Source organism: Galbibacter kalidii (genome assembly GCF_026241135.1).
Lineage (GTDB): Bacteria > Bacteroidota > Bacteroidia > Flavobacteriales > Flavobacteriaceae > Galbibacter.
Window position 1 is genome coordinate 16,149 of sequence record NZ_JAPFGA010000011.1, and the last position, 84,351, is coordinate 100,499.

An 84,351-nucleotide genomic window follows, 5' to 3' on the forward strand; every position below is an offset into this window, starting at 1 on the left:
CAAGGTTCAAGGTTCAAGGTTCAAGGTTCAAGGTTCAAGGTTCAAGGTTCAAGGTTCAAGGTTCAAGGTTCAAGGTTCAAGGTTCAAGGTTCAAGGTTTAAGGTTTAAGGTTTAAAATTCAAGGTTTAAGGTTTAAAATGGAGAACAATGGAGCTAAGCAATGCCACCCTGAGCTAAGCCTGTACTGAGCTCGACGAAGTATCGAAGCATTGTCGAGTCACGAAGTTTTGTTTGACATAGGACTTCAGGACTTAGGACGTAAGAATAAGATTGCTGCATTTTCAGTTTGCAGTAAGCAGCTGAAAGGAATTCATAAAAGAACTAGCTTTTCCAAAGTTTAAAAGAACTTTGGACATTTTTAAAATTGAACTTTAAATTTGTCGGTTGGATATCCTCACCCCTGCCTACCGGCAGGCAGATCCTCTCCTACCGCGTGCCGCCATAGCTTCAGTGCCGGAGCACGATGGCGCAAGGAAAGGGGGTTATTTCTGCTTCTTTTTTGGCTTTTTTAATGATTCAACCAGCTTACACATAATCCACACCCCGCCCGCCGGCTGGCTCATTCGCTAAAACAATCCGCAGGATTGTTTCTTAACGCTCTGTCCTACCGGACTAATTTTTTACGTTCGGTCCTTATCAAATTCAAAATAAGACGTATGTAAATTCAAAACAAAGTTTATGTAATTTCAAAATAAACGGGATGTCATGCTGAGCAATGTCACCCTGAGCTTAGCCTGTACTGAGCTCGACGAAGTATCGAAGGGCTGTCGAAGCATCATTCACTAAAAACCTGCAAGTCTTCGACATAGCCTGACTGACGGCAGTCAGGTTAAAACCATTAATGGGATTAAAGGTAGATTACTCCGTAAGTAATTTTCTTTATAGCCTACTGCTTAAATCTTCAAAAAAAACAGCCATAAACACCCCCCGTATACGTCGAAGGGAGCCTGGTATGCAGCTCACCTGCTCTCTTGAACCGCTAACCGGGTTGCTTATGGTTTTATACGTAAATGCCTTTGCGGTTAACCGGGTTGTATTTATGGCTCATGGTGATGGGTATGGCGTGTAAGGGATCCTGTGTGCCGTATACGGCGTTGTGTGAACCACTTACCGGGTTGCTGTTTATTTCATACCCGTATGGGTATACCGCATACCAGAATAGGTTAAACCCATCCCGGATTATGTTTACGGCATACCGCGTTGGGCTAACTGCTTACCGGATTACTGTGGATGCCATACCGGATTACGTTTACGGCTCAGGGGGTTGGGTATATGGCGTAATGACCCCTGTTTGCTGCATATGCAGTTCTGTTTACCACTTACCGGGGTGCCTGTGAATGTATACGTAAATACAAAAGCGGCGAACTGGTTTCAGTCCGCCGCTTACCGGGTTGCCTTTGCGGCCAACCCGTCCCGGTTCAGTGAATATGCATTCCCTTAAATGGGGTTATTTGGGCTTGCCCGGGAATAACATCCCCAGCAGTTTCCATAACCGGGAGCGTTTCCGGATTACCCGGACAAGGATCATCAGGACTATAACCGCTATGACGATCAGCCACCACCCCCGGCCGGGGGTGCCGGTACGTTCTACGGCCTTTGCCTCGTACCGCTGTGCTTCCGCGGTATGGCTGCTGTCGCGCAGTCTGCGTTTTTCCTGTAGTATATGGTTATGATGTTCCTTTTGCAACGCATGGTAAACCGTGTTACGCCTGCCGTAAACCACCACTTTTTCGGCCTCCCCGCTAAAGCCCGAACCGGGGTGATAGCTAAAGCGGCCCACGGGGGTGATAGCCACCACCTCCAGTTGTTGGCCGGCCCTGTGTACCCGGACCACCGACAAGCTGTCGAGCTGTTCGACGGACATGGCGCGGAAGTCGAGTATACGTACTTCCCGGCGCTGTTTAACCTGGCTTTGCCGGTGGCGTTGGGTATTGCAGCAGCTTAAAAGGCAACAGCCGGCCCACAGGATCAGTAGTTTTAGTGGTGTGCCCATGATCATTCCTGTACTACAGCCCGCATGGATGATACGGGGCTCCACGGGCTTACGCCGTTTTTATTGCGCGCCCGTACCCGGAAATAATAGGTAACACCGTCCTCTACGGGCGCATGGAAATTGCCGCGCGAGTTGGAGCTGGTCCCGGCAGGCTGCCATAGGGGCAGCCCGGTCTCATCTACTTCATCGGCTACCTGCATCTCGTAGTCGTAGGCCTCCCGTATGGCCGGGAAATCGAGCAATATCTCGCCCGGTCTCCGCGAAGCACGGATACGCGTCCACTCACAGGGAGAAGGAACACTGGTGCTGCCGGGAGTAGCTACGGGAAAGAAGCCTGAACTGAGCTGCATGGAAGCCAGGTCAGTAAAATTGTTGATATAGGTACTTACCCGGCGCATCATGGTGATCAGGGCGGTGCGGGCTTCGTTTTTTTGTTTTGTTTCCCAGAGATTGCCGCCTGCGGCGGTAATGGCCTGTTTGCTCAGGTAATCCTGCGCCACGGGCTCGTATTCCGCAAAGGGCGGGTCCAGGTCCGGAAAATTAGTGTTTTCCCCCAGTGCATCCAGGGTACGTGTGGCCAGTACGGCCAGTTCGCCATCCGTCAGATAGCTGTAGTTTGTGATTAATTTTGGTCGTCTCATTTCTTTAGTTTTTAATATTAAACATTTGATTTATCAATCCGTCCACCGGGCAATAACGGCAAGGGTGCTTACAGGCCGCCGTTTACGTACTACGGCATTATCTACGTTGCCTTCTACGGTACAGGCCCAGTTGCCTGTCCACCGGTCTATAAAGCCGGCGTGGGCTATGCGGCCCGGGCGGGCATAGTAAAGGCCAAAGACATCGCCTGCCCGGGGGGTTTTCTGTTCCTTTAATCCTGTTTTGTTGGTGTAGATCACCCTACGGGAGGGGAAGAGGGAAGGGCTCCATGGAGTCCGGGGCTGTGTGTAGCCTGCCCTGTTAAAACAGAAGCTTACAAATGCAGCGCACCAATCGTAGCCCTCGCCCAGGCCGGTATAGCGGAGGTATTCGGCTACCCGCTTGCCATCGTTGTTCCCGGTGGCTTCCTTAACACCCACTTCGGCCGTGTATATCCGGCGCAGGGTGCTTACATCATTTGCGAAAGCCAGGTGGCCATACCCCAAAACAAGGATATATAACCCCCTAAGTAGATACATAGGTGTTGCCATGAGCTTAGTTTTATGGAATGTGTGGTGAAATTGCTGTCCAGCAGCCGTTTGAAGCTGTGGTACAGTTGCGTGGTCAATATGCAGGCCAGCAGGTGGCAGGCGGTTACGCCCAGCAATACCAGGAGCAACAGGCTCAGGGTACCGGCATCTACCGTGGCGGCGGTGCTGTCTACCAGCCGCAGCAGCGGGCCGGCATACAGGAAGGCCAATAACAGGGTAAGGATCAGGGCGGCCTGTTTTGCCCATCTTCGCAGGTGCCGGCGCCGTGGCCCCTGGGCCTGGTCGTGCAGGAAATCGACATAGTCGTCTTCCGGTCTTACTTTCCGCAGCGGGAACCGTTCCGGCTGCGGGAGTCTTCGGGTTTTGTGTTCTGTGTTCATCATTTTTTATGTTTTTTAAAAACAAAGCCACCAGATACGGTTACGCTTTTTTTATGAAATGGCGGCTTTGCACTGATTTGACTTTCGTTTGACAAATTTGAAGGGTTTTACCGGGAATCATTCGTAAGGCGTTCGTAGTTACGTATCAATTTTAACATTTTATTTTTGGGGCTGTTTGATACGATTTGAAAGGTTGAACCTGACTGTAAAAGCGCAAATAGGAATAAAATTAATGTACAGGGAAAGAAAAAGGGAAACACGTAACCCGTTCGTAATAACGAATACTTTTCTTACAAACCGGCATTTCCTTCATTTGGAAATTCATCATCCCTATCCATCTTTTCGTTGAACCGCTCAATCAATTCTTCAAGAAAGCGTGCCCTGCTCCCCTTCCTGGCCTTGATCTCCGAATAGGTTTTATATACATTGTCAAGTTTAGTGTCAAACAGCATCTCAAAAGTGGTGGCAATAGTCTTAATGCCCTCTTTGCCGTTATTGATCACCCGGGTAGTATAAAGGGCATAGATGAGTTCGGTAAGCGCAGCTTTGGAGGAGGTCCATTTAAGGGATTTTGTGTTCCTGCCCTGTGGGAAGTTGCTTTTGTCCATCAGTTCAAAAACCTTGATCAGGTTTTTTACATAGGTGATAAAATGGTTCATTCCTTTGACCCGTGCCCATAGCATATCGTGTGATGTAAAGAATTTAGGATCGAGGTAGCAGGCCTCGGGGAGCGCATACAGGGGAAAGACCTGGTTTTCTCTTGTGAAGTACTGTTTGTCGAGGTAGGTAAGTTCCTGTTCCATATAATGGACAAAATCCCAGTTCCGGTTAAAGAACTTGTTGATCCGCCGTATTTTCTTTTTCAAAAAGGACAGTTGGTTGTTAATGCCAATTTTGGGCATCAACAATTCACAGGAACGGACCTCACTAAAATATACCAGGAAACTTAAGGGTTCCGCTTTGACTTTTTTAAAGAAGTAAACCTCTTCTTCACTGTCTTTAAACCCTTTTTCTTCTACAATCCCTTTAAGTACATACAGCGCATTATTGCATAAATGGATCCCTTTATTGGCCTTTTTAAGGCTGAGCCTTTCACCGAACCCAATCCCATCCAGTTTTTTATGGAAACCTGCTATCACATGTTTATATTTTCCCTTCATCCGGCTAATTTTTAAAATACCTTGGGAGAACAGCAATACAGGCAGTTCAGTTCAAGGCATAGGTTCTAAGGGGTGTTCATTCAGGTTTGGTTATTTTTGGTTTTCCATCATTCCCATGAGTTCCATGGAATAATTGTCCTTGGCCTGTATGTAGGCCACCTTAGGTATAACTATTGCCCCGATCTTTTTCTTTTCAAAAACCGCTGTCATCCCAAAGTCGATATTTTCAAGCCCGGTCTCACCGGCCCTTTTTACTGTTTGGTAGAGCAATTGCCTGTACACCTGGTGCTCATGGGCATAGTCATAGTCCATTCCTACAAATGCGGGAACATAGGTTTGCCCACTGTTCTTATAACAGAACATGACTCCCACGGGGATTGTTTTTTTATCCTTGGTATGGTCTTTCTTCAAGCTCAGGACCAAAAATTCCCATCCCGGGCTGTCGGACATATTGCCCAATAATTTTTTGGGGAAGCCGAAGATATTGAGCCCCAGGTTGTTGTTCCTTACATTCTCAAAAAGGGCATGGAATATTTCTCCCTGTTCCAGGCTTATCTTATCCAATACCTCTATGGTGAAATGTGCTTCGAACGGGGCAATATCCTTCCTGAAATGCCTTCTCGACCTTGAAGAAAGTGAACCCAAATAGCTGTCCGGTCCTTTCCAGTCCAGGTTGTTTATTTTACAGGATTCCGGCATGGACACCTTGAAAAAACCGTGGTTGTGGAAAAACTCATTGAGCGTTTCGTCCTTTTCAAAATCCCTAAGGACGATCATGGAAGGGGCCAACTTGCGGTCCAGTTTATCCAATACATCAAAGAGCTGGTGCAGGGCGGTATGCCACAAAGGGTGTTCCTTGTCAAGGTAAAGGTGGTCACCTTCCGTAAACAGGCACCCCATGCCAAGCACATAAGAGGTCATATGGCAGGGGTCTTTTTTCCGCAAGGCCTCTATCTTTTTTGAAACGGGTTCCGGGGCAAGCATATCCTCCTTCCACAGGGCGTGGGTAAAAAAAGTGGCCAGCACGGGCCTGTCCAACTGGTCCCGGACGATATAATAATAAAAAACCCAGTTCGCTTCATCTTTTTCATTTCCGGAAAAAACGGTCTCAAGGAAGCGGAGGCCGTCCCAATCAAAAACCCCGCGGTCCCCAAAAAGGGCGTTCCATTCTTTTTTGTCGATCTTTAAAATGCTTTCTTCAAATTGGGCATTTAAACCTTGGGGTTGCTCCTTTACTGAGGTATCCCCGTACTTTACGGGCAGGTTAAAAGCCCTGCATACTTTATTGTGGGAGGTATGGGTGGCTTCCAAAGCCTTGGGGTAATGGTATTCCATGGCATCTACCAATGCCTTGATCTCTTCCGGTCGGTTGTGCCTTGAAATGGTGATCCGAACCCCGGTGTTCTTTACCGGAACTGCCGGGAAAATGCCCAGGTTCACGAAAAACCCTTCCTTCATCAGGCGGTTGACAAAATTATATCCGGTAATGGGCATCCCCGTCCCTATATAAAAAACCGGGGAATTGTTTTTGTCTATGAGCGGGAGCTCTGTTTTTCCCAACAGTGAATTAAAAAGCCCGACCCGTTCCAACAGCTCATCCTGAAGGGTGTAGATTTCCTCGGAAAGGTGGATATCGGCCGAGGCTATGGCCGCAGCTACAGAAGCCGGTTCCAGTTGGGCCGAAAAGGTAAGCGGGCCGCCAAAGGTTTTTATCTTGCTGTACATTTTTTTGTCGGAACACACCAAAACCGAGCCACTGGCTCCAAAGGTCTTGCTGAGCGTGCCAAAGAGCAGTACGTGCTCCGGCAGTTCCCTGAGCTTGCCCATCACGAACCCAGTACCGTTTTTGCCCGTCCAGCTCATCCCGTGCACATCGTCAAAATAAAGATGGAGCTGGGGGTATTTATTGCTGAGCTCCATAAGTTCGAGAACAGGAGCTTCGTCCCCGTACATGGAATACAGCCCGTCTGCCATATACCATATCCTTTTATGTTTGGAAGACAGTTTTTTGATCTTGTCCTCCAACATGTCCAGGTTGTTGTGACGGATCATTTCAATAGGGACACTACGGGTTTTTAAGGTTTTGGCGGCACTCTGTACGCTCCAGTGCACCTGGTGGTCCAGTACAATGGCATCCCGGTCGGCCACCGCGCTGGGGATGACCCCGATATGCCCCAGGGTGCTGTTTTTGGTAATGATGACCGGGCTGTTGTACATCTGCGTTACCTTTTCTTCCAGTGCCCGGTACAAAGGATGGGAGATATAGGTCTTTGACAGGGGGAATTGTGTGCCGTAACTGAAAATGGCCTCTGAAGCCGCTTTTTTCAGCCGTATATCCTGTTCCAGCCCCAGGTAGCCCGTAGTCCCGAAATGGAACAGGTTTTTCCCCTGTATGCTTATTTTCCTTCCGGTAAATGCATCCCCGTCCGCATACAGGTGCAATACCCCCTGCCGGGTAGCATCGGTAAATACTTCATCAACCGTATCCAGAAAATTGTTGTGTTTGATTTTTGCCATTTGAATATAATTTAAATGAAATTCCTATATCACCTGTAAAAACAGATGCCAATTCCCTAGAAATCAAGCTAACTAAAATCAATCACTTGAGCCTACCCCAACCCCTAAATCGGTACAAATAATCCGTTTTAGACAAAAAATAATCCGTTTTAGACAAGTTTTTCAAAAAATAAGGGGATTTTTCCCCTGTATATCGGTTTTAAAAAATCAGTAACTTGAACCCCCTTTTTTAAAAAGTGCCATGAAAAAATGTATAGAAAACAGCTATGCGTATATATCCATCCAAGGAGGTATACTATTCTTCGAATACAAAGATCAGGTAACAATCGGCCTTCAACAAGCCATTGAAGTGGTTGCTACCCGGATAAAATTACAAAACGGAATCCCCTATCCGATCCTATGTGATATCAGGGGCATCAAGAACATTGACAAAGATGCACGCAGATACCTGTCAACAGAAGGTTCGCTCCTGAGCAAGGCTGTGGCCCTTATCTCGGACACTCCATTATCCCATATTGTTTCTGAACTATATGTAAAGAACAATAATCCCCCGGTACCCACCAAGGTGTTTAATGAAATGGAAGAAGGGTTGGCCTATTTAAAATCATTTCTATAGCCTTGACATCAACGAAGTGCAACCCTCTTTTACCTTTTCAATATTAAAACTTATCATTACATGGATGCAGAAACAAAAGAGCGCCTTAACAAAGTATATCAATTATTAGTGGAAATGTCTAAAGGGAATTTCTCCTACCGCATAGCACGCAGTGACCAGAGGGATGAACTGGAGGCTTTAATAGCCCTAACGAACATGACAGCAGAGGAAATCGAGGATTCATTCCTCCACCAAGGTTATGTATCAATGCACGATTCTTATATAACCGTAACACAAACCCTCTTATTGCTCAATGATAAAGGGGTTATTTCCAAAGCTACCCCTAATAGCCATCAAAACTTACACTATCAAAAAAATGAACTGCCTGGTTTATCACTTAAATATCTACTCACCAAAAGCTCATATAATACATGGACTACTGCATTTAAAAAAGCATTAAAGGAAACCTCTCCTGAAAAGAACATAAAGCTGACTTTCAAAACAAAAAAAGGATTGTTGTTACCTGTTTGTTGTACAGTTGCAAGCTTTCAGCAAGCTATCAACCCTGACCGCACTTTTTTGGTGACCTTCCCTACTATAATGAGAAACAATGCGATCATGGAACATCGTTTAAGGAAAAAAGTTGACAAACACTTAAGCCGGATATCGAAAACCCTGGATAACACTGATTACAAACCCATTTTAAGCTATGAAGACATCCAAAAAATAAGATCGATTGGAGAGCACATTCAAAATAACCCTGAAGACCAGATTTCTTCACTGAACGGTCTCGCCCTGGAATTTGGCACCAACGAGTTCAAGCTAAAGAAGGGGTTCAGGGATCTATATGGCATGACCGTTTTTCAATTCCAGAAAAACGAACGGCTCCGTAAAGCACATATATTGGTACAGTCGACAGACAAGCCTTTTAAAGAGATCACAAAACTTACCGGGTTTGTAAGCCCCGCCCATTTTTCTACTGTATTCAAAAAAAGGTATGGTTACTCCCCCAGGAGCCTTAGGAAACTTCCATAACTCATACTGGCACTATCCTAAATAATCCGTTTCAGACAAGTAATAATCCCAGAGGGAAAAATCAACCTCTTTAACTTTACACCACTGAATATCAAATCAATGCAATTGATATGAAATGGCGACAAAAACATAAAAATATTATTGTTGAAATCATCAGTTTTTTATTTATACTGTTGTTTGTCTATGCAGCAATAAGTAAATTATTGGATTTTGAAAACTTTCAGATTCAACTGGGGCAATCCCCTATGCTGAGTGCCTATGCCGGAATGCTAGCTTGGATGGTTCCAGTACTGGAATTACTAATTGCCCTTCTTTTAGCTTTTTCAAAATCCAGAACAGTGGGATTGTTAGGCAGCCTCACCCTGATGGTGATGTTCAGTGCCTATATCTACATCATACTTGGGTTTGGGGCTTTTGTTCCCTGCTCTTGCGGTGGGGTCCTGGAAAAAATGGGATGGAAAGAGCACCTTGTCTTTAATCTGGTCTTTGTGTTACTGGCTGTTATAGCATTACAGCTTTCTATAAAACCAAGCCAAACTCTGGGACAGAAACATAAAAAGCTGTTAGTACCACTATCACTGTGCTTGTTTGGGATCTTAACAGTAAGTGGAATGTTCTTAAGCTCAGAGCGTATGATCTACCATGAGAATCCTTTTATCAGGAGGTATTCCCATGGGATTCCAAAAACAGCTGATATAGAACTTAAGGGAAACGCCTATTATTTTGCTGGAACCAATGCCGGAACCATATACTTAGGTAACTATAGCAGTCCTTTATGGGTTACTCTTATTGACACGGCACTTCAAACCAAAGAGGTAAAAATAATCAAAGCCCCGGAAAGGGATCTTCCCTCTATTGCCGCTCAGGTACGGATTAAGGAGCCTTATTTCTATCTGATAGACGGACAAATATCAAGAATTCTTAAAGGAAATACTTCGGATTGGAATACTATAAAACGAATGGATGGCAGTGTACAGTTCTCTGATTACCAAATAATCGGAAACGACAGTTTGGCCATTAAAGCTTATAACTCCAATGAGGACGCCTACAGTCTAGGAGCAATGCAAATTAAAGATTCCTTGCCCTATACATTAAGTCCGGGTATATTGGAAAAACAAGTGGACGGGATCTTTGATGTAGACGGTACCCTGAGTTATGATACTGACACCAAAGAACTGGTGTATGTCTATTATTACCGTAATGGTTTTACGGTAACGGACAAACGTTTAAACCTTAAACGAAGGGGACATACCATAGATACCATTGGGCAGGCCCAGCTTAAAATAGATACGGTTCAAACCAATAGTCGAAACCAACGAAAGCTCATTTCATCCCTGATGGTCAATCCTTCATCTTTTGCTAATAATGGACTGCTGTATGTACGGTCCAAGATCAAAGGACGGTATGAACCTCCTAAAACCTGGGAGCAAACAGAGACCATCGATGTCTATGAACTAAGTACCGGAAATTACAGAACCAGTTTTTATATCTATAAAGAGTCCGGAGCACTTGTAAGACGCTTCTTTGTCATAGGAGATCATTTCTATGGCTTTGCAGGGAATAAACTGGTGCGGTATGACCTAAAAAGAATGCTGTAAGGATAAAAAGATACAAAAATAAATCGTACGATTGAATTATAGGCGACTGATCATAAGCCTATAGAGTATTAACCTTTAAAACTGTAAAACAATGAGAACAGATTTAAAAAAATGGTTGCCCGTCATGATAATGGCGGTGGCCGTAGCAGGAGCTTTTACCACCCACGCAATGAGTGTGAAGGCTGAAGCAGATGATTTAGTTGATGGACGCATTCATTCTAGTGATCCTCAAGAACCCTGTGCTGTTAAAGAAGAATGTACAACCACGGTTACGGGTAATGTCTGTACGGTAGATTACATTGATAATGGAACACCTTTATTTCTGAAAGTAGGAAGTCAATGTACTCAAGAATTGTATCGTCCAATTCAACAATAATTAATATTGTTGATTAAATGAGAGATCGCCTGAATATGGCGATCTCTCTATATATCTACACTATACATTAAACTATTTTGACATCCAATCTATTTTAGAAGAATCCATAAGATAATAAGCCAACCATTGTTGTATCCGAAGACTTAAGTCCTTTTGATTTTTTGGATTGCTCAAAGCATGTGTCTCATTGGGGTATAAAAGAAGGGTATTTTTTTTGTTCATCCTTTTCAAGGCCAAGTGAAATGAAATACTCTGATAATAATTTACATGAAAATCCTCTTTCCCTGACCATATCAACAAAGGTGTACTAACATTTTTAGCATGATATACTGGTGAATTATCCAGATATCCTTGATAGTCTTCAAAGAGCGGTTTCCCCATCCTCAATTGATAATCTTCAAACATTGCAAAATTAAGCCTAGACTTATCTGCTATATAAAGATATTCACTTGGGTAATTACCTATTCCTGCTCCGGCGACAGCAGTTGTAAATAAATCGGTTTGGGTAATGGTAAAAAGTGTTTCATATCCACCAAAGGAATGTCCGACCAGTGCGACCTTATTTGGATTGATAGCAGCGGAGTTAATTGCTGCTTTGGTTCCAGACACAATACAATCTGCTGCTGAAAAACCGGGCTCTCCTATTTTATATTCAATGTCCGGTAAGAAAACAAAATACCCCTTATTGACAAGGTTCGCAGCATTAAACCCAACCCCATTATACATTCCTGGGTTCTTATATTGATGGAAATACTGTCTTTGTGTTTCATATACATATACTACCATTGGGTGAAGAGAGTCTTTATTATAATCAACTGGATAGCGTAAAATCCCAGAGAGTTTTTTACCATATCTATTGGTGTAATACACTTTTTTTGAGGTTCCATGCTTATACTGATTATAATGCGGGTTCCCCTGAAATACGGTGTCAAGACTCTCTGTTTTAGCGCTATACAACATAACCCTAGGAGGAACATTGTTATTTTCCTCTAAATAAGCGAATACAGAACCATCTTTCGAGCTATTTTGCCAAAACCTAAACATATAACTTTCTTTAAAAGTGATCTCTTTAGGTACTTCATTTGGTTTTTTAATAGCATATCCATAATTCATCTTATCCTCAGTATCTAGATAGAATAATAAGTGTTGATTATTTTTATAGATACCCAAACTTCCTTTGCTTTCGGGTTCTATTTCAGGCTTGGTAATGAGTTTATAGCGGATACCTTTATTCCTGCCATTAGTAATACGAATAGGTTTTCCCCTTCCCAGAGGAACCTTCCACAGATCAAACTCATCATACATATATATCGTTTTCTCACCTTCCCCCCAACCCGGGGGAAGGGATTTATTAGCCGAATTATAAGAAAGTGGTTCCTTCCTTATAATCTTAAATTTTTGATTTAAATTGATATGCCGATCTTTCTTAAGGTTATAATACCACCACTGATTTTCCTTAAAATAAACCAGATAATTTCCGGAAGGGCTTAAAAAAATACTTTTTGAACTATTTGGATGCCCCTTTAAAAGAAGCCTCATTTGTCCAGTCTTAAGGTTCTTTAGATAAAAATCAATTGGTGGGTTGGCCCGTGGATATGGTTCATAAGTGGCTGGATTATATACCAGTGCAAAATTGTGAGCTGCATTAATTACTGCCTTAGGAAATTTAGTATCTGTAACCTTAATAAACCTGTTGGATTCAATATCCCACATCCCAATCATATTGGTATTCTCCCAGTTCATCTGATAATCCATTTTCTTGTATATATACGGGTCATCTGCCTTCCACACCTCAGGAATGTCATTGGACATGAGCGGAGTTTTTCGTTTATAAACAAAGAAAACCCTTTTTCCATTCTTTGAAATCCGGAAAGGCAACTGACTATCCATAGCTAGAACATATTCTTTTGGAAAACCTTCGGCTGTTTTTAAATCAAGAAAACGAGGCTTTTCCTCTTTTACATTATAATAACCCAAAATTCCTGAATCTAAGGAATCCTTTGTTCCTTTTTTAGCCTCAAGCATATAAACTAGTTGGCTGCCATCTTCATTCCAATCAATTTTTTCAATCCTCCTAGGGTGGTTGGTAAAGATGTGTTCTATATGATCCAAATTATTGAGATGGAGTAGGTTTAATTCATTTCCTTTTGATCTATTTATAGCTATTGATACCATTTCCGATGCTTTGCTGTACTTAAAATCATAAACCTTATCATAAGTATTTGATCGGCCCGTTATAAGGTTTCTTATAATCAATTCTCTTTCTTGCTTTTTATAAAGTATCAAATAACGCTTATTCTCACTCTGTGTAATTTGAGTAAACCCCGGGAGTTTTTCGGATTTCCCAGTATCCAAATCCACCAATTGCAAGGTATTTTGAGTGTCTTTATAACTCAACCTATCTTTTCCAATAAATGAACACCTTGTTCCTCCCGGGAAAACATATCTTTTTTGACCTTGGGTTTGTCTTATAATTAAGGTGTCCTGAGCTTTTTTATAATCTAGTTTGTATCCTATCCACGAACCATTATCTGACACCTTAGGAATCCCTAGGCGATACCATTTATCGTAATCCTTGGGAGTAATGTTTTTTAACATATTTTGTTGACTAAAAGCCACTTGAGCATATAAACAAAATAGAATCATCCATAGTTTTCCCATAAAACATACCATTCTTTTAGTGGATATATTTATATGTTGATCTTTTTGACACATTAGTAACCCGGATTTTGTGGTTCAAGATTTGGATTTACTAAAAGCTCATCCTCTGGTAACGGCAATAGCTTATCTGTACTATCCCATCCTGGTTTTCCGTTTAATATTGCATCTAACTGACCGTTACGTTTTAAATCAAAAAAACGATGCCCAAATTCAGTAAATAGCTCATGCCGACGTTCTTGCAAAATCAGAGCTAATAAAGCTTCCTTATTTGAAGATTCAATTAGTGGAAGTCCTGCCCGCTGTCGTACCATATTTAAATCAGAGTCAGCACCTCCTAAATTTCCGAGCTGGGCTCTAGCTTCACTACGAATCAAATATTGCTCAGCTATTCTAAAAACAACAGTGAGTTCCTTTGTGGTTTCAGTAGTAACGTTTTGTTTATACTTATATGCATGATACCACATCTTTTCACCATCTGACAAACCTCTTATCCAAGAGGCTAACCTTAGGTCATCAGCATCAAAACTCTCCACTAGTTTTAATGTCAAAGCCACATGTCCCGGCGGTGGGCTGTTAAAAAAATATTCAGTGGCATCAATCGTATTACTACCATCTAATTCTTGTGACCACTGCCATATGGTAGTTTTACTTTCTTTTAAAAAAACAGATTCCAAATCATCACTCCAAGGGTACAAGTCCTGTTTGTTTATGACGTAGGTAGATGCTTCCTCTGCTTGTTGCCACTTACTATTATAAAGATAAACCCTGGCCAATAATGCCATCACTGTAGACTTATTGGGGTGTGTTCTATTATTGGTGGTGTATGAATCCTTAAGTAAATCAGAAGCCTTTCTTAGATCATCTATTATCTTATTGAATATCTCCGACTGTGAAGTTTTGGATATTACGGTGTTAACTTCATAATCTGTTGTTGTTACATATGGAATATCTCCATAAAGCTGAGATAAATAAAAATGTATTAATCCTCTGACAAACAGCGCTTCCCCTTTAATTTGATTTATATTTTCCCCTGAAAGATGAACTGACTTATCTACCCTTTCTATGATATCATTAGCGCAATAAATCTGATAATAAGCATCATTCCACCATCTATTGACAGCTAGATTTGAAGACGTAAGTGAGTTCTTATGAAAAAACTCAGGTTCAGAACTTGCGGTTCCGTAATGATCCAATTCATCACTGTAGTTCCCCATACGGGATCCTAAATACCCTAGTATTCCACTATCCCTCATTTCTGCATAAATGGCATTAAGGGCAGCTTTTGCAGATTCTGAATTATCGAATACATCATCTGCATTCAATTGTGAGGTCGGCAGTTCCACTTCAACAAAATCTTCACAAGAGTTTAAAAATAGCCCCCAAACCATAATTAGGCTCAGGAGAAAGGATCTTAAGAATAGGTGTAAATAAGAAAGTATATTTCTTTCAGTAAAAAATATATGAATATACCGTTTCATGATTTTGTGTTTTTTATGTTAAAAATTTAATTGCACTCCGGTAGTTAATACCTGAAGGGGTGGTAAACTATTAGTGTAGATAGATTCTGGATCATAACCATCGTATCCCGTTATGGTCAGTAGGTTTTGCCCCTTTAATAAAAAACTGCACTTTATTGATCTGAGTACTTCTTTAGGAAGGGTATATGACAAGGCAATATTTTTAAGCCTTATATAAGAGGCATCCCCAATCATGGCATTACTCTGATAGTAGTTTACAAACCTCTGATAAACTTCTGTATTTAACCCAGTTGTATAGGGTTGGTATGTAGCATTGCCGCCAGGTTGTTGCCACCGATCCTGAACACTCCTTAATTGGTTTGACATTCCACCAGGTAATCCTGTACTATAAACCCCCTTGTAATTGTCCTGCTTTACGAATTGAAATAAGAAATCCAATGTGAATCCTTTGTATCTAATATTATTTTGAAACCCTCCAAAATACCTGGGTGTAAAGTCATGAATGGCCTCTCTATCATCTTGACGAGAAAGGATTCCATCCTCATTATAATCGGTAAATTGATATAATCCACTTTCAGGATCTAATCCCAAATAATTATATTTTTTAAATATATTGAGGGGTTCCCCGATAACATAGCTATTGGCATACGTCGATTCTTCTAATCCAGGAAAAGCGACAAGCTTATTTCGGTTTAAACTAATATTAAAAGAAGTAGACCAGAAAAAATCATTCCCTCTAAGATTTTCAGAGTGTAGTGAGAACTCCCAGCCTTTATTTTCAACCGTAGCATTGAGGTTGGCTTGAATAGATGAGAACCCGGTAGTTCCCGGTAATGGGATTCCCACCAGTTGGTTAGAAGACCGGTTTTTATAATAGGCAGCTGTAAAGAATAGACGATCCTTAAAAAATCCTGCTTCTAATGCGAACTCCAGTTTTTTGTTTTCTTCCCAGCTAAAATTAGGGTTAAAAAGCCTTGAAGGCGCCATTACAGGTATGCCGTCGTATCTGTTTCCATTGACGACATAAGTATCCAAGTATTGGTAATCACCTATTTGGTCATTACCGGTCACCCCATAACTTCCACGAAATTTCCCAAAACTTAAGATCCCCAGATATTCTTTAATCCAAGGTTCTTCAGAAAACACCCAAGCACCTCCTATAGCACCGAAATTAGCAAACTGTTTTCCTGGGCCAAATCGACTGGAGCCATCCCTTCTGCCAGTTATATTTATAATATATCTATTCTTATAAGATAGGTTCAACCTTCCAAATACCGCATTGTATTTATAAACGGTTTTGTCATCTGTAATGACTTCCTGGTAGGAGGCTGCCGCTATATTTTCCATTAAGCTATTACTTGAAAAACCACTACCAATCATTACAAGTCTGGATGAGGCTTGTTTTTGGAATGTACCTCCAACCAAAAGAGAGGTTTTAAACTTACCGAATTCTTTTGCGTAAGAAAGCTGAGGCTCAATAATCCATGAATTCAAAACCGTCCGATTCTTTCGTATTAAAGTAAATTCACTGGTAAACCCCCAAGCTGGGTTATATCGGGTAGACGGACTAATAGAATGCTCCAAAAAGCGAGTATCAGTATACCCCATACTCGTCTTTAATTCCATACCTGGCAAAATCTTATATGAAATTAAAAGATTGCTAATTAGATTTTTACTATCTGAACTATAGATATCTTCCAAAGTGCTTAGTGGGTTTGTCCAGGTACTGTTCTCCCAATTTAGGCTTCCATCATCATTGTATAGGGCCGGGGCATTGGGAGCCAATTGATCAATTAGTGGCATAAAAGAACCTCCAAACAAATCATTATCTTGAATCGTAAATCCAGTTGACAAATTATATCTAAACCTTTCGTCCTTTGATTTGTGACTAATACTAGAGTGAACTCCAAGTTTATTATAGCTGTTATCACCGGGGAAAACGGTAGTTTCCCTATGATAATTACCACTTAACCTGAATTGGGTTTGTTCACCTCCTCCTGATATTGATCCGTTGATATCCATAAATTCAGAGGTGCCTCCTGTAAATACCTCCTGCCAATCTGTATAGCGGTTTTGATCCCAGATTCCGTTGATATCATATGCATTTGCAGGATATTCGGTAACGCCGTCATTCGCATAAGCTTCTCTCCTCATTTGTAAATATTCCTCCGTATTCATCAAATCAAAATAACTGTTAACCCTACCGGTTCCATATGAGTAATTTAAATTAAACTGTGGTTTTCCTTTTTTAGTTGTTATTAAAATAACCCCATTGGCACCTCTGGAACCATAAATAGCCGTAGCATCTGCATCCTTTAGGACTTCGATACTCGCAATAGAATTTGGATCAATATTGTTCAAAGGCGTCCTTAACCCCGGAATAGCACTATTATTTGTATAGGCAGACCCGATACTTTCCGATGAATAAGGAACTCCATCAATAATATAGAGGGGATCATTTCCTTCAGAGCGAAGGCTATTTTGTCCTCGTATATGAATTTGAAAACTACCCCCGGGAACTCCAGAGTTTTGGGTAATTAATACCCCAGGAATACGCCCCTGCATAGTTGCCAATACTTCAGTTACAGGCTGGGTTTCTATATCCTTAGAAGAAATCTTGGCAATACTCCCCGTCCGTTCCTTTTCGGAAACCGTATAATACCCGGCATTAACAGTTACAGCTCCCAAATCTGTAACTGCTTCTTTTAGTTGGACATCAATAATTGACTTCTCTCCTACCCTTCTTTCCTCAACCTGAAAGCCTATATAGGAGAAAGTTAAAACATCGGAAGGGTGTGCGCTGATTATGTAGGCTCCATCTCGGTTTGTGAATGTACCCGATCGGGAATTTTTAATGAGAACATGTACGCCCTCAATGGGAACGCCTTGACTGTCAGTGACCACACCCTCTATCCGATGCTGGTCTTCATCATTGGGTATTGTTGTATTTGCTTTAGTTTGTGCTATAACTGTAAAGCCATAGAGCAACAGGAGCAAAAATATCAGGCTCCTATACCTTATTGTTTGTGTGTTTTTCATATTTTTGAATTAGTTTTAAATGAAACGTTAGTTTTGTTTGAACCATGGCCTCCTGCGATACCTTCCACAATATTCAGGAGGCCTTTTTTATAGTACATAGTATTAACATTGTTAATTTACACCCCTAAGGTCCCCTCAAGGGGACAATCCCACCATTTAAGCGGAGTTGGTAGACCATACAGGAAAAAACCTTTTTCCCTTTTGTGTTAATTGATTTGTGACAATCTATCATCCTTGAGTTTTGATTAGTGTTAATTTTCAAGGTATATCCTTATTTTCGCACACCGTACATCATGTACGGGTATCACCATATCCCGGCTAGGCCGGGAAGTTCCCTGTCAGCAGTTTATAGGGTGTAAAACCGTTAAGAATGGTCGAAACCTTGGAGACCATTTAGGTTTTACACCCTGGTTTGGTTGCCTAAGCAACCAAAAAACCTCGCGACAGGGCGTCTTTTTCTTTGGTTCGTTTCTTTTGGACGAGCAAAAGAAATGAACAATAATGTCTATGTTTGTTTTCGTCACATGGCCGGTTGCCATGATTATGTGCAGTTCGTCAGTTACAGGAGATATACCATTTCTATTCCAGAATTGGTATATAATGTCTAAATACCGGGGCTGTATCTATACAGCCTAAAAGTCTATCGTCACTCCTTAACATAAAAAGGGCCTTACAGCCTGTATTGCAAGCTGCTTGCATAATTTGCCCGCACATCGGCTGGCCCCTCACTAAAAATGTCCACCGGACATTTTCTTAACGTTCGGTCCTATACAGGACACTTTGGTTTTTTAGGAAAAAGGATATAGTATACCGTAAACACAATACCATATTGCGCTTTGGTAATCTTTAAACCCTTATACCTTATGCTGTTTAATAGGTTTTCCATTTTTAAACCTTACGTTATTGCAAAACCCCAGTTAAAATGAAGAAACCAATGCTAAGAAATGTTGAGAAATCCTAATGTATATAAACAAATGGGCGTGGAAACTCAACTTATTGCATCAAAGGTACTGGTATACCCGCAAACAAATAAGAGAGAAACCCACGCCCGGGTCGTGAGCAAATCTGCTTATTATCTCGTTTGCTAAAAAATTACCAGTTTTTTGATGCGAGATTCAAAGCAATTGCTTCTAATATTTTTCTAAAAGAAGAATCACAAATATATGTTATTGAAACAAATATATGAAAATTATTCAATATTCGGATTTGAATCCGAGATATTTTTGTTGAGTCTGCTTTTCTTTGTTATAATGGTAGATAGGAATCGCAAAATAGTAGAGTATATTGCTGCGAAATGGATCAGTAAAGTAACAAATAATAGTGAATTCGCTGATAAAAACAATATTGGCGAAAAAACTGTTAGGAGTATTAGGGATGATAAATCGTATAGAACTAGTTTTGAAACTATTGAAAACATTTGTGTCGCTCAAAATATGAATTTATCTGATTTTTTTAAAGAAGCAGAAGAAATGTTTCCCGAAATAAAAATAAAAAAGTAAACAAAATATAAACTTTATGATTAGCCAATCCGATGGGATTGGTTTTTATTTTTGCAACAATTACTGTCATATAAGCGAATCTAAATTACTATATCTATCCAGTTTATCACCCGTTTTAAAACTTACCTTGTTTACAATTTTGTTGGTTATGGTATTGTATTCAACCTCGACAAAAAACTTATTGACCGCATATAATGCATATCTAGTTGTTCCTTCTAGATGGTGGCATATATTAGGTTTTTTGGTATTTATTGGGTTTATAGGGTTTATAGGGTATGTGATTTCCGTTTCTACATAATTTAACACCTTAGGTTGCGGAATCCCGTAATGTGCTTCAAAAACCATTTGTTTTCTTCGAAGGAATAACAAATAAATCTAATCATTATGTCAGTAAAACATATACCAACAGGAGAAGCCCATAAAGGACAAAAAGGAGGACAAACAGGTTGTGGATTTGACACTCGAGAAAATCCAAGTCATTGGGTAAACACAGATGAAAGAATTACATGCGATAAAAATGGGTGCAAGTAGAACAGGAGTAAGTGCCAATCTGCTGTGATTGGCTTTTTTGTTCTTATGGCTTGAATGAGTGAAGCTTACATGTGGTAATGATTCATAAACTATTAGGTTGTATAAAAATGAAAAAAAATAGTATGTTTACAAGAGCTAAGCATACTTTTTAAAATTATTGGCTGGGATATAAAGAATAAAAACCTGTGCATAGCCCCCAAATTTTCGGGATAAACAGGGAAATGTTGGGGGTATAAACAAGTTAGCGGCCATTTGTATGACAAGATCATTCAAGGTTTGCAACACTATGTATTACATATTAAGTGTTGTTTTAAACATATTAAAATTTAAGATTTAATTACAACCTTCGAGTTAACTTTGGTTATTGGCAACTTAAAAATAAATTTATCAAGCAGGATAATGATATTGAAATAAAATGAAACTTCTTCTCACTTCTGCCGGCATAAGCAATACGAGCATACGCAATGCACTTGTTGACCTCTTAAATAAACCGATTACTGAGGCAAGTGCTCTTTTTATACCCACCGCAATATATGCAATAGCCGAAGGTACTGACATAGCAAGAAAGGTGATTTGCGGAACATTAGGTGACCCTTTCTGCGAATTGGGTTGGAAGTCATTGGGAGTGCTGGAACTGACTACGCTGCCCAGCATTAAAAAAGAACTCTGGATCCCGACACTCCAGAAAACTGATGCTTTACTGGTTGGAGGCGGTGACTGCCAATATCTGTGTTACTGGATGCAGCAGTCCGGATTGGCAGAACTCTTACCATCGCTGCTACTCAAGACGGTCTACGTGGGTCTGAGTGCTGGGAGTATGATTATGACCCGCTTTGGAACGACCTATGATAACCATACTCTGCTAGGAAAAAGTGATAAATCTCTGGGAATTGTTGATTTTGCCCTACATCCTCATCTGGATCACGAATCGTTTCCAGAAAATTCTTTGGCAAATTTAGAAAAGTTAGCTACTACGATACCTGTACCATCTTATGCGATTGACGACAATACAGCCATTAAAGTGACTGATGGAAACATCGAAGTTATCTCCGAGGGACAGTGGAAGCTATTTGCTCCAGACAAAGCAACGAACCGCTAGTCGAGTAGGTAAAGGGGAGTCTCACCCCTAAACTTCTCTCAGAACCGTTGGGCAACATACAAAGAAAGCCCACGCACAAACAGGTACATTTGGTTTTGCCGACATACAAAGCCAACGCTGAAAACCAAATGTGCCTGCTCATCCGACCTCATAGCCTCGGTATATGGTTCGTGTTCCTCAGTACCGAAATTTGCTTAATATTGCTCATTATTCAATCGCAATAACCTTCACTGCATACCTCACGATATACCAGCTTGCGACTTGCTAATGGTTCAAAGAGCCTGTCCTGAGCGTAGACGAAGGGTTATCCCTGCCCATAAGGGACTTGCACCCTCTAGATTAATATCATATCTTCGATATAATAAAGATGCCCATGCTGGGCACACACAATAGTACAAACACTTAGGATATCATTCATGAGGCAATATTTTAATCCCAAGAAGTTTGAGTTTTACAAGAGCAAAAGCATTTATGAATTTTTGGGTATTAAATGGTTCAAAAAATACTTGATTACGGATGGGGATTTAGTAAGGCGTTGGAAAAACGTGAAACAAATAAGCGCCAGAAATAAAGACAGGTTTAATGAACTTTATAAAGCTGAGCGAAACACAAAAAAGTATGAGATAATCCACTTGATATTTTTACTCATCTTTATTTTGATTGTTGGTATGGAATACGAGAATATATCAACCTTTAACTGGGTTATTATTTTATTAATCAACTTATACGCTAATATCTATCCAATTTTCTTGCAACGCTATAACCGAATCAGAATAATTAGGGTACTTACAAAAAATGGATATAAAAGCCCATATGAATAAAACATTAGAAATATTAGACACTTTGGAACAGCTTTGAACTAACAATTAAATTTGACTGATTTTGAAGAAGTGAAGTATGGGTTACAGAGGCGCATATGAAACTCGGTAGATGAAAACTACGACACGCCAACATTATGTAAGAATCATAGCTGCACAAAGCCAGCTCGCGAACCCAAGCTACGATTCTTACATTTATTGTTGCCATTCATTGCGAAACGCACTCGGAAATGGAAAAATTGGATTCTATAAGAACTGATTTTTAACAAAGAAAATGCTTAGTAAATTAAGCTGAATTCTCGCTCAAATGCGGAATGAAAATCACAATGGAATTTAGCAAGTTCCGAAATCGCTCTCTCAAACAGAATTGAAAACAACTAATAATTGAAAAACAAAACGCTGAATTTAAAACGAAAATGAAAAAAACTTACTTTATATATTTAATAATTATCGGAAATATTGTGCTTATGATTTACAATATTTCGAAAGTTGACTTTGACAATCTTCAGGAAATACCTTTTAGTATTATTTCGAATGTCATTTTAATTATTGCAATGATAATTACAATGCTAGTTATAATGAGAGATGCAAAGAAAAATAATAATCAAAATTAAAAAGTTAATAAAACGAAATGCTAACCGAATTAATTCAAACGGTAAAAAACAGAAAACAAAATATAGTTGAATAGTTTAAAGCTTGAAAAACAACGAAATGGCAACAACGTGTATAAAACATAGCTATTATAGGATTTCCAAGAGGTTTTTGCTAATTTAGTAAGACCGCCAAATTTTTAAATTTGGCTTTTTGAGAAGTTTAAAATAAGAAGAAAAATTTAAAACTTCGACTCTGTGTTTAATCGAAAAGTTAGCGTCTTTTTACACGCTATTTGCACCCTCTAGATTAAAGTTACTTTTAGCGTAATTAAAAAGATGCCCATACTGGGCACACACAATTTGTATAATTCATAAGGGTTTCAGAGGTTTTCGAGCGGTATCACCTGCATCAATTTTAGTGATAATTGACAGATTTTAAACCCTCAATCCCTTACGAAATCATACACTAAACGTTATGTGCAAGCTGAAAAATGAACAGTAACAAAATTAATATATTAGAATTCCCTTCAAATTTAGGTCTAAAAAAGACTGAATCTGAAATTGAACCAGGCGTCAAAAAACTACCGGAGTGGTTAAAAAGACACGGTTTTCATAAAAAAATTAATCCGTATAATATTTTAAGAATAGAACCGCCTGAATATGCAATGGATTTCGACGTTGAATCAAGCGTCAGAAATGCAGACAACATAATTGAATACGCAATTAATCAAAGTAAAATGCTGTCCGACAAATTGGACGAAAATACTTTTCAACTAATCATTGGCGGAGACTGTAGCATTCTCATTGGCAACTCAATCGCCCTAAAACAAAAAGGCAACTACGGACTTTTTTTCCTTGACGGACATACCGACTTTATTTGGCCCGAACTTTCTGGAACTGGTGGTGCAGCAGGAATGGATTTGGCAATCGTTACTGGCTACGGGCACGATAAACTGTCCAATATTTTTAATCAAAAACCTTACTTCAAAGAAAAGAACGTCTTTTGTGTTGGCAATAGAGAATACGACCAAGAATATGTACGTCCGATTTTGGAATCGGAAATAAAATATTTCGATTTAAAAACATTAAGAAACAATGGACTTGCAAAAACTGCAAATCGATTTTTGGAATTAGTACGGAAAAATAATTTAGATGGATTTTTTATTCATCTTGACGTGGATGTTTTGAACGATAAAATTATGCCTGCCGTTGACAGCAGAGGAATTGACGGACTTACATATAAAGAGTTTAGGGAATTGCTAATCCCGTTGCTATCAAGCAAAAAAGCTGTTGGAATTGAAATTACGATTCTCGACCCTAATTTAGACCCAAAAGGGAAATATACAAATGAGTTTATAAAGAACTTCATTGAAATAATAGAATGCGGAAAAGCCTGCACATAACAATGGCAATCGTTGCACAAGCATTAATTTTATAAAAACAAGATACAAATCAGCCCTTTTAAGGGCTTTCATTTTACCGTGTAATTTAGTTGCATGCTAAAATCACGAGGATTAAAATGTGCCGTATGAGTGCTTTTAATACAAAACATACATCTTGCATACTTGCTGCGCCACTGAACGAAGTATCGCATGCTCTTCAAATGTTGAATAAAAATGAAAAAAAATAGTATGTTTACAAGACCCTAGCATGCTTTTTAAAATTATTGGCAGGGATATAAAGAATAAAAACCTGTGCATCGCCCCCCGAGTTTTCGGAATAAACAGGGAAATGTTGGGGATATAAACAAGTTGTGTAGCATAAAACAATAAATAAAATCAATGAAATTACGAGAAAAGAAACCTGCATTAATCCTAATAGATGTTCAAAAGGCTTTTTTAGATGAAGACTATTGGGGAGGGAACAGAAATAACAAAGATGCTGAAATTATTTGTGGTGAAATTTTGAATAAATGGAGAGAATTAAACTTGCCAATTTTTCATATCAGACACAGCTCCAAAAACTTGAAGTCAAAATTACATATCTCTAACGGAGGATTTCAATTTAATGAAAATGTAACGCCAACCGAAAACGAACCAATAATTACCAAAGACGTAAATAGTGCTTTTATCGGAACGGATTTAAAAGAGCAGTTAGAAAATTTGAATATCGATACGTTAGTGATAGTTGGAATAACTACAAATCACTGTGTATCTACTACAACTCGAATGGCAGGAAACTTCGGTTATGAAACATATCTAATTTCAGATGCGACTGCAACGTTTGACCGAATTGGAATTAACGGAGAAAAATATGACTCTGAAATTATACATTTAACAACACTTGCTAATTTAAATGAGGAATTTGCTACCGTGTGGAGCATTAAAAAATTAATGAAAGAATTATAAGACGCTGCACAACAAAAAATAAACGCCATTAACAACGGGTGTTTATTTAGAATGTTAGCGGCAAGCTAAAGCGAATACTGTAACAATAAATAAATAATCGAATCTTTAAAAGTGAACACTAACTGATTTCATTATGAGATTGACTATTCTAAAAATTTTGATCCTTTTCCAAGCTAATCTTATCGCTGCACAGACCTCACTCGAGGAAATTGACCTTGAAAACGGAAAATACAATGTAGGATTTCAACATTATACAACTTCTGACAGTACAAGAACTTATAGTAGAATCTATGACTACACCAACAAAAAGATAACAAGACCAATTCCAGTAAGTATATGGTATCCTTCTGAAGAAAATGTAGTTAACGGAGAGCCGTTGGTGGTTCTAGATTACCTTGAAATCCTAAAAAAAGAAGAAGAATGGGAACATTTGCCCAATGAACAAATATTAAACTGGTTTGATTATCCCAACACACCTGCAAATCAAAAACACCTTGTCGAACAAACAACAGCATATGCTAAAGCAGAATTCGAAAAAGGAAAATTTCCGGTGATTGTCTACGCACCAGGCCTCCACAGATCATCAATCGAAAACTTTGCCCTTTGCGAATATCTGGCAAGTCACGGTTTTGTTGTGATATCAAGTCCAAGTCGAGGAACCGAAACCCGTTGGTTCAGCAATAACAACGCAAAGGAAATGGAAACCCAGGCCAGGGATGTAGAGTTTTTGATGAAAGAAGCAGGCAAATTTCCAATTGCGAATTATGACAAAATTGCACTAATGGGTTTTAGCGCTGGCGGTTTATCAAATATCATCGTACAAAATCGCAATGACAATGTAAAGGCTATTGTTAGTCTTGACGGCAAAGAAAGATATGCATATGAGCTACTGAACCAATCACCGTTTTTTGATGCTCAAAATATAGATGTCCCGTACATTCATATGGCACAGAAAGACATTCCTGAACTCGTCTTGAAAGAAGATCATATTAATGCTGAACTTAACACAAAATTTCAGTTATTCGACAGTTTATCGAAGAGTAGGGCATATCGATTAAAGTTTCACAACCTTACACATGGCTATTTCAGTACTTTGGACGTTCTCTTTGCCAATAGGGATAAAAGACAAGACAAAAGCGATGCTGAAATCATGGAATCCTACAAATGGGTTGCGACGTACACATTGAATTTTTTGGAAGCCACTTTAAATAAGGATAAAAACGCATCAAAGTTCATCGAAAACAATCCGCGTAATCATGGAGCTACAAATAGCCTAGTCACTCTAAAAATTAAACAACCGGAAAAAGATGAGTTCACGTTTCGGGATTTTAACGACCTGGCATCAAACCGAAACTATGAAAACTTATTACAACTTTATGACTCCATAGCGAAAATGCATCCTTCGTTAGAAATTCCGGAAGGCCATTTAAATTACCTTGGACTACAACTTGTTTTCAATCCAAATACATCTTTGCAAGGAATACATGTATTTTTATTGGCAACCAAACTTTATCCGAATTCTGCGAATCTTTACGATAGCTTAGCAGAGGGATATTTGTTCATGGACAACAAAGAAAAGGCTATTGAAAGTTTTGAAAAGGTTTTGGAGTTAAATTCCCAAAATCAAAACGCCATAAGCCGATTGGAACAACTAAGGGAGTAAAGTCCGTCGCTAACATTGGCGGTAATCTTGAACATATTAATCCTAATGAAAAAATATTGCTTTCTACTTCTTTTTATTTCAACATCCTGTTTTGGACAAAAAGAACAAATTGATAGTATTCTAGATAAAGAATATAAACTAGGTCATTTCAATGGCTCTATATTGGTAATGAAAAACAACAAAATAATAACCGATTTAAACAAGGGTTTTGCAAATTTCCAATTTAAAGTTCCTATTGACGAAAAGACTAAATTCCCCATCGCATCAACAACAAAATTATTTACGGTAATTGCAATTCTACAACTTCAGGAAAAAGGAAAACTTAAGTTTAATGACAAAATATCAAAGTATATTGATAGCTTGCCAAAAAAATGTACGAATATTACAGTTTCAGACCTTTTACTCCATAAATCAGGATTGGCTAATGAACCCATAAAAGCTTATCTCTCTAAATACAAACTAGATAATTTTATCAAAAATTTTGTAAAGAGAAAACAACCACTTCACTCTATCAATTTTAATTATAATAACGTAGATTACATTCTATTGTCATTAATCATAGAAAAAGCCACAAACCTAACTTTTTCAAAAGCAATAGAAAATCAAATTTTAGAACCTTTAAATTTACCCAATACTGGATTTGTGAGTGAAAGTGAGGTAATTCCAAATCTTGCCTATGGATATCATAATTACACATTTGGGAGTGGGAAACCAAGCGACAAACTTTACAATGACAGGAGATTTATATCAAATTATTATGGCGCAGGTCAAATGTATTCTACCACTTGGGACTTATATCATTTAATAAAAGCACTAAGAAATGACAAATTTATTTCTGAACAAAGCAAAATTAAATATCTGACTAAAAAACAAGATAATAATTACATAGATTGGTTACAAGGTTACCCAACATTTGGGTTTTTCTTAGATGATAAAACATACAGTTTTCCTATTTTAAGAAGAGGCGGAAATATTGATGGTTTTAATTCAGAAATTATAACGGATAAAAAATTCAATAGAATAGTAATTATTCTTTGCAATACAGACACGGCAGACTTAAAAGAAATTAGCAATAAAATATTTAGCTTGATAGAATAAAAACTACCTCCAGCACCGGTAACCGATTTGCACAAGCCACTAGTTTTATAAAAACAAGGGATATATTTAAATTAAAACATTGTTAAAATAAAAAAGAATGCAATTACTGTAACAATCCAATAAAAAATGGCTCTTTATAATACGGAGAAGCTTAGCTTATTAATGACCAAAAACATATGAAATATTTTTTATCATCATTTAAACCCTTGTTTTTTGCAGTCATCCTATGTATCTCCTTTTCTGTTATTGCACAGGAAGAGGAATTATGGTTTGGGACCTACACCGATGAAAACGGAAAAATCCTTCAAGGGCGTTACCTGGTGGTTCAACAAGGAAGTGCCATTAAGAGCCTTAGACTTACACCTTACGGGAGAACTCCGGTCGATTTTAATATTATCGAAAATGATACAGGAAAACCTTAGGGAATATTCATCAATCAAAAATCATCCAAAATGAAACGGTATATATGTCTTTTACTTCTTTATACGTTTTCGCTATTTCCCTTACTTGCCCAGAAGATGAACGACCAATTGGGTTCGATCGTCGAAAACAAATTTTCGGCACAGTCCCCGGGAGCGGTCATTGCTATAGTTAAAAACGGGCAAACCCTTTATCAAAGGGCTATCGGTAAAGCCAATATGGAACTGGATGTACCTCTTGTCCCCGAACATGTTTTTCGTATCGGCTCCCTTACCAAACAATTTACAGCTGTGGGGATCTTACAACTCATGGAAAAAGGAAAACTTTCCCTTGATGACCCTATCACCAAATATATCCAGGACTACCCTGGGTACGGAGATTCCATTACTATTGCCCAGTTGCTGTCCCATACCTCCGGAATTGTCAACTATACCAGTATGGAAGGGTTTGCCTCCCCGGATATCCGTAGACAAGATATGACTCCCCAGGAGCTCATCAATTACTTTAAAAACGAACCTGTACGCTTTAAACCAGGGGAACGTTTTGAATACTCCAATTCCGGTTATGTGGTCTTGGGATATATCATCGAACAGGTGTCCGGAATGTCCTATGAAGATTTTATGAAGACCTCTATTTTTGAACCGTTAAAGATGTTAGATACACATTATGACCATACTTCCAAAGTCATTCCGGGAAGGGTTTCCGGATATTCAAGACACGGGAAAGAATATAAAAACGCTGATTACCTGAGCATGTCGCTCCCCTATGCCGCTGGTTCCCTGATCTCCAGTTCCCGGGACCTACAGCGGTGGAACCAAGCTGTTCTTAATAATACGTTGTTGGACACCTCTAGCTGGCATATGGCACTTCAGCCATATCATATTAATAACGGAACCCTTATTTCTTATGGTTTAGGATGGCGTATGGGAAACATCCAGAGTATCCCAACAGTAAAGCATGGAGGCCTGGTCAACGGGTTTGCCAGTTATTCACTGATCGTTCCGGAAGAAAAACTTTCAACGGTTATTTTAACTAATTGCAATTGTTATCAAAACCTAGATAAGCTCGCCACTGAACTGACAGCTATTATGATGGAAAAACCTTTTGATTTTCCCATAGTTAACGTTCCCGTCAAAGAACTGGGGGCTTACCAGGGACTTTATGAAAATGACCAGGGAGAAAGGCGGATGATACGCCTGGAAGACGGAAAACTGCTCTTGTTTTCCATTGGGGGGACCAAATCGGAACTCCTGCCTTTCCCGGAAAACAAATTGCATATCGCTAACACCCTGGATTACCTTATTTTTGAAAAAGAAGACAATAAAGCCAGTCGGACCTTCAAGTTTATGAATACCAATATCCCTACTAACTGGCAGCGTATTAATAACAAAGTTACTGCCAGAAAACCATACTCACTTTCCATCCGGCAACTGGATCGTTATGTGGGAAAATATAAGTTTTCATCCAAATTTATCCTGACCATTGAAAGACACCAGAAAAAACTATATGGTGTGGTAGGGAATGACAAAAAGGAACTGGTTCCTTTTAAAAAACATTCTTTCTTTGTCAGGGTTTTTGATGCTACCCTGGTGTTTCATCCGGGTAACAGGGGAGAAATAGTGCGTATGACTAAAATTCAGGGAGATGAGCAAATAGCTCAAAAATTGTAATGCAAAAAAGAAACTCATCAGGCTATTTCTTGTTTAAAAATCTTTTCTATTTTGGGAATACCCCTTGTAGCCTAAACCATTGGACGTAATTTTAAACAAACCCTCTTTAATGAAACTAAAAATCCTGATTTTAACAATATTTAGTCTTTGTTCCATTTTCTCTAATGCACAAAGCAATTGGCTGACAAAAAAGCAGATAACTGAAGACATTGAATTTCTAACAAAAACTCTAAATGAAAAATCGTCCTATGTTTACCTAAACGGATATGACTTCAATAACGATTTTGAAAATTATCTAAAAACCATAGGGGACTCCACCCGACTTGAAGATTTTGGTCTGTTTATTACCAAAACTTTGGCGAAAATCGGAGACAGGCATTCCTCCTTGTCAACAATAAGAGGTTATGATTTAAACGAATCTCTCTTTTTACCATTCATTTACGCACCTGTAAACGATAAGGTTGTTGTTTTGAATTTTGACCAGAACAAAAATTTAAAAATCTTCAACCCTAAATTTCCTTATCTCAAAAAGATTGAGGGAACGGATATTAATAATTTCCTGCAAAAAACACGTCCCGAAGATATAAAAGCCCCTAAAGAAACCTATTTTACATTGGCCGTCAGGGATATTCGGGACATCCAAAAAAATTATACACTTCTCGACAAACCATTACCAAAAGAAATCGAATTGACACTTTCAGATTCTGCTTTCCAAAATGACACTACTTTGACTGTTTCGGTAGTTAACAAATCAGAAAGATTACGCCCTTGGGACGAAAAATTTGAAAGAGATTATCTTTTCATAGAAGATGAAGACTTTAATAAACCTGAAATCTTTGAAAAACTATTTAGCATAAAAGACAACATTGCTTATATCAAGCTTCCTGAAATGGTCAACAAAGATGAAGCCCCTCTTCTTTTTGACAAAGTCAACTCATTTATGAAATCTATCCAAAATGACAGCAGAGCTTTGATTATTGATGTAAGAGCCAACAGTGGCGGAACCCGTGATTTGTTATATGAATTTGCAAAATATTTCATTCATCCCGATTCCGTGTATGTTGTAAACGCCACAAGACAAAAAGGTCCAATTCCATTACCTAAAGAATGTATAGAACGATTACACAGCAGGTTTTTGTTTTCCTTTTCTGAATTGGATAATAAAGAGCAAAAAAAGGCTACTGAATTTTTGGAAACCTTTAAACCAATCTATGAATTGGATGAAAAAAAATACAGCGAATATTATTTTGGATTGTTAAATGGAAGAAAATTAGCTAAACAGTCTTTTTACTACAATAAACCTGTTTACATTATGGCCAATGAAAAGACTTTTAGTGCAGCATCCGTTTTTGTTGCTGCTTTTAAGGGATTACCGAATATCAAAATTGTCGGTGTAAGAACAGACGGCTCAAGTGGTAACAGCGATTGGGTTGACTTGCCTAACTCAAAATTATTTGGAAAAATCAGCACAATGGTTTCTTTTCAAAAGGATGGAAAAATCCTTGATGGTTACGGAACAGCCCCCGACATAAGAATTGAAAGAGACCTTGATCAAGTTCTTTGGAAATCGGACACACAACTTGAAAACTTACAAAATTCAATACTGACCGAAAATTAAAAAACTAGGTACAATAGCTAAGCGTTCGTGTGGTCGGAACGGCCAAACATGAACGCCGTGTTGACTATGCTGGGTTTGCTTTTCTCATATAGGAAACCGAGAGATACTTATATTTAAAATAATACTTTTTATTTCCGTAAACATCAAAAAACCGGATCGTTCCTGAAAAGCTGTGGCTTGAAAAAATAAAAGCTGCCGGATTCTCTCTCGGCAGCTCTAACTAACACAAATAATTTAATCAAATTATATTAAAAAGGTTTTTCCTTTTCTGGTAATAAAATAAATTGCGAATACGTTTTACCCGTAAGATATTTTATTGCGGCCTCCTGCAATTCTTTAGCCGTTAATGAATCAGCAAAAGAATTATAATCCAAAATATCTTTAGCTTACATGGTAATGATTCATAAACTATTTAGGTTGAATAAAAATGAAAAAAAATAGTATGTTTACAAGAGCCTAGCATACTTTTTAAAATTATTGGCAGGGATATAAAGAATAAAAACCTGTGCATAGCCCCCCGAATTTTCGGAATAAACAGGGAAATGTTGGGGATATAAACAAGTTGTGTACAATTTGAAAATATTACCAATATTTGGTATATTTGAATAAAAATTTCCAAAATGGGGAAAAACACATCAATATCACTCGGAAATCATTTTGAGGATTTCATTAGAGAAGAAGTAAAATCTGGAAGATATGGTTCTGTCAGCGAAGTTATTCGTTCAGCATTGCGATTGTTAGAACGTGAAGAAAAAAAGGAAAGAGAACTGATTAAAGCTCTTGAAGTCGGCGAACAAAGCGGATTTGTTGAAAATTTTGACCCTAAACAAAATCTGACCAAATTACATCGCCAACACTTATGAGTAAAAACAAATATCGAATAAGTAAACAAGCGATTGATGATTTAAATGATATTTGGGCTTATACTTTTCACAAATGGTCGAAAGAACAAGCCGATAGATATTATGATTTGATAATTGCGGAAATTGAGTTTATAGCTGACAATTTTATGGCTGGAGAGTCAGCGGAACAAACTCGAAAAAATTATCGAGTGACTAAAATAAAATCCTATTTGATTTTTTATCGAAAAGCGGAAAACGACATCGTGGAAATCGTTAGAATTTTACACCAACGAATGGATATAAAAAAACGACTGAAATAAAAAACTCCACACAACAACAATAACCGTTGCGCAACCCTATAATTTTACAAAAACAAGATACAAATCAGCCCTTTTAAGGGCTTTTATTTTATAGTGTAATTTAGTTGCAAGCTAAAATTACGAGGCTTAGAAAGGAGTAAAAAGCGATGTATGATAACTTTTAAAGAAAAGCAAACACCCTGCAGGCTTATTGCCCCGCTTTTAGTGCATTTTTCGATGAATTTAAGGTGCTTTTTAAGGTTGTAGGCAATGGCAGCATTTTTATTTCCAGTAAGGCACGACCTAATACCATAAATTAACCCGCTTATTTCAACTTATCCAACTCCTTCAGATAAAAAGATGGTGGTATCCCATATTTTGCTTTAAATGCATTGGTAAAACGGGCTGTGGTAGTATATCCCGCCTCTTTGGCAAGGGCTTTAATAGAATACTTTCTAGCCATAGCATCCGTCTTAAGTAGCTCGATAATATAATTCAACCTTAACTCATTAAGGTAATCAGGAAATTTTTGCCCCCGAAAATGAGAAATGACCTGTGATACATATTTGGTATTGGTATCAGTATATACGGCCAGTCTTTCCAGGTTTATATCCTCATTTTTAAACTTCAGGCCCTTTTCAAATTTATCCAGCTGTTTTAAAATAGTATCAACGGTTTCTTTGGGTATATCCAGGGTTCCCACTTCTGCTTCCTCAACTTTTGTAGGGAGGCTTCCATGATACATCAGGGCCTTAAACCTTTCCCTATATTTCTTTTTGATGTTGTAAAACCGAAAAGCCCCGAAAAACAACAGTATAGCCAATAATGATGCTCCCCCGGTCAGTAGCACTTCTTTTCGTTTTTTCTTTTCCAGTAAATCCGTTACCCGTTGTTTCTCCCGAATCAGCTTTGCCGAATTATATTCCCTGTACATTTTGCCGGAGAGGTATTTATACCGTTCCTGAAGCACACTATCCACCTTTAGCAGCTGCTCTATATAATACAGGTACATATCCGTGCTATCTTGGTGCTGGTAATAATTCATCAACAGCCTATAATTCTCTTTCAACTCCGGCTTGATATAACCGGTTTTTTCAAAAATGGAATCCACCCGTTTAAAATGGGAAATCCCCTCTGCTTCCCTGTTCAATGCTTTATGGCTTTTCCCTAAGTAAAAATGGGTTATGGCAACATTGGCAAAGTCTTTTTTGGTTTTCACAGCCGGCAATGCACTATCCAGCTTCGCTATGGCCAATTTAAAATTTTGCTCCCCGTATTTATTAATGCCTGCCGATTGCATAAAATAGGGAACCATAGCGGTATCCCCCAATTGCTTCCCTTCTTTTACCCCCCTTCGGTTCAACTTATTGCTCATTCCATAATTTTTCATTTGGGTATGACACCGTGCCAATGCGTGCAATGATTTCATATAAGCTTTTGCCTGTTTGTCCCTAAAATAATGAAGACTCAAATTAAACAGCTTAACAGCATCCGGGTATTGTTCCAACTGATAATAAATCTGTGCTAAATTGTATTGTATTTTGTGTATCAGGTAAGGCTGCCCTGTTGTGGTATTAGCCAATTTTTCGGCTAACAGTAAATGATCCAATGCCTGTCTATACTTCCTGTCATTTAAAAATACCATCCCCTTAGTGACATGTGCAGCACTGATCAAGGCTGTATCCCTTGATGCTACCGCAGAAATGATCATACTGTCAACATAAACCAACCTCAGGGAATCCCCGGAAAAATGGAGGTAGTATTTATAGCCATTAACAATTTCTTTCCGGTTATTTTCCGCTTTCGCCTTATTTAAAAAGTGCTTAAGTAAAGGGCTCTTCTTGAATCGTTGTTGCTGTTGCGCTTAATCTTTACAAACAAGGCATCATAGGTTTCACCTTTAAGCGAATCGTGAATTTTATAATCAATTTCCTGGGCTGATAACCCGTTTGATAAAAATAAAGCTGTAATAAGTAAAAGTCTGTTCATTATTGTTCGGGTATGGGCAATCCACAAACCACCTAAACTGCCTCCCAGCCTCCCGCCATTGGCGGAGAGGAAAGGAGATACTCTCACTCCCCCTTTGGGGGAGCGGGAGGGGGCTAAGCGGACTCGGATACTTCATTCTTCAAAATATAGAGGGAATTCATTAAAGATACACTTAAAACCAATACAAACTATCGACTAACAAGGGTTTTTTAAGTAAAAACAGCTCCTTGGTTTTCGGAAAATCAACGTTGATTTTCCGAAAACCCACATACAACCATTTGCGACAAAGCCTACTATAACTATAGATTTGCTTCGAATTCAAACACCAAAAACCACCTGATCATCTCAGGTGAATAGTTCTGCTTATCCGGATAAAAGAACTGATAAAATCATCAGTAATCTTTTAAAAATTTAAACATGAAACATCTAATATACCTTATGCCCCTATTTGTCATATTATTAACTGCTTGCAGTCAAGACAGCAGTGCTTATGAAACGGAAAAACTTTATACTGCGCCTGCGGCAAACCACAATGAACCTCTGCATAACCTTATTGCAAACTCCCATTTAAGTCCGGAGGCGCAAAGCAGTCTTTTCTCTTTTACCGAGAATATACTCCAACTACAACACGGTTCACAGCAGGCACTTTACAGCTACCTTACAACTTATAAAGCCGGCGTGACCAACAGTAAGGTTTTAAATGATGAGGACAAACGTGTCATTCTCACCATGGTTTCTTTAAGCAAAAATCATTACGATTCGTTTGCACCCCATCAAATGGCTACCGGTGGTGAAGAGGGAGAAGATGACGATGATGGCGATCGCGAAGACCCTGATTGGGATTTAGTAGTAACCGATATGATTGATATGACAGAAAGAACCCTGGGAAACAGTATGTCTGAATGACCCAAGAACAATAGGCCTGAAGGTGTCTAAAAAGTCTGCTTTGCACATATTGTCATGCTGAGCTTGTCGAAGCACAGTCGAAGGGCTGTACTGAGCAATGTCACCCTGTGCTGAGCCTGTCGAAGCATCGAAGGACGTCGAAGACAATTTGATTTTCAATGAATTATAATTCGATACTTCGACTGTACTAAGTACAACATAGCTCAGTATAACAGCTGACTCTATAACTTTTTAAGCACCTTCTTCCCTATAGTTCCGTCCCCCCTTCCCTACTATTAGAAATCTTACTACTAAAACTTGAAACCGAAAGCCTACCATAACACACCACCAAACAGTTTTGTCGTTTATTTCCTGACCAGTACCGATCAGGTAAAAACAATCAACACTGCCCTTAACAGCCATGATTATACCATTGTACTGGTAAAAAATGGCAGATTGCGGTTAAAGGTCAACAAAGTATTTATAGTCATAAAAAAAGGAGAGGCGCTCATCCTTCCGATAAACGGTTATGGCACTATTGTAAAACCTACGGGGAAACTGTTTGCAGCTGTACTTTCCTTTAAAACAGCATTTATCTTCCAAAGTGTCAAATACCAAGAATCCATTCCCTTGTTCTTGTTTTTAATGCTTAAACCTTTCTCAAGGGTAAAGATAGATGAAAAACAAGCTGAACTGCTTGTCTCATTATTTAAATATTTAAGGAAAAACCAAGTAAAAAAATACTTTCCAAAACTACATCAACATATTATTTCAATAACATTTCAGTTGATACTATTGATCCTTTACCAACTATATTCACACCCGGATGAATCAAAAGTTTTAAGCTCCCCGCAAAATAAAAAATTAGTATTGCAATTTTTCCACCTCGTGCACGCTAACTTTAAAAAGGAGCACCGGGTTAAATTTTATGCAGATAAGCTATACATAACTACAGACCACCTTTATAAAACCATAAAAAAGGTAACAGGAAAATCTCCCATAAACTTTATACACCTATACCTGATAAGGGAGGCCTCCATACTATTAATAGAAGGAAATACCATAAAACAAATCAGCAACCACTTAGGGTTTAAAAGCCCTTCCCTCTTCGGAAAATTCTTTAAAAGGCACACAGGTTATACCCCCTCACATTACCAACAAACAAAAAATCAATAAAAGCCAAAATCATAAATTTTATACCATGCAAACCTTTTTAATAACAGCAAAACAATTAAATCATTTCAAACAAGAACTGATAGAAGAAATTAAATTACTGGTAAAGGAAACCAGAAAAAGCAGGGAAAGCCATTGGATACGTTCGGCCCAGGTCAGGGAAATACTGCAGATCAGTTCCAGTTCACTGCAAAAATTACGCAATAATGGTTCGATCCCGTTCACTAAGGTAGATGGCCTTATTTTTTACAACCGAAATCATATAGAACAATTGTTGTTAAACAATATCAACAAAACCGATGAAAATTCAGATGGTGATGGATAATAAGTATAACCAAAGGAGGGTTCGGTTAATTGAGTTGATTGGGGAATAGTTATTCAAAGTTTAAAGTTCAAGGTTCAAAATTGAAGATTAATAGGTGGGGATGGGTTAATTGGTCTTCGACAGAGCCTGACTGACAATAGTAGCATGATGAACAAAAGAAGTAGAATGTCATCCTGAGCTTAGCCTGTGCTGAACATAGTTTCAGTATGTCGAAGGGTTGACGAAGTATCGAAGGGCTTTTAAAGCACTGAAGTGCAAACAAAACGGTATGTCATCCTGAGCCTGTCGAAGGGCTGTGCTGACCGCAGCGTCAGCATAACGAAACATCACCAAAAAGCCCGGACTATGCCGGGCTTTTCCATACCTACTTTTTAAGTAGTCTGACCAACCATCTTAGAAGCATGGTAATTAAAAAACTAACTACCGCTCCTATGGCAGCCATAATAATGGTTAATAACACATCATCCGATCTAATGGTGGGCAGCATTCCAAAAACAGTTCCGCCCGTAAAACTAAATTTATAAATAGTATTATTTTCCATTATAATACTATTTCACTTTAGCTTCACCATCAAACACTACAGCCTGGCACACAGCAGTAGCCACCGTACCGGCCACAACCATATACGAAGCGATACTGACTACCGTAGCCGGCAACGCAACAGGTGCTGCTACTATAACACCTCCCGCAGCAGCCAGTGCCACTCCAACATTCCGAAACACCCTGAAAAACTTCGGTGTCGGTTTTTGATAACGTTCTATGATTTTCATGATTTTACTTTTTTATGATTAAACAATTTAAATCGATAAATGTTTGTTATAAACCAACCCTTGAAGGGTTAACACCAGCAAGAACCTTAATACTTAGTACTCAATACTTAGTACTTGATACTTAACACTAATGCGCTTTCGAAACAATCCTTAAAAACAATCCTTCCTTAAGCTTCCTCGACCGCTCGTAATACAAAAACAACCTGTCGAGTGCTGTTTTGGAAAAGACGCCTTTCCCCATACCCGTAAGCTGACTTACAGGCGCAATACAGCCCCTGAGCTCTTCGGGGGCGTTGTTTGCCGGATGTATCAGTATGCCGTCCCTGTCTGGCACCATCCCTATCTTAAAGTGCGGACCAAACCTATGGGTAGTCCGCAATGTAAGCGGGTAACATCCATCCGGGATACACGAAATGTTCCGTCGGTTCTCTTTCCAGGGCAACTCTATGGTAAAACAGATAAAGTCCCCTTGGTAATAGAGAGCACCAATGGTGCTCTCTTTAAAATGGGTTCGCAATAAAACCAGTTCCATTGGTTATGGTTTATCGATCCCCACTACAGCCAGGGCGTTAAACGACCCGTTCCTCAACGGGTACATCTGTCCGTTTACCTCTTGATAGAAGTTAACCCCCATGACCTGTAACAACGGTAAGGTACTATCGGCCGTTACATTGGCGCTCATGTCAATGGCCGGTACCTCTTGTGCACCCCAGGGGGTAATAGCAGTTTTATTGCTATTGAACACAAAGGCATTACCATTAAAATCGAGTTCTGCCATTCCGAGTACGATCTCAAAATGCATAGTTCCGCTCGGCGCGATAATATACTCGTTGGCCGTAAAAGCGTCAATTTGAAGCTGTAAACTTCCTGCCACCCTGTCCAGGTTTAAAGCATAAGCAGAGTATAAAGCGCTATCAAGCTTACCGTTGCCATTAAAATTAAAACCTTCGAGGGGTTCCATAACACCATCGGCTATAGTCCTGAGACCACGTCCGTTAACGGTATCGGTTTTAATAATAGCCAGCAGTTCCTTGGTCAGACGTGAGTTCACACGTGGGTCTTTGGCATTTTTAAGCAGGGGCAAAATAGCCTTTCGTATAAGCTTACTGCCCAGTCCTGCACGTGCAAATTCCGCATTGTTTTCGCGGGTACGCTGAAAAGCAGGGTGGTTTTCAAGCCGCTTTTTGTCTATGCCTCCCTTTTTGCGGGCCACATAGCCATCGGCAGTTTTGTAAAAGGTAACCCCATCCATGGTACCTTTTAGTTTAATAATTCCATCTTGTTTTGCCATAATAATAATTGTTATGTATTAAACTCCTGTAAGGCGCTCTTACAGTAATGGAAATGATCGAATTACTGCAGTATTTTTTCATTTCTGAGACGAACTTATAACAGTCAAAAACAAGAAGGAAATTTCCAATTCCGTTATTGCAGGTATTTGCCCATACCGACCTTTTTTGCCGACAAATACAAATAAGTATTTTTAACATCATAAAAAATCCAAACCTTGTTATTGGTCGAATTTTCTTACGTAAAAGTAGAGGTAAATCCTGTTTATTCTTATATTTAAAGGCATGTTCCCCCCTATCAACCCCCAGGATACCCCCTAGATAAGCCCATATGCGTATTAAAAGAGTGTGTATTTATCCAAAAGATATCCAACGGATTACGGGTAAGAGTATCCGTAGTTCCAGAAACCTGTATAAAAACATCAGGGAATACTTCGAAAAAGAACCCCATCAATTTGTTTCTATACAAGAATTTGCCATCTATTCCGGTATTGAATTGGAAATAGTTAAGGAATATATTACCGGTTGACTTTAACATGAATTGTACTCATTTTTAAGCATGCTGAGCAATCTAAAGTAAATTCCAATCCCCAAATTCCAATTTCCAAAAAAGATTAATTGAGTTAATTAGGATGATTGGTTAATTGGTCTTCGACAGAGCCTGTGCTGAGTTTATCGAAGTACTCAGACTGACATTAGTGGTATTATGAACAAAAGAAATAAAATGTCATCCTGAGCTTAGCAATGTCACCCTGAGCCTGTCGAAGGGCTGTACTGAGCTCCTGTGCTGAACATGGTTTCAGTATATCGAAGGGTTGTCGAAGGGCTCTGCTGAACTTAGTTTCAGTAGGCAAGGATTTGTATAGGAACAGCTTTTCCAAAGTTTTGAACTTTGGAAAAGCCATGAGAAATTCAACTCTTAGCAAGAATTTGGTTAAGCTCTTGTTTTGGTGCGTTTTTGGTGTATATTTGTATTAAATACACACAATATAGTATCATGGCAAGGCAAACAATAACAATTAACAAACCCAACGACCTTTGGATGAAACACCAGCTTGAAAAAAATGAATACTCAAGCAAAAGTGAATTGATCAACGATTTGATCCGTAGGCAAAGGGAACAGGAAGAAGAACGCATGTGGCTCAGGAATGAACTAATCAAGGGCGAAGAAAGCGGCATTTCAAACAAAACCATGGCCGAAATATTGCAAGTCGCCAAAGAACGTGCTAAAAAAGGTTAAATGAAGTATGTCTTAACGCGACAGGCAGAAGAAGACCTAATCCAAATATATCTTTATGGTTTAAGCCGCTTCGGAGTCTCACAGGCTGAAAAATACCATAACTCTTTTGAAAAAGCGTTTAAGAGAATAGCCAAAAACCCGGAAATGTTCCCCAAGGCTTTCCATATCCGGAAGAGATATCAATATTGTGTACATGTGTCGCACACCATCTTTTTTACCGTAGAAAACTCTATTAGGATCGTTAGGATTATTGGGAAACAAAAATTTCCCTAAACTTTTTTATAGGGGGAGAAGCCTTTTCTGTTTTGATTCCAAATAAATTTCAATTCTTCTCTTTATATTTGCTGAAGAGGCTGTCTAAAAAGTCCTGAATGAACTTGATTTGTCAGTCTGAGCTTGTCGAAGACTTGCTGGTTTTTAGTGAATTATGCTTCGACGCCCTTCGACAGGCTCAGGGTGACATTACTTAGCATGACATCAGAATTTACAGCTTTTTAGACAGCCTCTTGAAGTTAAAAAAACCATAATTATAAATGCTCTTTACCAGACAAGGCCGGTATTCCGGATTTTTAAAGCCCATTTCCTACGCCATTGATTTGGGTATTATTTAACTACTCTTCTTCTTTTTTAGCTTCTTCTTTAAACTCTCCATTTTCTTTTTCATAAACGTCTTTCGTTTAAGGTTAGCAAAGCTATAATCCAATCTGTAGAAAAGGTAGGCTATTGTTATACTTTTAAGATGTGCAATAATTATGTTTTTGTGTTGTACAAATATTATTTTATGTTGTTAAAAACAAATTAATAACATCCTTTTAAAAATCAACCACTTTATCTAAAACAGGATCGACAGTTACAAGAATTTTTAATGCCCAATCAAACCCAAACTCTACTACATTAATTTTGATTATAGGCGCTATGGGGTTCAAATTGAATGACTTTTCCAAAATATATGATTCATTAAAGGATAATGACATCCTAGATTTTAAAAAGAAAAATTCCAGAAAGAAAACTAAATAATGTATTGTCAATCTCTAGTGAATGGTTGTTTAATAAAGAATTAGGTAAGTGAATCCAGATTACTAAATCTATTTAATTCCTTCTTTTATCAAGCCTTAATCATAAAGTTTACTTATCAACAAGGCAATTAACATAAATTAATAATATCAAAGCCTTTAATTACTTAACAACTCCTTTTTTATTTTTGTTATACAACATAATTATATAGTTTCATGTCTAAATTTACACGAAAGTCAAAAAGTAATCATTCCCGTCGTCCTATAAAAACAAAAGGTGTACGTATGGGGTGGACTTCTATTGAAAAGGCTGTAAAAGTAAAACTACAAGACACTATAGAAGAAGGAAAGGTTGAAACAATTAATAAAAAGAACTCTCCTATCTTAGTACCTTAAATGCAAATCACTGCATCAGGATATCCTGTCAAATTTATTCAAACTCATCCAGAGAACAGCCAACATTGTAAAAGATATGTTTATAAGTTCTTTTCTCCAGAAACTGGACTACTTTACATAATTAACGCTGATTATCATGAACATGATTTTTTTGCAATTAAATTTTATGCAAAAAAGGACAAGCGCAGCGATAAGAAATTTTCCAAAGTAGTCAACAAAGGAGATGTAAGCAACATACTGGTTACTTGTGCTAGTGTTATACCACGACTTTTGAAAATGTACGCCAATGCTTCATTTGGATTTATTGGTTCAAGGACCATAGATATCAAAGCACAAAAAATTGAAAGTTATAAAAACAATCAACGCTATCGATTATACAAGTATCACATACCTCAATTAATTGGGGGAGTTACCTTTATGCACAAGTCCTATGAAAACATTAGTGCTTATATTTTACTAAATAAGAACTTACCGAATCTCAACTTACATGAAAAAAGAATAAAAGCTATGATTATTAAGACATATCCAAATATATTAAACATTTAAGCAGTTTCTCATACAGATATTTTCGATATGAACTCGTGTAAACTTTTCATCCCCTGTTCCGTTCAGATGGGCTGTCGAAGTATTATCGAATTATAAGGTTTTGACATAGGATTTCAAAACATAGGACTTAAGACAGAATTGTAACATTTTTAGTTGACTGGAATTTGTAAAAAAACTACATTTTTTTAACGCTCGATTTTGCCAACGCTCCGGCCTCCCCTATTTTATAATACACAAAACCGATTTCTTTCAGTTTGTTTTTATCGAGGATGCCGCGACCATCGAAGACAAAGGCCGGTTTTTGCATATTATTATATATCTTTTTCCAATCGTAGTCTGTGAACTCATCCCATTCCGTTAACACTGCAATCGCATGGGCTCCTTGACAAGACTCGTAAGGATCGTCACAGACCGTCAACCCTTCCCTGTTTTCTTCGGAAGAACGGGTATTGAGGTAATCCAGATCGGCATACATGCGTTCGGCTTTTACTTTGGGGTCATAGACTGCTATGTCCGACTGTTCGTTCAGCAGATCGTCTGCTACATAGATGGCCGCTGATTCCCGGGTATCGTTGGTATCCTTTTTAAAGGCCCAGCCCAAAAAGGTTATTTTCTTTCCTGAAACCGTATTAAACAAGCTACTTACAATATTCTCTGCAAAACGCCTTTTTTGATGGTCGTTCATAATAATTACCTGTTCCCAATAGTCGGCCACTTCATTTAATCCATAGGATTTAGCTATATACACCAGATTGAGAATGTCCTTTTGAAAACAAGAGCCTCCAAAACCTACCGAGGCTTTTAAGAATTTCGGTCCAACACGGGAATCCATTCCGATAGCCTTAGCTACCTCATTAACATCGGCACCTGTTTTTTCGCATAATTCCGAAATAGCATTAATAGAAGACACCCGCTGTGCCAAAAACGCATTGGCTGTTAGTTTTGACAATTCTGATGACCATACATTAGTCGTCAGAATATTATCCTTTGACACCCAATTAGCATATATTTCAACTAGTGCCTGAATAGCCTTTTCTCCTTCCGGGGTGGTTTCACCCCCAATCAGTACCCGATCCGGAGCTAAAAGATCTTGTATGGCTGTTCCTTCCGCTAAAAACTCAGGATTAGAAAGAATTTGGAATTTAAACCCATTCCCTGTATTCTCCAAAATACTCTTTAAAGTTTCTGCAGTTCGAACCGGTAAAGTCGATTTTTCAACTACAATTTTATCTGATGTAGAAACCCTAGCTATTTGGCGAGCACAAAGTTCAATATATTTTAAATCAGCTGCCATATCCTTACCCTTTCCATAGGTCTTGGTCGGGGTATTTACCGAAATAAAGATCATTTCGGCCTCGTCGATGGCTTTATCGACATCAGTAGAGAAAAAGAGGTTCCTGCCACGGGCTTCTTTTACCACTTCGTCCAGTCCCGGTTCATAGACCGGTAGTTTGCTTACATCCTCATCGTTCCAGGCAGCGATCCTCGCTTTATTGATATCGACTACGGTCACTTTTATATGCGGACACTTTTGGGCAATCATCGCCATAGTTGGGCCGCCTACATATCCTGCACCTATACAGCAAATATTCTTTATATTCATCATACAATAATTCTTTTTGAGGCTGACAAAAGTACTATATTTTAGTTTCCTTACAAATAAGCAGGTTTATAGAATTTTTTAGTCCGGTTTATTAGGGTGAGTATATTTTTAATGTACTCCTTATTTTTTAATATGCTTAGAAAAATCTTTATGTTCTTTCTTATTAAGTTCCTCCTCCGATAACGATTTAAAATAATCAAAAGTTAATTTCATACCCTTTTCTCTCCCTACTTTAGGTTCCCATCCTAAAATTTCTTTTGCTTTACTAATATCCGGTTGGCGTTGCAGGGGGTCATTTTGAGGTAGCGATTTATATACAACTTTCTGATTTGTTCCGGTTAGATTAATAATTTCTTCTGCAAAATCTTTAATTGTTATTTCATGGGGATTACCAATATTTACCGGTAAATTATAGTCGCTCATTAACAACTTAAATATACCTTCTATTTGATCATCAACATAACAAAAAGAACGGGTTTGGCTACCATCACCAAACACTGTAAGATCTTCTCCTCTTAATGCTTGTCCCATAAATGCCGGAATTACACGACCATCATTGAGTCTCATTTTGGGTCCATAGGTATTAAAAATCCTGACAATCCGTGTATCTACATTATGAAACCTATGATAAGCCATTGTAATTGATTCTTGAAAGCGTTTGGCTTCGTCATAAACCCCTCTAGGTCCTATGGTATTTACATTGCCATAGTATTCTTCGGTTTGAGGGTGCACAAGAGGATCTCCATAGACTTCAGAAGTTGAAGCTATTAATATCCTGGCTTTTTTATCTTTTGCTAAACCTAACAAGTTATGTGTACCCAAAGCCCCCACTTTCAGGGTTTGAATTGGGATTTTTAAATAATCAATAGGACTTGCCGGAGATGCAAAGTGCAAAATATAATCAAGTTTTCCGGAAACATGTACAAATTTTGTCACATCATGATTATAAAACTCAAACTTTTCAAGTTTGAAAAGGTGTTCAATATTTTTGAGATCACCTGTAATAAGATTATCCATTCCGATAACATGATAACCTTCCTTAATAAACCTATCGCAAAGATGTGATCCTAAAAAACCTGCTGCTCCGGTAATTAATATTCTTTTCATAATACTATTTTAAGGTCTTCCTATTAAAAAATATTTGTATTCATTTTGAGTAAGTCTTAATTAATCATATCTATTAAACAGAATTACCCTTTGTTTAATGTCTTTGATTATAGTAAAATAAGGTATTTTTAAATTCACTAAATTGTTAATACGCTTTTTCTTCTCCTTTAAACACATTCATTATTGTTTGTACTATTATTTTTACATCTAGCATCATAGACCAATTTTCCACATAAAAAATATCATACCTTATCCTATTTTGCATATCTGAATCTTTTTCTATCTCTCCTCTATATCCATTTACTTGAGCAAGACCCGTGATCCCAGGTTTAATAGTATAACGAACCATAAATTTATCAATTTTACCCCTGTAACCTGTTGTATGACTCATTAATAAAGGACGAGGTCCGACAACAGACATATTTCCAAGTAAAACATTATAGAATTGTGGTAGTTCATCTATACTTGTTTTCCGTATAAATCTTCCAACTTTTGTCACCCTCATATCTCCCTTAGTTGCTTGCTCTTTATCTGAATCCTTATTCATTCCCATTGACCTAAATTTATAGCAGGCAAACAAATCATAATCATTCCCATATCTCATTTGCTTAAAAAATATAGGCCCTTTTGATTCTAATTTTATCAAAATCGCCATTAAAGGAGTAAGCCATGACAGTAATCCAATAATTACAATTAAAGAAAAGAAAATATCAAAAATTCTTTTTGAAAAATGATTTACTATACTTTTTAATGGGATATCCCTTATATATAGTACAGGAACGTAATCATAATATTCAAACTTTAACTTTTTTTCAAAAATATGTTTGTTATCAGGAATAAACTTAAGTGTTCGTAAATTATTATCAGCGAAGTTAATTAACTTAGTTATTTGTTCATCAGACAACTCTGATACTGAGCAATATATTTCTTTAATATTATTTTTAATAATATAATCAAAACAATCTTCCTCTTGAGAAAAAAAGCTTTTAATATTAAATTGTTTTAAAACCCTATATCCATAATCAATTCGCTGATTAAAAATTTTAATTAGCTGATCTGTTTTTTTGTTTTTCCCTATAATTATAACATTAACAGCATTTCTGCTTTTATATGCTTTTATAAAATAAAAGGTTAGTATTTTTGTTATAGAAATACACAGAAACAACGTTAAATAAAATTCTCCAAAACCTAATCTGGCAACATTTGGTTCTTTAAAAAAACCTATAAACGCATAAAGAGCAACAAAAAACAAGATGAATTGATCAAGGGTTGCTCTAGCTAGCTGAAGTAAATTAGAGTAACATTTAGATGAGTAAAAATCATTCTTGACCGACAAAACAATCCACATCACAGATATATATATACTAAACAGAATAGGGGTTAATAGCTTAAAATTAAAGTAATAAGCTAATAGGTTTATTATCAACAAATCAATGATTGCAAGTGATGGTAATAAGTATTCTATATCATTTTTGTACTTTGAAAAAATCATGTGTATTACTTAATGTATATATTTAGTATGTAACTCTTCTAATTTTATTTATTATGCAGGTTGAACTCTGCTTCAAACTTTATTAATGTTTTTTTTTAATTTCTTCTTCACAACCTAGTAGAGAGGAACACTACATATATAAATTTTATCTCAATCTTTCGTGTAGTAGTTTTAATAACTGGTTTCTTCCTTTGTATCCTGACCCCCAAATATAATTGTAACTTTCACGACAAAAACATTAATCGCACAAAAATAATTTTATTTTTGTACATCCATAGAATAATCTGCCATTTATTATTTTTCCACACCAAGGAACAACTAACTATATGACAAAAAAGCTAAAATCTCTAATAATAAATTTCAGCAGTTATACAATAATAAATCTGTTCAATTCACTGACACCGTTTATTATTCTTCCTTTATTGACTAAAAATTTATCTAAAAGCGATATCGGAATAATTGATTTGTTTACAACATCTTCTCTGTTTTTAACCCCTGTAATTGGGTTATGCATGATTCAATCAATCAGCAAGCTTTATTTTACAGTATCAAATAAATCAAAATATTTATCTACTCTAGCTACATGCCTCCTAATAATAGGGGGAATAACCTGTATAGGAACTATTTTAATTTTATATTCAACCAACCTAATTCATTACCCTCCTGATAAAAAGTTATTAATTCTTTTGATTGTCATATATGTATTTGAAACCCTCATAATTGAGGGATATTTGATTTTAAAACGTAATGAAGAACAAATAAAACAATTTGCTTGGTTAAGACTTAGCAAAGCTGTCCTAGATATAATTTTAACTTTTACCCTTTTATATTATTACGACAATTATAACGCCAGGATTTTTTCATTAATACTTTCCTCTTCAATTACTGTTTTTATAATCTTATATCACATAATCAAAGCTCCTTATTTTAAGCTGCTTATTGACAAGGCTCTTATTCAAAAAATACTCATATATTCTTCCCCTTTAATATTACATACTTTCTTTAATAATATCCTTAATTATAGTGATCGGTACTTTATTAATGAGTTTTTAGGCACTTCTGAGTTAGGTAAGTATTCAGTAATATACCAAATGTGCATGATTATGAGCTTATTTATTAATTCATTTAGCATGGCATGGACCCCTTATTTTATGAAAAATATGGCAATTAACGAAACCACCTTTATGACAACTTTCTTTAGAACATACAAATACTACAGCTTACTATTATTGATTGGAGCTATTTTAATGTTCTTCATTATGCCTTTGGTTTATGAATTTTATATAGGAAAAGAATACTTAGTTGATAAATCAATATATTTCTCATTATTATTAGGGTATTTTTTTCAAGGTTTATACCGATTTAAAATAAACATACTTTTTTTCAAAGAATGTACATTCACCATAGCTAAATTATCCTTTATTAGCGCATCAGTTAATTTACTTTTAAATTTTTTCCTTGTAGATAAGTGGGGATTATTTGGAGCTGCCTTTGCAACATTAATATCCTATTTTATCTTATTTTTGTCCTTAGAGTTCATTCTGTTACTCATGAAAAAAAGAAGCAACCACCTATAAATAACAACTATAACGACTAGAATTTTAAAATGATATATATACTAATTATAATATACATTCTGAATATCTTTTATTTGAAGAAAAAGAGACTCTTTACTAGTTCTTTTATTATTCACTTTTTCTTTTTAACTATCGTTTTTATAGGACCGTGTATTTATTATGAATTAGGATTTACAGTTTACTCCAATAGCTTTGATTGGGTTGATGTTATCACATTTGAAAAATACAGCATCTTTGTTTTTTCCTGTACATTAATTTACTCTTATTTTCTTAGTCATACTAAAAAAACCATTTTAAATTCATTATTCAGTAACTATTCTCAAAAAAACAAGTCTCTATTATTTTTATATTTTATATTTTGGTATTCTATAGTTGCCTTATATCTTTTAATTTATTTTAAAGAACTACCTGTCATAAAATTTATATTCACCGGTATTCTTCCCGAAAGATTAGACAAATCTGAATCGGTAAAATTCTTTTACACTCTATCTTCAATCTTCATGGTTTTCATACCATCCGGCTACTTTTACTTTATTACCCTGCTCAAAGGTAATTTAACAAAATTCTTATTATTGCTATTCGTTATATTTATATTAACATCTGGAGGGCATAAAGGTTTAACCGCTTTTTTTATCATATTTGCTCTAATGTTTTCTGGCTACAAATTTAATTTGAAATACATTCTTATCTTAGGAATTTCAGTAATTGGCTTATTGTCTATTTATACAGTTACTAAGGGGAAAAAAATCAATAAAGAAACTCTGGTCTATTTATTAGAGTCCCCACCTAGACGTTTTTTTGTAACTCAAGGATCTGCATTTATTACAAGAATATCAATGGATCGCAAAAACCTATATAAAGGAAATGTCCATGAATACCAAGTAATTAAAAATGAAACCTATAAAGAAATTTACCCCCATTATAAGACATACGGGGCAGCGCCAACAATTTTCATGGGAGATATGCATGTTCGGTATGGTCCAGTTATAACTGGAATAAGTTATATAATTTTTTTATTATTTTGCTTTCCAATAATAAAAGGGCTTGACAATATGCCACAAAGAAAATTACATCTATGGTGGAATTTATTTATATTCTTTTTTCTTTTGGGCATGACAGAAATTTCCATGTTTAGTTCACTAAGATTAATATTAACCATCTTTAATTTATTTGCTATTTTAATACTTCCAAAATTAAAACTTAATGCGTAGTAAATCCATACTGTTAAAAATACCCTATACAATAATTTGTGTTCTATTATTTGTTACGCTTTTCACAAAAGAAAGCATAAACACATTGTTTTTTATTCTTTTTTCATTATCTGCTGGAATCGATCTCATTTTAATGAAAAATAAATTAGGCATAAAAAGGTTTCGTTTTTCAATTATTTTTATGTTTAGCTATTTTAGTGTAGCATCTATTGGTTATTTAATTAATGACAATTCAGATGAAAAATACTTAATCAGACTAATTCCTTTCCTAACAGCTCCTTTATTAATTTTATACTTTAAGCATCATAATAAGGATTTATCAAAAATTATATTCGCTTTTGTAATTTCAAACTTACTATTTCTGTTGTTTCTAGATATTTGGGCTATTTATGACATGATTAGAAATCAATCATTCTATATAACCGAAAATGGCCGGATGTATTATCGCTTCATGTATACTCGATATACTAATCCCGATTTTTTTAATCATATTTATCTAAGTATATATAGTCTTCTTTCTTGTATATTGGTATTACAATATAAACTATTCTCAAAAAAATTAAGATGGTTAATCATAATCTATATCCTAATTCATTTATTCATCCTCGGATCAAGAGCATGTATTATATCAATAATTATTGCGGTATTAATCTATTTAATCTTTTCTTCTTTTGTAAATAAAAAACACTTCAAGTATTTACTCATTTTTTTAACTTCATTAACCTTATTAGCGTCACTTACATATATTTTCAAGAACACTCTTCTATTCAATAGATACTCTCAAGTATTTGAATGGTACAACAAGAAAGACATAATACTTGAAAAAAATTGGTCCATAAACAATAGATTAAAAATTTACATTCTTGGTACTTCAAGTATACAAAATCCTAATTATATAGGAATTAATGGGACAGGAATAGCTGAGCACAAAATTAAAGAGGAATACGAATTAAATTATAAAACTAACTTTCCTTTTATAACAGACACCTATCACACACACAATCAATTTATAAATAATTACTTAGATTGGGGTATAACGGGAGTATTTCTATTATGTGCATTGTTGTTTTTGATTTTAAAAAAGACATTTAAACAAAAACAACTCTGGGTTTCTTATTTTTGGCTATGTTTTGCCATATTATTAATGATGGAAAATATGCTCATACGACAAAGAGGGATTATGCTTTTTATTCTCTTTTATGCTTTATTTATATCGACAAACACTTCATCTACAAAACAAATAGAAAATGAATAATAATCCTCTGGTTTCAATTGTTGTCCCAAATTATAATGGTAAAAAATATCTAAAACAATGTATTGATTCTGTAATAAACCAATCATACAATAATTGGGAATTAATTATCTGTGACGATAATTCAACTGATGACAGCAAAGAAATCATTCACTCATATCAAGATAAGAGAATTGTTCCTCCTATAATGTTGAAACAAAATCAAGGGGCTGCAGTCACGAGAAATATGGCTATCGAAAGGGCTAAAGGTTCTTTCATTGCCTTTTTAGATAATGATGATTATTGGTCTCCTACTAAACTTGAAGAACAACTGAAATTTATGATTGAAAACAAGTACTTATTTACTTATACCAATTATATCCAATTTTCAGAACACAAAAAAAGATATGTGAAATGTGTAAATAGAGTGACAAAAAGTAAGTTATTGAAAAATAACTACATTTTAACCTCAACTGTCATGTATAATGCCCAAAAGCTAGGCAAAATTTATATGGCAAATATTAGAAAACGACAAGACTGGAGCTTATTCATTAATATCATCGAAAAATCAAAATATGCCTACAACCTAAATAAGGATCTAACATATTACAGAAAACATAAAGACTCAATTTCTGCAAAGAAATTGGGCCTAATAAAATATAATTTTAACTTTTATCATAACGTATTAGGTTATAATAAGATTATAAGCTATTTACTAATGCTCCGCTATATCACCTACTATCTGTTGAAAAAATCCAAAGAAAAGTTCTTTTGATATCATAGGAGCCATTATTTCTTTGATTGATAAACTAACTTTTTCTCTATGATACTGTCTGCTTTTCAAATTGGAAATAATCGATTCTAAATCATTTTCATTCTTGGCATAAAAGTTATACTCATTCTCATGGATTAATTCTTTTAGATGCTGTGTATAAAGTCCTTCAATATCTATAGAGATGTTTGGAGTTCCTAAAGCTATACTTTCTAATGCGCAGGTTGAATATATTGTTATATGAAAATCACTATATTTTAAAAGTTGATATGTATTAATATCATTTCTCCTTACAAAATTTCCTTTTTCAGGAAAAGGTATTTTATTCTTTTTATTTCTAGGTTTGAAAATAAAATAAATCTCTGGGAATTTTTCAGTTATCTTATCCATGACTCTTAGCAAATGTCTGTCTGTACTTTCTAATTGACCCGTTACACAAATAACCTTATCAAATCTCTCATAAATTTTTAAAAAATCATCAGGTTTTTCTAATTTAGCATTAACCTCATGGAGGAAAGAATATCCATAGTTTAACGTCTTTTTTTTATCCACTAAGTTTCCATCACTTACTATTTTATTAAAGTAGTTTCCAAAACCAAAAAAATAATCCGGAAGAAAAAAATTTCCATAATTTTTATTGAAGTAATAAGCTCTATGTTCCTTTGTTACTATACCATGTTGTAATTCTATAACCGGTATATTACTTTCTTTACATGCTTTAATTAATCCAAAATTAGAATAATAACAAACCACAAAAACTTTTTTTGGTTTTTTAATTTTAAAAAGTAATTTATAAAATATACTTCCAGCATGATGTCTGTGATAAATCTTTCTTATTTTATCTAGATTAGTATTTAGATGTTCTTCTAAATCACTTAATCTTGATATTTTAGGACGTTTTGTTAATTTTATTATTACAAACTGGATTAGATAAATCCAAGACATTCCTATAAGGAACTCTCCCTTTTGTAATTTCCATTTCTTTGTTTTCCCTTTCGGGACAGGATTCTCAAATAAAATATATTCACCAAAATAGTTCAAAAGACTAGAAGTAATACGATCAAAATGCAAGTTATTTATCTCATATCTGCGCTCTGAATTTGTAAAAACCCAAATATCAGATTTATAAATATTAAAGAATGAAAAAATATCTGAAAAGATGTTTCTCAACAATATTTTGATATTATAACCAGATACCTCTTTTAATATTTCACTGTTCTGTGTATTTAAAGTAATTAAATAACTTTTTATTACTGGCCAAACACATATCCCTTTATGTTCAAGCTGTAAAACATTGTAATTCTTCTCTATTTGGTTTAATGAATTAAGCAAAATTAAATTTTTTAATATAATTTAGTAATACATATCTTTAACTTGCTGTCTCAGTTATCATAATTATACATGATTAACACCTAATTAAATTTCTATAGGTTTCTTTTGACAGACAAACAGCTCTCTGCTATCAACCAATCAAATTTACTGTCTATATCTACAGAACTTGCTTCATCCATTATATATTTTTTTGTCCTTTTAAAAACTAAAGAGTCTGTATCCTTAAACGATTTAACGCTTATAACGTAGATAGCCCCATTATATTCCCATACTTTTGGAGAATCCTGTCTTCTAGTAAAATCTCCTTCTTTTGATTTTATAAGAAAACCTTCTTTATCTTCCTCAAACAAAACATAATATGGGTTTGATTTTGTTTCTTTAACTGAAACCACCATGTCAGTAGAGTCATCAAATAATCTTAATGCCTCTCTAATATGTGTAGATTTTCTAAATGGTGATGTTGGCTGTAATAAAACTATAATTTCCGGATAGTAACCTTGATTTTCACAAAAAGTTAAAGCATGTTTAAGAACATCGTAAGTACTTACTGTATCAGTAGCTAATTCAGAAGGACGAATAAATGGTACTTTTAGACCTGTTTTTTCTGCACATGACTTAATATTATCATCGTCAGTACTTACTATTATATTTTCATCATCAAAAACCTTACGAGCAGCTTCAATAGTATAATGAATTAGGGGCTTTCCATTAAGTAACTTTATGTTTTTTCCCGGCAATCCTTTTGAACCACCTCTGGCTGGTATTACTACTAATGGCTTCATTTAAAATTTTATTTTAAATATATCCCTTTGTGCCTTTTCAAAATCTTCATGTTTTCCAATATCCAACCAATAACCTGCTAAAGGATAAGAAATCACTTTATAATTTTCTTTAATAAGCTTTTCCATTAGGTCAGTTGCGTTATAAAAGGAATCTTTAGGCAACAAATTTAAAATGGACTTCTTCATTAAGTAAATACCTCCATTTGAATAATAAGTATATGTAGGTTTTTCTTTAAAATTCATGATATGCCCATTACTGGTTTCAAGAACTGCATAAGGTATATTCACATTATAGGGTATGGTCACCACAGAGAAATCCGCATCTTGATCAACAAAATCCAAAAAGAAATCTTCATAATCTAAATTAGTAAGCAAGTCAGAATTGGTAACCAGAACATATTCATGTGCAAAATCTTTTATTTTAGACACTGCTCCTATTGTTCCCAAGGGTTCATCCTCCCATACATAGTGAATCTTTGAATTCCGGTCCTTTCCATTCCCAAAATAACTTTCAATCTGTTCTCCCAGATATTTAACCGAAATCCAGAAATCGTCTATCCCGTATTTTGCCAGCCTATTCAGATTATGCTCCATAATTGGTTTATCTCCAACTTTTAATAACGGTTTGGGAGTTGAATCTGTAAGCGGCCTTAATCTTTGCCCCTTACCACCGGCCATTACTACAGCATCAATAGGTAAATATGAACGTACCTCTCTAAAGTTAATCACATTTACAATTATATTGTTTTTATCAACCACCGGAAGAATTTTGAAATTCCCCTCCCTATATTCAATGATTTTTTGAATATCTACCTCTCCTTTTCTAATAAAACGAGGATGATCTTGAATAATCGATTCAACTTTATCATTTATTGAGGCTCCTTTTATCAACCCCCTACGTACATCCCCATCTGTTAAAGAACCTATAAGCTTATCCTCATCATCTACTACAAACAATATGGCATCTTTAGCCAACAGATCAAGCTTTACCAATGCTTCTTTAATTAGATTGCCTTTTATTAACAAATGATCTTTATAGTTTCTCATCTAACTTTTTAATTGTATTTACAATATTTTTTGCGGCTCCATTACGAAAATATACATTTTTACCAGTATAGCTCCCTAAACCAATCGCTTTATTTATCTTTTTATAAATCTCTTTCGAATCAAAAGGAGCATTTAAGATATTCATACTTTGTAAGCGTCCTTTTTGCCTATCCCCTACATTGACAACATACTTCTTAAAAGATGCCGCTTCAATAATGCCACTTGAGGTATTTCCAACCATAGCTTCAGCATATGTCATGGCCGTAAAATAATTTTCTTTTCCAAAGCTCTCTATTAACTTAACATCGTTAGGAAATTGTTTTTTTAAATCTAATAATTCTTTTCTGTAAATTGTTCCTTCCGTATCAGCATTAGGCATGGTGATTACAACATCCATCATCCCTATTATCTTATCAAGGGCATTTTTCATTTCAATGGCATAATCTACATTTCTAGTTACAGAAACAGTTTCCGGGTGAAAAGTTACCAGTATAAAGGGTTTATCCCTCAAGTTAAACTTTTTATAAAACTTTTCTTTAGCAATGGGTACAAACGCATCAATATCATCTAAACTTAAAGAACCAACAGTAAATATATTTGAATCATTACCAATGATAGAAGCAATCTTTTTTGAAAAAGGCTCTGCGGCTGTAAAATGTATGGATGAAGCCAATGTTATCTGATGTCTGTAAATATTATCTATAGCTCCTAAAGTAGTTTCTCCGCCATGGATATGAGCAAATCTAACCCCAAAAGGAATTCCAGCTTGTACTGCAGCACTCATTTCAAAACGATCCCCCAAACAAAAAACTATATCAAATGAATTAATTGCCCAAAATTCGGAAAACTTTAAAACAGTCAAACCATATGCAGATGCAACAGCCACTTCATTATCATTAGTCAGTATAGAGCTTATCTCATAAATTTTTGAGTACCCATCTTTATAAATATCCTCTACAGTATATCCATGAAATTTAGATAAGTGAGTGCCAAAAGCAATAATTTCCAATTCAAAATATGAATCTTCTTTTATAAGCTTTAAAAGAGGTAAATAAATACCGTAATCAGCTCTTGAGCTTGTTAAAACACCTACCTTCATAACAAATCGTCTTCTTCATAATCTTTTTGAGCTACACTCCCTATTACACTATCCCATTTCATAGGTGACAAACCATTTCCCGGCCTCTTAACAGTTATATTTTCCTCAGTAAATAATTCTCCTTTTTTAATTTGCTTATTTGCAACAATACTTTTCCTAGCTATCACTTTATTTTTAACCTCACTTTGACTAGGCTCTTTTCTTCCATGCCCTAATGCTGTCTCTATGTTTCTTATAGCCGTAACCATTTCTTTAAGCTCATGAGGTTCTAAAGACGCCTTATGATCAGGACCATCCATGGTTTTATCAAGAGTAAAATGTTTTTCTATTACCTCTGCCCCCATAGCTACTGCAGCAATAGGCACTTCTATTCCCAATGTATGGTCTGAATATCCTATTGAAACTCCAAACTTCTCTTTAATCGTATTCATTGCCAAAAGATTCACATCTCTCATTGGTGTTGGATATTCCGTGTTGCAATGTAATACCGTGATATTTTTTAATTGTGACCCTGCCTGAATTAATACATTTATCGCATCTTCTATCTCAATCATATCAGCCATACCTGTAGAAAGAATTATAGGCTTGTTTAAACTTCCTATTTTCCTGAGATAGGGCAAATTAGTTATTTCTCCTGAAGGAATTTTGAATAAACCAATATTCAAATCATATAAAAGTTTAATGCTTTCATCGTCAAATCCAGTAGATAAAAATTTTATACTTCTACTTTCACAATATTTAATCAACTCATAGTGAGCTTCTACGTTTAATTCTAGTTTTTTTAACATTTCATATTGTGATTCGACAGAGTCATTCGTATTGACCACTTGGTACTTTGCTTTCTTAGCATTCTTACTAGCTAAGTTTTTTGCTTTAAATGTTTGAAATTTGACATAATCGGCTCCAGCATTTGCCGCCGCATCTATTAATTTTTTTGCCAAACTTATATTCCCATTATGGTTTACACCAGCTTCTGCTATAATTAAACATTTATTCATTTTTATTACTCTTTAAAACTTTCCCTACCTTGAGTTTTCCTGTATATTCTATAACTTCAATATAAGAATCTCCGGTTTTAATATAAAATGTGTCGTTTTTAGTTTTACATAAAATCTGACCAGGCTTTCCTATATAGGATGGAGCATTTGGAATTAATTTTATTTTATTGATTTTGACTTCATTATTATCTAAATATGTTATTCCTTGTGGCCCTGGGACACAAATAGCGCGAATAAAATTAAAAACTCTTCTTGAAGGCTGATCCCAACTAATAATTTCATCCCCAATAGTTCTTATTCCACAATACATCCCCGTTGAATGAATTGATTCTTGTTTTATTCGAGGAACCTTACCATTACCCTCTAGAAAAAGTAAAATTGAATCATAAAGAATTGAGGCACATTCACTATAGGCAATATTTAAAAGCGTTTTATAATCATCATTATCTGTAATAGGAAATATCCTTTGGATAATAATATCTCCCGTATCAATACCTTCATCAACAAAATGAACTGTGATACCGAACTCTTTTTCATCATTAATTAAAGCCCAATTTAAAATATTCCTGCCTCTATAAAAAGGTAACTTCCCTGCATGACAATTAATTATTTTATATTTTGGAATATTTATTATTTCCGATTTAAAAATTTGATTAAAACTCATAGAGACAAATAAATCACAATTATATTTTTCTACTTTCTCTAAAAAACTTTTTGAGTTTATATCTTTAGCCATTACATAATCTATACCATATGTGTTGGCATATTCTTTCAATTTTTCATCCTTGGTATCAAATCTTGGAGTAATAAAATTAATCTCTATATTATTGTTAGAAATAATTTTTTCAAATGCTAAATGAGACCAAGGACCATCAGCAAAATATCCAATTCTTAATTTTCTCATTTTTTAAATTATTACACTACTTGGTATATTAACTATTCTTTTTTCTAACCACTTGGCATTATCTAAATTCCCTCCCTGTACTTTCTTAAACACTTTCAAACTGCTCATTAATTTCCAAATAGGTCTTGTCATAACTCCTCTATTGTTTGTTTGTTCCAAAAAAGAATCCCTTTCTTTAATGTCTTTTAATATTACTGCATTTAACCAATAGTTAGAAGACGTTCCTTCAGGCTCTGAAACAAATTCAACACCTGTTTTGAGAAAAAATGTTTTATAAAGATCTGCCAATTCTCTCTTTTTATCAATAAAGTAAGGGAGTTTTTCCATCTGCGCACATCCCAAAGCTGCATTAATATTAGGTAAACGATAATTATACCCTATCATATCGTGCTTATACTCCCATTTGTGAGGTACTTTTGCAGTAGTTGTTAGATGTTTTGCTTTTTTGGCCAGTCTTTCATCATTGGTAACAATCATTCCTCCTCCTCCAGTAGTAATTGTTTTATTCCCATTAAAGCTTAATGTTCCAAATAAACCATAAGTTCCTGTATGCTTTCCTTTATAATAACTTCCTAAAGATTCTGCAGCATCCTCCACAAGTTCAAGGTGATATTTTTGACAAATTTGAAGGATTTCCCCTATCTGTACGGAATGTCCAAAAGTATGCATAGGGACTACTGCTTTTATTTTTCTTTTTGAAGACTTGTTGATACATTCTCCATTAATAATTTCAGTATTCTTAGAAAGAAAATCTTCTAATTTATCAGGAGATAACCCCATGGTCTTCTTATCAACATCAACAAAAACCGGATGAGCACCTATATAACTAATAGCATTACAGGTGGCCACAAAAGTTAATGGCTGTGTTATAACCTCATCATCCCGTTCTACACCCGCTAACAAAAGTGCTATATGTAATGCTGCTGTACCATTAACAGTTGCTATTGCATGTTTAGCCCCTGTAAACTTAACAACCTCCTCTTCAAATCTATCTACAAACTTACCAACACTTGAAACAAAGGTAGAATCTATACACTCATTAACATACTCCTTTTCATTACCAATAAACCTAGGCTCATGGAGAGGTATAAAATCTTCGGTATTATATAATTCCTTTATGAAATCAACAGTTTCTTTGAACATCCTAATAATTACATTTTGCTGTCTAAATACTTACCTGTCTCTTTATGTCCAAAATTTGGTATCATATCATTAAACAAGTCAACTATTTGAACTTTAGACCATTTTTTTTCTTCTTTCATTTTAGCTATACTGGAAGCGAAGTTTTCTAGAAGGTTATCGTTATAATTCAATTTGTTTTTAATCACCCCCAAATTTTGAAATGAGCTCATATCCAATGTCTCATTTTCCGTAAAGAATTCTTCAAAATCTTTTTCCCCTGTGGTATCACTTGTTGTAAATAAACAAGGCCATTTATTTTCTTTAGGAAGAGTACTTACGAGAGTCCTGGCCTCAACCTCCGATTCACACAGATAGGGCTCATAACCAATTCCATTTAAATATTTTACAGCAATATCTGCAAATGAAATTAAATGTAAGTTTTCGCTAAGTTTTGGGAAAAATATATCCCTGTTTTCTCCAAAAATACACGACATCAAACAAAGTTCGCCGGATTCTTTTGGAATAACAAAGTACCTCTTAATATCATTAGGAGCTACAATAGGTTGCTTCTTTTTAATCCGCTGATCAAAACCATGTAACAGAGATCCATCAGAGAAAGCAACATTAGCAAAACGAGCTGTTGAAATTTTTATCTGCTGACTTTTACGCATTAAAAACATTTCCATAATACGTTTTGAAGCCCCCATCATATTCACAGGATTAGCCGCTTTATCTGTTGAAACACAGAAATATTTTTTTACTCCTTTGTCTATAGATTGTTGCAAAGTTTTCTCTGTATTAAAGATATTTACATCAATCATCCTCATTAAAGTAAAAGGATCTTTTTCGCTTCTCACGTGTTTAAGAGCGGATAAGTTTAACACATAATCATACTTCCCATCTGCCTCAATAAAAGCATCATATTCAACAGAACCAATATTCAAGGCAAATGTTTGGAAATCTCCATCGATATACCCATACGAGCTTCTTATATCCCTTACTAACTCAACAAGGTTATTTTCACTAATATCAACCACGTGAAGTTTCCGAGGATTCCTTTTAAATATTTCTTTGGTAACTGCCTGACCTATTGAGCCTGCCCCTCCAATAACTAAAAAAGAGGAAGATGACACCCTTGTTTTTAATTCATTTTCGTGTTTAGAAATATCACTAGTAAATAATTCGTCACTTCTACCAATTAAATTCAGAATATTCATTAAGCTTTATTGTTAGATTTTAACATCTTTTTATATATGAGTAATATTTATCCCATTCTTTTTGGCAGAGTACATTTTCAGTTTCAACAACTATCAAATTATTAATTCCAACACTATAACTTCTCACCTTTCTTTTAAAACATTACAATTCAAAACCCCCTCATTTTCAGCATCTCACATTAATGCTTACCTATGTATTTATTCTCACTTGATTACTTTTCAAAATATCAAAAAACACCCATTTTCATACTTGCTTGTATTAAAATAAGCTTTATCATGGGGGTTTCATCATCGGAAACAAAAATACGAGAATCATTCGGGTGGGCAAATGTTTTTTTTGGTTAGGTTGTTAATGTTGTTACGGAGTTATCATGTTATGGAGTTATCATGTTATGTTGTGGATGAAAGGCCGGTGACGGGAGTTTTATTTTTGACATAGGATATAGGACTGGGGTAAAAAACATCTCCCTGCCCACCGGCTGGTAGTTCCTTTTGCCTGCCCGCCAGCTGGCTCGTCGCTAAAACAGTCCACCGGACTGTTTTTTAACGCTCCGTCCTGTTGTGGTTGGGGATTGGTTAATTGTTATTAGTTAATGGTTAATTGGAAGGTTGGGAGACGGATAACCGAAGCTATGGGGTTATCATGTTATGGAGCTATGGAGTTACGAAGTTATGTTGTGGTTGGGGAAGTCGGGAGTCGGGAGTGATATTTTGATTGATATTTAAAACTTTAGAACGTAGAACGGGAAATGCCGTAAAGTCAGGAGACATTTGCGGAGCGGGTTTACACAAAATAAGGGATGTTTTAAGTAAAAGATATGTAATAAAGTAAGGGGTGTTATGAATGGAAATATGTGACAAAATAAGGGAACTGGGGTTTTTATCAAAAAGGTTTAAAATCAAGTTATTTGGTTAATTGCCTTCGACAGCCCTTTGATACTTCGTCAAGCTCAGCACAGGCTAAGCTCAGGGTGACATTGCTTAGGGTGACATTACGTTTTATTCACCAATGCGGCACTCGACTTTTTTATAGGCTTTTGTTATTGCTTTGTCATTTCGTCTTTGTTTCGTGCTTTTGTTCATTTATTCACGAACCTTTCTATTTTTTAATAGGTGTTCATGAATCTTCGATTTCTTTGCTTGTCCAAAGAAACGAACAAAAGAAAGGACACCTTTTACTCACGAGACTTATAATTGATTTTTATATGTGTTCGTGAATCTTTCGATTTCCAAGGGATTTCAGCCCTTTAAACTATTGAGCCGGGTTTGGCCTTTTGCAATGGGCTGAACCGGTTTGCAAACTCCGCGCTGATTGCCAACGCGGCAATCTGTCCCGTTCGCTAAAACAGTCCACCGGACTGTTTCTTAACGCTCCGAACTGCTGAATCTCGGAGCTTTGCCGCACCTGTCCTGAGGAAAAGGGGTTTTAACTTACACCCTAAAAAAACAATTAGGGCGAGTTTTAATTACTACTCATTTTAAAATGAACGTCCTCTTTCGATGCTTCGTCAAGCTTAGGATGGCATTGCTCTGCACAGCCCTTCGACTGCACTCAGGGTGACACTCTCCTGTATCACACTATCATCCCCGCAGCTACGGTTTGATTGGTTGCAGGGTCGATCAGGATTAAACTTCCGGTGCCTCTATTTTCCCTGTAGGAGTCAAAAAGCAATGGTTTTGTAGTACGCAGCTTTACCTTACAGATATCATTCATGTTCATCTCTTTATCCTCTCCGCTTCTGGCCAAGGTATTGATGTCAATCTTATAAATCACTTCTTTGACCATCGCCATTTGTTCGTTAGAGGTATGACGGACTATATATTTTGTTCTGGGTTTTGCCGATTCGTTGTTTAACCAACACAACATCACCTCTAAATCCTGTGCAGACTCGGGTTTGTTCTTGGTACGAACGATCATATCCCCACGACTTATATCTATATCATCTTCCAAGGTAATGGAAACGGACATAGGAGCATAAGCTTCATCTACTTCCTTTTCAAAAGTATCTATCGATTTTATTTTTGAAGTAAAACCGGATGGCATTACCGTAATCTCATCCCCTTTTCTCAATATTCCACTAGCGATCCTACCGGCATAGCCTCTATAGTCAATAAAGCCTTCGCGTTGCGGACGTAAGACCGTTTGTACCGGAAAACGGGCATCTACCTTATTAATATCACTGCTGATATGCATGGTCTCCAAAGTATGTAACAAAGGTGCTCCCTGATACCAACTCATGTTTTCGGAACGGTTGACCACATTGTCCCCCAGCAAAGCACTGATCGGGATAAAACGAATGTCTTTTACCAAGAGTTTTGAAGAGAATTCTTCGAACTGTCCGATAATCTCATTATACACCTCTTCCTTATAGTCCACCAGGTCCATTTTGTTGATACAAACAATGATATGAGGAATCTGCAAAAGTGATGCAATAAAGGCATGTCTCTTAGTTTGCTCGATTACCCCATGGCGGGCATCCACCAAAATAATGGCTGCATTGGCCGTAGAGGCTCCTGTGATCATATTACGGGTGTATTGGATATGTCCGGGCGTATCGGCAATGATAAACTTACGCTTGGGCGTGGTAAAATAACGGTAAGCCACGTCTATCGTAATACCCTGCTCACGCTCATCACGTAAACCATCGGTAAACAGAGCCAGATCCACCCCTTCGTGGCCTTTCTTTTTACTTGTACTCTCTACAGCCTCCAATTGGTCTTCAAAAATGGATTTGGAGTCGTATAACAGCCTTCCTATCAACGTACTTTTTCCGTCGTCTACACTTCCTGCTGTTGTGAATCGTAATAGTTGATTGTTGTCTAACATAAATGCTAATTAATGCGAATTTTTACGAATTTAATTCTCGTAATTATTTTATTTTAATCTTATGAGTTTAAAATCAAAGGCTCCTGAAGCAACACTTCTACAGATCCTGAAACGAGTTCAGGATAATAGTTCAGGATGACCTAATATAACTTGTCATGCTGAACTCGTTTCAGCACCTTTTAAATTTATCTTTTATATAATTTCAATATACAAATCCTTTAATTCCGGATTTACCTCCTTAATTAAATTCCATTTCCAATCACGATGCCAGTTTTTTAACTGTTTTTCTCTTTTTATAGCTTGCCTAATACCCGAAAACTTTTCAAAATACAACAAATCAACACAGCTATACTTCTTAGTAAAAATGGAACCTTCTTTATTCTTATGCTCCTGTATCCGTTTTCTCAGATTGGATGTTACACCAATATACAACACACTTCTGTTCTTATTGCTCACTATATAGACATAACCTTCTTTCATTATGGTGTCAACCGATTAAGGCTTGCTTTTAACTTATGTTGAAGGAGCTTTAAATGGGCATTGGTGTTCCCTCGACAGATCCTGAAACAAGCATTGAGCTCCGACTTAAAGATCCTGAAACGAGTTCAGGATGACAGTTCAGGATGACATTAAAAGTACCCTTGCTTCTTCCTATCCTCCATAGCGGTTTCAGAACGTTTGTCGTCGGTACGGTTGCCGCGTTCGGTTTGGCGCATGGCGGATACTTCCTGGGCTATCATTTCCACGGTATCGGCTTCCGACTCTATTCCTCCGGTAATGGTGATATCCCCCAGGGTCCTAAAACGGATCTTTTTGGTTACGACCTCTTCACCCTCATCCAACTGTAAGAATTCAGAATACGGAATCCAGGAATTGTTTCTCCATACTACCTTACGTTCGTGTGCAAAATAGAGCGACGGGATCTGAATGTTTTCCCTGCTGATATAATTCCATACATCCATCTCTGTCCAGTTACTTATCGGGAAAGCCCTGAAGTGTTCCCCTTCGAAATGCTTACCGTTAAAAAGGTTCCACAACTCCGGACGCTGGTTCTTCGGATCCCATTGTCCGAAGTCGTCCCTATGTGAAAAGAAACGCTCTTTGGCCCTCGCCTTTTCCTCATCCCTTCGTCCGCCGCCGATGGCGCAGTCCACTTTATTTCCTTCTATGGCATCCAACAAGGTTGTGATCTGAAGTGCATTTCTGGTAGCATTCTTCCCTTTTTCCTCGGCTACACGCCCCTCATCAATGGATTCCTGAACGGAACCTACAATAAGGCTTACCCCCAGGCTTTCAATAAGGTCATCACGGAATTTGATGGTTTCCGGGAAATTATGCCCGGTATCCACATGCATCAAGGCAAAAGGGATCTTTGCCGGATGGAATGCCTTACGTGCCAAATGGGTCACTACAATGGAGTCCTTTCCCCCCGAAAAGAGGATCACCGGATTGTCGAATTGCGCCCATACTTCACGCAATACATAAATGGCTTCTGATTCTAACTCGTCTAAATAATTTAAATAGTACTTACTCATTGTTTTTGAGTTCTAACTTTATTTTTATATTCTTTTTCCTAGTTGGCTTTAAAATAATCTTTTTTGTCCATGCCTCTCTTGATGCTTCGACAGTCCTTCGACAGGCTCAGGATGACATTACTCAGCATGACATTGTGCTCCTTTTGTTCATCATACCACTATTGTCAGTCTGAGCTTGTCGAAGACTCATCCAGCCTCCCTGTCGAAGACCCAAGCTGGGTATAATTTTTGGAATACTCAATTAGTCTATCCCAATCTTGTTCTATCAAAGCAATTTTCTTTCTCCTACTCCATCCTTTTAATTGCTTTTCGATTTTTATTGCTCCATCAGGGTCTGTAAATTGTTCTACCCATTTTAATTTTACCGGTCGTTTGTCATAAGTATATGATGACCTGTCCATTCCCACATTATGCTGATATACTCTTTTTTCTACATCTGATGTGATTCCTATATAAAAGGATTTATCACTGCATTCCAGTATATATACATAATATAGTTTCATTTAACATTTGTTTTGCCATTGTGCTTCGACAGGCTCAGCATGACATTCTATTTCTTTTGCTCATCATACTACCATTGTCAGTCTGAGCTTGTCGAAGACTCATCTGGCAACCCTTCGACTGTGCTCAGCTCAAGGTGACATTGACACAACATAAAAAGCCTAAATCACTTCAACTTGTCTTTAATTTTTTTATATACTTTTTCTACAGCTTCTTGTACACTATCATTTTCTGTAATCTCTACATCTGGAGCCTCTGGAGCCTCGTATGGAGATGATACTCCGGTAAGGTTATCCAACTCCCCCCTTCTGGCCTTTTTATAGAGCCCTTTTTGATCTCGGTTTTCGCAAATTCCAATACTGGTATTTACAAAAACTTCGACAAATATATTAGGATTTATTGTCTTTTCTACATATTCTCTATCTTTTTTGTAGGGTGATATAAAACTCGCCAGGACAACAGCGCCGGATTCCAATAGCAAACGGGCTATTTCCGAAATCCTTCTTACATTTTCAGACCTGTCTTTTTGACTGAAATTCAATTCTTTACACAAACCACTACGGACATTATCCCCATCCAAAACCATTGTTCTTATCCCTTCCCCATGCAATTTTTGCTCTAAAGCATCAGCTATGGTAGATTTTCCCGAACCGGACAAACCTGTAAACCAAACAAGCATAGATCGGTGCCCATTCAGTCGATTTCTATCCTGTTGGGTGATCTTAAATTGATATGGAAAAATATGGGTTCCCATTTTATAATTGAGCTTGTTTAAACTTTTTTTAACCTACCCTTTCATAGGCATTTGATTATTGTTTTGTCACTTCGTTTTTGTTTCATGCTTTTGTTCATTTATTCACGAACCTTTCTATTTTTTAATAGGTGTTCATGAATCTTCGATTTCTTTGCTCGTCCAAAGAAACGAACCAAAGAAAGGACGCCTTTTACTCACGAGACTTATAATTGATTTTTATATGTGTTCGTAAAATTGAAAATTTACTTGCCAAATTAAAATTCGGCCAAGCCAATCTTTCGATTTCCAAGGGATTTCAGCCCTTTAAACTATTAAACTAGGTTGGCCTATTTACAATGGGCTGAACCGGTTTGCAAACTCCGCGCTCCGCTCACCAATGCGGTTGATTGAGACCTTCAAGGTTTTGAAAACCTTGAAGGTCTTTTACGGCCGGTTTGCTCCATTTGTCTACACGCCAGCTGGTTATATGCCCACGCGGCAAACTGGCCCCTTCACTAAAAATGTCCACTGGACATTTTCTTAACGTTCGGCCCCCCGTCTTTTATCAAGGCCAAAGTTTATCTTGTACCATGTACGTTCATGTAAATAATACAACACCATTTTTGTCACAACTTCAGCAAAACCAATTTGTAATCCGACAAACGAATCTCCTGAGATCATCCAGGCCAATAGCATCGTGTCCACCGTCCCCAGCACCCTCCATGTAACAGTCTTCAGCAAATGCCTTCTTCTACTATCCGGCACATTGGCTTTGAACCACATTCGTTCGTGAAAATAGTATAGCACCATTTTAGTAATCACTTCAGCAATCCCAATTTTTAAACCGGTTAAAGGATTTCCTGAAATAATCCATGATAATAATATCGTGTCTACAGTCCCTACAATCCGCCAAGTTATCGCCTTGGCGATATGTCTTTTTCTAGTTTTATCTTGCACTTAATATATGAACTTATTTAAACTTTCTCTAATTGCCATAAAATGATTGTCAGTACAACTGCCTGTGCTAATTTGTCCGTGCGCCGCTCGGTTCTTTCATAGTAGGCTTTTGGTTATTGTTTTGTCATCATACTCTTGTTCTTTTTGCTTCCTAATTTTCATCCTTCAGCAACCCTTCGACTGTGTGTGCTTCGACAGCACTTCGATACTTCGTCGAGCTCAGTACAGGCTAAGCTCAGTGTGACATTGCTCAGCATGACATTGTGCTCTTTTATTATTATACTACTACCATTGTCAGTCTGAGCTTGTCGAAGACTTATTCGGTAATACTTCAATACTCTATCAACACTTCGATACTTCGTCGAGCTCAGTACAGCCCTTCGACAGGCTCAGGGTGACATTGCTAAGCTCAGGGTGACATTACGTTTTTTGCCCTCGCGCCGGCTGGATATCCTCACCCCTGCCTACCGGCAGGCAGGCCAACCCTCTCCTTAGGAGAGGGAGTTGTTTCTGCTTCTTTCTTGGCTTTTTCAATGATTCAACCAGTTTACATACTCCACACCCCGCTCGCCAATGCGGCAAGGCGGTTGATTGAGACCTTCAAGATTTTGAAAACCTTGAAGGTCTTTTACTGCTGATTTGTTTTATTTACCAACTAAAAAATAATTATTTAAAAGGTTTTCCCTGTTATATTTCATCGGTTTTTGGGTTTGTCTGTCTATTACCTTAAGCCCTACGGCTTCGCATATCGCCTGTCCGGCAGCGGTATCCCATTCCATAGTAGGGGCAAAACGGGGGTAAACATCTGCTTTCCCCTCTGCTACCAAACAAAATTTTAAGGAACTCCCAATGGAAACAATTTCCATTTTCTTATCAGGATTTTGCTGTTTTAGCTCTTCTATATACTCTTTAGTAAGCTCATTCATGTGGGAACGACTTCCCAATATCCTGATAAGACCTTCAATCTTTGAAGGGAAAATTCTATGTTCTTCTATAAACAATTCCTGAGGAAGCCGATGTTCCTTACTCAAAATTATTTTATAGGATTTCCCTTCTTTAACATCTCCTATATACAATTCCCTTGTTACTGGGACATAGATTACTCCGAATACAGGATATCCTTTTTTTATCAAAGCGATATTGACTGTAAACTCCCCATTTTTTTTAATGAATTCCTTGGTACCATCCAAAGGGTCAACAATCCAGCACTCATCCCAGTTTTTCCTTTCCGAATAATCAATTTGCTTATTTTCCTCACTTATAATCGGAATTCCAGTCTTCTTCAAAAAAGAATTAATCACCCTGTTAGAAGTCTCATCTGCTTCAGTTAAAGGTGATTGATCCGCTTTTTCTTTAACACTAAAGCCTTCGTTATATATCTCAATAATTTCCTTGCCTCCCCTTACTGCAGCTTCTATCGCAACATTATAAAAAGAATTAAGCCTCTCCATATTCATTAAATATGTTCTTCACCTTCTGCCCCTCCCCCTTCGGCAACACTAAAATAGTATCTTCCGTTTCTATAACTATCAAGTCCTTAATTCCAACTCCCAACACCATCTTTTTACTTAAGGCATGGCAATTCTTAACACCTGTTCCTTTAATAGTTTTAACAAGGTCTTCTTTATCATTAGATAAAAAATAATCCATCAAAGAATCAAAAGTTCCCATATCGCTCCAACTAAAATCAGAAAGCACCGTTTTAACCCGGTCACTTTTTTCAAAAACGGCATAATCCACACTGTCTTCAGGGATGGCACTCATGGTTTCTTTAGTAATTCCTTTTTGATAGGCTTCTACCGATTTGGTATATATTTCAGGGCTGTATTTTTTGATTTCGTTTAAAAAAGTCCCTGCTTTAAAACAGAACATTCCGCTGTTCCAATTAAACCTACCACTTTCCACAAATTCCTTTGCTGTTTTAGCATCAGGTTTCTCCCGGAAACTGAGTACCTCGTTTCCTTTGTATTCAATATAACCATAACCGGTTTCAGGATAGGTTGGTTTTATAGAGAAAGTCACCAAAAAACCTTTTGCAGCCAATTCGACCGCTTCTTTGACACATTTATCATACACATCCTTATCCGATATCATATGATCACTGGGCGTCACAAACAGTATATCATCCTTGTCAACCGATAAAGTTGCCAAAGTAATGGCCGGGGCGGTATTCCGCGCTACCGGTTCTAGTACTTTGTAATCGAATTGTTTATCCAATTCTTGCATCTGCTCCGTTGCCATTTTATAATGGCTCTCATTAGTCAAGATCATATTGGCATCCACAAGATCGGCATTTCGCAATACTGTATGCTGAAAGAGAGATCGATCTCCAAATAGCTGCAAAAACTGTTTTGGTTTTTCCGGTCTTGACAATGGCCATAGACGGGTACCAAAACCTCCACTCAATATTGCATTTACAATTTTATTCATTCTTATTATCTCAACGTCAGCCAACAAAAATACGAGAATCATTTCGGTGGACAAATGTTTTTTTGGTTAGGTTGTTATGAAGTTATCATGTTATGGGGTTATGTTCTGGTTGTGCGGTTGGTTAATTGTTATTAGTTAATGGTTAATTGGGTGTTGGATTGGTTGGATGGTTGGAGACGGATGATATGGGTAGTTGAAGATTTAAAATTGAAGATTAAAGGTTTAGGGCTTTGTTTTTGGTTGATATAGGGTTTTAGGACGTAGGACGTCGATGAAATGATTATGTTAATTGGGTTAACTAGTTAATTGAGTGATTGGGAAGTCGGGTGACCGATGATGGGGCCACGGGGGCGGGGACCGAAGTTATGGGGTTGTTATGTTGTGGTTGGAGTCGGGAGTCGGAAGTAGACAACGAGGGGCTTGTCGTATGCTGCTGAAGCATTTTCAGTAGGCAAAAAAAGGTTAATTGGTTAATTGAAGGAAGTGGGGAGGTCGGGAGCACGAAGTCGAAAGTTAGAAGTCATTTAGATCCCAACCGTAGATCGGGAGAGAAATCTGCCTATTGGGCACTGTCTTTTTTTTTGAAGAGATTCGAAATGAACTGTGCTTTTGTATTAAATCCCAAGCACCCTGTCCATCCGGTCAGGCGGGCAAATTCCAAAATTGGTTAATCGTTAAAAATTATTCCCTTAACAATTTTTTCAATCTGGTTTGATAAGCTTGCCTGTAGTTTCGCTTTATCTTATCGCTTAAATATGAAACATCGATCAGCCCTAATACTTTTTCTTCCCGGCTTGTCATATCTTTATAAACCTTTTGAACTTGCTTTTCGGAAATACCGGATAATTCTCCCAATTTGAAAAACTGATCTTTTACTTTACCTTTTGTCAAGCTAAGAGGTAAAAGACCTTCCTCTAATGCAAAATCCCTATCCTCTATATGGATTCTACTGTTTAATAAATCGTAAGCAGGGCTCAATTTAAAATCCCCTTGTGGTGTTTCTATAAGGGAGAAATTTTTAAAGTGTGCATCACCATTGGACATCAAATAATTAAAAAGCATCAGTTTGAACAGTTTGATTGCTTCAATCTGATAGGCCGGCACAAACTTCTTTAAAAGGTCAAACAGCTCTGAATAACTTCCCAAATACTTATAATTTCCACCATATGTTTGTGGTGTTCTGCCTGCTAAAGAGGCAAAATCTTCCTGGGCCAGTTTTTCGCCATTTTCTTTAACATCAAAGCGCTTAGTAATATAAGCCGGATCTCCATTCTTAAAAAACATCAAAGCGTTTGCTGCTGTTTCAATACCAAAAACCTGCCGGGCTATTTGCATGGTTACATGCTCATTGGCCGGCATCTGATCCGTATTTTTACCAACATTGGGAATGGGTTTTAAAATATAGGTTCCTTGTTCCCCTTCCCGAATCAAACGAATTTGGTTTTTGTCCAAGAGAACAGAAAACTTTTCCTGAACACCGGATATGGACATCCGTTTTCTATTATCAACAAATAAAGCTGCATCAATATTACTTGCGGGGGATTCATAGGATAAAATCGGACTTACTTTCTTCCCTTGAAATACATTTTTCAAAGCAACATTGCTATACCCCGAATGCCCTTCTTTAAGCAAACCCGGACAATATTTCAACTCCGTTACATTCATTTAGTCTATCTTTTTTATTTGGATGGCACCAATGGTATCAAACCTTGCCGTAGCGAGCAATAATCCAAACTCATCTTTTGGATCTATTCTAAGCTCAAAACAGACCACTTGCTTGTTCGATCCTTCCGGCAGCATATTGTAAAAGAATGGAAACAAAAACTCCGATGTATACTCTTGTCGGCGTTTGGGCAGTGTAAGACTAATTGCAGGTTTTCCGGAATTGTTATACCAAAGGTCATGATAACGAAAAATAAAACTTCCATCATCCAGCTGTGTTAATATTCCGGCTAATTCCTTTTTATAAATTACCTCTGCCTGTCTCATTGATCAGTTCCCATTTTTTTAATATGAAATGTAAGTTCCAATCCCAGGGCATCAGCTAACTTTTTGAGTGTTTCCGCCGTTGGGTTACCTTTACCACTTTCAAAAGTTTTTAAGGTGCGCAAACCCACTCCGGAAATTTCAGCCAACATTTCCTGGGTAACATGCAACGTTTCCCTTCGCTCTTTTATGATTTTAATTAAATTATCAAAGTGCATTATACAGCTCTTTTTTAAGTAAAAATAAACATTTTTTTTAATACTTGAATATAAAAGTGCATTTTAACACACTAAATAGCTTTTTCACTACGCATAACAGTTTAAAACCTTATAATAGTGCTGTTTATTGCATTATTCTTGAAAAAATAAATACGGAGTCGGGAGTTTTGGGATTTGGGTTAATGGGTTATTTGATTATTCGGTTAACTGGTTAATTGTTATTAGTTAATTGTTATTAGTTAATGGTTAATTGGGTGTTGGATTGGTTGGGTGGTTGAAGATTTAAAATTGAAGATTAAAGGTTTAGGGCTTTGTTTTTGGTTGATATAGGGTTTCAGGATGTAGGACGTCGATGAAATGATTATGTTAATTGGGTTAACTAGTTAATTGAGTGATTGGGAAGTCGGACGACCGGGGACGGGTGACAAGGGTAGTTGAAGATCTAAAATTGAAGATTGAATCGGGAGTTACGAAGCTATCATGTTATGGTGTTATGTAGTTTTCAGTGGCAGGGAATTGCTCAAAGTTCAAGGTTGGGTGTTTGAAAGTTGGAGTTACGAAATAAGAAATCGGTTTAGTTTTTGATTAAATTCATTATTAGTTTTTGAATTGTTTCTCTTTGTTCAGGAAGGCTTTGTGCAACTGCTAAAGCTAAAGTTACGAGGGTATTGTCATTAATTTTTCTTTCTCCTTTTTCGTTTCGGTGATATTTGTTTAGCTCAAGAAACCAAACAAAAATGAATGAACCAATACGCTTGTTTCCATCACTAAATGGATGTCCTTTGATGATCGAGTACAGCAGTTGAACTGCTTGCTCCTCAATTGTTGGATAGGCCAACTCACCAAAAACGGTTTGCGACACGCTTCCCAAAATCCCCTTAAATGAATCATCTTTCTCGTTGCCAAAAAGATCACCGGCTTCTCCTTTTTCAATGAGGTCGGACTTAAGCTTTTGAATTGCTTTTTTGACATCCTCATAGTTGATGACATAGATTACATCTTTGTTCAGGTTTTCTGAAGATAGTTCGTCTTTGTCATATTTGTCAAGTAATTCGAAGGATTTTGAATAGTGTGAAATTATTGACAACAAACCGCTAGTAAGTGTTTTTTGTGTTTCAAGCAACTCTTCGCTTAAGGTGTTTAGTTCTTCTTGTAAAACAGAAACTTTGTTTTTCTCTTTTTTAAGTAATTCCTGATTTATGGAGTATCCTTTTAATAAATATTCTTTGAGTTTTTGAGTTGCCCATTTTCTGAACTCAATACCTACTTTGGATTTAACACGGTATCCAACTGAAATTATGACATCTAGGTTGTAAATAGGAACTTTTCTGGATACTTCTCTCTTTCCTTCTTTTTGAACTTGGCGAAATTTTCGCCAAGTTGACTTTTTATCAAGTTCACCTTCTTCATAAATGTTTTTAATGTGATACTCAATTGTCCTCCTTGCTTTACCAAACAAGTCCATTATTTGCTGTTCAGTCGCCCAAACCGTATCGTGTTCACTATCAAGCAACACCTGAAATTCAGTCTGCCCGCTTTCCGGCTTGAAGACAACAACTTCACTATTTTTAATTTCAGATAAGTTCATTTTTCTACTGTATATTTTTAAAATCCATCATATCAACCAGGGTCTGCCAACACTTTTTAGAATATTACCGAAAATAATCAAATTTACTGTAATAATGGATGACTGAAGTACGAAGTTAAAAGTTTTGAATATCGGTCAATTCTATTTAGGGAAGTACAATTTTGAAAAAAGATCAATTTTAATGTTGAATTTTGAATGTTTTTGGTTTTGGACAACAAACTTTTCCAAAGTTTTAAACTTTGGAAAAGCTGTTTTATCCCTCTTACTGCTTTCCCTATAAGTCTTAAGGTAATATCCGTAACAATTTATGTCACCCCTACCGGGTTTAAGTCTGTTTGCAGCTTAATATTTTACTATAAATATTCCAGTCCTACGAACTTTAGCCCCGTTAGGGGCGAGATGTTTAACAGAAAGGTTGCTGAAAATATGATGCGTTTGCCTTGGAATTTGGTGCTTGGCTCTTTGGAATTTGTTTACAACCTCGCCGTCACTAACCCTTTGGGCAAAAAGCTTTTTACATCATAAACGATAGTGTCTGTGTTTGCTTTGATGTCTTCTAGGTTTAACCCGGCAAACTGATGATGGCCAATGGCCAAAACTATCGCTTGGTATTTATCTGTAATTTTATCTATCAATTCGACACCGTAATATTTTTTCACTTCTCCCTTGTCAGCATAAGGGTCGTAGGTATCGACCTGCATCCCAAAGCCCTTAAGTTCACGAATCACATCGATGACTCTTGAATTCCGTACATCCGGACAGTTTTCCTTAAAGGTGATCCCCAGAACCAAAGCCTTGGCATTTTTTACGGGTAGCTCGTTTTTCACCATCAGTTTAACGATCTTATTGGCGATAAAAACGCCCATATTATTATTGATACGCCTTCCCGAGAGGATAACCTGCGGATGATAGCCCACCATTTCGGCTTTATGCGTCAGATAATAGGGATCTACCCCAATGCAATGCCCACCCACAAGTCCGGGCCGGAAGGGCAGGAAATTCCATTTGGTGCCGGCTGCTTCCAAAACCTCAACGGTGTCGATCCCGATACGGTCGAAAATCAATGCGAGTTCGTTGATCAAAGAAATATTAATATCCCTTTGGGTGTTCTCTATAATTTTTGAAGCTTCTGCTACTTTGATACTGGAGACCTTGTGGGTTCCCACTTCAATAATACTGTTATATAGCTTATCTACCGTTTCCGCAATTTCCGGGGTACTCCCTGAGGTTACCTTAACGATATTCCGCAGCCTTCTTTTCTTATCCCCGGGATTGATCCTTTCCGGCGAATACCCACAGAAGAAATCTTTGTTGAAAGTCAATCCGCTCACCTTCTCCAATACCGGAACACAGTCATCCTCAGTACAACCGGGATAAGTAGTGGATTCGTAAATAACGATATCATCTGCCTTCAAGTATTTACCTACCGTCGCACTGGCGGTTAAAAGTGGTTCTAAATCGGGTTGTTTGAATTCATTCACCGGAGTGGGTACAGTCACGATATAAATATTGTAGTCGGACAGATCTTTTTCATCGGCACTATACACCAAATTATTAGCCTGTTGTAATTCTTCATCCGACACCTCTTCGGTCAGGTCTGTACCACCCCTTAACTCCGACACTCTCGTAGGGTTGATATCGAATCCGAGTACCGAAAATCCTTTTTTTGCAAATTCCACCGCAAGGGGCAAACCCACATATCCCAGCCCAATGACTGCTATTTTATATCTGTCTGTCATATGCCTTTATTGTTGAGTGTGTAAAAATAGGGTTTCTTTGGGAATATGAAGTAGTGAAGTGATTGGGGTGATTGAGTTGATTCGGTTAATTGGTTAACTGTGTATTAGTTAATTGGGTTGTTACGGAGTTATCATGTTATGGAGTTATGTTGTGGTTGAGTGGTTGGAAGACGGATGACGGGGTGATTGGTTGATCGTTATTAGTTAATGGTTAATTGGGTGATTGGGAAGTCGGGTGACGGATGACCGATGACTGTTGACTGTTGACTGTTGAAAATTTAAGATTGAAGGTTTGGTCAATTAAGTTATGGAGCTATGAAGTTATCAAGTTATGTTGTGGTTGGGAGTAGTTATTCAAAGTTTAATGTTCAAGGTTCAAAGTTTTGGAATTTGGTGCTTGGAATTTGGTGCTTGGAATTTGGTGCTTGGAATTTGGTGCTTGGAATTTGGTGCTTGGAATTTGGTGCTTGGAATTTGGTATTTGAATCCCCATTATTCATTCCTAATAATCCTACTGCTTAGGATGCTTCGTTTTTTAAGAAGTAATGGGATTATGATGGACAGGAACACGATTCCGTTGAAACGAACCAACATCGACTCAAAGAAAAGGGATATAAATAAAATCAGGAAAACGGAAAACTCATTGCTACTCCGCCGCATCCTGCTTGCCAGTATGACAAAAATACTTATCATAATCGCCAAACCGGGTATTCCCATCTGCATCCAGGTCTGTAAAAACTGATTATGGGCATTGTATCTGTTCTCATAGTTTTCTTGATACCCCAATTCCTTATACTTTTCAATCAGCACATCATTGGCATCTCCCACTCCGTAACCAAACAAAGGTTGTGACAAAACAACCTCCAAGCCCGAATCCCAAACTTTTAAACGTGCTTTTTCGGTAATGGTGGCATTGTATTCTCCCGGATTTGTGCTTTCAAATATCCGTGGATGCTTCAAAAACACGATCAATCCAAGTATAAAGACAATAAACATGGTATATCGTTTTCCGGTATCTGATATATTGAAGATCAGCATCAGTGACATGATTGCCAATATCAAATAGGCTGCCCTGGACGCTAAAAGAAATAAATACAAGAACAAGACGATCAGAATAAAGAATTGCAGTCCGGTTTCCAGTGGTTTTTTTAGATAATAACTCAGCACCAACAAGATATAGAGCGACACATAACTGGGACTGATCAACCTTGAGAACTGTGATCCCATAAAGTAATCCCATCCATCGTGAAAAGAACTGAAAAATAACTGAACCTGCCTAAGGGAACTTTCGTCAGGGGTACTATTTTTTACTACCAACCAGGCATCGTTAGCAGCCCAGGCAAAATTGATATAAAAAGACACTACCAAACCCATCAGCAAAAAGCTGAACAGCTTCCTGACCGTAAGCACATCTTCTTTTACAAACAGAAAAATCACCGGAAACAAGAGCAGCGTCAAGGAACGTTGTATAAGTGCCCAACCGTCGGACAGGTTATCCGTATATATCAAACTCAAACACATTACCACAAAGTACAACGGGAAAAGCAACAAGGGTCTGTTGTCAGAAATAAAATTCCTGGGGGATTGAAAAATATTTACAATCCCCAATACAATAGACAGCATAAAAAACGGTGTTGGCAGGTTGATATCCAACGGCAAAAGAAAGAAGCCGATAAACAAACTGTTCCAAAAAATATGCAATACAAGACTACTGTTCTCATCCCTGTAAAACATTTTTTTAAAATCCGATATCAAACTATTGTATGTGGTCAAATGTGTAGGTAATTGTAGTATTCTTAGTATGAAAAAACAAATATAAACAGAAGTATTTAGATGTCAGTATTGAGTTTTAGATTTAAAATTGAAGATTTAAGGTTTGGTGATGGGTTAATTGCGCTAATGGGTTAACTGGTTAATTGGAGAGATCAGGGCAGGGTTTGAATTTTGGAATTTGAGTTATCAATAAGCCTAAAAAAATACTTTTAATTCGTATTTTTGTGAAAAATATAACTTTATGCTCATTATTGGGATTACCGGGGGCACCGGTTGTGGAAAAACAACCGTGGTGAACCAAATTATAAACGAGCTTCCTGAAACCGAAGTCGGTGTTATCTCTCAGGATTCTTATTACAGGGATGTTTCCCACCTATCATATGAAGAGCGTACCAAAATCAATTTTGACCATCCAAGGGCTATCGATTTTGATTTGCTATACGAGCACTTAAAAGTGCTAAAAAAAGGAAAAATCATAGAGCAACCTGTTTATTCTTTCGTCAAACACAACCGTACGGAAGACACCATTGTTACACACCCCAGAAAAGTAATGATCATTGAAGGGATCCTGATTTTTACCCATACCAAACTGCGGGAACTGTTCGATATCAAAGTTTTTGTCCACGCCGATTCAGACGAGCGCCTCATCCGCAGGATCCGAAGGGACATTTCGGAAAGAGGAAGGGATATTGAGGAAGTGTTGCAACGCTACCAAAATACCCTCAAGCCCATGCACCAACAATTTATAGAGCCTACAAAAGAATTTGCCGATATCATCATTCCCAACAATAGATACAATACCGTTGCCGTTGATATTGTAAAGACCATTATAAATGAACGCCTTTTGTAATTATGACGCTTAGAGAAATAAAAAACACCAAATGGTTTAAATTCTTCAGCAATATCTACGTGTTGGTACTCACGGTTTTTGTGGTTTGGATGCTCTTTTTTGATACCAACTCCTGGTGGTTCACACATAGGGAGCTGAACAAGGAAATTGAAAAACTGAAGGAACAAAAAACACATCTTCAACAAGAAATAGAAAAGGATAAAGAGGCTTTGAAAAAGTTAAACGACAAGGAAGAACTGGAGAAATTTGCCCGGGAGAAGTACTATCTCAAAAAGGAAGGTGAAGAAATCTATATCATTGAATACAAAGACAGTTTAAAAGATTGATTTTGGATATATACAATCGTTCATATGAATAACTTATTGTCCGGTCGAGCGCAGTCGAGACCTCATTTTTAAATGACATTAAAATCAATGACCTCTCGACAAGCTTTGCTTAGTATCTTCAATTCAAAATATATTTTGAATATTGATAATGATCGAAGAGACAGTGATTTATGATTGATTACGGACAATCGGATTAATTTTTATTATTCCGAAGAAACAATAAAACCAAACCGAATGAAGCATTCACTATTTAGCGAATTTCAAGAGATTCCCGCAAAACAGTGGAAACAAAAGATACAGTCTGAACTTGAAGGAGCCGACTACAACGAAACCCTCGTCACCAAAACGCCCGAAGGTATCAACATCAAACCTTTTTACAGTGCTGAAGACCTGAAGGATTCTTTAGCCCCTACTCCGGTTGCTTCCTGGAATATCTGCGAAAAAATCTATGCCGGAAATGCTCTCGTAGCCAACAAAAAAGCCTTGCAAGCTGTAGGGAAAGGGGCAGAAAGCATTCTTTTCACCATTCCGAAGGAAGACATTCAACTGGATGCCCTCTTTGATGATTTTCCGTTTGAAACAATCGCTATCCATATTGAACCTCACTTTTTATCTGTTGGTTTTACTGAAAAGCTTATCCATTTTTTTTCTGATACAAAAGCTGATATTCACTATCATCTGGATATCGTCGGACATCTGGCACGAAGCGGGAACTGGTACTTCAACATGAAAAAGGATATCGATGTTTTTTGTCAGCTTCAAAAGCTACTCGCTAAAGCTTCAGAATTTAAAACTACTACAACGATTGAGACTTCCCTCTACCAAAATGCGGGGGCTGATATTGTTCAGCAATTGGCTTATGCCATGGCACATGCCAATGAATATCTGAATCTTTCAGGAGGAAACCCCGTTTCTTTCTGTTTTAAAACAGCCATAGGAAGTAATTATTTTTTTGAAATAGCAAAACTGAAAGCCCTCCGGCTACTTTGGAAAACCCTTGCGGGGGAATACAATATCGAGAATGATTGTCAACTTTTTTGTACGTCTACAAAGCGTAACAAAACCCTGTATGATTACAACGTAAATATGTTGCGTACCACCACCGAATCCATGAGCGCTGTCCTTGGCGGAGCAAATACCATCTGTACGCTTCCGTATGACGCCATATACCACAAAGACAACGAATTTGGTAGTCGCATTGCGCGGAATCAACTGTTGATTTTAAAACATGAAAGTTATTTCGACAAGGTTCAAAACCCCACTGATGGAGCTTATTACATAGAATCCCTCATCAAAGAACTCGCCGAAAAAGCCCTCACACTTTTTAAGCAAATAGAAGCCGGCGGCGGTTTTCTGTCACAACTGAAAGACCATATCATTCAGAAAAAAATAAAAGAAACAGCTGCAAGCGAACAAAAAGGGTTTCATGCCAACGAAAAGATATTGGTGGGTACTAACAAATACCAGAATCCGACAGACCGGATGGAAAACGAATTGGAATTGTACCCTTTTGTAAAAACCGAAGCCCGAAAGACGCTTCTCGAACCCATTATTGAAAGTCGATTGGCAGAATCCGTAGAGCAAAAACGATTAAAAGACGAACACCCACCCTCATAGAGGGATATAGTATGGTCAAGGCAATTGCCTCAACTGAAGGAAATGAATAAATCAATAGCTTTTAAGAAGTAGTGATTATTTGCTTAATTATGTAATCAAGTTAAAATGAAGTTTTTAATATAAATTTATTCTTGTGAAACAACGGAGGAACCTGCAACATATCACCTTAGAAGATGTCAAATCTCAAATTCCAAATTCCAAAAAAGAAAATGATGGAAGCAATGGGATTTCCAATCACAGTACTGCAGAGAAAATCAGTGTAAAATCAGTTTACGACAAAGAAGATGTTGATAAAGTTGATCACCTTCATTTTGCGGCTGGTTTTCCTCCTTTCCTCAGAGGTCCATATAGTACTATGTATGTAAAAAGGCCTTGGACCATCAGGCAATATGCCGGTTTTTCTACTGCAGAAGAAAGTAACGCTTTCTATAGAAGAAACCTGAAAGCAGGGCAAAAAGGACTTTCCGTGGCCTTTGATCTTGCCACACACCGCGGCTATGATTCCGATCACCCCCGTGTACAAGGTGATGTCGGGAAAGCCGGAGTCGCCATCGATTCGGTTGAGGATATGAAGATACTGTTCGATCAGATTCCTTTGGATAAAATGTCCGTTTCCATGACCATGAACGGTGCTGTATTGCCCATCATGGCTTTTTATATTGTGGCTGCTGAAGAGCAGGGCGTCTCCCCGGAAAAACTGTCGGGCACCATCCAAAACGATATTTTAAAGGAGTTTATGGTGCGGAACACCTATATCTATCCCCCCACACCTTCCATGAAGATTGTTGCCGATATTTTTGAATACACCGGAAAGCACATGCCAAAATTCAACAGCATCAGTATTTCGGGATACCATATGCAAGAGGCGGGAGCTACCGCAGATATCGAATTGGCATACACCCTAGCCAACGGATTGGAATACATCAAAACCGGGATTGAGGCGGGACTGGACATAGATGCCTTTGCCCCTCGCCTGTCGTTCTTTTGGGGCATCGGGATGAACCATTTTATGGAAATCGCCAAAATGCGCGCCGGGAGAATGCTTTGGACAAAACTGGTCAAGCAATTCAGTCCGAAGAAAGAAAAGTCACTCAAGCTGCGAACACACTGCCAGACCAGTGGCTGGAGCCTTACCGAACAGGATCCTTTCAATAATGTGGCTCGGACTTGCATTGAAGCCACAGCTGCCGTTTTTGGCGGTACGCAATCACTACACACCAACGCTTTAGACGAGGCCATTGCCCTTCCGACTGACTTTTCAGCAAGAATAGCGAGAAACACGCAAATGTTCCTTCAGGAAGAAACCCTGATGACAAAAACCGTCGATCCTTGGGCGGGAAGTTATTATGTGGAAAGCCTTACCCATGAAATTGCTAAAAAAGCCTGGGAATTGATCGAAGAAATTGAAGAACTCGGCGGAATGACCAAAGCCATTGAAGCCGGAATCCCAAAAATGCGTATCGAACAGGCCGCAGCCGAAAAACAAGCACGTATCGACAGCGGACAGGACATTATTGTAGGCGTGAACAAATACAAAGTTGAAGAGGAAGAACCACTACAAGTATTGGAGATTGACAATCAGTCCGTTCGTCGGCAGCAAATCGAGCGTTTGGAAAAACTCAAAGCCGAACGGGATGAGAATAAAGTAGCCTCTTCATTGAAGAAATTGAGTGAGACGGCGAAGGAGTCGCGTGGAGGAGATTCACGCCTCCGCGGGAATTTGTTATCTTTAGCCGTAGAAGCTGCCAGAAACCGAGCTACGTTGGGCGAGATTTCAACGGCTATGGAAAAGGTCTACGGCAGGTATAAAGCCAAAATTCAATCCTTTAGCGGCGTGTATTCAAAAGAGATAGATAAAGACAAAAGCTTTGAAAAAGCCCGACAAATGGCCGATCGTTTTGCAGAACAAGACGGGAGAAGGCCTCGTATTATGATTGCAAAAATCGGACAAGACGGACACGACCGTGGTGCCAAAGTAGTGGCTACCGCTTATGCAGATATCGGGTTTGACGTGGATATCGGTCCGCTCTTCCAAACCCCTCAGGAAGCTGCCAAACAGGCCGTGGAAAACGATGTACACGTTTTGGGGATATCCTCCCTGGCCGGGGGACATAAAACCCTGGTTCCGCAAGTGATCGAAGCCCTAAAAGAATACCAAAGGGATGATATTATGGTCATCGTCGGTGGCGTTATCCCGAAACAGGATTACCAGTATCTCTTTGATGCAGGTGCCATAGCTGTTTTCGGTCCGGGGACAAAAATCAGTGAGGCTGCCATTAAAATTTTAGAGGTTCTGATTGATGATTGAAGTTGGAAGTCAGGAGTCAGAAGAAAACCAATATATAATAGACATATAAAATATAAAAAAGGCAGGTATTGAAGATTTACAAAATTTAGCTTTTATTTTTAGTCAGCTTGATTTTGCTGATCTTGAATAATATTTGGATGAACATCAACTGAATTCCTATTAACAGTTAACAAAATAAAAATGAACTATACAGATAAAATGCTTCGCGACGGAGCACTCGAAGGCAAAAACATAGTGGTAACCGGTGGCGGAAGCGGATTGGGCAAGGCCATGTCCAAATATTTTATGGAATTGGGCGCCAAAGTGGCCATCACCTCCCGGAGTTTGGAAAAACTGAAAAACACCGCCAAAGAACTGGAAGCAGAAACCGGGGGAACATGTTTGCCCGTTGCCTGCGACGTGCGCAACTATGACGAGGTGGAAGCCATGCACAAACAAGTGATGGAAAACTTTGGAAAAGCAGATGTTTTGCTTAACAATGCCGCAGGAAATTTCATCTCCCCCACCGAACGCTTGTCCGCCAACGCTTTTGACACCATTATCGATATTGTCTTAAAAGGCACTAAAAACTGTACGTTGGCTTTCGGCAAACACTGGATAAACAGCAAACAAAAAAACACCAATGTCCTCAATATTGTTACCACCTATGCCTGGACAGGTTCGGCTTATGTGGTGCCATCGGCTACAGCCAAAGCAGGGGTTTTGGCGCTCACCAGAAGTCTTGCCGTTGAATGGGCAAAGTACGGTATGCGGTTCAACGCCATAGCCCCGGGACCTTTCCCTACCAAAGGGGCTTGGGACCGGTTATTGCCGGGTGATCTAAAGGAAAAATTCGATCTAGCTAAAAAAGTACCCCTAAAAAGAGTTGGAGAACATCAGGAATTGGCTAACCTAGCCGCTTATATGGTTTCTGATTTCAGTGCGTACCTCAACGGGGAAGTCATTACCCTAGACGGAGGTGAATGGCTGAAAGGCGCCGGACAATTCAACATATTGGAAGCTATTCCCGAGCATCTGTGGGATCAACTGGAGGCTATGATACGGGGGAAGAAGAAATGAGCAGTAGGCAGGCAGGATATGGTTGAAGATTGAAGGTTGAAGATTGAAGGTTGAAAGTTTCAAATTCAAGGTTTAATGTTGGGGAGGAGTGGCTCTTTTTTTAAAATAATAACAAGAAAAAATTGACTGTTCTAGCCTTATACAACGAACTGAGTTATGTAAGGGTTTTACATTGAACTCGTCTAAAAATAAGTGTTTACAGCAAATTCAAACTGCTCCATAAAAATAGTCTTAAAGGCAGTTATATTATTCTGTTCATAAAATAACAGCATCGCTTTTTTATATTCAATAGAATCTATTGTCCTGAATGAGACTGGGCAGTATTTATTATCTACCAATACAGCATTGCTTACAATACGAGCAGTTCTTTTATTTCCGTCATTAAACGGCTGAATATAAGAAAGTAGAACCAAGACAAGTAACGCTTTTTCAAATACACTTTTCTTTGAATTCACCAGTTCGCACATATTATGCAAAACCTCTTTTATCTGAAACTCATTGTCCAACGGACGGTAGTTTGTTCCGGAAATACCCACTCTTCGCTTTCTAATATTACGATCGATTCCTAAATCCTTTACCAGAATACTATGAATATTTTCAATCTTGCTAATTGTCAAACTCCTCAAATAGTCTGGATAAGCAAGTATAAAATCTAAGGCTTCCTTATGATTAAGAAGCATGATCGCTTCATCTTTAGCCTTGCCTTCAGCTGTTATTTTTTCTTTCAACAACCTTTCGGTTTCCAGCAAAGAATAGGTATTTCCTTCTATCTCTGAAGATTTCCAACTCAAGTCAATGGCTAAGCGCTCCATTTCTTTGTTAAATTCATTTTCACTCAGTTGACTACTATTCTCTTTGAAATGTGCCTGCAGGTCCCGTAAGTGCTGGAGCTCTTCCTCTGAAAACAAATTTACTTGATACAATGTTTTAGTTATCAAATGAAAATTAAATCCCGACTTAATATCTCTTTCATCGATTTCCTTTTTATAGTATTCTTCAACATCAATAAACCGTAATAATTCAAATGAAGGAGCGACTTTATATACAGTAGATTTTCCTTTCCCGGAAGTCTCAATAAGTCTATCTGCGATCAGCTTAGTAAGTAACCTTTTCGTTGTCGCATAACTAATATCCAAGCCTACCCCTTGGTGTATTTCTTTAGATGATAATGAAGGATGGGCATCAATAAAAGTAAGTATTCTATTTTTATTTTTCATGTTTCCCTTTACTTTAAAGCTCAAATGTAATTAAATTACAGCTCAAATTAAACTATTTTTGAGCTGTATTTAGATTTTTTGTGAGCTTAAAGTTTGTTTTAAGCTCAATTATTAACAGAATAGAGCTCAAATTAAAAACAAATTGAGCCTCATTTGATACATTCATGAGCCAAAATTGATAATTAAAAAGTTATTAATTAATAGGAATTATCAAATGATCTTTGTTTTGGCTATTGGGAGTTTGTTGATTTTTTTGGAAATTTGGTTTAACTATCCTCTAAATATATAATGAGAAGAATTTGACTGTTCAAGCTTTATACAACGAACTGAGTTATGTTGATCATTCCCGGGAAAAAAGGGTCTTTTATGCCAAGAAAGTACTTGCAAATCCGGAATTGGTCGGTAATCTGCTTCAGATTATGTTTATGGTAAACGACAAGGTGTCCTGCCGTGCTGCATGGGTTCTTGAGTTCGTATGTAGGGAAAAGCTGGAAATTATCATTCCGCACTTAAATCATTTCACCAAAAACATTCATCATGTTCATTTAGATCCTGCTGTTAGACCTGTGGCCAAAATATGTGAGTGTCTGGCAGAAGCCTATTACAAAAACAATAAAAATCCTATAAAACAAAATTTAAAATCCGCTCATATAGATCATATTATTGAATTTTGCCTTGATTGCCTGATCAACGACGAGAAAGTAGCCCCAAAAGCCCACTCGATGACCGTATTGTTCCTCTTCGGAAGGGATTACAACTGGATCCACCCTGAATTGATTTTGATCCTGGAACGTGATTTTTATAGACAATCGGCCGCTTTTAAAGCAAGGGCCAGACGTATTTTGAAGAAGCTTAAAAAGAATCAATAGTTGAGTTCAAATCAAAATGGATTAAAAATTGATATTTGGGTTTTGGAAGTCAGAAGTCAGAAGTCAGAAGTCAGAAGTCAGAAGTCAGAAGTCAGAAGTCAGAAGTCAGAAGTCAGAAGTCAGAAGTCAGAAGTCAGAAGTCAGAAGTCAGAAGTCAGAAGTCAGAAGTCAGAAGTCA

Annotated in this window: 76 protein-coding genes; 35 read left to right on the forward strand and 41 right to left on the reverse strand. The window is 37.3% G+C overall.

All coding sequences use genetic code 11. From position 1 onward, the window contains the following. Positions 1 to 1,447: 1,447 nt before the first annotated feature. The 5 genes from OOZ15_RS11830 to OOZ15_RS11850 all read right to left on the reverse strand — a co-directional run bounded on the left by OOZ15_RS11830 (position 1,448) and on the right by OOZ15_RS11850 (position 7,240). Positions 1,448 to 1,993, reverse strand: coding sequence for a hypothetical protein (locus tag OOZ15_RS11830; protein WP_265956624.1), 546 nt, complete (start codon positions 1,991 to 1,993; stop codon positions 1,448 to 1,450). A 2-nt stretch (positions 1,994 to 1,995) separates the two neighbouring features. Next, positions 1,996 to 2,634, reverse strand: coding sequence for a fibronectin type III domain-containing protein (locus tag OOZ15_RS11835; protein WP_265956625.1), 639 nt, complete (start codon positions 2,632 to 2,634; stop codon positions 1,996 to 1,998). A 467-nt stretch (positions 2,635 to 3,101) separates the two neighbouring features. Further along, complete coding sequence (locus OOZ15_RS11840) at positions 3,102 to 3,566, reverse strand: hypothetical protein (protein WP_265956626.1); 465 nt, start codon at positions 3,564 to 3,566, stop codon at positions 3,102 to 3,104. 287 nt (positions 3,567 to 3,853) lie between these two features. Beyond that, positions 3,854 to 4,723 carry an RteC domain-containing protein gene (locus OOZ15_RS11845; protein WP_265956627.1) on the reverse strand — a complete coding sequence of 290 codons (870 nt, stop codon included), beginning with the start codon at positions 4,721 to 4,723 and terminating at the stop codon, positions 3,854 to 3,856. A gap of 90 nt (positions 4,724 to 4,813) precedes the next feature. Then, positions 4,814 to 7,240 carry an aminotransferase class I/II-fold pyridoxal phosphate-dependent enzyme gene (locus OOZ15_RS11850; RefSeq protein WP_265956628.1) on the reverse strand — a complete coding sequence of 809 codons (2,427 nt, stop codon included), beginning with the start codon at positions 7,238 to 7,240 and terminating at the stop codon, positions 4,814 to 4,816. A gap of 241 nt (positions 7,241 to 7,481) precedes the next feature. On the opposite strand from OOZ15_RS11850, the gene OOZ15_RS11855 reads away from it, so the two are divergent. The 4 genes from OOZ15_RS11855 (at position 7,482) to OOZ15_RS11870 (ending at position 10,844) form a co-directional block, all read left to right on the forward strand. Continuing rightward, positions 7,482 to 7,856 (forward strand): DUF7793 family protein, encoded by a 375-nt coding sequence (locus OOZ15_RS11855; protein WP_265956629.1) that lies wholly within the window; start codon positions 7,482 to 7,484, stop codon positions 7,854 to 7,856. Between the two features lie 60 nt (positions 7,857 to 7,916). Next, positions 7,917 to 8,870, forward strand: coding sequence for a helix-turn-helix transcriptional regulator (locus OOZ15_RS11860; protein ID WP_265956630.1), 954 nt, complete (start codon positions 7,917 to 7,919; stop codon positions 8,868 to 8,870). 110 nt (positions 8,871 to 8,980) lie between these two features. Next, on the forward strand, positions 8,981 to 10,468 hold the full coding sequence (locus tag OOZ15_RS11865) for a MauE/DoxX family redox-associated membrane protein (protein ID WP_265956631.1): 1,488 nt from the start codon (positions 8,981 to 8,983) through the stop codon (positions 10,466 to 10,468). A gap of 91 nt (positions 10,469 to 10,559) precedes the next feature. Further along, positions 10,560 to 10,844 (forward strand): DUF6520 family protein, encoded by a 285-nt coding sequence (locus tag OOZ15_RS11870; protein WP_265956632.1) that lies wholly within the window; start codon positions 10,560 to 10,562, stop codon positions 10,842 to 10,844. Positions 10,845 to 10,916: 72 nt separating this feature from the next. Here the strand turns inward: OOZ15_RS11870 and OOZ15_RS11875 are convergent, their stop codons facing one another. The 3 genes from OOZ15_RS11875 to OOZ15_RS11885 all read right to left on the reverse strand — a co-directional run bounded on the left by OOZ15_RS11875 (position 10,917) and on the right by OOZ15_RS11885 (position 18,022). Next, positions 10,917 to 13,442 carry an alpha/beta hydrolase family protein gene (locus OOZ15_RS11875; RefSeq protein ID WP_265956633.1) on the reverse strand — a complete coding sequence of 842 codons (2,526 nt, stop codon included), beginning with the start codon at positions 13,440 to 13,442 and terminating at the stop codon, positions 10,917 to 10,919. Between the two features lie 116 nt (positions 13,443 to 13,558). Next, positions 13,559 to 14,983 carry a RagB/SusD family nutrient uptake outer membrane protein gene (locus OOZ15_RS11880; protein ID WP_265956634.1) on the reverse strand — a complete coding sequence of 475 codons (1,425 nt, stop codon included), beginning with the start codon at positions 14,981 to 14,983 and terminating at the stop codon, positions 13,559 to 13,561. Between the two features lie 18 nt (positions 14,984 to 15,001). Further along, positions 15,002 to 18,022 (reverse strand): SusC/RagA family TonB-linked outer membrane protein, encoded by a 3,021-nt coding sequence (locus tag OOZ15_RS11885; RefSeq protein ID WP_265956635.1) that lies wholly within the window; start codon positions 18,020 to 18,022, stop codon positions 15,002 to 15,004. 1,169 nt (positions 18,023 to 19,191) lie between these two features. Between OOZ15_RS11885 and OOZ15_RS11890 the strand changes: the two genes are divergently transcribed. Continuing rightward, entirely contained in the window at positions 19,192 to 19,521 is a 330-nt protein-coding gene (locus OOZ15_RS11890; protein ID WP_265956636.1) for a helix-turn-helix domain-containing protein, read from the forward strand. Positions 19,522 to 19,587: 66 nt separating this feature from the next. Here OOZ15_RS11890 and OOZ15_RS11895 read toward each other — a convergent pair whose 3' ends face one another. Continuing rightward, positions 19,588 to 19,866: a hypothetical protein gene (locus OOZ15_RS11895; RefSeq protein ID WP_265956637.1), complete on the reverse strand. Its 279-nt coding sequence runs from the start codon at positions 19,864 to 19,866 to the stop codon at positions 19,588 to 19,590. 39 nt (positions 19,867 to 19,905) lie between these two features. Here OOZ15_RS11895 and OOZ15_RS11900 point away from each other — a divergent pair, with 39 nt between their 5' ends. From OOZ15_RS11900 to OOZ15_RS11950, 12 genes are all read left to right on the forward strand, one after another. Further along, positions 19,906 to 20,052: a hypothetical protein gene (locus OOZ15_RS11900; RefSeq protein ID WP_265956638.1), complete on the forward strand. Its 147-nt coding sequence runs from the start codon at positions 19,906 to 19,908 to the stop codon at positions 20,050 to 20,052. A 415-nt stretch (positions 20,053 to 20,467) separates the two neighbouring features. Next, positions 20,468 to 21,151: a Type 1 glutamine amidotransferase-like domain-containing protein gene (locus OOZ15_RS11905; protein ID WP_265956639.1), complete on the forward strand. Its 684-nt coding sequence runs from the start codon at positions 20,468 to 20,470 to the stop codon at positions 21,149 to 21,151. A 416-nt stretch (positions 21,152 to 21,567) separates the two neighbouring features. Then, positions 21,568 to 21,972 (forward strand): glycosyl-4,4'-diaponeurosporenoate acyltransferase CrtO family protein, encoded by a 405-nt coding sequence (locus OOZ15_RS20445; RefSeq protein ID WP_416337321.1) that lies wholly within the window; start codon positions 21,568 to 21,570, stop codon positions 21,970 to 21,972. Positions 21,973 to 23,053: 1,081 nt separating this feature from the next. Continuing rightward, positions 23,054 to 23,965, forward strand: coding sequence for an arginase family protein (locus OOZ15_RS11910; RefSeq protein ID WP_265956640.1), 912 nt, complete (start codon positions 23,054 to 23,056; stop codon positions 23,963 to 23,965). Positions 23,966 to 24,343: 378 nt separating this feature from the next. Continuing rightward, positions 24,344 to 24,910, forward strand: a complete 567-nt coding sequence (locus tag OOZ15_RS11915) for a cysteine hydrolase family protein (RefSeq protein WP_265956641.1) — start codon at positions 24,344 to 24,346, stop codon at positions 24,908 to 24,910. 133 nt (positions 24,911 to 25,043) lie between these two features. Next, positions 25,044 to 26,573, forward strand: a complete 1,530-nt coding sequence (locus OOZ15_RS11920; RefSeq protein ID WP_265956642.1) for a dienelactone hydrolase family protein — start codon at positions 25,044 to 25,046, stop codon at positions 26,571 to 26,573. A 45-nt stretch (positions 26,574 to 26,618) separates the two neighbouring features. Then, positions 26,619 to 27,671: a serine hydrolase domain-containing protein gene (locus OOZ15_RS11925; protein WP_265956643.1), complete on the forward strand. Its 1,053-nt coding sequence runs from the start codon at positions 26,619 to 26,621 to the stop codon at positions 27,669 to 27,671. Between the two features lie 176 nt (positions 27,672 to 27,847). Further along, positions 27,848 to 28,093, forward strand: a complete 246-nt coding sequence (locus OOZ15_RS11930; RefSeq protein ID WP_265956644.1) for a hypothetical protein — start codon at positions 27,848 to 27,850, stop codon at positions 28,091 to 28,093. A gap of 30 nt (positions 28,094 to 28,123) precedes the next feature. Next, entirely contained in the window at positions 28,124 to 29,761 is a 1,638-nt protein-coding gene (locus OOZ15_RS11935; protein WP_265956645.1) for a serine hydrolase, read from the forward strand. Between the two features lie 109 nt (positions 29,762 to 29,870). Continuing rightward, complete coding sequence (locus tag OOZ15_RS11940) at positions 29,871 to 31,379, forward strand: S41 family peptidase (protein WP_265956646.1); 1,509 nt, start codon at positions 29,871 to 29,873, stop codon at positions 31,377 to 31,379. Between the two features lie 620 nt (positions 31,380 to 31,999). Continuing rightward, positions 32,000 to 32,242 (forward strand): type II toxin-antitoxin system ParD family antitoxin, encoded by a 243-nt coding sequence (locus tag OOZ15_RS11945; RefSeq protein WP_265956647.1) that lies wholly within the window; start codon positions 32,000 to 32,002, stop codon positions 32,240 to 32,242. Beyond that, positions 32,239 to 32,541 (forward strand): type II toxin-antitoxin system RelE/ParE family toxin, encoded by a 303-nt coding sequence (locus OOZ15_RS11950; RefSeq protein ID WP_265956648.1) that lies wholly within the window; start codon positions 32,239 to 32,241, stop codon positions 32,539 to 32,541. The genes OOZ15_RS11945 and OOZ15_RS11950 overlap by 4 nt, the downstream gene beginning before the upstream one ends. A 304-nt stretch (positions 32,542 to 32,845) precedes the next feature. Here OOZ15_RS11950 and OOZ15_RS11955 read toward each other — a convergent pair whose 3' ends face one another. Together OOZ15_RS11955 and OOZ15_RS11960 are read right to left on the reverse strand one after the other, a co-directional pair. Further along, on the reverse strand, positions 32,846 to 34,231 hold the full coding sequence (locus OOZ15_RS11955; RefSeq protein ID WP_265956649.1) for a helix-turn-helix domain-containing protein: 1,386 nt from the start codon (positions 34,229 to 34,231) through the stop codon (positions 32,846 to 32,848). A gap of 101 nt (positions 34,232 to 34,332) precedes the next feature. Continuing rightward, positions 34,333 to 34,509 (reverse strand): hypothetical protein, encoded by a 177-nt coding sequence (locus OOZ15_RS11960; RefSeq protein ID WP_265956650.1) that lies wholly within the window; start codon positions 34,507 to 34,509, stop codon positions 34,333 to 34,335. A gap of 417 nt (positions 34,510 to 34,926) precedes the next feature. Here OOZ15_RS11960 and OOZ15_RS11965 point away from each other — a divergent pair, with 417 nt between their 5' ends. From OOZ15_RS11965 to OOZ15_RS11975, 3 genes are all read left to right on the forward strand, one after another. Further along, complete coding sequence (locus OOZ15_RS11965) at positions 34,927 to 35,415, forward strand: hypothetical protein (RefSeq protein ID WP_265956651.1); 489 nt, start codon at positions 34,927 to 34,929, stop codon at positions 35,413 to 35,415. A gap of 297 nt (positions 35,416 to 35,712) precedes the next feature. Next, positions 35,713 to 36,570 (forward strand): helix-turn-helix domain-containing protein, encoded by an 858-nt coding sequence (locus tag OOZ15_RS11970; RefSeq protein WP_265956652.1) that lies wholly within the window; start codon positions 35,713 to 35,715, stop codon positions 36,568 to 36,570. 25 nt (positions 36,571 to 36,595) lie between these two features. Continuing rightward, positions 36,596 to 36,892, forward strand: coding sequence for a helix-turn-helix domain-containing protein (locus tag OOZ15_RS11975; protein WP_265956653.1), 297 nt, complete (start codon positions 36,596 to 36,598; stop codon positions 36,890 to 36,892). Between the two features lie 364 nt (positions 36,893 to 37,256). On the opposite strand, the gene OOZ15_RS11980 is transcribed toward OOZ15_RS11975, so the two are convergent. The 4 genes from OOZ15_RS11980 to OOZ15_RS11995 all read right to left on the reverse strand — a co-directional run bounded on the left by OOZ15_RS11980 (position 37,257) and on the right by OOZ15_RS11995 (position 38,953). Next, positions 37,257 to 37,433 (reverse strand): hypothetical protein, encoded by a 177-nt coding sequence (locus OOZ15_RS11980; RefSeq protein ID WP_265956654.1) that lies wholly within the window; start codon positions 37,431 to 37,433, stop codon positions 37,257 to 37,259. A 7-nt stretch (positions 37,434 to 37,440) separates the two neighbouring features. Beyond that, positions 37,441 to 37,662, reverse strand: a complete 222-nt coding sequence (locus tag OOZ15_RS11985; protein ID WP_265956655.1) for a hypothetical protein — start codon at positions 37,660 to 37,662, stop codon at positions 37,441 to 37,443. Between the two features lie 127 nt (positions 37,663 to 37,789). Next, positions 37,790 to 38,194 (reverse strand): DUF5675 family protein, encoded by a 405-nt coding sequence (locus tag OOZ15_RS11990; protein ID WP_265956656.1) that lies wholly within the window; start codon positions 38,192 to 38,194, stop codon positions 37,790 to 37,792. Between the two features lie 3 nt (positions 38,195 to 38,197). Then, complete coding sequence (locus OOZ15_RS11995; RefSeq protein ID WP_265956657.1) at positions 38,198 to 38,953, reverse strand: hypothetical protein; 756 nt, start codon at positions 38,951 to 38,953, stop codon at positions 38,198 to 38,200. A gap of 329 nt (positions 38,954 to 39,282) precedes the next feature. Between OOZ15_RS11995 and OOZ15_RS12000 the strand changes: the two genes are divergently transcribed. The 5 genes from OOZ15_RS12000 (at position 39,283) to OOZ15_RS12020 (ending at position 42,146) form a co-directional block, all read left to right on the forward strand. Then, a complete protein-coding gene (locus OOZ15_RS12000) occupies positions 39,283 to 39,480 on the forward strand; it encodes a hypothetical protein (protein ID WP_265956658.1) in 198 nt (65 codons plus the stop codon). Positions 39,481 to 39,948: 468 nt separating this feature from the next. Next, positions 39,949 to 40,191: a ribbon-helix-helix domain-containing protein gene (locus tag OOZ15_RS12005; protein ID WP_265956659.1), complete on the forward strand. Its 243-nt coding sequence runs from the start codon at positions 39,949 to 39,951 to the stop codon at positions 40,189 to 40,191. Further along, a complete protein-coding gene (locus OOZ15_RS12010) occupies positions 40,192 to 40,464 on the forward strand; it encodes a type II toxin-antitoxin system RelE/ParE family toxin (RefSeq protein ID WP_265956660.1) in 273 nt (90 codons plus the stop codon). Positions 40,465 to 41,420: 956 nt separating this feature from the next. Further along, complete coding sequence (locus OOZ15_RS12015; RefSeq protein ID WP_265956661.1) at positions 41,421 to 41,600, forward strand: hypothetical protein; 180 nt, start codon at positions 41,421 to 41,423, stop codon at positions 41,598 to 41,600. Continuing rightward, on the forward strand, positions 41,601 to 42,146 hold the full coding sequence (locus tag OOZ15_RS12020; protein WP_265956662.1) for a hypothetical protein: 546 nt from the start codon (positions 41,601 to 41,603) through the stop codon (positions 42,144 to 42,146). A gap of 175 nt (positions 42,147 to 42,321) precedes the next feature. Here OOZ15_RS12020 and OOZ15_RS12025 read toward each other — a convergent pair whose 3' ends face one another. The 3 genes from OOZ15_RS12025 to OOZ15_RS12035 all read right to left on the reverse strand — a co-directional run bounded on the left by OOZ15_RS12025 (position 42,322) and on the right by OOZ15_RS12035 (position 46,348). Next, complete coding sequence (locus tag OOZ15_RS12025) at positions 42,322 to 43,749, reverse strand: UDP-glucose 6-dehydrogenase (RefSeq protein ID WP_265956760.1); 1,428 nt, start codon at positions 43,747 to 43,749, stop codon at positions 42,322 to 42,324. Between the two features lie 120 nt (positions 43,750 to 43,869). Further along, positions 43,870 to 44,856 carry a UDP-glucuronic acid decarboxylase family protein gene (locus OOZ15_RS12030; protein WP_265956663.1) on the reverse strand — a complete coding sequence of 329 codons (987 nt, stop codon included), beginning with the start codon at positions 44,854 to 44,856 and terminating at the stop codon, positions 43,870 to 43,872. A 145-nt stretch (positions 44,857 to 45,001) separates the two neighbouring features. Continuing rightward, the gene (locus tag OOZ15_RS12035) at positions 45,002 to 46,348 is read right to left on the reverse strand and encodes an exopolysaccharide biosynthesis polyprenyl glycosylphosphotransferase (protein ID WP_265956664.1); all 1,347 of its coding nucleotides are present in this window, start codon (positions 46,346 to 46,348) and stop codon (positions 45,002 to 45,004) included. A 326-nt stretch (positions 46,349 to 46,674) separates the two neighbouring features. Between OOZ15_RS12035 and OOZ15_RS12040 the strand changes: the two genes are divergently transcribed. From OOZ15_RS12040 to OOZ15_RS12050, 4 genes are all read left to right on the forward strand, one after another. Beyond that, on the forward strand, positions 46,675 to 47,925 hold the full coding sequence (locus OOZ15_RS12040) for a lipopolysaccharide biosynthesis protein (protein WP_265956665.1): 1,251 nt from the start codon (positions 46,675 to 46,677) through the stop codon (positions 47,923 to 47,925). Between the two features lie 74 nt (positions 47,926 to 47,999). Continuing rightward, a complete protein-coding gene (locus OOZ15_RS12045) occupies positions 48,000 to 49,136 on the forward strand; it encodes a hypothetical protein (protein WP_265956666.1) in 1,137 nt (378 codons plus the stop codon). A 451-nt stretch (positions 49,137 to 49,587) separates the two neighbouring features. Next, positions 49,588 to 50,391, forward strand: coding sequence for an O-antigen ligase family protein (locus OOZ15_RS20450; protein WP_416337322.1), 804 nt, complete (start codon positions 49,588 to 49,590; stop codon positions 50,389 to 50,391). After that, entirely contained in the window at positions 50,384 to 51,142 is a 759-nt protein-coding gene (locus tag OOZ15_RS12050; protein ID WP_265956667.1) for a glycosyltransferase family 2 protein, read from the forward strand. The genes OOZ15_RS20450 and OOZ15_RS12050 overlap by 8 nt, the downstream gene beginning before the upstream one ends. Here the strand turns inward: OOZ15_RS12050 and OOZ15_RS12055 are convergent. The 22 genes from OOZ15_RS12055 to OOZ15_RS12160 form a co-directional block, all read right to left on the reverse strand. Next, positions 51,083 to 52,471 (reverse strand): hypothetical protein, encoded by a 1,389-nt coding sequence (locus tag OOZ15_RS12055; protein ID WP_265956668.1) that lies wholly within the window; start codon positions 52,469 to 52,471, stop codon positions 51,083 to 51,085. The genes OOZ15_RS12050 and OOZ15_RS12055 overlap by 60 nt on opposite strands. 92 nt (positions 52,472 to 52,563) lie before the next feature. Then, entirely contained in the window at positions 52,564 to 53,253 is a 690-nt protein-coding gene (locus OOZ15_RS12060) for an acylneuraminate cytidylyltransferase family protein (RefSeq protein ID WP_265956669.1), read from the reverse strand. Continuing rightward, on the reverse strand, positions 53,254 to 54,300 hold the full coding sequence (locus tag OOZ15_RS12065) for a nucleotidyltransferase family protein (protein WP_265956670.1): 1,047 nt from the start codon (positions 54,298 to 54,300) through the stop codon (positions 53,254 to 53,256). It abuts the gene before it with no gap. Next, positions 54,287 to 55,399, reverse strand: coding sequence for a UDP-N-acetylglucosamine 2-epimerase (gene neuC / locus OOZ15_RS12070; protein ID WP_265956671.1), 1,113 nt, complete (start codon positions 55,397 to 55,399; stop codon positions 54,287 to 54,289). Before neuC ends, OOZ15_RS12065 begins: the two co-directional genes overlap by 14 nt. Next, positions 55,396 to 56,397: an N-acetylneuraminate synthase gene (gene neuB / locus OOZ15_RS12075; RefSeq protein ID WP_265956672.1), complete on the reverse strand. Its 1,002-nt coding sequence runs from the start codon at positions 56,395 to 56,397 to the stop codon at positions 55,396 to 55,398. Before neuB ends, neuC begins: the two co-directional genes overlap by 4 nt. After that, the gene (locus OOZ15_RS12080; RefSeq protein WP_265956673.1) at positions 56,390 to 57,301 is read right to left on the reverse strand and encodes a methionyl-tRNA formyltransferase; all 912 of its coding nucleotides are present in this window, start codon (positions 57,299 to 57,301) and stop codon (positions 56,390 to 56,392) included. Before OOZ15_RS12080 ends, neuB begins: the two co-directional genes overlap by 8 nt. A gap of 3 nt (positions 57,302 to 57,304) precedes the next feature. Next, complete coding sequence (locus OOZ15_RS12085; protein WP_265956674.1) at positions 57,305 to 58,444, reverse strand: LegC family aminotransferase; 1,140 nt, start codon at positions 58,442 to 58,444, stop codon at positions 57,305 to 57,307. 8 nt (positions 58,445 to 58,452) lie between these two features. Further along, positions 58,453 to 59,640: a UDP-N-acetylglucosamine 4,6-dehydratase gene (locus OOZ15_RS12090; RefSeq protein WP_265956675.1), complete on the reverse strand. Its 1,188-nt coding sequence runs from the start codon at positions 59,638 to 59,640 to the stop codon at positions 58,453 to 58,455. 1,573 nt (positions 59,641 to 61,213) lie between these two features. Next, positions 61,214 to 62,467 carry a sulfate adenylyltransferase subunit CysN gene (gene cysN / locus OOZ15_RS12095; protein WP_265956676.1) on the reverse strand — a complete coding sequence of 418 codons (1,254 nt, stop codon included), beginning with the start codon at positions 62,465 to 62,467 and terminating at the stop codon, positions 61,214 to 61,216. Positions 62,468 to 62,659: 192 nt separating this feature from the next. Continuing rightward, on the reverse strand, positions 62,660 to 62,947 hold the full coding sequence (locus OOZ15_RS12100) for a GIY-YIG nuclease family protein (protein WP_265956677.1): 288 nt from the start codon (positions 62,945 to 62,947) through the stop codon (positions 62,660 to 62,662). Positions 62,948 to 63,096: 149 nt separating this feature from the next. Next, positions 63,097 to 64,002 (reverse strand): sulfate adenylyltransferase subunit CysD, encoded by a 906-nt coding sequence (gene cysD / locus OOZ15_RS12105; protein WP_265956678.1) that lies wholly within the window; start codon positions 64,000 to 64,002, stop codon positions 63,097 to 63,099. Between the two features lie 164 nt (positions 64,003 to 64,166). Then, positions 64,167 to 64,505 (reverse strand): GIY-YIG nuclease family protein, encoded by a 339-nt coding sequence (locus OOZ15_RS12110; protein ID WP_265956679.1) that lies wholly within the window; start codon positions 64,503 to 64,505, stop codon positions 64,167 to 64,169. Between the two features lie 164 nt (positions 64,506 to 64,669). Then, on the reverse strand, positions 64,670 to 65,257 hold the full coding sequence (cysC, locus tag OOZ15_RS12115) for an adenylyl-sulfate kinase (protein WP_265956680.1): 588 nt from the start codon (positions 65,255 to 65,257) through the stop codon (positions 64,670 to 64,672). A gap of 519 nt (positions 65,258 to 65,776) precedes the next feature. Further along, entirely contained in the window at positions 65,777 to 66,193 is a 417-nt protein-coding gene (locus OOZ15_RS12120; RefSeq protein WP_265956681.1) for a DUF2061 domain-containing protein, read from the reverse strand. A 644-nt stretch (positions 66,194 to 66,837) separates the two neighbouring features. After that, positions 66,838 to 67,644, reverse strand: coding sequence for a 3'(2'),5'-bisphosphate nucleotidase CysQ (cysQ, locus tag OOZ15_RS12125; protein ID WP_265956682.1), 807 nt, complete (start codon positions 67,642 to 67,644; stop codon positions 66,838 to 66,840). Further along, entirely contained in the window at positions 67,631 to 68,623 is a 993-nt protein-coding gene (locus OOZ15_RS12130; protein WP_265956683.1) for a mannose-1-phosphate guanylyltransferase, read from the reverse strand. The genes cysQ and OOZ15_RS12130 overlap by 14 nt, the downstream gene beginning before the upstream one ends. A gap of 681 nt (positions 68,624 to 69,304) precedes the next feature. Next, on the reverse strand, positions 69,305 to 70,288 hold the full coding sequence (locus tag OOZ15_RS12135; protein ID WP_265956684.1) for a type II toxin-antitoxin system HipA family toxin: 984 nt from the start codon (positions 70,286 to 70,288) through the stop codon (positions 69,305 to 69,307). Next, positions 70,289 to 70,612, reverse strand: coding sequence for a HipA N-terminal domain-containing protein (locus tag OOZ15_RS12140; RefSeq protein ID WP_265956685.1), 324 nt, complete (start codon positions 70,610 to 70,612; stop codon positions 70,289 to 70,291). Then, positions 70,609 to 70,827 (reverse strand): helix-turn-helix domain-containing protein, encoded by a 219-nt coding sequence (locus tag OOZ15_RS12145; RefSeq protein ID WP_265956686.1) that lies wholly within the window; start codon positions 70,825 to 70,827, stop codon positions 70,609 to 70,611. The genes OOZ15_RS12140 and OOZ15_RS12145 overlap by 4 nt, the downstream gene beginning before the upstream one ends. A gap of 574 nt (positions 70,828 to 71,401) precedes the next feature. Next, positions 71,402 to 72,415 carry a virulence RhuM family protein/type II toxin-antitoxin system death-on-curing family toxin gene (locus OOZ15_RS12150; protein WP_265956687.1) on the reverse strand — a complete coding sequence of 338 codons (1,014 nt, stop codon included), beginning with the start codon at positions 72,413 to 72,415 and terminating at the stop codon, positions 71,402 to 71,404. 473 nt (positions 72,416 to 72,888) lie between these two features. Further along, positions 72,889 to 74,154, reverse strand: coding sequence for a nucleotide sugar dehydrogenase (locus tag OOZ15_RS12155; RefSeq protein ID WP_265956688.1), 1,266 nt, complete (start codon positions 74,152 to 74,154; stop codon positions 72,889 to 72,891). A 492-nt stretch (positions 74,155 to 74,646) separates the two neighbouring features. Next, on the reverse strand, positions 74,647 to 75,888 hold the full coding sequence (locus OOZ15_RS12160) for an O-antigen ligase family protein (protein ID WP_265956689.1): 1,242 nt from the start codon (positions 75,886 to 75,888) through the stop codon (positions 74,647 to 74,649). 280 nt (positions 75,889 to 76,168) lie between these two features. Here OOZ15_RS12160 and udk point away from each other — a divergent pair, with 280 nt between their 5' ends. The 5 genes from udk (at position 76,169) to OOZ15_RS12185 (ending at position 82,087) form a co-directional block, all read left to right on the forward strand. After that, positions 76,169 to 76,777 carry a uridine kinase gene (udk, locus tag OOZ15_RS12165; RefSeq protein ID WP_265956690.1) on the forward strand — a complete coding sequence of 203 codons (609 nt, stop codon included), beginning with the start codon at positions 76,169 to 76,171 and terminating at the stop codon, positions 76,775 to 76,777. A 2-nt stretch (positions 76,778 to 76,779) separates the two neighbouring features. Further along, positions 76,780 to 77,103 (forward strand): FtsB family cell division protein, encoded by a 324-nt coding sequence (locus OOZ15_RS12170; RefSeq protein WP_265956691.1) that lies wholly within the window; start codon positions 76,780 to 76,782, stop codon positions 77,101 to 77,103. A gap of 234 nt (positions 77,104 to 77,337) precedes the next feature. Continuing rightward, complete coding sequence (locus OOZ15_RS12175; RefSeq protein WP_265956692.1) at positions 77,338 to 78,720, forward strand: methylmalonyl-CoA mutase subunit beta; 1,383 nt, start codon at positions 77,338 to 77,340, stop codon at positions 78,718 to 78,720. A gap of 133 nt (positions 78,721 to 78,853) precedes the next feature. Next, positions 78,854 to 81,028: a methylmalonyl-CoA mutase gene (scpA, locus tag OOZ15_RS12180; protein WP_265956693.1), complete on the forward strand. Its 2,175-nt coding sequence runs from the start codon at positions 78,854 to 78,856 to the stop codon at positions 81,026 to 81,028. Positions 81,029 to 81,208: 180 nt separating this feature from the next. Beyond that, on the forward strand, positions 81,209 to 82,087 hold the full coding sequence (locus OOZ15_RS12185; protein WP_265956694.1) for an SDR family oxidoreductase: 879 nt from the start codon (positions 81,209 to 81,211) through the stop codon (positions 82,085 to 82,087). Between the two features lie 182 nt (positions 82,088 to 82,269). Here OOZ15_RS12185 and OOZ15_RS12190 read toward each other — a convergent pair whose 3' ends face one another. Further along, a complete protein-coding gene (locus OOZ15_RS12190) occupies positions 82,270 to 83,304 on the reverse strand; it encodes a Fic family protein (RefSeq protein ID WP_265956695.1) in 1,035 nt (344 codons plus the stop codon). 299 nt (positions 83,305 to 83,603) lie between these two features. Between OOZ15_RS12190 and OOZ15_RS12195 the strand changes: the two genes are divergently transcribed. Further along, a complete protein-coding gene (locus OOZ15_RS12195) occupies positions 83,604 to 84,173 on the forward strand; it encodes an adenylosuccinate lyase (protein ID WP_265956696.1) in 570 nt (189 codons plus the stop codon). The last annotated feature ends 178 nt before the right edge of the window (positions 84,174 to 84,351 follow it).

What these genes read in the sequence shown, in the direction of transcription:
- OOZ15_RS11830 (WP_265956624.1), bottom strand. Translation starts at nt 1,993, where the DNA reads ATGGGCACACCACTAAAACTACTGATCCTGTGGGCCGGCTGTTGCCTT.
- OOZ15_RS11835 (WP_265956625.1), bottom strand. Translation starts at nt 2,634, where the DNA reads ATGAGACGACCAAAATTAATCACAAACTACAGCTATCTGACGGATGGC.
- OOZ15_RS11840 (WP_265956626.1), bottom strand. Translation starts at nt 3,566, where the DNA reads ATGATGAACACAGAACACAAAACCCGAAGACTCCCGCAGCCGGAACGG.
- OOZ15_RS11845 (WP_265956627.1), bottom strand. Translation starts at nt 4,723, where the DNA reads ATGAAGGGAAAATATAAACATGTGATAGCAGGTTTCCATAAAAAACTG.
- OOZ15_RS11850 (WP_265956628.1), bottom strand. Translation starts at nt 7,240, where the DNA reads ATGGCAAAAATCAAACACAACAATTTTCTGGATACGGTTGATGAAGTA.
- OOZ15_RS11855 (WP_265956629.1), top strand. Translation starts at nt 7,482, where the DNA reads ATGAAAAAATGTATAGAAAACAGCTATGCGTATATATCCATCCAAGGA.
- OOZ15_RS11860 (WP_265956630.1), top strand. Translation starts at nt 7,917, where the DNA reads ATGGATGCAGAAACAAAAGAGCGCCTTAACAAAGTATATCAATTATTA.
- OOZ15_RS11865 (WP_265956631.1), top strand. Translation starts at nt 8,981, where the DNA reads ATGAAATGGCGACAAAAACATAAAAATATTATTGTTGAAATCATCAGT.
- OOZ15_RS11870 (WP_265956632.1), top strand. Translation starts at nt 10,560, where the DNA reads ATGAGAACAGATTTAAAAAAATGGTTGCCCGTCATGATAATGGCGGTG.
- OOZ15_RS11875 (WP_265956633.1), bottom strand. Translation starts at nt 13,442, where the DNA reads ATGTTAAAAAACATTACTCCCAAGGATTACGATAAATGGTATCGCCTA.
- OOZ15_RS11880 (WP_265956634.1), bottom strand. Translation starts at nt 14,983, where the DNA reads ATGAAACGGTATATTCATATATTTTTTACTGAAAGAAATATACTTTCT.
- OOZ15_RS11885 (WP_265956635.1), bottom strand. Translation starts at nt 18,022, where the DNA reads ATGAAAAACACACAAACAATAAGGTATAGGAGCCTGATATTTTTGCTC.
- OOZ15_RS11895 (WP_265956637.1), bottom strand. Translation starts at nt 19,866, where the DNA reads ATGGTTTTTGAAGCACATTACGGGATTCCGCAACCTAAGGTGTTAAAT.
- OOZ15_RS11900 (WP_265956638.1), top strand. Translation starts at nt 19,906, where the DNA reads ATGTCAGTAAAACATATACCAACAGGAGAAGCCCATAAAGGACAAAAA.
- OOZ15_RS11905 (WP_265956639.1), top strand. Translation starts at nt 20,468, where the DNA reads ATGAAACTTCTTCTCACTTCTGCCGGCATAAGCAATACGAGCATACGC.
- OOZ15_RS20445 (WP_416337321.1), top strand. Translation starts at nt 21,568, where the DNA reads ATGAGGCAATATTTTAATCCCAAGAAGTTTGAGTTTTACAAGAGCAAA.
- OOZ15_RS11910 (WP_265956640.1), top strand. Translation starts at nt 23,054, where the DNA reads ATGAACAGTAACAAAATTAATATATTAGAATTCCCTTCAAATTTAGGT.
- OOZ15_RS11915 (WP_265956641.1), top strand. Translation starts at nt 24,344, where the DNA reads ATGAAATTACGAGAAAAGAAACCTGCATTAATCCTAATAGATGTTCAA.
- OOZ15_RS11920 (WP_265956642.1), top strand. Translation starts at nt 25,044, where the DNA reads ATGAGATTGACTATTCTAAAAATTTTGATCCTTTTCCAAGCTAATCTT.
- OOZ15_RS11925 (WP_265956643.1), top strand. Translation starts at nt 26,619, where the DNA reads ATGAAAAAATATTGCTTTCTACTTCTTTTTATTTCAACATCCTGTTTT.
- OOZ15_RS11930 (WP_265956644.1), top strand. Translation starts at nt 27,848, where the DNA reads ATGAAATATTTTTTATCATCATTTAAACCCTTGTTTTTTGCAGTCATC.
- OOZ15_RS11935 (WP_265956645.1), top strand. Translation starts at nt 28,124, where the DNA reads ATGAAACGGTATATATGTCTTTTACTTCTTTATACGTTTTCGCTATTT.
- OOZ15_RS11940 (WP_265956646.1), top strand. Translation starts at nt 29,871, where the DNA reads ATGAAACTAAAAATCCTGATTTTAACAATATTTAGTCTTTGTTCCATT.
- OOZ15_RS11945 (WP_265956647.1), top strand. Translation starts at nt 32,000, where the DNA reads ATGGGGAAAAACACATCAATATCACTCGGAAATCATTTTGAGGATTTC.
- OOZ15_RS11950 (WP_265956648.1), top strand. Translation starts at nt 32,239, where the DNA reads ATGAGTAAAAACAAATATCGAATAAGTAAACAAGCGATTGATGATTTA.
- OOZ15_RS11955 (WP_265956649.1), bottom strand. Translation starts at nt 34,231, where the DNA reads ATGATCATTTCTGCGGTAGCATCAAGGGATACAGCCTTGATCAGTGCT.
- OOZ15_RS11960 (WP_265956650.1), bottom strand. Translation starts at nt 34,509, where the DNA reads ATGAACAGACTTTTACTTATTACAGCTTTATTTTTATCAAACGGGTTA.
- OOZ15_RS11965 (WP_265956651.1), top strand. Translation starts at nt 34,927, where the DNA reads ATGAAACATCTAATATACCTTATGCCCCTATTTGTCATATTATTAACT.
- OOZ15_RS11975 (WP_265956653.1), top strand. Translation starts at nt 36,596, where the DNA reads ATGCAAACCTTTTTAATAACAGCAAAACAATTAAATCATTTCAAACAA.
- OOZ15_RS11980 (WP_265956654.1), bottom strand. Translation starts at nt 37,433, where the DNA reads ATGGAAAATAATACTATTTATAAATTTAGTTTTACGGGCGGAACTGTT.
- OOZ15_RS11985 (WP_265956655.1), bottom strand. Translation starts at nt 37,662, where the DNA reads ATGAAAATCATAGAACGTTATCAAAAACCGACACCGAAGTTTTTCAGG.
- OOZ15_RS11990 (WP_265956656.1), bottom strand. Translation starts at nt 38,194, where the DNA reads ATGGAACTGGTTTTATTGCGAACCCATTTTAAAGAGAGCACCATTGGT.
- OOZ15_RS11995 (WP_265956657.1), bottom strand. Translation starts at nt 38,953, where the DNA reads ATGGCAAAACAAGATGGAATTATTAAACTAAAAGGTACCATGGATGGG.
- OOZ15_RS12000 (WP_265956658.1), top strand. Translation starts at nt 39,283, where the DNA reads ATGCGTATTAAAAGAGTGTGTATTTATCCAAAAGATATCCAACGGATT.
- OOZ15_RS12005 (WP_265956659.1), top strand. Translation starts at nt 39,949, where the DNA reads ATGGCAAGGCAAACAATAACAATTAACAAACCCAACGACCTTTGGATG.
- OOZ15_RS12010 (WP_265956660.1), top strand. Translation starts at nt 40,192, where the DNA reads ATGAAGTATGTCTTAACGCGACAGGCAGAAGAAGACCTAATCCAAATA.
- OOZ15_RS12015 (WP_265956661.1), top strand. Translation starts at nt 41,421, where the DNA reads ATGTCTAAATTTACACGAAAGTCAAAAAGTAATCATTCCCGTCGTCCT.
- OOZ15_RS12020 (WP_265956662.1), top strand. Translation starts at nt 41,601, where the DNA reads ATGCAAATCACTGCATCAGGATATCCTGTCAAATTTATTCAAACTCAT.
- OOZ15_RS12025 (WP_265956760.1), bottom strand. Translation starts at nt 43,749, where the DNA reads ATGAATATAAAGAATATTTGCTGTATAGGTGCAGGATATGTAGGCGGC.
- OOZ15_RS12030 (WP_265956663.1), bottom strand. Translation starts at nt 44,856, where the DNA reads ATGAAAAGAATATTAATTACCGGAGCAGCAGGTTTTTTAGGATCACAT.
- OOZ15_RS12035 (WP_265956664.1), bottom strand. Translation starts at nt 46,348, where the DNA reads ATGATTTTTTCAAAGTACAAAAATGATATAGAATACTTATTACCATCA.
- OOZ15_RS12040 (WP_265956665.1), top strand. Translation starts at nt 46,675, where the DNA reads ATGACAAAAAAGCTAAAATCTCTAATAATAAATTTCAGCAGTTATACA.
- OOZ15_RS20450 (WP_416337322.1), top strand. Translation starts at nt 49,588, where the DNA reads ATGTATACTCGATATACTAATCCCGATTTTTTTAATCATATTTATCTA.
- OOZ15_RS12050 (WP_265956667.1), top strand. Translation starts at nt 50,384, where the DNA reads ATGAATAATAATCCTCTGGTTTCAATTGTTGTCCCAAATTATAATGGT.
- OOZ15_RS12060 (WP_265956669.1), bottom strand. Translation starts at nt 53,253, where the DNA reads ATGAAGCCATTAGTAGTAATACCAGCCAGAGGTGGTTCAAAAGGATTG.
- OOZ15_RS12065 (WP_265956670.1), bottom strand. Translation starts at nt 54,300, where the DNA reads ATGAGAAACTATAAAGATCATTTGTTAATAAAAGGCAATCTAATTAAA.
- neuC (WP_265956671.1), bottom strand. Translation starts at nt 55,399, where the DNA reads ATGAAGGTAGGTGTTTTAACAAGCTCAAGAGCTGATTACGGTATTTAT.
- neuB (WP_265956672.1), bottom strand. Translation starts at nt 56,397, where the DNA reads ATGAATAAATGTTTAATTATAGCAGAAGCTGGTGTAAACCATAATGGG.
- OOZ15_RS12080 (WP_265956673.1), bottom strand. Translation starts at nt 57,301, where the DNA reads ATGAGAAAATTAAGAATTGGATATTTTGCTGATGGTCCTTGGTCTCAT.
- OOZ15_RS12085 (WP_265956674.1), bottom strand. Translation starts at nt 58,444, where the DNA reads ATGTTCAAAGAAACTGTTGATTTCATAAAGGAATTATATAATACCGAA.
- OOZ15_RS12090 (WP_265956675.1), bottom strand. Translation starts at nt 59,640, where the DNA reads ATGAATATTCTGAATTTAATTGGTAGAAGTGACGAATTATTTACTAGT.
- cysN (WP_265956676.1), bottom strand. Translation starts at nt 62,467, where the DNA reads ATGTTAGACAACAATCAACTATTACGATTCACAACAGCAGGAAGTGTA.
- OOZ15_RS12100 (WP_265956677.1), bottom strand. Translation starts at nt 62,947, where the DNA reads ATGAAAGAAGGTTATGTCTATATAGTGAGCAATAAGAACAGAAGTGTG.
- cysD (WP_265956678.1), bottom strand. Translation starts at nt 64,002, where the DNA reads ATGAGTAAGTACTATTTAAATTATTTAGACGAGTTAGAATCAGAAGCC.
- OOZ15_RS12110 (WP_265956679.1), bottom strand. Translation starts at nt 64,505, where the DNA reads ATGAAACTATATTATGTATATATACTGGAATGCAGTGATAAATCCTTT.
- cysC (WP_265956680.1), bottom strand. Translation starts at nt 65,257, where the DNA reads ATGGGAACCCATATTTTTCCATATCAATTTAAGATCACCCAACAGGAT.
- cysQ (WP_265956682.1), bottom strand. Translation starts at nt 67,644, where the DNA reads ATGGAGAGGCTTAATTCTTTTTATAATGTTGCGATAGAAGCTGCAGTA.
- OOZ15_RS12130 (WP_265956683.1), bottom strand. Translation starts at nt 68,623, where the DNA reads ATGAATAAAATTGTAAATGCAATATTGAGTGGAGGTTTTGGTACCCGT.
- OOZ15_RS12135 (WP_265956684.1), bottom strand. Translation starts at nt 70,288, where the DNA reads ATGAATGTAACGGAGTTGAAATATTGTCCGGGTTTGCTTAAAGAAGGG.
- OOZ15_RS12140 (WP_265956685.1), bottom strand. Translation starts at nt 70,612, where the DNA reads ATGAGACAGGCAGAGGTAATTTATAAAAAGGAATTAGCCGGAATATTA.
- OOZ15_RS12145 (WP_265956686.1), bottom strand. Translation starts at nt 70,827, where the DNA reads ATGCACTTTGATAATTTAATTAAAATCATAAAAGAGCGAAGGGAAACG.
- OOZ15_RS12150 (WP_265956687.1), bottom strand. Translation starts at nt 72,415, where the DNA reads ATGAACTTATCTGAAATTAAAAATAGTGAAGTTGTTGTCTTCAAGCCG.
- OOZ15_RS12155 (WP_265956688.1), bottom strand. Translation starts at nt 74,154, where the DNA reads ATGACAGACAGATATAAAATAGCAGTCATTGGGCTGGGATATGTGGGT.
- OOZ15_RS12160 (WP_265956689.1), bottom strand. Translation starts at nt 75,888, where the DNA reads ATGTTTTACAGGGATGAGAACAGTAGTCTTGTATTGCATATTTTTTGG.
- udk (WP_265956690.1), top strand. Translation starts at nt 76,169, where the DNA reads ATGCTCATTATTGGGATTACCGGGGGCACCGGTTGTGGAAAAACAACC.
- OOZ15_RS12170 (WP_265956691.1), top strand. Translation starts at nt 76,780, where the DNA reads ATGACGCTTAGAGAAATAAAAAACACCAAATGGTTTAAATTCTTCAGC.
- OOZ15_RS12175 (WP_265956692.1), top strand. Translation starts at nt 77,338, where the DNA reads ATGAAGCATTCACTATTTAGCGAATTTCAAGAGATTCCCGCAAAACAG.
- OOZ15_RS12185 (WP_265956694.1), top strand. Translation starts at nt 81,209, where the DNA reads ATGAACTATACAGATAAAATGCTTCGCGACGGAGCACTCGAAGGCAAA.
- OOZ15_RS12190 (WP_265956695.1), bottom strand. Translation starts at nt 83,304, where the DNA reads ATGAAAAATAAAAATAGAATACTTACTTTTATTGATGCCCATCCTTCA.